The sequence below is a fragment of the Streptomyces violaceorubidus genome, from assembly GCF_000717995.1.
Classification (GTDB): domain Bacteria; phylum Actinomycetota; class Actinomycetes; order Streptomycetales; family Streptomycetaceae; genus Streptomyces; species Streptomyces violaceorubidus.
Window position 1 is genome coordinate 113,768 of record NZ_JODM01000010.1, and the last position, 108,457, is coordinate 222,224.

97 protein-coding genes, 1 tRNA gene and 2 pseudogenes (1 of these 100 only partly in view) are annotated in these 108,457 nt (G+C 72.6%); 63 read left to right on the forward strand and 37 right to left on the reverse strand.

All coding sequences use genetic code 11. From position 1 onward, the window contains the following. The 10 genes and pseudogenes from IE94_RS0115495 to IE94_RS35650 all read left to right on the forward strand — a co-directional run. Nucleotides 1–860, forward strand: the 3' portion of a protein-coding gene (locus IE94_RS0115495) for a sodium-translocating pyrophosphatase (RefSeq protein ID WP_030184006.1). It extends 1,546 nt beyond the left edge of the window; only the last 860 of its 2,406 coding nucleotides appear in the window; the start codon falls outside the window, past its left edge; it ends in the stop codon at nucleotides 858–860. Nucleotides 861–1,077: 217 nt separating this feature from the next. Further along, entirely contained in the window at nucleotides 1,078–1,668 is a 591-nt protein-coding gene (locus tag IE94_RS0115500; protein WP_030184007.1) for a hypothetical protein, read from the forward strand. Between the two features lie 62 nt (nucleotides 1,669–1,730). Beyond that, on the forward strand, nucleotides 1,731–3,248 hold the full coding sequence (locus tag IE94_RS0115505; RefSeq protein WP_030184008.1) for a DUF7059 domain-containing protein: 1,518 nt from the start codon (nucleotides 1,731–1,733) through the stop codon (nucleotides 3,246–3,248). A 255-nt stretch (nucleotides 3,249–3,503) separates the two neighbouring features. Then, nucleotides 3,504–3,701: a hypothetical protein gene (locus IE94_RS40375; protein ID WP_030184010.1), complete on the forward strand. Its 198-nt coding sequence runs from the start codon at nucleotides 3,504–3,506 to the stop codon at nucleotides 3,699–3,701. A 268-nt stretch (nucleotides 3,702–3,969) separates the two neighbouring features. Further along, nucleotides 3,970–6,867 carry a type I DNA topoisomerase gene (topA, locus tag IE94_RS0115515; protein WP_030184011.1) on the forward strand — a complete coding sequence of 966 codons (2,898 nt, stop codon included), beginning with the start codon at nucleotides 3,970–3,972 and terminating at the stop codon, nucleotides 6,865–6,867. A 155-nt stretch (nucleotides 6,868–7,022) separates the two neighbouring features. Continuing rightward, a complete protein-coding gene (gene tmk, locus IE94_RS0115520; protein ID WP_030184013.1) occupies nucleotides 7,023–10,292 on the forward strand; it encodes a dTMP kinase in 3,270 nt (1,089 codons plus the stop codon). A gap of 233 nt (nucleotides 10,293–10,525) precedes the next feature. Next, the gene (locus IE94_RS0115525) at nucleotides 10,526–11,731 is read left to right on the forward strand and encodes a DNA polymerase III subunit delta' (protein WP_030184016.1); all 1,206 of its coding nucleotides are present in this window, start codon (nucleotides 10,526–10,528) and stop codon (nucleotides 11,729–11,731) included. A gap of 116 nt (nucleotides 11,732–11,847) precedes the next feature. After that, the gene (locus IE94_RS0115530; RefSeq protein WP_030184017.1) at nucleotides 11,848–13,467 is read left to right on the forward strand and encodes an alpha/beta hydrolase; all 1,620 of its coding nucleotides are present in this window, start codon (nucleotides 11,848–11,850) and stop codon (nucleotides 13,465–13,467) included. Nucleotides 13,468–13,582: 115 nt separating this feature from the next. Then, nucleotides 13,583–13,659 (forward strand) — tRNA-Thr (locus tag IE94_RS0115535). 209 nt (nucleotides 13,660–13,868) lie between these two features. Then, nucleotides 13,869–14,635, forward strand: a pseudogene (locus IE94_RS35650) (transposase). Nucleotides 14,636–14,662: 27 nt separating this feature from the next. On the opposite strand, the gene IE94_RS35655 reads toward IE94_RS35650, so the two are convergent. After that, complete coding sequence (locus tag IE94_RS35655) at nucleotides 14,663–15,310, reverse strand: hypothetical protein (protein ID WP_030184020.1); 648 nt, start codon at nucleotides 15,308–15,310, stop codon at nucleotides 14,663–14,665. Between the two features lie 120 nt (nucleotides 15,311–15,430). On the opposite strand from IE94_RS35655, the gene IE94_RS0115550 reads away from it, so the two are divergent. Then, on the forward strand, nucleotides 15,431–16,354 hold the full coding sequence (locus IE94_RS0115550; protein WP_342450757.1) for a response regulator: 924 nt from the start codon (nucleotides 15,431–15,433) through the stop codon (nucleotides 16,352–16,354). Between the two features lie 80 nt (nucleotides 16,355–16,434). Here the strand turns inward: IE94_RS0115550 and IE94_RS0115555 are convergent, their stop codons facing one another. Both IE94_RS0115555 and IE94_RS0115560 read right to left on the reverse strand, forming a co-directional pair. Next, nucleotides 16,435–18,171, reverse strand: coding sequence for a bifunctional 3'-5' exonuclease/DNA polymerase (locus IE94_RS0115555; protein ID WP_030184026.1), 1,737 nt, complete (start codon nucleotides 18,169–18,171; stop codon nucleotides 16,435–16,437). A gap of 273 nt (nucleotides 18,172–18,444) precedes the next feature. After that, entirely contained in the window at nucleotides 18,445–19,221 is a 777-nt protein-coding gene (locus IE94_RS0115560) for a Clp protease N-terminal domain-containing protein (RefSeq protein WP_030184030.1), read from the reverse strand. Between the two features lie 144 nt (nucleotides 19,222–19,365). On the opposite strand from IE94_RS0115560, the gene IE94_RS0115565 reads away from it, so the two are divergent. After that, nucleotides 19,366–20,523, forward strand: a complete 1,158-nt coding sequence (locus IE94_RS0115565; RefSeq protein WP_030184032.1) for a DUF2786 domain-containing protein — start codon at nucleotides 19,366–19,368, stop codon at nucleotides 20,521–20,523. Nucleotides 20,524–20,592: 69 nt separating this feature from the next. Here the strand turns inward: IE94_RS0115565 and IE94_RS40380 are convergent, their stop codons facing one another. The 3 genes from IE94_RS40380 to rpmB form a co-directional block, all read right to left on the reverse strand. Continuing rightward, entirely contained in the window at nucleotides 20,593–21,120 is a 528-nt protein-coding gene (locus IE94_RS40380; RefSeq protein WP_030184035.1) for a hypothetical protein, read from the reverse strand. A 316-nt stretch (nucleotides 21,121–21,436) separates the two neighbouring features. After that, nucleotides 21,437–21,742 (reverse strand): 30S ribosomal protein S14, encoded by a 306-nt coding sequence (gene rpsN, locus IE94_RS0115575; RefSeq protein ID WP_030184037.1) that lies wholly within the window; start codon nucleotides 21,740–21,742, stop codon nucleotides 21,437–21,439. Next, nucleotides 21,742–21,978, reverse strand: a complete 237-nt coding sequence (gene rpmB, locus IE94_RS0115580) for a 50S ribosomal protein L28 (protein WP_030184039.1) — start codon at nucleotides 21,976–21,978, stop codon at nucleotides 21,742–21,744. Before rpmB ends, rpsN begins: the two co-directional genes overlap by 1 nt. Before the next feature lie 73 nt (nucleotides 21,979–22,051). Here rpmB and rpmG point away from each other — a divergent pair, with 73 nt between their 5' ends. The 5 genes from rpmG to IE94_RS0115605 all read left to right on the forward strand — a co-directional run bounded on the left by rpmG (nucleotide 22,052) and on the right by IE94_RS0115605 (nucleotide 24,464). Then, a complete protein-coding gene (rpmG, locus tag IE94_RS0115585; protein ID WP_003975405.1) occupies nucleotides 22,052–22,216 on the forward strand; it encodes a 50S ribosomal protein L33 in 165 nt (54 codons plus the stop codon). A gap of 6 nt (nucleotides 22,217–22,222) precedes the next feature. Further along, nucleotides 22,223–22,477 carry a type B 50S ribosomal protein L31 gene (locus IE94_RS0115590; RefSeq protein WP_030184041.1) on the forward strand — a complete coding sequence of 85 codons (255 nt, stop codon included), beginning with the start codon at nucleotides 22,223–22,225 and terminating at the stop codon, nucleotides 22,475–22,477. Then, the gene (locus IE94_RS0115595) at nucleotides 22,474–23,664 is read left to right on the forward strand and encodes a CobW family GTP-binding protein (RefSeq protein ID WP_030184043.1); all 1,191 of its coding nucleotides are present in this window, start codon (nucleotides 22,474–22,476) and stop codon (nucleotides 23,662–23,664) included. Before IE94_RS0115590 ends, IE94_RS0115595 begins: the two co-directional genes overlap by 4 nt. Nucleotides 23,665–23,668: 4 nt before the next feature. Further along, entirely contained in the window at nucleotides 23,669–23,908 is a 240-nt protein-coding gene (gene rpsR / locus IE94_RS0115600) for a 30S ribosomal protein S18 (protein WP_030184045.1), read from the forward strand. 337 nt (nucleotides 23,909–24,245) lie between these two features. Then, nucleotides 24,246–24,464 carry a DUF397 domain-containing protein gene (locus IE94_RS0115605; RefSeq protein WP_167308010.1) on the forward strand — a complete coding sequence of 73 codons (219 nt, stop codon included), beginning with the start codon at nucleotides 24,246–24,248 and terminating at the stop codon, nucleotides 24,462–24,464. A gap of 74 nt (nucleotides 24,465–24,538) precedes the next feature. Here IE94_RS0115605 and IE94_RS0115610 read toward each other — a convergent pair whose 3' ends face one another. Next, nucleotides 24,539–25,003: an ATP-binding protein gene (locus IE94_RS0115610; protein ID WP_030184050.1), complete on the reverse strand. Its 465-nt coding sequence runs from the start codon at nucleotides 25,001–25,003 to the stop codon at nucleotides 24,539–24,541. 378 nt (nucleotides 25,004–25,381) lie between these two features. On the opposite strand from IE94_RS0115610, the gene IE94_RS0115615 reads away from it, so the two are divergent. The 3 genes from IE94_RS0115615 (at nucleotide 25,382) to IE94_RS0115625 (ending at nucleotide 28,429) form a co-directional block, all read left to right on the forward strand. Continuing rightward, on the forward strand, nucleotides 25,382–26,206 hold the full coding sequence (locus IE94_RS0115615) for a helix-turn-helix domain-containing protein (RefSeq protein WP_051777527.1): 825 nt from the start codon (nucleotides 25,382–25,384) through the stop codon (nucleotides 26,204–26,206). A 75-nt stretch (nucleotides 26,207–26,281) separates the two neighbouring features. Continuing rightward, nucleotides 26,282–27,742, forward strand: a complete 1,461-nt coding sequence (locus tag IE94_RS0115620) for an aldehyde dehydrogenase family protein (protein ID WP_030184055.1) — start codon at nucleotides 26,282–26,284, stop codon at nucleotides 27,740–27,742. Between the two features lie 45 nt (nucleotides 27,743–27,787). Next, nucleotides 27,788–28,429 (forward strand): PadR family transcriptional regulator, encoded by a 642-nt coding sequence (locus tag IE94_RS0115625; RefSeq protein ID WP_030184058.1) that lies wholly within the window; start codon nucleotides 27,788–27,790, stop codon nucleotides 28,427–28,429. Between the two features lie 67 nt (nucleotides 28,430–28,496). On the opposite strand, the gene gad is transcribed toward IE94_RS0115625, so the two are convergent. Further along, nucleotides 28,497–29,957 carry a glutamate decarboxylase gene (gene gad / locus IE94_RS0115630; RefSeq protein WP_030184061.1) on the reverse strand — a complete coding sequence of 487 codons (1,461 nt, stop codon included), beginning with the start codon at nucleotides 29,955–29,957 and terminating at the stop codon, nucleotides 28,497–28,499. A gap of 122 nt (nucleotides 29,958–30,079) precedes the next feature. On the opposite strand from gad, the gene IE94_RS0115635 reads away from it, so the two are divergent. Beyond that, on the forward strand, nucleotides 30,080–30,841 hold the full coding sequence (locus IE94_RS0115635) for a MerR family transcriptional regulator (RefSeq protein ID WP_030184063.1): 762 nt from the start codon (nucleotides 30,080–30,082) through the stop codon (nucleotides 30,839–30,841). Between the two features lie 30 nt (nucleotides 30,842–30,871). Here the strand turns inward: IE94_RS0115635 and IE94_RS0115640 are convergent, their stop codons facing one another. Beyond that, the gene (locus IE94_RS0115640) at nucleotides 30,872–31,237 is read right to left on the reverse strand and encodes a YbjQ family protein (RefSeq protein WP_030184065.1); all 366 of its coding nucleotides are present in this window, start codon (nucleotides 31,235–31,237) and stop codon (nucleotides 30,872–30,874) included. A 134-nt stretch (nucleotides 31,238–31,371) separates the two neighbouring features. Here IE94_RS0115640 and IE94_RS0115645 point away from each other — a divergent pair, with 134 nt between their 5' ends. Beyond that, complete coding sequence (locus IE94_RS0115645; protein WP_030184068.1) at nucleotides 31,372–32,277, forward strand: DedA family protein; 906 nt, start codon at nucleotides 31,372–31,374, stop codon at nucleotides 32,275–32,277. A 56-nt stretch (nucleotides 32,278–32,333) separates the two neighbouring features. On the opposite strand, the gene IE94_RS0115650 is transcribed toward IE94_RS0115645, so the two are convergent. Both IE94_RS0115650 and IE94_RS0115655 read right to left on the reverse strand, forming a co-directional pair. Beyond that, nucleotides 32,334–34,037 carry a threonine/serine exporter family protein gene (locus IE94_RS0115650; RefSeq protein ID WP_030184070.1) on the reverse strand — a complete coding sequence of 568 codons (1,704 nt, stop codon included), beginning with the start codon at nucleotides 34,035–34,037 and terminating at the stop codon, nucleotides 32,334–32,336. 114 nt (nucleotides 34,038–34,151) lie between these two features. Then, complete coding sequence (locus IE94_RS0115655) at nucleotides 34,152–34,643, reverse strand: inorganic diphosphatase (RefSeq protein ID WP_007452023.1); 492 nt, start codon at nucleotides 34,641–34,643, stop codon at nucleotides 34,152–34,154. 79 nt (nucleotides 34,644–34,722) lie between these two features. Here IE94_RS0115655 and dacB point away from each other — a divergent pair, with 79 nt between their 5' ends. The 6 genes from dacB to folE all read left to right on the forward strand — a co-directional run bounded on the left by dacB (nucleotide 34,723) and on the right by folE (nucleotide 42,496). Further along, on the forward strand, nucleotides 34,723–36,318 hold the full coding sequence (dacB, locus tag IE94_RS0115660) for a D-alanyl-D-alanine carboxypeptidase/D-alanyl-D-alanine endopeptidase (RefSeq protein WP_030184073.1): 1,596 nt from the start codon (nucleotides 34,723–34,725) through the stop codon (nucleotides 36,316–36,318). A 190-nt stretch (nucleotides 36,319–36,508) separates the two neighbouring features. Beyond that, entirely contained in the window at nucleotides 36,509–37,636 is a 1,128-nt protein-coding gene (locus IE94_RS0115665) for a zinc-dependent metalloprotease (RefSeq protein WP_030184076.1), read from the forward strand. A gap of 191 nt (nucleotides 37,637–37,827) precedes the next feature. After that, nucleotides 37,828–38,886, forward strand: coding sequence for a tRNA lysidine(34) synthetase TilS (tilS, locus tag IE94_RS0115670; protein ID WP_030184079.1), 1,059 nt, complete (start codon nucleotides 37,828–37,830; stop codon nucleotides 38,884–38,886). Nucleotides 38,887–38,959: 73 nt separating this feature from the next. Next, nucleotides 38,960–39,520 carry a hypoxanthine phosphoribosyltransferase gene (gene hpt / locus IE94_RS0115675; RefSeq protein WP_007452004.1) on the forward strand — a complete coding sequence of 187 codons (561 nt, stop codon included), beginning with the start codon at nucleotides 38,960–38,962 and terminating at the stop codon, nucleotides 39,518–39,520. A 195-nt stretch (nucleotides 39,521–39,715) separates the two neighbouring features. After that, nucleotides 39,716–41,755 carry an ATP-dependent zinc metalloprotease FtsH gene (ftsH, locus tag IE94_RS0115680; protein ID WP_030184083.1) on the forward strand — a complete coding sequence of 680 codons (2,040 nt, stop codon included), beginning with the start codon at nucleotides 39,716–39,718 and terminating at the stop codon, nucleotides 41,753–41,755. 135 nt (nucleotides 41,756–41,890) lie between these two features. Beyond that, the gene (folE, locus tag IE94_RS0115685; protein WP_030184086.1) at nucleotides 41,891–42,496 is read left to right on the forward strand and encodes a GTP cyclohydrolase I FolE; all 606 of its coding nucleotides are present in this window, start codon (nucleotides 41,891–41,893) and stop codon (nucleotides 42,494–42,496) included. 136 nt (nucleotides 42,497–42,632) lie between these two features. Here folE and IE94_RS0115690 read toward each other — a convergent pair whose 3' ends face one another. The 6 genes from IE94_RS0115690 to IE94_RS0115715 all read right to left on the reverse strand — a co-directional run bounded on the left by IE94_RS0115690 (nucleotide 42,633) and on the right by IE94_RS0115715 (nucleotide 47,984). Further along, the gene (locus IE94_RS0115690; protein WP_030184088.1) at nucleotides 42,633–43,121 is read right to left on the reverse strand and encodes a DUF3180 domain-containing protein; all 489 of its coding nucleotides are present in this window, start codon (nucleotides 43,119–43,121) and stop codon (nucleotides 42,633–42,635) included. Between the two features lie 70 nt (nucleotides 43,122–43,191). Next, nucleotides 43,192–43,803, reverse strand: a complete 612-nt coding sequence (folK, locus tag IE94_RS0115695) for a 2-amino-4-hydroxy-6-hydroxymethyldihydropteridine diphosphokinase (protein ID WP_030184091.1) — start codon at nucleotides 43,801–43,803, stop codon at nucleotides 43,192–43,194. Then, nucleotides 43,800–44,159 (reverse strand): dihydroneopterin aldolase, encoded by a 360-nt coding sequence (gene folB, locus IE94_RS0115700; RefSeq protein ID WP_030184092.1) that lies wholly within the window; start codon nucleotides 44,157–44,159, stop codon nucleotides 43,800–43,802. The genes folK and folB overlap by 4 nt, the downstream gene beginning before the upstream one ends. A gap of 249 nt (nucleotides 44,160–44,408) precedes the next feature. After that, nucleotides 44,409–44,912 carry a nuclear transport factor 2 family protein gene (locus tag IE94_RS0115705; RefSeq protein WP_030184095.1) on the reverse strand — a complete coding sequence of 168 codons (504 nt, stop codon included), beginning with the start codon at nucleotides 44,910–44,912 and terminating at the stop codon, nucleotides 44,409–44,411. Further along, nucleotides 44,909–45,772 (reverse strand): dihydropteroate synthase, encoded by an 864-nt coding sequence (gene folP, locus IE94_RS0115710; RefSeq protein ID WP_030184098.1) that lies wholly within the window; start codon nucleotides 45,770–45,772, stop codon nucleotides 44,909–44,911. Before folP ends, IE94_RS0115705 begins: the two co-directional genes overlap by 4 nt. Before the next feature lie 406 nt (nucleotides 45,773–46,178). Continuing rightward, complete coding sequence (locus IE94_RS0115715) at nucleotides 46,179–47,984, reverse strand: phosphatidylglycerol lysyltransferase domain-containing protein (RefSeq protein ID WP_030184101.1); 1,806 nt, start codon at nucleotides 47,982–47,984, stop codon at nucleotides 46,179–46,181. Nucleotides 47,985–48,167: 183 nt separating this feature from the next. On the opposite strand from IE94_RS0115715, the gene IE94_RS0115720 reads away from it, so the two are divergent. Then, entirely contained in the window at nucleotides 48,168–49,301 is a 1,134-nt protein-coding gene (locus IE94_RS0115720) for an alpha/beta hydrolase (RefSeq protein WP_030184103.1), read from the forward strand. A 250-nt stretch (nucleotides 49,302–49,551) separates the two neighbouring features. Beyond that, nucleotides 49,552–50,694: a hypothetical protein gene (locus tag IE94_RS0115725; protein WP_030184111.1), complete on the forward strand. Its 1,143-nt coding sequence runs from the start codon at nucleotides 49,552–49,554 to the stop codon at nucleotides 50,692–50,694. A gap of 76 nt (nucleotides 50,695–50,770) precedes the next feature. On the opposite strand, the gene IE94_RS0115730 is transcribed toward IE94_RS0115725, so the two are convergent. Together IE94_RS0115730 and IE94_RS0115735 are read right to left on the reverse strand one after the other, a co-directional pair. Next, on the reverse strand, nucleotides 50,771–52,330 hold the full coding sequence (locus IE94_RS0115730; protein ID WP_425337968.1) for a PH domain-containing protein: 1,560 nt from the start codon (nucleotides 52,328–52,330) through the stop codon (nucleotides 50,771–50,773). Then, the gene (locus IE94_RS0115735) at nucleotides 52,327–52,893 is read right to left on the reverse strand and encodes a PH domain-containing protein (protein ID WP_037922720.1); all 567 of its coding nucleotides are present in this window, start codon (nucleotides 52,891–52,893) and stop codon (nucleotides 52,327–52,329) included. The genes IE94_RS0115730 and IE94_RS0115735 overlap by 4 nt, the downstream gene beginning before the upstream one ends. 31 nt (nucleotides 52,894–52,924) lie before the next feature. On the opposite strand from IE94_RS0115735, the gene IE94_RS0115740 reads away from it, so the two are divergent. Then, complete coding sequence (locus IE94_RS0115740) at nucleotides 52,925–54,076, forward strand: NADH-quinone oxidoreductase subunit D (RefSeq protein ID WP_030184116.1); 1,152 nt, start codon at nucleotides 52,925–52,927, stop codon at nucleotides 54,074–54,076. On the opposite strand, the gene IE94_RS0115745 is transcribed toward IE94_RS0115740, so the two are convergent. Next, a complete protein-coding gene (locus tag IE94_RS0115745; RefSeq protein WP_030184119.1) occupies nucleotides 54,041–55,129 on the reverse strand; it encodes an SAM-dependent methyltransferase in 1,089 nt (362 codons plus the stop codon). The genes IE94_RS0115740 and IE94_RS0115745 overlap by 36 nt on opposite strands. A 118-nt stretch (nucleotides 55,130–55,247) precedes the next feature. Between IE94_RS0115745 and IE94_RS0115750 the strand changes: the two genes are divergently transcribed. Together IE94_RS0115750 and IE94_RS0115755 are read left to right on the forward strand one after the other, a co-directional pair. Then, nucleotides 55,248–56,453, forward strand: coding sequence for a sensor histidine kinase (locus tag IE94_RS0115750; protein WP_030184121.1), 1,206 nt, complete (start codon nucleotides 55,248–55,250; stop codon nucleotides 56,451–56,453). Between the two features lie 53 nt (nucleotides 56,454–56,506). After that, complete coding sequence (locus IE94_RS0115755; RefSeq protein ID WP_030184122.1) at nucleotides 56,507–57,181, forward strand: response regulator transcription factor; 675 nt, start codon at nucleotides 56,507–56,509, stop codon at nucleotides 57,179–57,181. Between the two features lie 140 nt (nucleotides 57,182–57,321). Here the strand turns inward: IE94_RS0115755 and IE94_RS0115760 are convergent, their stop codons facing one another. After that, on the reverse strand, nucleotides 57,322–58,428 hold the full coding sequence (locus IE94_RS0115760) for a DUF5937 family protein (protein WP_030184127.1): 1,107 nt from the start codon (nucleotides 58,426–58,428) through the stop codon (nucleotides 57,322–57,324). 172 nt (nucleotides 58,429–58,600) lie between these two features. Here IE94_RS0115760 and IE94_RS40625 point away from each other — a divergent pair, with 172 nt between their 5' ends. Further along, nucleotides 58,601–58,816 (forward strand): hypothetical protein, encoded by a 216-nt coding sequence (locus IE94_RS40625; protein WP_030184129.1) that lies wholly within the window; start codon nucleotides 58,601–58,603, stop codon nucleotides 58,814–58,816. An 18-nt stretch (nucleotides 58,817–58,834) separates the two neighbouring features. Here the strand turns inward: IE94_RS40625 and IE94_RS0115770 are convergent, their stop codons facing one another. Further along, nucleotides 58,835–60,028, reverse strand: coding sequence for a threonine aldolase family protein (locus tag IE94_RS0115770; RefSeq protein WP_030184131.1), 1,194 nt, complete (start codon nucleotides 60,026–60,028; stop codon nucleotides 58,835–58,837). A gap of 199 nt (nucleotides 60,029–60,227) precedes the next feature. Here IE94_RS0115770 and IE94_RS0115775 point away from each other — a divergent pair, with 199 nt between their 5' ends. The 10 genes from IE94_RS0115775 (at nucleotide 60,228) to IE94_RS0115820 (ending at nucleotide 68,779) form a co-directional block, all read left to right on the forward strand. After that, nucleotides 60,228–61,337 carry a Rossmann-like and DUF2520 domain-containing protein gene (locus tag IE94_RS0115775; protein ID WP_030184133.1) on the forward strand — a complete coding sequence of 370 codons (1,110 nt, stop codon included), beginning with the start codon at nucleotides 60,228–60,230 and terminating at the stop codon, nucleotides 61,335–61,337. Further along, nucleotides 61,334–62,344, forward strand: coding sequence for a pantoate--beta-alanine ligase (gene panC / locus IE94_RS0115780; protein WP_030184135.1), 1,011 nt, complete (start codon nucleotides 61,334–61,336; stop codon nucleotides 62,342–62,344). Before IE94_RS0115775 ends, panC begins: the two co-directional genes overlap by 4 nt. Next, on the forward strand, nucleotides 62,341–64,062 hold the full coding sequence (locus IE94_RS0115785) for an L-aspartate oxidase (protein WP_030184138.1): 1,722 nt from the start codon (nucleotides 62,341–62,343) through the stop codon (nucleotides 64,060–64,062). The genes panC and IE94_RS0115785 overlap by 4 nt, the downstream gene beginning before the upstream one ends. 5 nt (nucleotides 64,063–64,067) lie before the next feature. Next, nucleotides 64,068–65,057 (forward strand): carboxylating nicotinate-nucleotide diphosphorylase, encoded by a 990-nt coding sequence (nadC, locus tag IE94_RS0115790; protein ID WP_030184142.1) that lies wholly within the window; start codon nucleotides 64,068–64,070, stop codon nucleotides 65,055–65,057. A gap of 5 nt (nucleotides 65,058–65,062) precedes the next feature. Further along, the gene (locus tag IE94_RS0115795; protein WP_030184149.1) at nucleotides 65,063–65,860 is read left to right on the forward strand and encodes a type III pantothenate kinase; all 798 of its coding nucleotides are present in this window, start codon (nucleotides 65,063–65,065) and stop codon (nucleotides 65,858–65,860) included. Between the two features lie 432 nt (nucleotides 65,861–66,292). After that, nucleotides 66,293–66,904, forward strand: coding sequence for a hypothetical protein (locus IE94_RS0115800; protein ID WP_030184150.1), 612 nt, complete (start codon nucleotides 66,293–66,295; stop codon nucleotides 66,902–66,904). Between the two features lie 23 nt (nucleotides 66,905–66,927). Beyond that, nucleotides 66,928–67,107, forward strand: a complete 180-nt coding sequence (locus tag IE94_RS0115805; protein WP_030184152.1) for a hypothetical protein — start codon at nucleotides 66,928–66,930, stop codon at nucleotides 67,105–67,107. A gap of 159 nt (nucleotides 67,108–67,266) precedes the next feature. Next, nucleotides 67,267–67,671, forward strand: a complete 405-nt coding sequence (locus IE94_RS0115810; protein ID WP_078606501.1) for a BlaI/MecI/CopY family transcriptional regulator — start codon at nucleotides 67,267–67,269, stop codon at nucleotides 67,669–67,671. A 9-nt stretch (nucleotides 67,672–67,680) separates the two neighbouring features. Beyond that, complete coding sequence (locus IE94_RS0115815; RefSeq protein ID WP_030184154.1) at nucleotides 67,681–68,190, forward strand: amino-acid N-acetyltransferase; 510 nt, start codon at nucleotides 67,681–67,683, stop codon at nucleotides 68,188–68,190. 253 nt (nucleotides 68,191–68,443) lie between these two features. Continuing rightward, the gene (locus IE94_RS0115820) at nucleotides 68,444–68,779 is read left to right on the forward strand and encodes a histone-like nucleoid-structuring protein Lsr2 (RefSeq protein WP_003975458.1); all 336 of its coding nucleotides are present in this window, start codon (nucleotides 68,444–68,446) and stop codon (nucleotides 68,777–68,779) included. Here the strand turns inward: IE94_RS0115820 and IE94_RS0115825 are convergent, their stop codons facing one another. After that, entirely contained in the window at nucleotides 68,780–69,652 is an 873-nt protein-coding gene (locus tag IE94_RS0115825; RefSeq protein WP_030184155.1) for an SCO3374 family protein, read from the reverse strand. Nucleotides 69,653–70,093: 441 nt separating this feature from the next. Here IE94_RS0115825 and IE94_RS0115830 point away from each other — a divergent pair, with 441 nt between their 5' ends. Further along, nucleotides 70,094–72,622 (forward strand): ATP-dependent Clp protease ATP-binding subunit, encoded by a 2,529-nt coding sequence (locus IE94_RS0115830; RefSeq protein ID WP_030184165.1) that lies wholly within the window; start codon nucleotides 70,094–70,096, stop codon nucleotides 72,620–72,622. A gap of 80 nt (nucleotides 72,623–72,702) precedes the next feature. Here IE94_RS0115830 and IE94_RS0115835 read toward each other — a convergent pair whose 3' ends face one another. Both IE94_RS0115835 and IE94_RS0115840 read right to left on the reverse strand, forming a co-directional pair. Next, nucleotides 72,703–75,648, reverse strand: a complete 2,946-nt coding sequence (locus IE94_RS0115835; protein ID WP_030184171.1) for an NACHT domain-containing protein — start codon at nucleotides 75,646–75,648, stop codon at nucleotides 72,703–72,705. Nucleotides 75,649–75,691: 43 nt separating this feature from the next. Beyond that, nucleotides 75,692–76,393 carry an HAD family acid phosphatase gene (locus IE94_RS0115840; protein ID WP_051777517.1) on the reverse strand — a complete coding sequence of 234 codons (702 nt, stop codon included), beginning with the start codon at nucleotides 76,391–76,393 and terminating at the stop codon, nucleotides 75,692–75,694. A 529-nt stretch (nucleotides 76,394–76,922) separates the two neighbouring features. Between IE94_RS0115840 and IE94_RS0115845 the strand changes: the two genes are divergently transcribed. Further along, on the forward strand, nucleotides 76,923–77,612 hold the full coding sequence (locus IE94_RS0115845) for a M23 family metallopeptidase (protein ID WP_030184178.1): 690 nt from the start codon (nucleotides 76,923–76,925) through the stop codon (nucleotides 77,610–77,612). A gap of 9 nt (nucleotides 77,613–77,621) precedes the next feature. Here IE94_RS0115845 and IE94_RS0115850 read toward each other — a convergent pair whose 3' ends face one another. Continuing rightward, on the reverse strand, nucleotides 77,622–78,221 hold the full coding sequence (locus tag IE94_RS0115850; protein WP_030184181.1) for a TetR/AcrR family transcriptional regulator: 600 nt from the start codon (nucleotides 78,219–78,221) through the stop codon (nucleotides 77,622–77,624). 146 nt (nucleotides 78,222–78,367) lie between these two features. Between IE94_RS0115850 and IE94_RS0115855 the strand changes: the two genes are divergently transcribed. Continuing rightward, entirely contained in the window at nucleotides 78,368–79,969 is a 1,602-nt protein-coding gene (locus IE94_RS0115855) for an MDR family MFS transporter (protein ID WP_030184184.1), read from the forward strand. 143 nt (nucleotides 79,970–80,112) lie between these two features. Here the strand turns inward: IE94_RS0115855 and IE94_RS38120 are convergent. After that, nucleotides 80,113–80,388 (reverse strand): annotated as a pseudogene (locus IE94_RS38120) (ATP-binding protein); the annotation flags it as partial. Between the two features lie 182 nt (nucleotides 80,389–80,570). On the opposite strand from IE94_RS38120, the gene IE94_RS0115860 reads away from it, so the two are divergent. From IE94_RS0115860 to IE94_RS0115870, 3 genes are read left to right on the forward strand one after another with little or no spacing between them, the layout of a single operon-like run. After that, nucleotides 80,571–81,407, forward strand: coding sequence for a helix-turn-helix domain-containing protein (locus IE94_RS0115860; RefSeq protein ID WP_030184186.1), 837 nt, complete (start codon nucleotides 80,571–80,573; stop codon nucleotides 81,405–81,407). Then, the gene (locus tag IE94_RS0115865; RefSeq protein WP_030184258.1) at nucleotides 81,376–81,645 is read left to right on the forward strand and encodes a DUF397 domain-containing protein; all 270 of its coding nucleotides are present in this window, start codon (nucleotides 81,376–81,378) and stop codon (nucleotides 81,643–81,645) included. The genes IE94_RS0115860 and IE94_RS0115865 overlap by 32 nt, the downstream gene beginning before the upstream one ends. Nucleotides 81,646–81,675: 30 nt before the next feature. Beyond that, the gene (locus IE94_RS0115870) at nucleotides 81,676–82,509 is read left to right on the forward strand and encodes an aminoglycoside phosphotransferase/kinase family protein (protein ID WP_030184194.1); all 834 of its coding nucleotides are present in this window, start codon (nucleotides 81,676–81,678) and stop codon (nucleotides 82,507–82,509) included. Nucleotides 82,510–82,542: 33 nt separating this feature from the next. Here the strand turns inward: IE94_RS0115870 and cseC are convergent, their stop codons facing one another. The 5 genes from cseC to IE94_RS0115895 form a co-directional block, all read right to left on the reverse strand. After that, nucleotides 82,543–84,057: a two-component system sensor histidine kinase CseC gene (gene cseC / locus IE94_RS0115875; RefSeq protein ID WP_030184195.1), complete on the reverse strand. Its 1,515-nt coding sequence runs from the start codon at nucleotides 84,055–84,057 to the stop codon at nucleotides 82,543–82,545. 16 nt (nucleotides 84,058–84,073) lie between these two features. Next, entirely contained in the window at nucleotides 84,074–84,778 is a 705-nt protein-coding gene (gene cseB, locus IE94_RS0115880; protein WP_030184198.1) for a two-component system response regulator CseB, read from the reverse strand. Between the two features lie 134 nt (nucleotides 84,779–84,912). Further along, complete coding sequence (locus IE94_RS0115885) at nucleotides 84,913–85,596, reverse strand: hypothetical protein (RefSeq protein ID WP_030184204.1); 684 nt, start codon at nucleotides 85,594–85,596, stop codon at nucleotides 84,913–84,915. Continuing rightward, on the reverse strand, nucleotides 85,584–86,117 hold the full coding sequence (locus tag IE94_RS0115890; protein WP_003975479.1) for a SigE family RNA polymerase sigma factor: 534 nt from the start codon (nucleotides 86,115–86,117) through the stop codon (nucleotides 85,584–85,586). The genes IE94_RS0115885 and IE94_RS0115890 overlap by 13 nt, the downstream gene beginning before the upstream one ends. 273 nt (nucleotides 86,118–86,390) lie before the next feature. Next, nucleotides 86,391–87,317: an HhH-GPD family protein gene (locus IE94_RS0115895; protein ID WP_030184207.1), complete on the reverse strand. Its 927-nt coding sequence runs from the start codon at nucleotides 87,315–87,317 to the stop codon at nucleotides 86,391–86,393. A gap of 153 nt (nucleotides 87,318–87,470) precedes the next feature. On the opposite strand from IE94_RS0115895, the gene IE94_RS40385 reads away from it, so the two are divergent. Then, nucleotides 87,471–88,334, forward strand: a complete 864-nt coding sequence (locus IE94_RS40385) for a hypothetical protein (protein ID WP_078606503.1) — start codon at nucleotides 87,471–87,473, stop codon at nucleotides 88,332–88,334. A 30-nt stretch (nucleotides 88,335–88,364) separates the two neighbouring features. Here IE94_RS40385 and disA read toward each other — a convergent pair whose 3' ends face one another. After that, complete coding sequence (gene disA, locus IE94_RS0115905; RefSeq protein ID WP_030184212.1) at nucleotides 88,365–89,489, reverse strand: DNA integrity scanning diadenylate cyclase DisA; 1,125 nt, start codon at nucleotides 89,487–89,489, stop codon at nucleotides 88,365–88,367. Nucleotides 89,490–89,570: 81 nt separating this feature from the next. Further along, nucleotides 89,571–90,980 carry a DNA repair protein RadA gene (gene radA, locus IE94_RS0115910; RefSeq protein WP_030184215.1) on the reverse strand — a complete coding sequence of 470 codons (1,410 nt, stop codon included), beginning with the start codon at nucleotides 90,978–90,980 and terminating at the stop codon, nucleotides 89,571–89,573. A 510-nt stretch (nucleotides 90,981–91,490) separates the two neighbouring features. Between radA and IE94_RS0115915 the strand changes: the two genes are divergently transcribed. Continuing rightward, nucleotides 91,491–93,242 (forward strand): BACON domain-containing protein, encoded by a 1,752-nt coding sequence (locus tag IE94_RS0115915; protein ID WP_030184217.1) that lies wholly within the window; start codon nucleotides 91,491–91,493, stop codon nucleotides 93,240–93,242. A gap of 52 nt (nucleotides 93,243–93,294) precedes the next feature. Here IE94_RS0115915 and IE94_RS0115920 read toward each other — a convergent pair whose 3' ends face one another. Beyond that, a complete protein-coding gene (locus IE94_RS0115920) occupies nucleotides 93,295–94,122 on the reverse strand; it encodes a DUF3109 family protein (RefSeq protein ID WP_030184219.1) in 828 nt (275 codons plus the stop codon). 71 nt (nucleotides 94,123–94,193) lie between these two features. Between IE94_RS0115920 and IE94_RS0115925 the strand changes: the two genes are divergently transcribed. From IE94_RS0115925 to ilvD, 4 genes are all read left to right on the forward strand, one after another. Then, nucleotides 94,194–95,126 carry a Ppx/GppA family phosphatase gene (locus IE94_RS0115925; RefSeq protein WP_030184221.1) on the forward strand — a complete coding sequence of 311 codons (933 nt, stop codon included), beginning with the start codon at nucleotides 94,194–94,196 and terminating at the stop codon, nucleotides 95,124–95,126. 214 nt (nucleotides 95,127–95,340) lie between these two features. Then, nucleotides 95,341–96,198, forward strand: a complete 858-nt coding sequence (locus IE94_RS0115930) for a sugar phosphate isomerase/epimerase family protein (RefSeq protein WP_030184223.1) — start codon at nucleotides 95,341–95,343, stop codon at nucleotides 96,196–96,198. Then, complete coding sequence (locus tag IE94_RS0115935; RefSeq protein WP_030184225.1) at nucleotides 96,195–96,809, forward strand: TetR/AcrR family transcriptional regulator; 615 nt, start codon at nucleotides 96,195–96,197, stop codon at nucleotides 96,807–96,809. Before IE94_RS0115930 ends, IE94_RS0115935 begins: the two co-directional genes overlap by 4 nt. Nucleotides 96,810–96,930: 121 nt before the next feature. Beyond that, nucleotides 96,931–98,784 (forward strand): dihydroxy-acid dehydratase, encoded by a 1,854-nt coding sequence (gene ilvD / locus IE94_RS0115940; RefSeq protein WP_030184228.1) that lies wholly within the window; start codon nucleotides 96,931–96,933, stop codon nucleotides 98,782–98,784. A 29-nt stretch (nucleotides 98,785–98,813) separates the two neighbouring features. Here the strand turns inward: ilvD and IE94_RS0115945 are convergent, their stop codons facing one another. Beyond that, the gene (locus tag IE94_RS0115945; protein ID WP_030184229.1) at nucleotides 98,814–101,003 is read right to left on the reverse strand and encodes an outer membrane protein assembly factor BamB family protein; all 2,190 of its coding nucleotides are present in this window, start codon (nucleotides 101,001–101,003) and stop codon (nucleotides 98,814–98,816) included. 183 nt (nucleotides 101,004–101,186) lie between these two features. On the opposite strand from IE94_RS0115945, the gene IE94_RS0115950 reads away from it, so the two are divergent. From IE94_RS0115950 to proC, 7 genes are all read left to right on the forward strand, one after another. Further along, nucleotides 101,187–101,513 carry an SH3 domain-containing protein gene (locus IE94_RS0115950; protein WP_030184232.1) on the forward strand — a complete coding sequence of 109 codons (327 nt, stop codon included), beginning with the start codon at nucleotides 101,187–101,189 and terminating at the stop codon, nucleotides 101,511–101,513. A gap of 166 nt (nucleotides 101,514–101,679) precedes the next feature. Beyond that, nucleotides 101,680–102,363, forward strand: coding sequence for a DUF4232 domain-containing protein (locus IE94_RS0115955; RefSeq protein WP_030184235.1), 684 nt, complete (start codon nucleotides 101,680–101,682; stop codon nucleotides 102,361–102,363). An 80-nt stretch (nucleotides 102,364–102,443) separates the two neighbouring features. Then, the gene (locus tag IE94_RS0115960; protein ID WP_051777519.1) at nucleotides 102,444–102,950 is read left to right on the forward strand and encodes a hypothetical protein; all 507 of its coding nucleotides are present in this window, start codon (nucleotides 102,444–102,446) and stop codon (nucleotides 102,948–102,950) included. Between the two features lie 437 nt (nucleotides 102,951–103,387). Next, on the forward strand, nucleotides 103,388–104,206 hold the full coding sequence (locus tag IE94_RS0115965) for a class I SAM-dependent methyltransferase (RefSeq protein WP_078606504.1): 819 nt from the start codon (nucleotides 103,388–103,390) through the stop codon (nucleotides 104,204–104,206). Between the two features lie 133 nt (nucleotides 104,207–104,339). Then, on the forward strand, nucleotides 104,340–105,158 hold the full coding sequence (locus tag IE94_RS0115970) for an ABC transporter ATP-binding protein (RefSeq protein WP_030184244.1): 819 nt from the start codon (nucleotides 104,340–104,342) through the stop codon (nucleotides 105,156–105,158). Beyond that, nucleotides 105,155–105,955, forward strand: coding sequence for an ABC transporter permease (locus IE94_RS0115975; RefSeq protein ID WP_030184246.1), 801 nt, complete (start codon nucleotides 105,155–105,157; stop codon nucleotides 105,953–105,955). The genes IE94_RS0115970 and IE94_RS0115975 overlap by 4 nt, the downstream gene beginning before the upstream one ends. 101 nt (nucleotides 105,956–106,056) lie before the next feature. Further along, a complete protein-coding gene (proC, locus tag IE94_RS0115980) occupies nucleotides 106,057–106,869 on the forward strand; it encodes a pyrroline-5-carboxylate reductase (protein WP_030184248.1) in 813 nt (270 codons plus the stop codon). 24 nt (nucleotides 106,870–106,893) lie between these two features. On the opposite strand, the gene trpS is transcribed toward proC, so the two are convergent. After that, nucleotides 106,894–107,904: a tryptophan--tRNA ligase gene (gene trpS / locus IE94_RS0115985; protein WP_030184251.1), complete on the reverse strand. Its 1,011-nt coding sequence runs from the start codon at nucleotides 107,902–107,904 to the stop codon at nucleotides 106,894–106,896. Nucleotides 107,905–108,457 lie beyond the last annotated feature (553 nt).

The following is a 108,457-nucleotide window of genomic DNA, read 5'->3' on the forward strand; positions in this document are numbered from 1 at the left end:
TCACCAAGGGCATCGCCATCGCCACCGCCGTCCTCGCGGCGGCGGCCCTGTTCGGCTCGTACCGCGACGCCATCACCACCGGCGCGGCGGACGTGGGCGAGAAACTCAGCGGCGAGGGCGCGCCGATGAACCTGATGATGGACATCTCGCAGCCCAACAACCTGGTCGGGCTCATCGCCGGAGCGGCGGTCGTCTTCCTCTTCTCCGGGTTGGCGATCAACGCGGTGTCGCGGTCGGCGGGCGCGGTGGTCTTCGAGGTGCGCCGGCAGTTCCGGGAACGGCCCGGGATCATGGACTACAGCGAGAAACCCGAGTACGGCAAGGTCGTCGACATCTGCACCAGGGACGCCCTGCGGGAACTCGCCACGCCCGGCCTGCTCGCCGTGATGGCGCCCATCTTCATCGGGTTCACCCTCGGCGTGGGCGCGCTCGGCGCGTTCCTGGCGGGCGCGATCGGCGCCGGCACGCTGATGGCGGTGTTCCTCGCCAACTCCGGCGGCTCCTGGGACAACGCCAAGAAACTCGTCGAGGACGGCCACCACGGCGGCAAGGGCAGCGAGGCCCACGCCGCCACGGTGATCGGCGACACGGTCGGCGACCCGTTCAAGGACACCGCGGGCCCGGCGATCAACCCGCTGCTGAAGGTCATGAACCTGGTCGCGCTGCTCATCGCCCCCGCGGTCATCAAGTTCTCGTACGGAGCCGACAAGAGCGTCGGGGTACGGGTGCTGATCGCCGTCGTCGCGTTCGTGGTCATCGCGGCGGCGGTCTACGTGTCCAAGCGGCGCGGGATCGCGATGGGTGAGGAGGACGACACCGACCAGAAGCCCAAGTCCGCGAACCCCGCGGTGGTTTCGTAGATCCGCCCCGGACCCCGCGGTACCGCCTCGCCCGAGGTGCGGCTCAAAGGACGGGCGGACGGCGCGCGTTGACGCGCCGTCCGCCCGTTCCGCGCGTGCGCGCGCCCGTCACCGTGAGCCTTCTCTCTCTTGGTGCAAATGGCTTCAATACGGTCTTAACGGATGTTCGTCCGGTCGATGTCCTCCATCCGGCGTGTATGTTCCGGGGCCGAGAGCCATGGAAGGGACCAATCCGGTGAACAAGAAGCTCGCGGCCGCACTGTCCGGCGGTGCGGTACTGGTACTGGCGCTGACGGGATGCAGCAGCAGCGACGACAACGAGAAGCTGGACTCCTGGGCCAAGGAGGTCTGCGAGGGCGTGCAGCCGCAGGCCAAGAAGATCGAGGCGGCCAACGCGGCGATTCAGAAGGAGACCTCGGACAACAGCACCCCCGCCGAGGTCCAGAAGACCGACGCCAAGGCGTTCCAGGACATGTCCGACGCCTACAAGGCGATGGGCGCCACCGTCCAGAAGGCCGGCCCCCCGGACGTCGACGACGGCGAGAAGAAGCAGAAGGACGCGGTCACCGAGCTGAACGGCCTCTCCTCGTCGTACGCCTCCCTGCGCAAGCAGGTGGAGGAGCTCGACACCAAGAACCAGGCCAACTTCGCCGACGGCCTCAAGGACATCGCCACCGAGCTGAACAAGCTCAGCAAGAGCGGCAGCAACGCGCTGAAGACCCTGGAGGAGGGCGACGTCGGCAAGGCGATGGCCAAGCAGTCCAGCTGCAAGTCGGCCTCGGTGACGCCGTCGGCCGCCGAGGGCTGACGGGGCCGGCGTCCCCACGAGGACGCGGGGCGGGGCGGTGACCGCCGGGCCACAATGGGGGTGTGAGTAACGCCAGCCTCTCCCCCCTGCCCTCCGCCGACCGCCCCGACGTCACCGCCCGGCTGCGGGACGCCCTGCTCGGGGCGTCCTTCACCGCCGACGGACTGCTGGAGCTGCTCGGCGCCCCCGCGTACGCGGCGCTGTCGCGCAGCGAGACCGTGCCCGCGCTCCGGGCGACCCGCGGCGACACGCCGCTGGAACTGCTCGTCCGGCTGTTCCTGCTCCAGCAACCCGTCCCCCGCGCGCGCGTGGCGGACGTCCTGCCCGTCGACGCCTGTCTGGAAAGCGGATGGCTCGACCGCGCGGGCGACGACGAGGTGGCGGCCACCGTGGACGTGCGGCCCTACGGCGGGTCCGACGGCGAGGACTGGTTCATCGTCTCCGACCTCGGCTGCGCGGTCGGCGGCGCCGGGGGCATCGGCCGACACGCCCGGGGCGTCGTCCTCGGCGTCGGCGGTGCCTCCACGACCCTGGCGGGCCTCACCGTCCGCACGCCCGTCTCCGCCGCCCTCGACCTCGGTACCGGCTCCGGCATCCAGGCCCTGCACGCCGCCGCGCACGCCACGCGCGTGACGGCCACCGACGTCAACCCGCGCGCGCTGCACATCACCGCGCTCACCCTCGCCCTGTCCGGAGCCCCGGCCGCCGACCTGCGCGAAGGCTCCCTCTACGCACCGGTCGCCGGCGACGAGACGTACGACCTCATCGTCTCCAACCCGCCGTTCGTGATCTCACCGGGTGCCCGACTCACCTACCGCGACGGCGGGATGAGCGGGGACGATCTGTGCCGCTCGCTCGTTCAGCAGACGGGGGAGCGCCTGAACGAGGGCGGGTTCGCGCACTTCCTCGCCAACTGGCAGCACGTGGAGGGGGAGGACTGGACAGACCGGCTGCGCTCCTGGGTGCCGCGCGGCTGCGACGCCTGGATCGTGCAGCGCGAGGTGCAGGACGTCACCCAGTACGCCGAGCTGTGGCTCAGGGACGCGGGCGACCACCGCGGCGACCCGGCCGACTACCAGGCGCGGTACGACGCGTGGCTGGACGAGTTCGAGGCCCGCAAGGTCAGGGCCGTCGGCTTCGGGTGGATCACGCTGCGCCGGACCGCGGCCGCCGAGCCCTCGCTCGTCGCCGAGGAATGGCCGCACCCGGTCGAGCAGCCGCTCGGCGAGACCGTGCGCGCCCACTTCGACCGCGTCGACTACCTGCGCTCCCACGACGACGCGGCCCTGCTGGAAGCCCACTTCACGCTGGCCGGAGAGGTCGTCCAGGAGCAGGTCGGGCTGCCCGGCGCCGAGGACCCGGAGCACGTCGTCCTGCGCCAGAACCGCGGCATGCGCCGGGCCACCCGCGTCGACACGGTCGGCGCCGGCTTCGCGGGGGTCTGCGACGGCACCATGAGCGCGGGCCGGATCCTGGACGCCATCGCCCAGCTGGTGGGCGAGGACCCGGTGGCCCTGCGCGACCGTACGCCCGCGCAGATCCGGCTGCTGGTGGAGCAGGGCTTCCTCGAACCGGCGTAGAAGGGGCGCGGACGCCGGGCGTGGGCGGGCGCATCCATGGCGCGGACGCCGGGCGTGGGTGCGCGCACCCATTTCTTTTTCCGCCGCCGCCCGTGCCGTCGCCCCGCCCCGTGCACGGGGAACCGGCCACGCCCGACGGCACCCGGCGGACCCGTCGGCTCCCCGTTCACCCGGGGTTCGCCTGCCCGCCGCCCGCGCGTGACAGCCTCCCGGAGGCTGAACACGCGCGGGCTGGAGAAAAGGGGCACAGGGACCATGGAGAGCGGGCCGGCGATCTTCGCGGGATTGGTGTTCGCCCTGTTCGGGGCCGGTCTGCTGGCATGGACCACGACGCGGGTGCGGCACGGCCGGCCCGTCGCGCACGGTGTGAGCCCCGTCGCATCGGCGACCGTCGCGAGCGTCGCCGCCGTGGTCGCGCTGGGCCTCGGCGTCTGGTGCCTGACCCAGGTGTGAGCGGCCGGTTCCGGACCCCGGCCGGGGCGCCGCCCGGGTAATCGGGGGATCGCGCTCCGGATACGTGCGTCGGGGCAGGTGGGCACTCCGGGCGGCAGGAACCGGGTTCGTCGGGTTACCGTTCGAGTGGCCGTTGCGGGCTTTTCCCGTTTGACACGGGGGCGGGAGGTACCGTCACACTCCGCAGCGTCACGATCGAAACACAGAACGACCCGACCCGGGACCACGCCCTGGGAAGGCCCAGCGTCGACCGGAGAGAAGAGCGAAGTTGTCCCCGACCAGCGAGACCGCGAAGGGCGGCCGACGACTCGTCATCGTCGAGTCGCCCGCCAAGGCGAAGACGATCAAGGGCTATCTCGGCCCTGGCTACGTCGTCGAGGCGAGCGTCGGGCACATTCGCGACCTTCCCAGCGGCGCGGCGGAGGTACCGGAGAAGTACACCGGTGAGGTCCGCCGCCTCGGTGTGGACGTCGAACACGACTTCCAGCCCATCTATGTGGTCAACGCCGACAAGAAGTCGCAGGTCAAGAAGCTCAAGGACCTGCTGAAGGACTCCGACGAACTCTTCCTCGCCACCGATGAGGACCGCGAGGGCGAGGCCATCGCCTGGCACCTGCAGGAAGTCCTCAAGCCGAAGATCCCGGTCAAGCGCATGGTGTTCCACGAGATCACCAAGGACGCGATCCGCGCCGCCGTCGCCAACCCGCGCGAGCTGAACCAGAAGCTGGTCGACGCCCAGGAGACCCGCCGCATCCTCGACCGCCTCTACGGCTACGAGGTCTCGCCGGTCCTGTGGAAGAAGGTCATGCCGCGTCTGTCGGCCGGCCGCGTCCAGTCCGTCGCCACCCGGCTCGTCGTCGAGCGGGAACGCGAGCGCATGGCGTTCCGCTCCGCCGAGTACTGGGACCTCACCGGCACCTTCGCGACCGGCCGCGCGGAATTCAAGGGGAGCGAAGCGACTTCGATTGAGGGTGGTGGTGGGCGACGGGAGGGCGCTTCCGACCCGTCGTCGCTGGTCGCCCGCCTCCAGACGGTCGACGGACGGCGTGTCGCGCAGGGCCGCGACTTCGACTCCCTGGGGCAGCTCAAGAGCGCGAACACCCTCCACCTCGACGAGGCGAACGCGCGCGCCCTCGCCGCCGCCCTGGAGAACACGCGCTTCGCCGTCCGCTCCGTCGAGTCCAAGCCGTACCGCCGCTCGCCCTACGCTCCGTTCCGTACGACGACGCTGCAGCAGGAGGCGAGCCGCAAGCTCGGTTTCGGCGCGAAGTCGACCATGCAGGTCGCCCAGAAGCTGTACGAGAACGGCTACATCACCTACATGCGTACGGACTCCACGACCCTGAGCGACACGGCGGTCTCCGCCGCCCGCGCCCAGGTGACGCAGCTGTACGGCGCCGACTACCTGCCGCCCCAGCCGCGCACGTACGCAGGCAAGGTCAAGAACGCGCAGGAGGCGCACGAGGCGATCCGCCCCTCCGGCGACCGCTTCCGCACGCCCGCCGAGACCGGGCTGACCGGCGACCAGTTCAAGCTGTACGAGCTGATCTGGAAGCGGACCGTCGCCTCCCAGATGAAGGACGCGACCGGAAACAGCGTCACGGTCAAGATCGGCGGCGCCGCCTCCGACGGCCGGGACGTCGAGTTCAGCGCCTCCGGCAAGACCATCACCTTCCACGGCTTCCTCAAGGCCTACGTCGAGGGCGCCGACGACCCGAACGCGGAGCTGGACGACCGCGAGCGCCGACTGCCGCAGGTCGCCGAGGGCGACGCGCTGACGGCCGAGGAGATCACGGTCGACGGCCACGCCACCAAGCCCCCGGCCCGCTACACCGAGGCGTCGCTGGTCAAGGAGCTGGAAGAGCGCGAGATCGGCCGCCCGTCGACGTACGCGTCGATCATCGGCACCATCCTGGACCGCGGCTACGTCTTCAAGAAGGGCACGGCACTCGTCCCGTCCTTCCTCTCCTTCGCCGTGGTCAACCTCCTGGAGAAGCACTTCGGGCGGCTCGTCGACTACGACTTCACCGCCAAGATGGAGGACGACCTCGACCGCATCGCCCGCGGCGAGGCCCAGTCGGTGCCGTGGCTGCGGCGCTTCTACTTCGGCGAGGGCGACGGCGTGACAGGCGGCGGCGCGGCCGACGCGGGCAACGGCGACGGGGACCACCTCGGCGGCCTCAAGGAACTGGTCACCGACCTCGGCGCGATCGACGCCCGTGAGGTGTCCTCCTTCCCCGTCGGCAACGACATCGTGCTGCGCGTCGGGCGCTACGGCCCCTACGTCGAGCGCGGCGAGAAGGACTCCGAGAACCACCAGCGCGCCGACGTCCCCGAGGACCTGGCGCCCGACGAGCTGTCCGTGGAGCTGGCCGAGGAACTGCTCGCCAAGCCGAGCGGCGACTTCGAGCTGGGCACCGACCCGGCGACCGGCCACGCCATCGTCGCCAAGGACGGCCGATACGGCCCGTACGTCACCGAGGTGCTCCCCGAGGGCACCCCGAAGACCGGCAAGAACGCCGTGAAGCCGCGCACCGCCTCGCTGTTCAAGTCGATGTCGCTGGACACGGTGACCCTCGACGACGCCCTGCGGCTCATGTCGCTGCCGCGGGTCGTCGGCGCCGACGCGGAGGGCGTGGAGATCACCGCGCAGAACGGCCGCTACGGCCCGTACCTGAAGAAGGGCACGGACTCGCGATCCCTCCAGACGGAGGAGCAGCTCTTCGAGATCACGCTGGAGGAGGCGCTGGCGATCTACGCCCAGCCCAAGCAGCGTGGCCGGGCCGCGGCCAAGCCACCGCTCAAGGAGCTGGGCACCGACCCGGTCAGCGAGAAGCCCGTCGTGGTCAAGGACGGCCGCTTCGGCCCGTACGTCACCGACGGCGAGACCAACGCGACGCTGCGTTCCGGCGACAGCGTCGAGGAGATCACGCCCGAGCGGGGCTACGAACTGCTGGCCGAGAAGCGCGCCAAGGGCCCCGCCAAGAAGACGGCGAAGAAGGCCGTGAAGAAGACGGCCGCCAAGAAGGCCCCGGCCAAGAAGGCGGCGGCGACCAAGAAGACGGCCGCCGCCAAGACCACGGCCGCCAAGAAGACCGCGGCCAAGAGCACGGCGAAGAAGACGGCGACCAAGAAGGCGACCGCGTCGAAGGCGTCGGAGGACTGAGCCCCGCTCAGAAAACCGCGAACCGCCGAGCGGCGCCCCTCCGCGCCGCGCCCGCCCTTCGCAAAACGAACGTCCCGGCATCATTTCGGTGTCGGGGCGTGCGTACGTTCGGCCGGGCACGCCGGACTGTCGGCGGCGACCGATAGGCTGAACGCATGACGCGAGCCGAGCAGCCAACGGCCCCTCACTCCGCCCCGGACGACGCCCTGGTCGCGGACTCCCGCGAGCGCGCCGTCCGCGCCCTGCTGCGCCGCCCGCAGCTGAGGCGCTTGTGGAGCGCACAGCTCGTGGGGGGTGTCGGCGACATTCTCGCCCTGCTGGTGCTGGTCCTCCTCGCCGTCCAGGCCGCGATCGGCGCGGGCTCGTTCGGCGGGGGCTACCGGGGCGTGGCGTTCGCAGTGGCGACCGTTTTCGGCGTCCGCATCCTGGCGACGCTGCTCTTCGGCGCCGTCCTGCTCGGGCCCCTGACCTCACTCACCTCGCAGGACGGTCCGCTCGACCGGCGCTGGACCATGGTCGGCGCCGACGGGCTGCGGACCGCCCTGCTGATCGTCGCGCCGCTGTGGATCGACTGGACGGCCGACGACGCGCTGGCCGTCCTCCTGGTGACCGTCTTCGTCACCGGCGTCGCCGAGCGCTTCTGGACGGTGTGCCGGGAGGGCGCGGCCCCGGCGCTGCTGCCCGCCCCGCCCCCCGAGGGCGCGACGGTACGCCCGCTGCCGGACCACATGGACGCGCTGCGCCGCCTGTCGCTGCGCACGAGTTTCGTGGCGATCCCGCTCGCGGCCACCGTGCTGGTCGTCGCGGGGCTCGTGAACAACCTGCTGGGCGCCGGCGTCGACTGGTTCGCCGAGCACCAGGCGGCGCTCGGCTCGTACGTGGCCGCCGGGCTGTTCGCCGCGTCCCTGTCCGTGGTGACCTTCCTGGAGCTGCCCGCGGTGCGCACCCCGCGCGCGCGGTCGCCGCTGGAGGGCCTGCGCCGTCCCAGGAGCGGCGGCGGCGTCGACAAGGGCCGCACCGGTGCGCTTCCGCTGCTGGTGTTCGCCTGCGCATCGGTCGCCGCGGTGGTGGCCGCCACGGTCGCCGTGGCGGTGCTGCACGCCAAGGACCTGGGCGGCGGCCCCGTGCTGTACGGGTTGGCGGTGGGCGCGCTGACCGGCGGCGTCGTCGTCGGCATCCGCACCGCCCCCGCCCTGCTGCCCTCCCTGTCCCGCCGGCGGCTGCTCGCCCTGGCCATCGCCTTCGCCGGCGTCGCCCTGCTGGCCGCCGGACTCGTCCCGGACGACACCACCGTGCTGCTGCTCCTCGTGCTGGCCGGGGTCGGCGCGGGTGTGGCCGCGAACACCGGGCACGCGCTGCTCGACCAGGAGACCGAGGACCACCGCCGGGCACGGACCACCGAGCACCTGCACGCGGTCGTCCGGGTCTGCGTGGCGCTGGGCGCGGTCGTCGGGCCCGTGCTGGCCGCGGCGATCGGACCGCACCGGCTGGAGAGCGGCAAGTTCGTCTTCGCCCACGGCGGCGCCGCCTTCGTCCTGATGCTGCTCGGCGCCCTGCTGCTGCCGCTGGCCGCCCTGGTGCTGGCCAAGGTCGACGACCGCTCCGGCGTGCCGCTGCGGCACGACCTGCGGGACGCGCTGCTCGGCGGCGACGACCCGGTGCCGACGCCCGCCGCGACCGGGTTCTTCATCGCCCTGGAGGGCGGCGACGGCGCGGGCAAGTCCACCCAGGCCGAGGCCCTCGCCGAGTGGATCCGCGGCAAGGGGCACGAGGTCGTGCTCACCCGCGAGCCCGGGGCGACCCCGGTCGGCAAGCGCCTGCGCTCCATCCTGCTGGACGTCTCCAGCGCCGGACTGTCCCACCGCGCGGAGGCGCTGCTGTACGCCGCCGACCGCGCGGAGCACGTCGACACCGTGGTCCGGCCCGCCCTGGAGCGCGGCGCCGTCGTCATCTCCGACCGCTACATCGACTCCTCGGTGGCCTACCAGGGCGCGGGCCGCGATCTGTCGCCGACCGAGATCGCCCGCATCAACCGCTGGGCGACCAACGGGCTCGTACCGCACCTGACCGTCCTGCTGGACGTGGCGCCGGAGGCCGCGCGCGAGCGGTTCACCGAGGCGCCGGACCGCCTCGAGTCGGAGCCCGCCGAGTTCCACGCGCGTGTGCGCTCCGGTTTCCTCACCCTGGCCGCCGCCGACCCGGGGCGCTACCTGGTCGTGGACGCCGGCCAGGAACCGGAGGCCGTCACCACCGTCGTACGCCACCGGCTCGACCAGGTGCTGCCGCTGTCCGAGGCCGAGATCAAGGCTCAGGAGGAGGCGCGTCGCAAGGCCGAGGAGGAGGCCCGCCGCAAGGCCGAGGAAGAGGCCGCCCGCAAGGCCGAGGAGGAGCGCCTGGAGCGCGAGCGCCTCGAGGAGGAGGCGCGGGTGCGTGCCGAGGAGGAGGAGCGCAAGCGGCGCGAGCTGGAGGAGGCGCAGCGGCGCGAGGCCGAGCGGCAGGCCGAGGAGGCCAGGCGGCGGGCGGAGGAAGCACGCCGCAAGGCCGAGGAGGAGCGGGCCCGGCTCCTCGCGGAGGAGAAGGCGCGCGCCGAGGAGGAGGCGCGGCTGCGGGCGGCGGAGGAGCGGCGCCGCAAGCAGGCCGAGGAGGAGGAGCGGCTGCGCGCGGAGGCCGAGGCGCGGCGTCTGGAGAAGCAGCGCAAGGCAGAGGAGGCCCTGCTGCGGGCCGAGGAGGCGCGCCGGGCGGCGGAGCAGGCGGCGGCCGTGGCCGCGGCCGGACCCAAGTCGGCGGCCCCCGCGGCGGCGGACGCGCCGCACCCGAAGCCGGCCGCCTCGACCCCCACCGACGCGGCGACGGTGCCGACCCCGATCGTGACCCCGACCAACGCCTCCGGCGGCCCGGTGGAGGACACGGCGATCCTGCGGCCGGTGCGGGACACGCCCGAGGACGGAGCCGAGGACGCACAGGGTGGCGGCCGGGCGTCCGGCGAGTCCGAGTCCGAGGTGACGGCCGAGCTGCCCAAGCCGCCGGTGCCCTCCGGCGCGGCGGACGAGACGGCGGTGCTTCCGGCGGTGGAGCCGCGGGACGCCGACGAGACGGCGGTCCTGCCGCCCGTGACGCCGCCGGGAGCGGCTGACGAGACGGCAGTCCTGCCGCCCGTACGCGGGGACGACCCCGCCGACCGGGTCCCGCCGGGCTACTTCCGGGAGGAGCGCCCGGCCGAGGACGCCCAGGACCGCACGCGTGAGCTGCCCCAGATCGATCCCGACCGGGAGCCGCCCCGCAGGCGCCGCTCCGACTGGGCCGAGGAGACCCCGCTGGACGACCTGCCGACACTGGCGGACGAGCTGCTGGGACCGCACGACGAGGGCGAGGACGGCCGCGACGAGGGCCGCGGTGGCCGGGGCAGGGGTCGGGGACGACGCTGACCGGTGGGACCGGTGGGACCGGTGGGACCGGTGGGACCGGTGGGACCGGTGGGACCGGTGGGACCGGTGGGGCCGATGGGGCCGCTGGGACCGCTGGGACAGTCCGTGCCCCGGCGGTCCCGCCGCGTTGTCAGTGCCGCCCCGCACAATGGGGGTGCGGCGCGGATCAGCGCGGCGCATCGGTGTGACGGCTGGGTGCGACGGCCCGGTGTGACGGAAGGACGGCGTGACCCATGACCGTGTGGGACGACCTCGTCGGGCAGGAGAAGGTGTGCGAGCCGCTCGCCGCCGCTGCCCGGGATGCCGACGCCTTCGTCACCGCCGCCGCGGCCGAGGGCCCGCTGCCGCAGACGACGAGCATGACGCACGCCTGGCTGTTCACGGGCCCGCCCGGCTCCGGTGTGGCCCAGACGGCCCGGGCGTTCGCCGCCGCGCTGCAGTGCGTGAGCCCCGACCGCGCCCTCGGCGGCGTCCCCGGCTGCGGCTTCTGCGACGGCTGCCACACGGCGCTGGTCGGTACCCACGCGGACGTCAGCACCGTGGTCGCCCTGGGTGCCGAGATCCGCGCCCAGGACATGCGGGACACCGTCCGCAAGTCCTTCACCTCCCCCGCGAACGGCCGCTGGCAGATCATCCTCGTCGAGGAGGCCGAGCGGCTGAACGAGAAGTCGGCCAACGCCGTCCTGAAGGCGGTGGAGGAACCGGCGCCGCGGACGGTCTGGCTGCTGTGCGCCCCCTCCGTCGAGGACGTCCTGCCCACGATCCGCTCCCGCTGCCGCCACCTGAACCTGCGCACGCCGTCGGTCGAGGCCGTCGCCGACATGCTCGTACGCCGCGAGGGCATCGAACCGGACGTCGCCGCCGCGGCGGCCCGCGCCACCCAGGGCCACATCGACCGTGCCCGCCGCCTGGCCACCGACAAGGCCGCCCGGGACCGCCGGGCCGCCGTACTGAAGCTGCCGCTGCGGGTCGAGGACGTCGGCGGCGCACTCAAGGCGGCCCAGGAGCTGGTCGACGCCGCCGCGGAGGACGCCAAGGAGCTCGCCGAGGAGATGGACGCCAAGGAGACCGAGGAACTGAAGGCGGCGCTGGGCGCGGCCCAGGGCGGCCGGCTCCCGCGCGGCACGGCCGGCGTGATCAAGGACCTGGAGGCCGACCAGAAACGCCGCAAGGCACGCACCCAGCGCAACAGCCTCGACCTCGCCCTGAGCGAGCTGACCGGCTTCTACCGCGACGTCCTGGCGCTCCAGCTCGGCTCCCGCGTGGCGATCGCCAACGCCGACGCGGAGGACGCCCTGGAGCGGCTCGCCCGCGGCAGCACGCCCGAGTCCACGCTGCGCCGCATCGAGGCGGTCGCCGCCTGCGGGGAGGCCCTCGACCGGAACGTGCCCCCGCTGCTGGCGGTGGAGGCGATGACGATGGCGCTCAGATCGGGCTGAGCGCGCGCCCCTCCCCAGGCCGTGCCGCGTGCCACGCCCGGTTGACGCCGTAACACGTACGGGCCACGTGAACCACGTACCGCGATGAGCTCGTCGCGGAGAGTTACGCTCGCTGAATGCACACAAGGCGCACTCACCGCAGGACCCGCACCGGCAGCACCCGTTTCCGAGCCGCGCTGCTCGCCGCCGCGCTGCTCGCCACCGCCTGCTCGGCCGGGGGCGCGTCGACGTCCGCCGGATCCCCCGCGGCACGGGCGGCGGGCTCGGCGCAGGCGGCGACGCCGACCCTGACCCCCCTGCCGAAGGCCGCGCCCGCCGAGCTGTCGCCGTACTACGAGCAGAAGCTCGGCTGGCGCGACTGCGGTGTCCCCGGCTTCCAGTGCGCCACCATGAAGGCCCCGCTCGACTACGCCAGTCCGGGCGAGGGCGACGTCCGGCTCGCGGTGGCCCGCAAGAAGGCCACGGGACCGGGCAAGCGGCTCGGCTCGCTGCTGGTCAACCCGGGCGGACCGGGCGGCTCGGCGATCGGCTACCTCCAGCAGTACGCGGGCATCGGCTACCCGGCGAAGGTCCGCGCCCAGTACGACATGGTGGCGGTCGACCCGCGGGGCGTGGCCCGCAGCGAGCCCGTCGAGTGCCTCGACGGCCGCGAGATGGACGCGTACACGCAGACCGACACCACCCCGGACGACGCGCGCGAGACGGACCAGTTGGTCGACGCCTACAAGGACTTCGCCGAGGGTTGCGGGGCCGATGCGCCCAAGCTCCTACGCCACGTCTCCACGATCGAGGCGGCGCGCGACATGGACGTGCTGCGCGCGGTGCTGGGCGACGAGAAGCTGACCTACGTCGGAGCGTCGTACGGCACGTTCCTGGGCGCGACCTATGCCGGCCTGTTCCCGGCCCGGGCGGGCCGCCTGGTCCTGGACGGCGCGATGGACCCCTCCCTGCCCGCGCGCCGCCTGAACCTGGAGCAGACGGAGGGCTTCGAGACGGCGTTCCAGTCCTTCGCCAAGGACTGCGTACGGCAGCCCGACTGCCCCCTCGGCGGCAAGGGCACCGCCCCCGACCAGGTCGGCAAGAACCTCAAGGCCTTCTTCGACGACCTGGACGCCAAGCCCCTCCCCGCCGGCGACGCCGACGGCCGCAAACTCACCGAGTCCCTCGCCACCACCGGCGTGATCGCGGCCATGTACGACGAGGGCGCCTGGCAGCAACTGCGCGAGTCCCTCACCTCGGCGATCAAGGAGAAGGACGGCGCCGGCCTGCTGATCCTGTCCGACAGCTACTACGAGCGCGAGGCCGACGGCGGCTACAGCAACCTGATGTTCGCCAACGCCGCCGTGAACTGCCTCGACCTCCCCGCCGCCTTCTCCTCCCCGGACGAGGTGCGCGAGGCCCTCCCCGAGTTCGAGAAGGCGTCCCCGGTCTTCGGTGAGGGCCTCGCCTGGGCGTCCCTGAACTGCGCGTACTGGCCCGTGAGGCCCACGGGGGAGCCGCACCGCATCGAGGCGGCCGGCGCCACCCCGATCGTCGTGGTCGGCACCACCCGCGACCCGGCCACCCCGTACCGCTGGGCCGAGGCCCTGTCCGACCAGCTCTCCTCCGGTCACCTCCTCACCTACGAGGGCGACGGCCACACCGCCTACGGCCGCGGCAGCGCCTGCATCGACTCGGCGATCAACACGTACCTGCTCCGCGGCACCGCCCCGGAGGACGGCAAGCGCTGCTCATAGCCCCCGTCCGCCCGCACCCCGCCCCGGAGCCCACGCCTCCGGGGCGGGTTCGGAGCACCCCGGGAAACTGTGTAGACTTACCGTCGTTGCTGATCGCACCATGGGTGCACGGCGCGCCGCCTTAGCTCAGATGGCCAGAGCAACGCACTCGTAATGCGTAGGTCTCGGGTTCGAATCCCGAAGGCGGCTCCAGTTTCGAGACCTGTAGGTCGGACATCCGGCCTGCGGGTCCTCTGCGTTTCCTCAACGCCGCTGCTCCTCCGTACCTCGCGCCTTGCCTCCGTGCTTTTCGGGCGGGCCGATCGGACCGGGAGTCTGGCCGGTCGGCAGGCGCGGGGGTGGGGTGGGGGCGCCTAAGGAGTGTCCCGTAACTACAGGGTCACGGGTGAGATGATCTTGATGTGGCTGGTGTGATCACGGCGTCAGAGCCGTCTTCGATACGTCCGTTCACCGGGCTGAGCCCGCGCTCCTTCGGCAAGTTGGTGACCGCGGTGCAGCGTGAGAGTTCAGCCGAACCACGGACCGGTCGTCCGTGGGGCCTGTCGCTTGAAGACCGTATTCTCCTGGTCGCGGCCTACTGGCGAACCAACTTGACCATGCGCCAACTGGCCCTGCTGTTCGGGGTTCGAAGTCGGCGGCCGACCGGATCATCGACCACATCGGCCCTCTGCTGGCCTTGCCGCCCCGACGCCGGTTCGCGAGGGGCACGGTGCTGATCGTGGACGGGACGTTGGTGCCCACCCGAGACCATGCGGTGGCCGAGCAGTCGAAGAACTACCGGTACTCCACCAATCACCAAGTCGTCATCGATGCCGACACCCGCCTGGTCGTTGTGGTCGGTCGGCCGCTGCCGGGCAACCGGAACGACTGCAAGGCGTGGGAGGAATCGGGGGCCAAGGCAGCGGTCGGCCGGACGACCGTGATAGCTGATGGCGGCTATCCAGGGGCCGGATTGATCAGGCCTCACCGCCGCACTCAGGGCGAGGAACTGCCCGGCTGGAAGCGGGAGCACAACCGCTCACACAAGCAGGTCCGTGCGCGAGTGGAGCACGTCTTTGCCCGGATGAAGACCTGGAAAATCCTCCGCGACTGCAGGCTCAAGGGCGACGGTGTCCACCACGCCGTGCGCGGCATCGCCCGGCTGCACAATCTCAACCTTGCTGGATAGGGCCATGGCCGAACTCAGGCAGGTCCCTCACCCGCGTCCGCCAGCGGGGTGCGGCGTATGCCGCGGCCACTGCGCGCCCACCTGTTCCACCACAGCGGCCCGGAACGCTTCCAAAAGGACGCACCCTGGATACGTCCCAAACGCTCCGTACTTCCAGCGGTAGTAGCACGACCAGTAGCTCACCACGCGCCGCTCCGTGCGGGCGAAGAAGGCCGGGTTCCGAGCGATGAACTCCCCGTAGAGGCGGCGCTGGGCCGAGGCTGGGATGGCGAGTCCTGGAAGACCCCGGCCGATCGCCTTGATGATCTCCAGCACGTATTCGCCGGCCAACTGCACCACGAATGGCACTACCCACGGCTCGCCCGACGCCACAATCTGCTCAAGGTGCCGCTGACGGACCTGGCCATCACTGTGCCGGGAGTACAGGCAGTGCAAAATTACCTGCTGAGTCCCGGCCAGGGGTGGCCGCTCCGAATCGGCGCTCGGCTCCTCGTTGTAGATGCGCGATGGGATGGCGACGGTCTCGCCCTGCACCTCGACCTCGAATGGCATCGTCGGTGCGAGCCTGGCCTCCGGCATGACCGCCAGGACGCTCTGCACGTCACCGGAAAGACGGGTCGGAAACGCTGCCTCCAGAGCATGGGCGACGTTCGACGGATCCCGAGGCAGCTGCACAGCAGGAGGATAGGCGCCGAACCGCTCGGTCTCGCAACCGCCCGCCTCAACGTTGCGGGACAGCCCTTAGCGTCGTTGCGAGTGGGCGGGGCGGAACGCCGCGCGGTGAGGAGGCGTGTGATGGGTCAGCGAGGGGCGACGGCAGACCTGGCCGGGGTCGGGGTGAGCACGGAGTTCGAGCCGGACGTCATGGAGGTGCTCGTCTCGACGGTGCGCCGTGCGGTGCGGAGCGCGGCGGTTCGCGTGGGGACGGACACCCTGCTCGGGGAGCTGGTGAGGGAGGACGCGCAGGCGGGCGCGGCGATCGCCCCGGGGATGCGCAGGTCCGGTGGGCTCAGTGGCTTCATCCAGGCCCGGGGCGGCCGGGGCTGGGTCAGCGAGGACGAGGCGCACGGCGGGCCGGGAGCGGAGGCCGACGAGGCCGAGGTCCACGCCGGAATCCGGCTCATCCTGGAGAACGCCGACGACATCGAGGTGGTCGCCGAGGCGGGCGACGGTCGGGAGGCCGCCGCGGCCTGTCGCGACCAGGACGTCGACGTCGCCCTGGTCGACGTCCAGATGCCGGTCCGGGACGGTATCGCCGCGGCCGAGGACATCTCCCGCCTCTCGCCCCGCACCTGCGTCGTGATGCTGACGGCCTTCGGGCAGCACGCGCACGTGACGCGGGCCCTGCTGGCCGGGGCGAGCGGCTTCCTCCTCAAGGACACCGGCCCCGCCGACCTGATCCGGGCCGTCCGGCTCGCCGCCAGGGGCGAGCCGGTGCTGGCCCCCCGGATCACCCGGCAACTGCTGGAGCGGCATGTGCGGTCCGGCCGGGACACCGAGGCCGCGCTGCGCCGCATCGACGAGCTGGCCCCGGCCGAACGCGACGTGCTGCGGCTGCTCGGCACCGGATTGTCCAACGAGGAGATCGCCGACCGGCTGTATCTGAGCGCCGGCACGGTCAAGGCGCACATCAGCCGCATCCTCACCCGCACCGGCTGCGCCAACCGCGTCCAGGCCGCCGTCCTCGCCCACGACGCCGGGCTCCTCGACGAGCGGTAGGACACGGCGCGTCCACCTGACGCCCGCTCACCTCGCGTCCCACCTGACGCCCGCTCACCTCCGGGCCCTCCGAATCCCGTTCACTTCGCGTCCGCGTAGCACTCCACCACCGCCGTCGTGAACGGGAACCGCACCGGCGTCGCCCCGAACGTCAGCCGTCCCGCCAGCTCCGCCGCGTCCCGGATCGCCGCGACGACGGTGTCGGCCTCCTCCTCGGGACAGTGCACGATCACCTCGTCGTGCTGGAAGAAGACCAGCTCGGCCGCCATGTCCGCGCAGGTTTGGCGCAGGGCGGCGAGCAGCAGCAGGGCCCAGTCGGCGGCGCTGCCCTGGACGACGAAGTTGCGGGCGAAGCGACCCCTCGCGCGGGCGTCGGAGGACGCGTAGCCCGGCACCCACTCCTGCGGACGCTCCCCGGAGCCGGAGACGTCGGAGGAATCGGTAGGACCGGAGGAACCGGAGCTGCCGGAAGGGTCGTCCTGCGGCAGGCCCGCTTCCTCCGTGCCGTCGGCCGCGCCGGCCGCGGGCGGGCAGGTGCGGCCCAGCCAGGTGCGCACGAGCCGTCCCTCCTCGCCCGCGCGGGCCGCGTCGTCGACGTATGCCACGGCCCTGGGGAAGCGGCGTCTGAGCGCGGCGAGGTTCTTCAGGCCGTCGCCGGAGGTCTGGCCGTAGACCGCGCCGAGCACCGCGAGCTTGGCCTGGGCGCGGTCGCCGGCGAAGGCGCGGTCGGAGACGGACTGGTAGAGGTCGCTCTCGCGGCCGGCCACCTCCATCAGACCGGGGTCGCGGGAGATCGCCGCCAGCACGCGCGGCTCCATCTGGTCGGCGTCGGCGACGACCAGCCGCCAGCCCGGGTCGGCGACGACGGCCCGCCGGATCACCTTGGGGATCTGGAGCCCGCCCCCGCCGTTGGTGACCCAGCGGCCGGTGACGGTGCCGCCGGCCAGGAACTCGGGGCGGAACCGCCCGTCGCGCACCCAGTCCTGGAGCCACGACCAGCCGTGGGCGACCCAGACGCGGTACAGCTTCTTGTACTCGATCAGCGGTTTCACCGCCGGGTGGTCCAGCGACTCCAGCTCCCAGCGGCGGGTGGAGCCGACCTTCACGCCCGCCTGTCGGAACGCCTTGACCACGTCCGCGGGCAGATCGGGCCGCACCCGGCGGCCGAACGCCGCCGACACCTCCTCCGCCAGCTCGGCCAGGCGGCGCGGTTCGCCCCCGCCCGCATACCGCTCGCCCAGCAGGTCGTGCAGGACCCGGCGGTGCACGTCGGCCCGCCAGGGCAGCCCCGCGCGGTTCATCTCGGCGGCCACCAGCATCCCCGCCGACTCGGCGGCCGTCAGCAGCCGCAGCCGGTCGGGGTGCGCCGAGCGGTCGTGACGGCGCTGCTGCTCGGCGTAGACGGCGAGCAGGTCGGACAGGGGGAGGCGGGCCGCCTCGGGTTCGAACAGCGGGGACTGCGCGCCCGGCTGGGCGGAGCGCTGCGGCGGGTCGGGTGGTACGGGGCCGCCGTGCAGCCGGGCCAGGGCGGCCGCGGCCGAGTGCGGCTCCCCGTACCGCCCCTCGTGACCGAGCAGGAGGGTCTCGGCGGCCTCCACGTCGTAGCACCGCTCCACCCGCACCCCCGCGGCGAGCAGGTGCGGCGCGATCTCGGCGGTGGACCGCCACACCCAGCGCGTGACGCCCGGCCTGGCCCGTACGGCCTCGGCGAGGTCGGGCTCCCGCCGCACCGGTCCGGCGGGCAGCCCGCCGGGGCCGAGGGCGGCGACCTCCACGCCACCGTCCTCGGCCACCGCGAGCGCCCACCTCTCGGCCATGTCGCGAGTGTCGCAGCCGGGTCTGACAACGTCCCCTTGCCGCCGCACTCGCGACGGCCGCCCGCGCCACGGCCCGCCCGCGCCACGGCCCGCCCGCGCCACGGCCCGCCCGCGCCACGGACACTCGCGACGGCCGGCCGCTCGCGACGACGACGGCCGGCCGCTCGCGACGACGACGGCCAGTCGCTCGCCACGGCGACGGCCAGTCGCTCGCCACGGCGACGGCCGGCCGCTCGCCACGACCATGGCCGGCCGCTTGCCACGGCGACGGCCTCAGTCCGCTTCGGACGCGGGTCCGGTCGTCCCCCCGGCCGCGTCGGTCTTCTCCTCCGTGATCTGGATGAACTGCGCCAGCGCGTCGACGACGTAGCCCTCGGCGGCCTCCTTGTCGAGGCCGAGCCCGCTGAGCACGCCCTCGCCGTGCTCGTGCTCCAGCAGGGCCAGCAGGATGTGCTCCGTGCCGATGTAGTTGTGACCCAGGCGCAGGGCCTCGCGGAAGGTGAGTTTGAGGACCTTCTTGGCCGCCGGGCCGTACGGCACCAGCTCCGGGACCTCCGCGGCGGCCGGCGGGAGTGCCGCGATCGCCGCCTCGCGGACCGCGTCCAGGGTTACGCCCTGGGCGGCGATCGCCTTGGCGGACAGGCTCTCGCGCTCGGTGATCAGGCCGAGGACGAGGTGTTCGGGCAGTCCCTCGGCGTTGCCGGCGGCCTTGGCCGCGTTGTGGGCGGCCATGACGGCGTTGCGCGCGCGGTTCGTGTAGCGGCTGAAGCCCTGGCTCGCGTCCAGGTCGGCCGACTCCTTGGGCACGAAGCGCTTCTGCGCCGCCTGCCGGGTGACGCCCATGCTCTTGCCGATGTCGGTCCAGGACGCGCCCGAACGCCGGGCCTGGTCCACGAAGTGGCCGATGAGGTGGTCGGCCACCTCTCCGAGGTGCTCGCCTGCGATGACGGCGTCCTGGAGCTGTTCCAGGGGCTCCGGGTGCACCTTCTTGATCGCGGTGATGAGCTCGTCGAGGCGTACGGATGACGTGATGCTCGGGTTCGTCGTCATGTGTCAACCGTAGGTTGCGCCCTCCCGGCTGTCAACCGATGGTTGACAGTCGGGGTCGGTAGTGGTCGGACGGGCTCCGCAGGATCCCCGTCGGCCCGACTCCGCGGAGTGGGACGGGCCCGGCGGTCGTGGCACCATCGCCGGGTGAGTACGCCCCGCACCGTCGACCGTGCCTTCGAGACCGCCCTGTACGACACCGCCGACGCCGCCCTCGACACCGCCGCCTCGCTGCTCGCGGCCGACCCGGCGGCGGACGCGGAACTGGCCCGGCGCGGCGAGGAGTTCGTGGCCACGGCCTGGCGGCGCGGCTGGCAGCCCGCCGACCTCGTACGGATCGTGCGACGCGACCTGGACGACGCGCACGTACGGCTGGTGGGCGCGCTGATCCGCGCCCAGGCGCCGCACGACCGTCCGCGCGGTCCCCGCTGGGCCGCGCAGCTCGACGACGTACCGGACGCGGACGACGTGGCGCCGCCGCCCCGCCCCGACCGCTTCTCGCACGCCACCGCCGTACTGGAGCTGTACCGCCTGCTGGTGCGGCTGCCCGGCCTGGAGCCGCTGGAGGCGGGGGAGGCGCCGCGTCGGGAGCGGGGGAACCGGCCGGAGGCCCGTGCCCTCGCCCGTATCCGCGCGCTGCTCGCCAAGGCGGAGGCGACCGGGTACCCGCAGGAGGCGGAGGCGCTGAGCGCGAAGGCGCAGGAACTGATGGCGCGGCACAGCGTGGACGAGGCGCTGCTGGCGGCGCACGCGCCCTCGCCCGACACCCCGGGCGCCTGCCGGATCGGGGTGGAGCCGCCCTACGAGCAGGCCAAGGCGGTGCTGCTGGACGCGGTGGCCGACGCCAACCACTGCCGGGCGGTGTGGAACGAGACCTTCGGCTTCTCCACCGTCGTCGGTTTCGAGGCCGACCTGGAGGTGGTGGAACTCCTCTACACCTCCCTGCTGGTGCAGGCGGAGGCCGCGATGACGAAGGCGGAGGCCGGACAGCGGTCCGGCGGGCGCAAGCGCACCAAGACCTTCCGGCAGTCGTTCCTCGCCGCCTACGCACACCGCGCGGGCACCAGGCTGCGGGCCGCGGCGGAGGCGGCCACGGGTGCGGCGGCGGACGAGGCGGCGGACGCGGACCTGCTGCCGGTACTCGCCTCCCGCGAGGTAGCGGTCACCGACCGCATGGAGCGCATGTTCCCGCAGACGACCACGACCCGTCTGCGCGGCGCCACGGACGCGGCCGGCTGGACGGAGGGCACCCGAGCGGCCGACGCGGCCCGGGTCGGCCGTCACCGGCCGCTGAAACGGGGCTGACCCGGAGACCAGCGCCGACCGTCCGGCCCCGACCGTCCGGCCCCCGCCTCCCTGCTCCCCGCTCCCGGCTCAGGAACCGATGCCGGTGGTCGGCAGGCCCGGCGGCAGGGAACCGCCCTCCGACCTGGTGTACGTCTCCTCGCCGAGGCCGCCCTCCCAGGCCACCGTGAGCGAGGTGGCGCCGACCGAGGTGACCTTGCCGGTCGCCCGGTCGTCGCTGCCGCCGGTGCCGCCGGTGCACTTGAGGCGGACCGTCCGGGTGCCGGAGGTGTCTTCGGCGGTACCGCTGCACACGGTCCCCCCGGTGGCGAACAGGGCGGCCTTGTCGCCGGTGACCATCAGGGCGACGGCCTGGCCGTCGTTGGTCGCCAGCCAACTGCCCTCCAGCTCGCCGGCGGCACCGGCGGACGGCGATCCGCCCGCGTCGCCGCCGGGGTCCGTGCTCGCGGACGCGCTGGGCGCCGCCGAGGACTTGTCGCCGCCGCCCGGGCCCCCGCCCGAACCGCCGCCCGAACCGCCGTCGGAGCCCCCGTCGTCGGTGCACGCGGTCAGGGCCAGTGCACCGGCCAGCCCGAGGCCGAGCAGCGCGGCCCGCACGGAGCGGCGCGCGCGAGGGCCCGGGACCCCACCGCGCGGGACCCCACCGCGCGGGACCCCACCGCGCGGGACCCCACCGCGCGGGCCGCCCTCACGCGGGCCGCCCTCACGCGGGACGCCCCCACGCGGGACGCCCCCACGCGGGACGGCGGCCGTACTCGCCGCCGTACCCGCCCCGTCCGCCATGCCTGCCGTACCCGCGGCCCGCGCTGCGCGCGCCGCGTTCTCCGTGCTCGCCCTGTTCTCCGCAGTCACCCACGTCACCGGAAGCTCCAAGCTGTAGCCGGACGGCCGATCGGCCCCGAACAGCCGCAAGCTACCAGGAGGACGTGCGCACCCCGGGAAGATGCCCGGCGTGCGCCTGCTCGCGCAGCTTCACCCGGGAGAGCCCGAAGGCCCGGAAGTATCCGCGCGGGCGCCCGTCGACCTGGTCGCGGTTGCGCACCCGGGTGGGACTCGCGTCGCGCGGCTGCCTGCGCAGTTCCCGCTGGGCCGCGAGCCGTTCGGCCTCCGTCGACGAGGGCCGGCGAAGGATCTCCTTCAGCTCGGCCCGCCGCGCGGCGTGGCGTGCGACGGTAGCCCGCCGCTGCTCGTTCTTCGCGATCTTGCTCTTCTTCGCCATCAGATCCTCACTCCCCGGGCACGGATGCGCGCCACGGCCGCCTCGACGCCGATCGAGTCGACCGTCCTGATCCCCTTCGTGCTCAGCCGCAGCCGCACGTGCCGGTTCTCGCTCGGCAACCAGTAGCGCCTGGTCTGGATGTTGGGGTCGAAGCGGCGCGAGGTGCGTCGGTGGGAGTGGGAGACGCGGTTGCCGAAACCGGGCCGGGCCCCGGTCAGCATGCAGTGGGCGGACACGGTGACGTACCTCTCCTCCGGGACCGGACGGACCCTAGGTGTTAATGGAATTCATTTTCAGTAAGATAGCAGCATGGCACGCAACGAACTCCGTCCGGTCATCAAGCTCCGGTCCACCGCCGGGACCGGCTACACCTACGTCACCCGCAAGAACCGCCGCAACGACCCGGACCGGCTGGTCCTGCGCAAGTACGACCCGGCGGCCGGCCGCCACGTCGACTTCCGAGAGGAGCGCTGAGCCGCCGTGCGCAAGGGAATCCACCCCGAGTACCGACCCGTCGTCTTCCGCGACCGGGCCGCGGACTACGCCTTCCTGACCCGCTCGACCATGACGAGCGAGCGCACCGTCGAGTGGGAGGACGGCCGCACCTACCCCGTCGTCGACGTCGAAATCTCCCACGTCAGCCACCCCTTCTACACCGGCACCGCCCGCGTCCTGGACACCGCCGGACGCGTGGAGCGCTTCGAGCGCCGGTACGGGAAGGGGGAGGGGGCATGAGCGGGCCGGGCCGCTTCCCCGAACCGCCGGTGGTGATCGTCGGCGGGCTGCACGCCGACGCGCGCGGGGCGGCCGTGGCCCGGCTGCTCGCGGACGTGCCCGGCAGCGTCGTCCTCCACCACGACCTGGCGACGGCCGCCGCGGGGACGGTCGTGCGGACGGTGCGGGACGCCACCGGCATCCTCGCCGCGGGCGAGGCGCCCCTGGTCAACGACTGCGCGTGCTGCGCGCTGCGCGAGGACCTCGTGCCCGAGCTGGTCCGGCTCGCCGAGGCCGGAGGCACCCCGCTGGCGGTCGTCGAGCTGTGGGACTCCGTCGAGCCCAAGGCGATGGCGGAGGTGGTGACGGCCGGCGGTTTCACCGTCGCCGGCGTGATCACTGCCGTCGACCCCGCCCTGGTGCTGCCCTACCTCGGCAACGGCGACGACCTTGCCGAGGGCGGCCTCGCCGCGGCGGCCACCGACCGGCGCACCGTCGCCGACACCTTCGCGCGGCAGCTGGAGTACGCCTCCGTCCTCGCCCTCGCCGAGTCCCTCCCCGGCTCGCCGGAGGCCGACGAGGAGGACCGCGAGCTGCTGGCCCAGCTGCACCCGACGGCCCGCCGGGTCCCGATCGGCCACGGGGACCCGGCGGGCGCGCCGTCCGCGGCCCCGGAGCTGGCGCGGGCCGCCCTCGCCGGGTTCGACGTGGAGGCCGCGGCGGCGGCCCAGCACCCGGCCTGCGCCCTGCTGCCCGCGGAGGCCGACGCGCACGGCGTCGCCACCCTGGTCTGGCACCGCCGCCGCCCCTTCCACCCGGAGCGGCTGTACGCGGCGCTGGAGGACCTGACCTGTGCCGCGGCCCGCAGCCGGGGGCGGTTCTGGCTCGCCGGGAAGGGCGACACACTGCTGCACTGGGACGCCGCGGGCGGTGCCCTGTGCGTGGAGAGCGCGGGACCCTGGCTCGCCTCGCTCCCCGACGCCGCCTGGGAACTGGTGCCGCCGGTGCGCCGCGCCGCCGCCGCGCTGGACTGGCACCCCGAGCACGGCGACCGCTGCCAGCACCTGGTCTTCACGTCCCCCGGCCTCGACCGCGACGGCCTGGAACGGCTGTTGGAGTCCTGCCTGCTGACCGACGCCGAGTACGCCGCGGGGCAGGCCGCCTGGGACCGGCTGCCGCTCGCCTTCGACCCGCTCCTGGAGGTCTGACCCCGTGCCCCGACCCCGCAAGGACGACCGCACGCCCGACCGGCGGCGCCCCAACCCGCTGGACCGGGCGGGGGTGACGTACGTCGACGGCAAGGACACCGAGCTGCTGCGCGCGTTCCTCTCCGACCGCGGCAGGATCCGCGGTCGCCGCGTCACCCGGGTGACGTCCCGGCAGCAGCGGCAGCCGGCCAGGGCGATCAGGAACGCACGCGAAATGGCGCTGCTGCCCTACGGCACGCGCTGACCCGTCCGCCGTATCTCTCGCACCGCCGACCACACCGGGGCCCGCTCCTCACGAGCGGGCCCCGGTGTGGTCGTATGTTGTTGCATATTCTTCGAATTCGGGGGCACATGGGGGAACGACTTCCCAAGCCCCGGCGTCGTAGAGGACAGGGCTCGGTAAAGCGGTCGTCAAAGCTGTAACCGCAGGAACACCGCGCGTGCACGTGCATTTGCTCATGCATCTGCACGTGAACGGGGTTATGATCCGGATCAGTTGACCACTGCATCAATGGCCACATCAGCCAGTGCACACCGGGGAGCGACCTGTGAACCACGACGTGTACGACGTGTACAACGGCATGGCCGCCACGCAGTTGCACGACGCGGCCTGGCAGAAGAGCCGGCGCAGCAACTCGCAGGGATCGTGCGTGGAGTTCGCGCGCCTGCCCGACGGCGCGGTGGCGGTGCGCAACTCCCGCTTCCCCGACGGTCCCGCGCTCGTCTACACGCGCGCCGAGATCGAGGCCATGCTGCTGGGTGTCAAGGACGGAGAGTTCGACCACCTGATCGCGAGCTGATCGCGAGCTGATCGCGAGCCGATGGCCGGCCGGTCGCGAGCCGATCCCGGCCGGACCGGCCCACCGGGTGCCGCCTAGAGGCGGAACAGCGCCCAGACCACCTTGCCGTTGAGCGTCCCGGCCAGCGGGTGCCAGCCCCAGCTGTCGCTGAAGGAGTCGACGAGGAACAGGCCCCGGCCGGACTCCGCCGAGAAGTCGTCGGTCTCGCGGGCCACCGGGCTCTCGTGGCTGGGATCGCGCACCGCGCACACCAGCCGCTCGGTCCAGCGCATCAGGTGCAGCCGCACGGGACCGAGTTGCTCGTCGTGGCGCGGGGTGTCGGCCGGCAGCGCGTGGCGCAGGGCGTTGGTGACGAGTTCCGAGACCACCAGGCAGACGTCGTCGAAGCGCTCGCCCGTGTCCCAGCCGTCGAGCGTCCTGCGGGTGAACCGCCGGGCCTCGCGGACCGCTTCGAAACGGGGCGGCAGGGCGCAGGAGGCGGCGTTGGACACGGCCGCGGGATCGAGTGGCGGAAGGCCCTGCCGTAACGGCTCGAGCATGGTCGATCCATTCGTCCCCATGCGAGGCACTCCCGGGAATTCGCGGTCGTAGCGATGCGGCGCGGTGGTGCGGGGACCATGGTTTCGGATGCGTACCTCAGATGCAAGGGCAGATGCACGTGCACGTGACCGAAATGGACCTGCCCGTACCGCTTGTTGGTTAATTTTTCCGTCATCTTCGCTTCCTCTTCACCCCTCCCCACGGCCGGTTCCGGCCTGCCGCGTGCGTGATCCTGCACGTTTCCTTTGGCTCGATTCCGTTTCCGTAACCGGACGAGTACTGCTCGAAGTGTTTTAGTGGCAGACTGCGGCCCCTGAAGACGGTTGGGGAGGCTGGCGAACGTGAGCGCGGGAGAGCCCGGATCGGTGGTGCGGCGCATGCTGCTCGGATCACAACTCAGGCGACTGCGTGAGACGCGGGGGATCACGCGCGAGGCCGCGGGCTACTCGATCCGCGCCTCCGAGTCGAAGATCAGCCGGATGGAGCTGGGCCGGGTGGGCTTCAAGACGAGGGACGTCGAGGACCTGCTCACGTTGTACGGCATCACGGACGAGCAGGAGCGCGCCTCCCTGCTCTCCCTCGCCAAGGAGGCCAACGTCGCGGGCTGGTGGCACAGTTACTCGGACGTGCTGCCCAGCTGGTTCCCCACCTACGTGGGTCTTGAGGGCGCCGCCTCGCTGATCCGGGCCTACGAGGTGCAGTTCGTGCACGGCCTGCTCCAGACCGAGGAGTACGCCCGCGCGGTCGTCCGGCGCGGCATGAAGGGCGCCGGAGAGGCGGACGTCGAACGGCGGGTGGCGCTGCGCCTGGAGCGGCAGAAGCACCTGGTCGCGGAGACCGCCCCCGAGTTCCACATCGTGCTCGACGAGGCCGCCCTGCGCCGCCCGTACGGCGACCGCGCGGTGATGCGCGGCCAGCTCCAGCACCTGATCGAGATCTCCGAACGCCCCAATGTGCGGCTTCAGGTCATGCCGTTCGGCTTCGGCGGGCACTCCGGCGAGAGTGGCGCGTTCACGCTCCTCAGCTTCCCCGAGTCCGACCTCTCGGACGTCGTCTACCTGGAGCAGCTCACCAGCGCGCTGTACCTGGACAAGCACGAGGACGTCACCCAGTACGAGAAGGCGCTGAAGGAACTCCAGCAGGACAGCCCGGGGCCGGACGAGAGCCGGGACCTTTTGCGGGGCCTCCTTCAACTCTCCTGAATCGTCGTTACGATGACGCCCAATCAGGCGGCTCGCGCGCGGCGGCTGCGGCAGTTGAGGGGATTGAGGGAACACATGTCGTCGTACTTCACCGACCTCGCCCAGCAGTACATCGACGGCGAGTGGCGTCCGGGCACCGGCTCCTGGGACATCATCGACTTCAACCCGTACGACAACGAGAAGCTCGCCTCGATCACGATAGCCACGGTCGACGAGGTCGACGCCGCCTACCGGGCCGCCGAGCGCGCGCAGAAGCAGTGGGCCGCGACGAACCCGTACGCGCGCCGCGCGGTGTTCGAGAAGGCGCTGCGCCTGGTGGAGGAGCGCGAGGCGGAGATCAGCGAGGCGATCGTCGCCGAGCTGGGCGGCACCCGCCTGAAGGCCGCCTTCGAGCTGCACCTCGCCAAGGAGTTCCTGCGCGAGGCGGTCCACCTGGCGCTGCGCCCCGAGGGCCGGATCATCCCCTCCCCGGTCGACGGCAAGGAAAACCGCGTCTACCGGGTGCCGGTCGGCGTCGTGGGCGTCATCAGCCCCTTCAACTTCCCCTTCCTGCTCTCCCTGAAGTCGGTCGCCCCGGCCCTCGCCCTGGGCAACGGCGTGGTCCTCAAGCCGCACCAGAACACACCGGTCGTCGGCGGCACCCTGGTCGCGAAGATCCTTCAGGACGCGGGACTGCCGGGCGGCCTGCTCAACGTCGTGGTCACCGACATAGCGGAGATCGGTGACGCCTTCCTGGAGCACCCGGTCCCGAAGGTCATCTCCTTCACCGGCTCCGACAAGGTCGGCCGCCACGTCGCCACGGTCTGCGCCTCGAACTTCAAGCGCTCGGTCCTGGAACTCGGCGGCAACAGCGCCCTGGTGGTGCTGGACGACGCCGACGTCGACTACGCGGTCGACGCCGCCGTCTTCAGCCGCTACGTCCACCAGGGCCAGGTCTGCATGGCCGCCAACCGCGTGCTGGTCGACCGCGAGGTGGCCGACGAGTTCACCGAGAAGTTCGTCGCCAAGGTGAGGACCCTCAAGGCCGGCGACCCCCGCGATCCTTCGACCGTCATCGGCCCCGTGATCAACTCCTCGCAGGCCGAGGCGATCACCGGCGTCGTCGAGCAGGCCCTCGCCGAGGGCGCCACCGCCCTGGTGCGCGGCCCGGTCACGGACAACCTGGTCGAGCCCTCGGTCCTGACCGGCCTGCCCGCCGACTCCGCGCTGCTCAGGCAGGAGGTCTTCGGCCCGGTCGTCTTCCTCGTCCCCTTCGACGGCGAGGAGGAGGCCGTACGCCTGGTCAACGACACGCCGTACGGGCTGAGCGGTGCCGTGCACACGGGAGACGTCGAGCGGGGCGTGGCGTTCGCCAAGCGGATCGACACCGGCATGTTCCACGTGAACGACGGGACCGTGCACGACGAGCCGATCGTGCCCTTCGGCGGCGAGAAGCACTCCGGCATCGGCCGTCTCAACGGCGACACCATGCTGGACGCCTTCACCACGCAGAAGTGGATCTCGGTGCAGCACGGGCGCAGCGGCTTCCCGTTCTGAGGGGCGCGGCGGGCGGAGCGGGCAGGCGGATCTAGTCTGGATCCCATGTCAGCGATCCGTCTCCTCGTGCTCGGCGCGGTCCGTCAGCACGGGCGGGCCCACGGCTACCAGGTGCGCAACGACCTGGAGTACTGGGGCGCGCACGAGTGGTCCAACGCCAAGCCCGGTTCGATCTACCACGCGCTGAAGCAGATGGCGAAACAGGGACTGCTCGTCGCGCACGAGATCGCGCCGTCCACGGTGGGCGGGCCGCCGCGCGTGGAGTACGAGATCACGGAGCAGGGCACCGAGGAGTACCTCACCCTGCTCCGCGCCTACCTCACCGCCTACGACCAGCGGCCGGACGTGCTCACCGCGGCGCTCGGCTTCATGGTCGACCTCCCGCGCGAGGAGGTCCTGGCGCTGCTGGAGGAGCGGGTGCGCAAGATCGGGGAGTGGCGCTCCGCCGTGACCGAGCACTACCTGCCCGCGAGGGGGCCCGGCCCGTACGGGCACATCGGCGAGATCATGAACTACTGGGTCCACTCGGCCGACTCGGGCGCCGAGTGGACCCGCGGCCTCGTCGAACGCGTGCGGGGCGGCGCGTACACCTTCGCCGGCGAGGGCGAACCGTTCGTCGGTGTGCTGGCCGACGGCGAGGAGAACCCCTTCGCCGAGGGACGGCCGCGCTTCGGGGACGCCGGCTGATCCTGGACCGGCACCCTCCTTCCCCGCCGCCCGGCCCGCCGCCGGGCGCCTGCCGCGCGGACGGGGGTCAGTGGTGGAACCCGGTCGCCGCCCCCTTGTCCCGGATCAGCGGGTGCGGCTGACGGCGCAGCTCCGGCAGCAGCCGCTCCAGGTCGGCCAGGAGCAGGTCCGCCATGTCGGCCGAGAAGCCGTTGCGGCACACGACCCGCAGGACCGACAGGTCCTCGCGGTGCGGCGGGAAGGTGTACGCCGGCACCAGCCAGCCGCCCTCCCGCAGCCGCCGGGACACGTCGAACACGTCGTACGCCGTCACGTCGTCGGCCGTGGTGAAGGCGAACACGGGCAGCTGGTCGCCGCGCGTCAGCAGCCGGAAGTCGCCCAGCGCCGCCACCCGCCCGGCGAGCGAGCCCGCGATGTCCCGCGCGGTCTGCTGCACCGCCCGGTAGCCCTCGCGGCCCAGCCGCAGGAACGTGTAGTACTGCGCGACCACCTGCGCGCCCGGCCGGGAGAAGTTCAGCGCGAAGGTCGGCATGTCGCCGCCCAGGTAGTTGACCCGGAACACCAGCTCCTCGGGAAGGGCCTCGGCGTCCCGCCACAGCGCCCAGCCGACCCCGGGGTAGACCAGCCCGTACTTGTGCCCCGAGGTGTTGATGGAGGCGACCCTCGGCAGCCGGAAGTCCCACACCAGGTCCTCGTCCAGGAACGGCGCGACCATGCCGCCGGACGCCCCGTCGACGTGCACCGGGATGTCGAGGCCGGTGCGCTCCTGGAGGGCGTCCAGGGCGGCGCACAGATCGGCGATCGGCTCGTAGGAACCGTCGAAGGTGGAGCCGAGGATGCCGACGACCCCGATGGTGTTCTCGTCGCACAGCTCGGCGGCGGCCTGCGGGTCCAGGTGGAAGCGGTCGCCCTCCATCGGCACCTGCCGGGCCTCCACCTCCCAGAAGTTGCAGAACTTGTCCCAGCAGACCTGCACGTTCACGCCCATCACGAGGTTGGGCCGCACGTCCTTCGCCGGGTACCGGTCGGCGTTGCTCCCCCAGTGCCTGGACGGCCTGGGGGGACCCCCAGCCCAGCGCCGCTTCAGCGCCATCCCGGCGAGCATGCACGCCTCGCTCGACCCGGTCGTCGAGCAGCCCACGGCCGCCTCCGGGTCGGGCGCGTGCCACAGGTCGGCGAGCATCGCCACGCAGCGCCGCTCCAGCTCGGCGGTGCGCGGGTACTCGTCCTTGTCGATCATGTTCTTGTCCCGGCACTCGCTCATCAGCACCCCGGCCTGCGGCTCCATCCAGGTGGTGACGAAGGTGGCCAGGTTCAACCGGGCGTTGCCGTCCAGCATCAGCTCGTCGTGGACCAGCCGGTACGCGGTCTCCGGCGGCAGCGGGGAGTGGGGCAGCCGGTGGGAGGGCGGGGCCTCGGTCATGCCGCCGAGCGGGTTCGCCACCGCGTGGAAGGGGTTCACGGAGAGCCGGCGCCGCTCCCGGTCGCCGTCGTGGGGCGGGTGGGGACGACCCTTGTGCAGTGCCATGCAACCGACGGTAGGCCGGGCCCCGGGACCTCGCACCCGGGGCCGTACCGGCTGGCGCGGGCGGCTTGCACCTCACGTCGCGTGAGGCGGCAGCGTGGAGGGCGTCAGAGAAAGGAGCGGAAGTGAGCTACTCCGTGGGACAGGTGGCCGGCTTCGCCAAAGTGACGGTGCGCACGCTGCACCACTACGACGACATCGGCCTGCTCGTACCGGGCGAGCGCAGCCACGCGGGCCACCGGCGCTACAGCGACGCCGACCTCGACCGGCTTCAGCAGATCCTGTTCTACCGGGAGCTGGGCTTCCCGCTCGACGAGGTCGCCGCCCTGCTCGACGACCCGGCCGCGGACCCGCGCGCGCACCTGCGCCGCCAGCACGAGCTGCTGACCGCCCGGATCGAGAAGCTGCGGAAGATGGCGGCGGCCGTGGAGCAGGCCATGGAGGCACGCAGCATGGGAATCAACCTCACGCCCGAGGAGAAGTTCGAGGTCTTCGGCGACTTCGACCCCGACCAGTACGAGGAGGAGGTCCGGGAGCGCTGGGGCGACACCGACGCCTACCGCCAGTCCAAGGAGAGGACCGCCTCGTACACCAAGGAGGACTGGCAGCGCCTCCAGGACGAGGCCGACGAGCTCACCCGGCGCTTCGTCGCCCTGATGGACGCGGGTGAGCCCGCCGAGTCCGAGGCGGCCATGGACGTCGCGGAGGACCACCGGCAGGGCATCGCCCGCAACCACTACGACTGCGGGTACGAGATGCACACCTGCCTGGGCGAGATGTACGTGTCGGACGAACGCTTCACGCGGAACATCGACGCCGCCAAGAAGGGCCTCGCCGCCTACATGCGCGACGCGATCCTCGCCAACGCCGTCCGGCACAGCTCCTGAGCGGTGGTGGCCCGGGACCCGCTCCGGGACTCACTCCCGGGCCACCACCACCGCCGTCCCGTACGCGCACACCTCGGTGCCCACGTCCGCCGCCTCCGTCACGTCGAAGCGGAAGGCCAGCACCGCGTTGGCCCCGCGCGCGCGTGCCTGCTCGACCAGCCGCTCCATCGCCTGGTTGCGGGTCTCGACCAGCGTCTTGGTCAGGCCGCGCAGCTCACCGCCGACCAGCGACTTCAGCCCGGCCCCGATCTGGCTCCCCAGGTGCCGGGAGCGCACGGTCAGCCCGAAGACCTCCCCGAGCACCTCCTGCACCCGGTGGCCCGGCAGATCGTTCGTCGTCACCACGAGCACGTCGGGCTGCGGGCCCTGGCCGCCGCCGTATTCTTCAATACCCATGGTTCTCAGGCTTCCCCGTGGAACGTCACAGCGCACCCCAAGAAGCCCCGTGGAACCTGGGACGCCGCGGCTGCGTTGTACGTTTGGGCAGCCAGGTCCAGCCCGCCTCCCCCAGCAGCAGGAGCCACAATCCCGTGACCACCCTTGCGCTCGGTCCCGAGTGGATCAGCCCGGACTACCTGATCGAGACGTTCAGTCTGCCCGGCATCCTGCTCATCGTCTTCGCCGAGTCAGGACTCTTCGCGTTCCTGCCCGGCGACTCGCTGCTGTTCACCGCGGGCCTGTTCGTCGCCCAGGGCGAGTTCATCAGCCAGCCGCTGTGGCTGGTGTGCGCCCTGATCGTGGCCGCCGCCGTCCTCGGTGACCAGGTCGGTTACATGATCGGCAAGTTCTTCGGGCCGAAGCTCTTCAGCCGCCCCAACTCCAAGCTCTTCAAACAGGAGAACCTGGAGAAGGCGCACGAGTTCACGGACAAGTACGGCCCCAAGGCGATCGTCCTGGCCCGCTTCGTGCCCATCGTGCGCACCTTCGCCCCCATCGTGGCGGGCGCCGGCCGCATGAAGTACCGCACCTTCCTCACGTACAACGTGATCGGCGGCGTGACCTGGGGCACCGGCGTCACCCTCGCGGGCTACTGGCTCGGCCAGATCGAGTTCATCCGGAGCAACGTCGAGGCCATCCTCGTCCTGATCGTGCTGGTCTCCGTGGTCCCGATCGCCATCGAGTACCTGCGCGAGCGCAAGAAGAAGCAGCGCGCCGCGGCGGCGGGCCCGACCCCCGCGGCGGCCCAGCAGCACCGGCCCCAGCCCCCGTACCCGGTCATGGACGACGCCACCACCCAGCTCCGCCGGGTGGACCCGTACGACCAGCCGCAGCAGCAGTACGACCAGGGCTACGGCACCCAGCCCCACGGCACCCAGCCCCACGGCACCCAGCAGCCCCCGCAGCAGCCGTACGCCCAGCAGTACCCGCAGGGCTACGGCCAGCAGCAGTACGGCGGCCGGCAGGACGGCCAGGACCCGTACCACCAGGGGTACTGAGACGCCGCAAGGGCCGCCGACGGACACCACCACCCGGAGTCCGTGGGCGGCCGGTGCTAGAACCCCCGCGTCCGCTTGGCCGCCCGGCGGCCCGCCGCACTCGCCGCGCCCGGCACCTTCAGGAACAGCCGCGAGATCTCCCCGCCCAGGTTCACCCCGATCGCGATGGCCATCGCCAGCGCCACCGCCTTGGACAGCGACAGCAGCCCCGCGTCGACCTCGCCCTGCGCGATCGCCAGCAGACCGAAGTACGTCGCCGAACCGGGCAGCAGCGGTCCGATCGCCGCGGTCGTGTACGGCAGCGCCGACGCGAACCGGTACCGGGACATCAGCTGCCCGAACAGGCCCACCAGACCCGCCGCGGCGGCCGTGGAGGCCACCGGTGAGATGTCGCCCGCGTAGTGCATGGCGCCGTACACGCACCAGGCGACGCCGCCGTTCAGGGTGACCGCCAGCACCGTGGACCGTTCCTGCTGGAGCAGGATCGCGAAGGCCAGCGACAGCAGCATCGCGGCGAAGATCTGCACGAACGGTTCGTCGCCCGTGCCCAGCGCCGCGTCCGGGTTGAGCTCGGCGCCCAGCTGGACGCCGAAGTACAGCACCACCAGCACCCCGGCGACGATGCTGACGAAGAAGTACATGACCTCCAGCAGACGCGCGGCCGCGGTGATGTAGAAGCCGGTCAGGCCGTCCTGCACGCCCGCGACCAGGGCCCGCCCCGGCAGCAGCGCGAACAGCCCACCGGTGATGACCGCGGAGGCCTTCACGTCGACGTGCGTCAGCGTCAGCGCGATGCCGATCGCGGCCGGTGGCATCGCGGCCACCGCGAACTGGTAGAACTCGGGCAGCCCGCGCCCCGCGCACAGCCACGCCAGCCGGTCGCCGAGCATCGCGCCGAACAGCGCCGCGAAGAAGACGATCACGTCACCGCCGACCAGCAGCGAGGCGCCGCCCGCCAGCAGACCGCTCGCCGTGGTCAGCACCCACGTCGGGTACGGGTGCCGGTTGCGGCGGATCTCCGCCAGGCGCCGGTAGGCCTCCTCCAGCGAGATGTGCGTCCCGGGGTCGCTGAGGTCGTCCACCAGATGGAAGACGGCCGCGAGCCGGGTGTAGTCGGTGCCCCGGCGGCGCACCGTGCGCGACGCCGTCACCGGGTCCTCGACCAGGGACGGCTGGTGGGAGATCGACAGCAGGGTGAAGGTGACGTTCGGCTCGCAGCGGTCCAGGCCGTAGGACCGGCAGACGGCGAACATGGCCGCCTCCACGTCCTCGGCGCCCTCGCCGCCCGCCAGCAGCAGCTCCCCGATACGCAGCGTCAGGTCGAGCACGCGCGGCACCGCGGGGCCGGTCTCGTCGTCGTGCTTCTGCGAGGGCTCGGGCGCGGGCCGCTCGGCCACCGGCATGCGCAGCATCGCGCGCATCCGGTCCTGCCAGGGCACGTCCGCCAGGTTCACCGCCGGGAAGCCGCCCGCCGGGGTGAAGGCGGCCGGTGACCACGCGCTGTGGGTGCTCGGCATGGCGAACGCCGAACCCTCGGCGTCGGCGGGCACGGCGGCCGGCGCCTCCAGGCCGTCGGGGAGCGCGAACTCCGAGGTCGTCTCGGACTCGGTGCCGGTGTGCCGGGGGACGGCGAGCCCCTGCGGGATCTCGAACTCGGACGTCGTCGACGACTCGCCGTCGATCGACGCCGCGACGCCGCTGGGCTGCCGGAAGGCACTGCGCGCCTCGTCCGACTGCGGCTTGGGGTCCTCCTCCGTCACCTGTGCAACGCTCCCTGGTACGAACTCACCCTCCTCATGACCTCAGTATGGCCACTCAAACGCGAACGGGCCGCACGCGTGTGCGTGCGGCCCGTTACGGGAGGGGATGCCTGATCAGTGGCCGCCCTGGTCCTTGAAGCGCTTGTACGACCGCTCGATCTCGGCCTCGGCGTCGGTGCGGCCCACCCAGTCGGCGCCCTCGACGGACTTGCCGGGCTCCAGGTCCTTGTAGACCTCGAAGAAGTGCTGGATCTCCAGGCGGTCGAACTCCGAGACGTGGTGGATGTCACGCAGGTGCTCCACCCGCGGGTCGGTCGACGGCACGCACAGCAGCTTGTCGTCGCCGCCGGCCTCGTCCGTCATCCGGAACATGCCGATCGCGCGGCAGCGGATGAGGCAGCCCGGGAAGGTCGGCTCGTCCAGGATGACCAGCGCGTCCAGCGGGTCGCCGTCCTCGCCGAGGGTGTTCTCGACGAAGCCGTAGTCGGTCGGGTAGGCGGTCGAGGTGAACAGGCGGCGGTCCAGGCGGATACGACCGGTCTCGTGGTCCACCTCGTACTTGTTCCGCGAACCCTTCGGGATCTCGATCGTGACGTCGAACTCCACCGGACGCTCCTCCATGATCAGCACATAGTTCTGGTGGTTAAGTGTCCCTCACGCATGTGTGTGATCGCGAAAGGGGCTGGTGACAGTGCCAGAGCTGAGACCTTGGCGGACCGCGGGACCGCACGTGGCGCGGGCCGCGCGGGCCGTTCGTCCCCGTCTGGCACGCTTCGCCCGGGCCGCCGAACCGCGGGTCGCACGGTTCGCACGGGCCACGGCACCACGGCTCGCCCGGATCACGAGGCCGAAGACCTGGCAGTACACCGCCGGTGCCGCCACCGCCGGGCTGGCACTGGCCGCCGGTGTGGTGACCGCCGCCGGCCCCTGGGACTCCACGGGTCAGCGTACGGCCGAGCGGGACCGGGCCGTCGCCCTGGAGCACACGGGTGGCACAGATCACGGCCGGGGCCCCGGGGGCTCGGGCGCGTCGTCCGGTTCGCCCCGTCCCGCGCCCAGCGCCGGGGCCGTACTGACCGGCCTCGGCGGCGCCGCAGCCCCCGGCGGCGTCAAGGCGGCACCCGGTGACCAGGCGGCCCTCGCGGGCCTCCTCGACCCCCTGCTGAAGGACGACCCCGCGCTCGGCGGGCACCGCGCGGCGGCCGTCGTCGACCTCACCACCGGCAAGCGCCTGTACGGCCACGGCGGCGAGGTCCCGCTCACCCCCGCCTCCACCACCAAGATCGCCACCGCCGTCGCCGCCCTCACCGCCCTCGGTCCCGACCACCGCCTCACCACCCGCACCGCCCTGGAGGCCGACACCGGCGAGGTCGTCCTGGTGGGCGGCGGCGACCCCACCCTCACCGCGCGCGCGGACCCCCGCGGCCTCGCCAGCCTGCGCACCCTCGCCGAGCAGACCGCCGCCGCCCTGAAGAAGCGGAACCTGCGCAGGGTGACCCTGTCCTACGACACGACGCTCTACGCCGGTACCGAGACCCACCCGATCGGGGTCAACGAGAACCTCGCCCGCGTCACCGCCCTGATGGCCGACGAGGGCCGCACCGACGACTCCACCGCCGGCCCCGCCCCGCGCGCGTCCGACCCGGCCGCCGAGGCCGCCCGCACCTTCGCCGGCCTCCTGAAGCGGCACGGCGTCACGGCGTCCGCCCCCGGCCCCTCCAAGGCCACGTCCCGCGCCGACACCCTCGCCACGGTCGCCTCGCCCCCGCTGTCGGACCTGGTCGAGCGGATGCTGACCAACAGCGACAACGACCTCGCCGAGGCCCTGGCCCGCCACACCGCCGTGGCGACCGGCAAGCGCGCCGACTTCCAGGGGGCGGGCGCCGCGGTCACCGCCCGCCTGAAGCAGTTGGGCCTACCGGTGCGCGGGGCGCGGTTCCACGACGGGAGCGGCCTGGACCGCACCGACCTGATCAGCGCCGACCTGCTGACCGGTCTGCTGGCCGAGGCGGCCGACCCGGCCCGCCCCCAGCTGCGCCCGGTGCTCACCGGCCTGCCCGTCGCCCACTTCACCGGCACGCTGGCCGGCCGTTACACGGAGGGAGCAGCGGGCCTCGTCCGCGCCAAGACCGGCACCCTCACGGGCGTGAACACCCTCGCCGGCACGGTGGCCACCCCCGACGGCCGCCTCCTGGCCTTCGCCTTCCTGGCCAACGACACGACGGACGCCTGGGCGGCCCAGTCGGCCCTGGACAGGGCAGCGACGACCCTGGCCTCCTGACCGCCGCGGGCAGTCGTTCCGCAGGGCGATGGGGGCACCCCCCATGCCTTTCGGGCAATGGGGGAGGGTGGGCACGGCACTGCAACGCCGGGTGCCTCGGCAACGGACCTCGGCCCTGCCGACCTCGTAGGCGTCCCCCCGGGCACCGCACAGCCTGCCCCCAGCGGCAGCGCTCCCGTACCGTTGACGCATGACGAGCATCGGCGCACATTCCGGCATGGTCGACTGGAACCTCGCGGTGGCGACCGCGACCCGGCTCGTACGGCCGGGCCCCGAGGTGAGCCGCGACGAGGCCAGGGCCGTCGTCGCCGAGCTCCGCCGCCATGCCAAGTCCTCGGAGGAGCACGTCCGCGGATTCACCCGGATGGGCACCGAGGAGACCCACGACACCCCCGTCCTGGTGGTCGACCGGCCCGGCTGGGTCCGGGCCAACGTCGCCGGGTTCCGGGAGCTCCTCAAACCCCTGCTGGAGAAGATGCAGGAGCGGCGTGGCGGCGGCGCGGGCAACGCGGTCCTCGGCGCCGTCGGCGGCAAGGTCACCGGCGTCGAGCTGGGCATGCTGCTGTCCTTCCTGTCCTCCCGCGTCCTCGGCCAGTACGAGACGTTCGCCCCCGCCACCCGCGAACTGCCGGCCGGGGCGAACGGCGGCGGGCGGCTGCTCCTGGTCGCGCCGAACATCGTGCACGTCGAGCGCGAACTCGACGTGGAGCCGCACGACTTCCGCCTGTGGGTGACCCTGCACGAGGAGACGCACCGCACCCAGTTCACCGCCGTGCCCTGGCTGCGCGACCACCTCGAGGGCGAAATCCAGTCGTTCCTGGCCGAGACCGACGTCGACCCCATGACCGTGCTCGAACGCATCCGCGAGGCCGCCCAGTCCCTCGCCGGTGGCCGCCCCGACGCGGAGGAGGACGACGGCGGCCGGTCACTCGTCGAGCTGGTGCAGACCCCGGCCCAGCGGGAGGTCCTGGGCCGCCTCACCGCCGTGATGTCCCTCCTGGAGGGGCACGCCGACTTCGTGATGGACGGCGTCGGACCGGCGGTCGTGCCGAGCGTCGGCGAGATCCGGGAGAAGTTCCAGCAGCGCCGCGCCAGGGGCGCCTCCCGCCTCGACATGGCGCTGCGCAAGCTGCTCGGCCTGGACGCCAAACTCCGCCAGTACCGGGACGGCGAACGGTTCGTACGGGCCGTCGTCGAGGAGTGCGGCATGGACGGCTTCAACCGCGTCTGGACCTCGCCCAACACCCTCCCCACCAAGTCGGAGATCGCCAAACCGGCGGACTGGATCGCGCGGGTGCACCGCAAGCCGGAGGCGTGAGCCGCGCCGGAGGGGCGTGAACGATTCCGGCCGACGGCAGGCGAACGACCCACCAATCACCCGTCCGAGGGACCGTGAGCCTCCGGCAGGCGTGCGATGCTCAGGGAACGGCCCGTTTCTGTCACCATCTACACACTCTGCGTGACCGAACCTCGGGCTCACTCCCGACAACTTCATGAAGGGCACCGGACATGGGTCCCCATCCTGCGGTCGCGGCGATACGCCTGGCGGTCCGCCGCGTCCTCCACGACATCCTCACCGAACTGAACACTCCGGCCGGCGTCCCCGCCGCGACGGCCGCCCCGCGCACGCCCGAGCGCGCATCCGGGCTCCCCACGGCACCGCTCGTGCTCGTGGCCTGCTCCGGCGGCGCCGACTCCATGGCGCTCGCCTCCGCCCTCGCCTTCGAGGCCCCCCGGCTCGGCGTCCGCGCCGGTGGCGTCACCGTCGACCACGGCCTGCAGAGCGGCTCCGACCTGCGCGCCGAAGAGGTCGTCCTGCGCCTGCGCGAGCTGGGCCTCGACCCCGTGGAGGCCACCGCCGTGACCGTCGGCCGCGCGGGCGGCCCGGAAGCCGCCGCCCGCGACGCCCGCTACGCCGCGCTGGACGCCGCCGCCGCCCGCCACGGCGCCGCCGCCGTCCTGCTCGGCCACACCCGCGACGACCAGGCCGAGACCGTCCTGCTGGGCCTCGCCCGCGGTTCCGGCATCCGCTCCCTGTCGGGCATGGCCGCGGTCTCGGGGGCCGGCGGCCGTTACCGGCGCCCCTTCCTCCAGGTCGACCGCCAGACCGCCCGCAAGGCCTGCATGGTCCAGTCCCTCCCCGTCTGGGACGACCCCCACAACACCGACCCCGCCTACACCCGCTCCCGGCTGCGCCACGAGGGCCTGCCCGCCCTGGAGAAGGCCCTGGGCAAAGGCGTCGTCGAGGCCCTCGCCCGTACGGCCCAACTCTCCCGGGACGACGCCGACGCCCTCGACACCTGGGCCCGCCAGGCCGAGGCCGGCGTCCGCGACGCCACCGGCGGACTGGAGTGCGCCAAGCTCTACGCCCTGCCGCCCGCGGTGCGCCGCCGGATCCTGCGCCGTGCCGCCCTGGAGGCCGGTGCCCCGGGCGGCGCCCTGTTCGCCCGCCACATCGAGGAAGTCGACCGGCTGATCACCGGCTGGCGCGGTCAGGGGGCCATCAACCTCCCCGGCAAAGTCGTCGCCCGGCGGCAGGGTGGCAGACTGGTCATTCGGCAAGGCTGAATCCGGACCCTCCCGCCGATCCGCGCACGGATCGACGGGTGCTCCGGAGTGGCCGGTGGGACGACCGAAAGTGATGCGGGTGGACGCGAACGACATGGGTGCCGACCTCGAGAAGGTGCTCATCACCAAGGAAGAGATCGACGCGAAGCTGGCCGAGCTGGCCGCGAAGATCGACGCGGAATACGCGGGCAAGGACCTGCTCATCGTCGGCGTGCTCAAGGGCGCCGTGATGGTCATGGCCGACCTGGCGCGCACGCTGTCCACCCCCGTCACGATGGACTGGATGGCGGTGTCCTCGTACGGCGCGGGCACCCAGTCCTCCGGTGTGGTGCGGATCCTCAAGGACCTCGACACCGACATCAAGGGCCGCCACGTCCTGATCGTCGAGGACATCATCGACTCCGGTCTGACCCTGTCCTGGCTGATCTCCAACCTCGGCTCGCGCGAGCCCGCCTCCCTCAAGGTGTGCACGCTGCTGCGCAAGCCCGACGCCGCGAAGGTCGCCATCGACGTGGAGTGGGTCGGCTTCGACATCCCCAACGAGTTCGTCGTCGGCTACGGCCTCGACTACGCCGAGAAGTACCGGAACCTCCCGTTCGTCGGTACGCTCGCGCCTCACGTGTACGGCGGCTGACGCGGCGATGTAACCGACTTCACGGCGTTTCGGCGGGTCACCGGGAACCCTTGGGGCCCTCGCGCCGTTGGAGCATGCAGACGGGACGTCGGCCCGCCCGTGCGGCTGAGGGCCGCCACGCTGGGGTACCGTCAGAAGAACTGTCTTATCAAACTCACTATGGCAGGAGGGACGGGGCGGCACCGCTCCGTGTGGATGGACGTGAAGCGATACTTCCGTGGGCCGGTCATGTGGATCGTGCTGGCCGTCCTTGCCGTGGTCGTGTTGATGCAGGTCGTCGGCTCGTCCGGCGGCTACAAGACGGTGGACACTGGCCAGGTCGTCCAGGCGATCAACGACAACAGGGTCGAGTCGGCCAAGCTGACCACCGGTGACGAGCAGACCATCAAGGTCCAGCTCAAGGACGGCCAGAAGGTCGAGGGCAGCTCGAAGATCCAGGCGAGCTACATCGGCGACCAGGGCGTGACCCTCGCCAGCACCCTTCAGAACAAGTACCAGGACAAGCAGATCCCCGACGGATACACCGTGTCGCCGTCGAAGCAGAACCCGTTCGTCGGGATTCTGCTCTCCCTGCTCCCGTTCGTCCTCATCGTGGTCGTCTTCCTGTTCCTGATGAATCAGATGCAGGGCGGCGGCTCCCGGGTCATGAACTTCGGCAAGTCGAAGGCCAAGCTCATCACCAAGGACACCCCCAAGACGACGTTCTCCGACGTCGCCGGCAGCGATGAGGCCGTCGAGGAGCTCCACGAGATCAAGGAGTTCCTTCAGGAGCCGGCCAAGTTCCAGGCCGTCGGCGCCAAGATCCCCAAGGGCGTGCTGCTGTACGGCCCGCCCGGCACCGGCAAGACCCTGCTCGCGCGCGCCGTCGCGGGCGAGGCGGGCGTGCCGTTCTACTCGATCTCCGGTTCCGACTTCGTCGAGATGTTCGTCGGTGTCGGTGCCTCCCGAGTGCGCGACCTGTTCGAGCAGGCCAAGGCGAACGCCCCGGCCATCGTCTTCGTCGACGAGATCGACGCGGTCGGCCGCCACCGCGGCGCCGGCCTCGGCGGCGGTCACGACGAGCGCGAGCAGACCCTGAACCAGCTGCTCGTCGAGATGGACGGCTTCGACGTCAAGGGCGGCGTGATCCTCATCGCCGCGACGAACCGGCCCGACATCCTCGACCCGGCGCTGCTGCGCCCCGGCCGTTTCGACCGGCAGATCGCCGTCGACCGCCCGGACATGCAGGGCCGTCTGGAGATCCTCAAGGTCCACCAGAAGGGCAAGCCGGTCGCCCCGGACGTCGACCTGTCGGCCGTCGCCCGCCGCACCCCCGGTATGACCGGTGCCGATCTGGCCAACGTGCTGAACGAGGCCGCCCTGCTGACGGCCCGCAGCGACCAGAAGCTGATCGACAACCACATGCTGGACGAGGCGATCGACCGCGTGGTCGCGGGCCCGCAGAAGCGGACGCGGATCATGTCGGACAAGGAGAAGAAGATCACCGCGTACCACGAGGGCGGACACGCCCTGGTCGCGGCGGCCTCACCGAACTCCGACCCGGTCCACAAGATCACGATCCTGTCCAGAGGCCGGGCCCTCGGCTACACGATGGTGCTCCCGGACGAGGACAAGTACTCGACCACGCGCAACGAGATGCTCGACCAGCTCGCCTACATGCTGGGCGGCCGTGCGGCCGAGGAGCTCGTCTTCCACGACCCGACGACGGGCGCGGCCAACGACATCGAGAAGGCCACAGGCCTGGCTCGGGCGATGGTCACGCAGTACGGCATGACCGAGCGTCTCGGAGCCATCAAGTTCGGCGGCGACAACAGCGAGCCGTTCCTCGGGCGTGAGATGGCCCACCAGCGCGACTACTCGGAAGAGGTCGCCGCGCTGGTCGACGAGGAGGTCAAGAAGCTCATCGAGACGGCGCACAACGAGGCCTGGGAGATCCTGGTCGAGAACCGCGACGTCCTCGACAACCTCGTCCTCGCGCTGCTGGAGAAGGAGACGCTGGGCAAGGAGGAGATCGCCGAGGTCTTCTCCCAGATCGTCAAGCGTCCGGCCCGCCCCGCGTGGACCGGGTCCTCCCGCCGCACGCCCTCGACGCGTCCGCCGGTGCTCTCCCCGAAGGAGCTCGCACTGACGAACGGGGCGAACGGCGCGACGGCGGCGATCTCCACCGCCAAGAGCACCACGGTGGAGCCCGCTCCGGCACCGGAGCGAGCACCGGAGGACCGCCCGGAGAGCTGACCCGGCCCCGCCCCGGTTCGCCCTCGCGGGCGGCCCGTGCGGCCCGGAATGTATGCCGCGCCCCCCAGGTTCTAGCCTTGGGGGGTGCGGCATTTTCGTGTGCCGTCGCAGGACGGATCAGGAACGAGGCATCAGATGACCGACCCCGTGACGTTGGACGGCGAGGGCGAGATCGGCGAGTTCGACGAGAAGCGGGCCGAGAACGCCGTACGCGAACTGCTGATCGCGGTCGGCGAGGACCCGGACCGCGAGGGCCTCAGGGAGACTCCGGCGCGTGTGGCGCGGGCGTACAAGGAGATATTCGCCGGCCTGTGGCAGGAGCCGCAGGACGTGCTGACGACGACGTTCGACCTCGGGCACGACGAGATGGTCCTGGTGAAGGACATCGAGGTGTTCTCGACCTGCGAGCATCATCTGGTGCCGTTCCGCGGGGTGGCGCACGTCGGCTACATCCCGTCCACCAGCGGGAAGATCACCGGCCTGTCCAAGCTCGCCCGGCTCGTCGACGTCTACGCGCGCCGTCCGCAGGTGCAGGAACGTCTCACCACGCAGATCGCCGACTCGCTGATGGAGATTCTGGAGCCGCGCGGGGTGATCGTCGTGGTCGAGTGCGAGCACATGTGCATGTCCATGCGGGGCATTCGCAAGCCCGGGGCGAAGACCCTCACCTCGGCGGTGCGGGGGCAGCTGCGGGATGTGGCTACGCGTAACGAGGCGATGAGTCTGATCATGGCTCGGTGAGGGCGTGGGCGTGAGGGCACGCCGGGTGCGTTGAGGGGCGTGAGGGCCCGCCGGGTGCGTTGGGGTGGTGGGTGCGTTGAGGGCTTGGGTGCGTTGGGGTGGTGGGTGCGTTGAGGTGTGGGTGTGCTGAGGGCGGTTATGCCGCTGATGCCGCGCCCGGGTGGTCGTCGTCCTCGTCCTCCGGGAGTCTGCAGACCCGTTCCATGAAGAGGGCGGCCGCTATCACGGCGATGCCCGCCGCGACCGAGGCGCCCGCGTAGATGGCCTGGTCGCGGCGTGCGGGGATGTCGAGGTACTCCAGCAGGAAGACGCCCGTGCCGCCGTACAGGCCGGCGACGAGGGCGGCCACCAGGGCGCTGGCCTGGCCGAAGACCACGGCGCGGGCCGCCATCATGGGATCGACGCCCTTGGCGCCGGGGACGCGCTCCCGCTGGGCCTTGAGGCGGGCGCGGATCGAGAGCGCCGTGGCCAGCAGGATCACCGCGATCAGGGCGAGGACGACGGGGGCGGCGAGGGGGACGCTCGGGAGGGTCCCCACCGAGTTCCACAGGCGGGCGACGGCCCAGGACAGCACCCCGGCGACGACGAACACGCCGGCCAGCACCCTGATGCGCAGCTCTTTCACGGTGTTCCGGTGTCCCTTCGCTCCCCGGCGCGGGTCGTCCTGACCTCGTCGTCCTCGTCGACCTTAACGACTACTCGGGCAGCCGGAGTTCCAGGTCGGCGCGGGGCGCGATGCCCTCGCGGGTGACGGCCGCCAGGAGGTCGGCGACCCTGCCCTGCCCGGGCAGCGCGGCCTCGGGGTCCACGTCCAGCCAGGGGGCCAGCACGAAGGCGCGCTCGTGGGCGCGAGGGTGGGGGAGGGTGAGCCGCGGGTCGTCGGAGACGACCTCGGCGTAGGCGACGATGTCGACGTCCAGGGTGCGTGGGCCCCATTGCTCGTCGCGGACCCGGTGGAAGGCCTCCTCCACCGCGTGTGCCCGCTCCAGGAGCGAGGACGGGGGCAGCGTCGTCTTCACGATCACGACCGCGTTGAAGTAGGAAGGCTGGCTGTCGGGCGCGACGCCCCACGGCTCGGTCTCGTAGACCGGCGAGACCCCTTTGACGCGTACGCCCGGAGTGTCCTCCAGGGCGTCGATCGCGCCCTGGAGGGTTTCCAGGCGGTTGCCCAGGTTGGCGCCGAGGGCGATCACCGCGCGCTTGGGGTTGGACAGGGTGGTGTCCGCGGCGTCGACCTGCTCGATGACGGAGGCGGGCACGGGCTGTACGGTCGGGTCGCTCGGACCCTGGGCGAAGGGGGCGCTCATACACGGCTCCGGATGATGGTGACGGTCACGTCGTCGAACGGGACGGTGATCGGCGCGTCCGGCTTGTGGACGCAGACCTCGACCTCCTGGACCCCTTCGTGCTTCAGACAGACCTGGGCGATGCGTTCGGCGAGGGTCTCCACGAGGTTGACCGGCTCGCCCTCGACCACGGCCACGACTTCCTCGGCCACGATGCCGTAGTGCACGGTCTTCGCCAGGTCGTCGTCGGCCGCGGCCGGGCGGGTGTCCAGGCCAAGGACGATGTCCACGAGGAAGGTCTGGCCCTCCTCGCGCTCCTTGGGGAACACACCGTGGTGCCCACGGGCCTTCAGGCCGCGCAGCGCGACACGATCCACGCGAATCACTCCTGCAGTCGTCGGTCTCGGCCGGTCGCACCACGTGCGGGTGGTACGGCGGCCCCAGTCGAATCTACCCGCGTGCACCGACAGCGCCGGGTCGCGGGGTGGGGGCGGGGTGGGGGCGGGGTGGGGTGCCGGCTCGTTTTCACCGGGCGTTTTCCCCGGCGGCCCCGGGGGATCACGGGTTGGTAGCCGCCCCTACCCGCCGGGCCGTGATTCCAACCACTTCTCGGTTCGGCGGCCGGGTCAGGGGGGTGTGTCCTCGCCGTCCTCGTCCTCGGATTCCGCGAGGACCGGGGAGGCGTGGTGCGACCAGAGTTTCCAGCCGGCGGGGGTGCGCCGGAACGTGTTGGTGGCGACCACGAGCTGGCCGACGAGCGGGCCGAGCTCCTCGTCGCCGTCGGGGGCGGGGCCGCCGCTGAGGATGTTCTCGGTGCAGGTGACCAGGGCGGTGTCGCCGGTGACGGAGACGTGCACGTCGGTGAGGAAGAACTGGATGTAGTCCGTGTTCGCCATGATCAGGGCGTAGGAGCGCAGGACCTCGCCGCGGCCGGTGAGCACCGGCCAGCCGGGGTGCACGCAGGAGACCACGCCGGCGTCGGCCGGGTCGTGGTACGACTCGTCGATGCCCAGGTCGGAGGGGGTGAGCCAGAACTCGGAGACCTTCTCGAAGTCGCCTTCCTCCAGTGCCTCGTAGAAGGCGGTGTTCGCGGCCTCGACCTGTTCGACGTCGAGGTGCGGGGCGTTCACCGGGCTCCTTCGACGGCGCGGGCGACGCGTACGGCGTCGGCGGTGGCGCGGACCTCGTGGACGCGTACCGCCCACGCGCCGGCGTGCGCGGCGAGTGCGGAGACCGCGGCGGTGGCGGCGTCGCGCTCGCGCGCGGGGGGTGGGATGGCCTCGGGGCCGGCGAGGACGCGGCCGAGGAAGCGTTTGCGGGAGGCGGCGACGAGGAGGGGGTGGCCGAGGGCGAGGAGGCGGTCCAGGTGGGCGAGGAGGACGAGGTCGTGCTCGGCGTCCTTGGAGAAGCCCAGGCCGGGGTCGACGACGATGCGGTCGGGGGCGATGCCGCCGTCGAGGACGGCCTCCACGCGTGCGTGCAGTTCGTCCACGACCTCGGTGACGACGTCGGCGTAGGTGCCCCTGACGTTGCCGCCCTCCAGGAGGCCGCGCCAGTGCATGACGACGAAGGGGGCGCCCGCGTCGGCGACGACCGGGATCATCCGGGGGTCGGCCAGGCCGCCGCTGACGTCGTTGACCAGGGCGGCGCCGGCGGCGAGGGCCTGCTCGGCGACGGAGGCGCGCATGGTGTCGACGGAGACCGTGACACCCTCGGAGGCGAGGCCGCGTACGACCGGGACCACGCGCCGGAGCTCCTCGTCCTCGTCGACTCGGGTCGCGCCGGGACGGGTGGACTCGCCGCCGACGTCCACCAGGTCGGCGCCCTCGGCGACCAGGTCGAGGCCGTGTTTGATGGCGGCGGTGGTGTCGAAGAAGCGGCCGCCGTCGGAGAAGGAGTCGGGGGTCACGTTGACGACTCCCATGACCGCGCAGCGGTCCCATGCGGTCAGTCCCGCGAGATGGCGTCGGCGGCCGGTCTGCTTGCTCATGTGTTCAGCGTAGGTGGTGGGCTGCGGTGGGTGCCTGCGGTGCCTGCGGTGCCTGTGCGGCTCCGGTGGGCCTTGGGTTCGGGGGGTGGGGTGCGGGTGCCTGCGGCGCCTGTGCGGCTCCGGTGGGGGTGCGGGTGGCGCGGTGGGTTCGGTGGGGGGTCGGGGCCGCGCCGGGGGGTGTCCCCCGCTCGCCGTACGCGGCTCTCCCACCGTCCCGCCCCCAGCTGCGGGCAGTCGTGCCTCCCCCAGTGCCTGAACGGCCTGGGAGGTACCGCCAGGCGGCACTGGTGGGCGCAGCGGCACCCCGGCAGCGCCGGGCTGCGTCCCCACCCCGCGCCCACACCCGCGCCGGGTGCCCAGGGAACGGCGGGCCGTGATCCGCCCCGGCGGAACGGGGGTACAGGCGTCACGCTGTCTGGGTCTCGCGTTCCGGGGGGCGGTGGGGGCAGGGGCGGCGTGACGGGGTCCGGCGTTGGAGGAAGCGTGGCAGCGACAGCGTGACGAAGCCCTCCGCCTGCATCGCGGCGAAGCCGATGCGGGGGAGGTCGGCGGAGCGGCGGTAGACGACGAAACGTGGCTCCCACCGGGGCCGGAACTTCGCGTTGAACTTGTACAGGGACTCGATCTGGAACCAGCGGGAGAGGAAGACCAGCAGGCCGCGCCAGGCCCGGAGGACCGGGCCCGCGCCGATCTTCTCGCCGCGCGCCAGTGCCGCGCGGAACATGGCGAAGTTCAGCGACACCCGCGCGATGCCCAGCTTCGGGGCGGCCTGGAGCGCGGCCACGATCAGGAGTTCGTTCATGCCGGGGTCGGCCGCGCGGTCGCGGCGCATGAGGTCGAGGGATGCCCCGTCCGTGCCCCACGGCACGAAGTGCAGGACCGCCTTGAGGTCGCCGTACTCGCCGGGCTCGGGATCCTGCTTGTGGGCCGTCGCTATCAGGCAGTCGCCGTCGGACGGGTCGCCGACGCGGCCCAGGGCCATGGAGAAGCCGCGCTCGGTGTCCGTGCCGCGCCACGCGTCGGCGGCGCGGCGCACGCGGTCCAGTTCGGCGTCGGACAGGTCAGCCACGCGCCGTACCCGGGTCTCGTAACCGGCGCGCTCGATGCGCTTGACCATCTGGCGCACGTTGCGCATCGCGCGGCCGGCGAGGGAGAAATCCGCTACGTCCACCACCGCCTCGTCGCCCAGTTCGAGGGCGTCGAGGCCCGTCTCGCGGGTCCAGACCTCGCCGCCGGTCTCCGAGCAGCCCATGACGGCCGGGGTCCAGGAGTGGGCGCGGGCCTCGTCCATGAAGCGTTCGATGGCGCCCGGCCACGCCTCCACGTCGCCGATCGGATCGCCGCTGGCCAGCATCACGCCGGAGACGACGCGGTAGGTGACGGCGGCCTTGCCGCTGGGGGAGAAGACGACGGCCTTGTCGCGGCGCAGCGCGAAGTGGCCGAGGGAGTCGCGGCCGCCGTGCCGGGCGAGGAGGGCGCGCAGCCGGGTCTCGTCGTCCTCGGTCAGGCGGGCCGCGGGGTGTTCGGGGCGGAAGGCCAGATAGATGGTGGTGATGGCGGTCAGGAGGCCGAGGGCGCCGAGAGAGAAGGCCACCGTCCAGGAGGTGTTGCCCCGGTAGTCGACCGGGCCCTCGACGCCGAACAGGCCGTACAGGACGTGGGTGAGGCGGTCCGCCAGGCTGGGGTCGCCCAGCATGCGGTGCGGGTGGGCGTTGACGACGAGCAGGCCGAGGAGGACGGAACCGGCGCTCATGAGAACGAAGTTGGCCAGTGCCCGCCAGCGGCTGCGTGGGTCGGGGAGGGCGGCGAACTCGTCGCGGTGGCGCAGGAGGAGGGTCAGCAGGGCCAGGGAGATCAGTACGCCGAGGAGGGAGTGGCGGTACGTGAACTGGGCGACGGCGCCGAGCGGGAGCAGGGCCACGGCCGCCCGCCAGGCCCGGCGCTTGCGGCGCTTGAGGCCGTGGGCGAGCAGGAGGAGCAGGACGCCGGCGCTGAGGGAGAGGGCCGCGGCGAAGGGGCCGAAGGAGCCGGGGAGGACTTCGGTGAGGGCGTGCATCCGGCTGTGCCGGAAGCGGGGGAAGGAGCCGGCCGCGATGTCCAGCAGGCCGACGAGCACGCAGGCGCGGCCGACGACGAGGGGGACGCTCTCCGGGCGGGGGCCGCGCAGTGCGCGGCGTACGCGGGTGGGCCTCGTCGGAACCACGCCCGACATTTCCTCATCTGTCCTGACAGACATCGCACCTGTTTGTTCTGCGAGAGACCGTGGATCCGGGCCCGTTTCGGGCATCCGGCGACATTGCGCCCTCTAGGACGGTGTCTCGGAGGGAGAGGTTCACTCTCCTGATCACAAAGCCCGGAGGACGGGCGTACGGAAGCGGCGGGCAGGTAGCAAGGCATGGGTCTCACGAGCGACAAGGTGCTGGCACTGGCGGTGGTGGCCGGTGTGCTGCTGTTCGCCGGGACGGTGTGGCTGTGGCCACGGCTGGCCGGGCGGAGCGTGCGGGCCGTTCTGGGCAGGGTCGGTGTGCTGCTCGCCACCCAGGTGGCGGTCTTCGCGGCGGTGGGTCTGGTCGCCAATCAGTCCTTCGGGTTCTACGGCAGTTGGGCCGATCTGTTCGGGCGTGAGGGCGGCCAGGGTGTGGTCGTGGACCACTCCGCCGATGCCGGCGACGGGCCGTTGCGGGTCGTCGGTGAGCGACGGGCGGCGCCGACGGGCGGGGCGCGGCCGGAGGTCTCGGGGCGGGTCGAGGAAATACGGGTCGTCGGGCGTACGTCGCGGATCGCGTCACCCGCGTTCGTCTATCTGCCGCCGGAGTACTTCCAGGCGCGGCACCGGGGCCGTACGTTTCCCGTGGCCGTCGTGCTGACCGGATATCCGGGTACCGCCGAGGCGTTGGTGGACAAACTCCATTACCCGCGCACCGCACTGGAGTTGGCGAAGGCCGGTCGGATGCGGCCGATGATCCTGGTGATGCTGCGGCCCACGGTGGCGCCGCCGCGCGACACGGAGTGCGTGGACGTACCGGGCGGACCGCAGACGGAGACGTTCTTCGCGAAGGACCTTCCCGAGGCGGTGGGCGCCCACTACCGGGTGGACAAGGGGCCGCGGAGCTGGGGCGTCGTCGGCAACTCGACCGGTGGGTACTGCGCCCTGAAACTCGCCGCGCACCATCCGGACGTGTACGCCGCCGGGGCCGGGCTGTCCGCGTACTACGACGCGCCGAACGACCCCACCACGGGCGACCTCTTCCAGGGCGACGAGGGGCGTCGGAAGGGGGCCGACCTGTGGTGGTACCTCAAGCACAAGCCGGCTCCCGACACTTCACTGCTCGTCACCAGCAGCAGGACCGGCGAGACGAACTACAAGGACACGCTGAAGTTCATCGAACTGGTGAAGGGCAAGAGGCCGACGCGGATCTCGTCGATCATCCTGGAAAACGGCGGGCACAACTTCAATACCTGGCGGCGGGAGATTCCCGCGACGCTGCGGTGGCTGGATGCCCGGCTGGACGGCGGACGGAAGGCATGAATGATCTTGGAATCCCGGAGTAATTCGTCCGTCCTCGGGGATGTGGATTGCCGGTTCCCTGTGAACACGTCGGAGACGGCCGTGTTTTTACGGGGCGGGGCGCCAAGATTCGCCTACGCGCGGTAAGTTTCTGGCCATGCCACGTGGACGTCACCGCCATTCCCCGCCTCTGCACAGGCTGCTTCCTCCATCGGCGATCGCAGGTGTTTCGGTCGCCTGCGCCCTCGGGCCCTGGTTGTTCAGCGAGACCATGATCCTTCGCGTGCTGGCCGCGTCCGCCGCGGTGACGGCCGTGGTCGGCGCGGTCGTCATGCGGCACTGGGACGCACAGGCGGGCCGCCAGGTCGCCGACCTCACGCGCGCGCGGGCGAGCGACGAGTGGCGCTTCGAGGAACGGGTCGCCGAACTGGAGTCCGACCTGGAGGAGTCGCGCGAGCTGCGACAGAAGCTGGAGCACCGGCTGCGGGCCAAGCGCACCGAGCTGGCGGGGCTGCGCAACGAGCACGCCTCCCTGCTGCGGCGCTACGCCACGGCGGAGACCGAGCGCGCGAGTGCGCTGGAGGGCCGCCGGCTGCTGGAGATAGAGGCCGTGCCGCAGGCACCCGCGCTGCCGGCGGCCCGGCCCGTCCCGGTGCAGGAGACGCCGGTGCAGGAGACGCCGGTGCAGGAGACGCCGGTGCAGGAAGTGCCCGAGCGGGAAGTGGCGGCCGAGGAGAGCGAGGGGGGCGAAGAGGTCTCCGCCCCCGCGGTCTTCTCGCCCGAGGGGTCCCGGCTGTTCCTGCGCGCGAACGCGGCACTGGCCCGCTTCGGCGGTGACGCGTCCGCCGGTCCGGACGGTGGCGACCGGGCCGCAGCATCCGACGGCTCCGACGGGGACGGCGGCGGTGGCGGCGGTGGCCGGGGCGCGGCGGCCGAGGCGGGGGAGGAGGACGAGGCGCAGGGGCAGTCCGAGGCGGCCGACGGCCACGAGCGCACCGCCGCCGCCTCCCTGACGACGTCCTCCGACGAGCGGCCCGCGCAGCCCACCCGGCCCACGCAGCCCACCGGGCGGACCGACGGGCACTTCACGGTGCCGACCGCGGTGGCCGTCGTACCGCCGGCTCCGGCGCGGCGTCCGGTGGTCGAGGGCGGCTTCGACTTCTTCGGCACCAAGGTCCCCGAGGGCGCGTCGGGGGCGGCGGCCGCGTCCGACGCCGCTCTGGAGACCGTCCAGAACGAGGACCTCGCCGACGTGGTCGGCCAGGAGGCGCTCGCCCTGCACAAGGCCGAGGCCGAGGTCGCCTTCAAGCAGGCCGGTGAGGAGTCCCGGGGCGTGGGCCAGGTGATCGACCTGACGGCCCACGACGAGACCGAGCAGATCGACGTACAGGGACTGCGCAGCGCGGTTTCCTGACCCCGGTCCCCGGTCCCCGGTCCCCGGACGCCGGGCGACCGGGTCCGGGTCCGGTTCGGTTCGGTTCGGTTCGGTCTCAGGTCATCCAGCGGTCCGGCGGGGCGTCCCGGCGGCCGGTCCGGGACCGTTCCGCCTGGCTCCGCAGCAGCTCCGCGGCCTCCTCGGCGTCGCGCAGGCGGGCCGTCACGGTCTTGTTCGCGCCCGTGTCCACATGGACGTCGGCCAGCCGCAGGGCGCGCCGCCAGGGCCCCTGCGTCAGGCGGACGCTCTGGACCTTGGCGTGCGGGACCAGCGCCAGGCTGCGGCGCAGCAGGCCGTACCGGGCGGCGAAGACCGCGTCGGTGACGGCGAGCCCGTGGCCGCGCCACCACAGCGGTCTGCACCGCGCCGCCCGCCGCGGCGGGCGCGACAGCTCAGGTCCCGTCGGCACGACGACCCCGGGCAGCACCCGCGCGACGACCGCCTCGGCGACATCGCGCGGGGCGACAGGCAGCAGCACCGAGTTCGACGACCCGGCCACGTCCAGCTCCACCCGCACCCAGCGGCGCCGCCGCCACAGCAGCGGCTCCACGAGGCGCACGGTCTGGACCCGGCCCGGCGGCACCGTCTCGTGGGCGCGGTCCAGCAGGCCGTGGTCGATGCGGAGGCCGTCCGGGGACTCGGCCACCGTCCAGTCGTACTCCCCGACGAACCGGCCCGCGCTGCGCGCACCCGCGGCGCCCACCAGCGGCAGGGCGGTCGCCAGCACTGTCCACAGGTTGTGGGTGGCCAGCCACAGCAGTGTCGGTACGACGGCGGCGGCGAGCAGCGTGCCCCAGGTCGCGCCGGTCAGCAGGAGGGAGACGGCGAGGACGCCGGGCGGCACCCGCAGCAGCTGCCGCGCGGGGGCCTCGCCGACCTCGTGCGCGGTCTCGGGCGCGAAGCCCGCCGCACGCGCGAGCAGCTCGGCCCGCAGCGCACTCGCCTCGTCGGCGCCCAGGAAGGCCAGTTCGTCCTTCTTGCCGGTGCCTATGACGTCGAGCTTGAGCTTGGCGACCCCCGCGACCCGGGCGAGCAGGGGCTGGGTGACGTCGATCGCCTGGATGCGTTCGAGGCGGATGTGCGCGGTGCGCCGGAACAGCAGGCCGGTGCGGATCCGCAGCTCGGTGTCGGTCACCGCGTAGTGGGTGAACCACCAGGTGAGGAAGCCGTACAGGGCGGCGGCCGGGATCAGGACGGCGAGGCCGATCATCAGGTGGGTCGTGGTCAGCCGGGTGAGCTGGCGCTGTGCCTGGTCCGGATCGTGGACGGCCCATCCGACGATCACGGCCACCGGCGCCCAGGCCCGCCGCAGGGGCGTGACGGGGTGCAGGCGCCGCTCCACGAGGTCGTCGACGGGTGGGGAGGCGTCGGTGCCAGTGCCGGTCCCGGTGCCGGTGCGGGGCCAGGTGCCGGTCCCGGTGGTAGTGGTGTCGTCGGGCTCGGGGGATTCGACCGTGCGTGCGGTGGGCCCTGGCGTGCGGTTCGGGGGCTCGGCCGGGTGGGGGTTCGGCATGTGCAGGGGGGCGTCGTCGATCGCGCCGGGGGACGGCGGGCCGGACGTCCTCGTGCCGTCCGCCCGTCCCGTCGTGTCCTCTCCCGCCCCGGGCCCGGTCACAGTCCCGCCGATCGGGCCTCGCCCAGCTCGGTGAGGCGGTCGCGCAGGCGTTCCGCCTCGGCCGGGTCGAGGCCGGGGATGGTGGCGTCGGTCGCGGCGGCGGCCGTGTGCAGCTGGACGCTGGCCAGGCCGAAGTGCCGCTCGACCGGTCCGGAGGTCACCTCGACCAACTGCATGCGGCCGTACGGGACGACGGTCTCCTCCCGCCACAGCACACCCCGGCTGATCAGCAGGTCGTCGGCGCGCTCGGCGTACCGCCAGGAGCGCCAGTTGCGCCCCAGCATCACCCAGCCCCAGGCCATCAGGGCCAGCGGCAGGAGTGCGAGGGCGGCCCAGGCCGGGTCGAGGAACAGCGCGGGCAGCACCCCCGCGGCGAGCGTCAGCAGGCCGAGCCAGACCACCAGCAGCAGTCGCCGCATGTGCAGCAGGCCCGGCGGCAGGCCCGTCCACACCGGCTCGTCCCGCACCGGAACCGCCGGCTCCGCCCGATCCGCCGCACCCGCCGCCCGCGTCGCACGTGCCGCTCCCGCCGTGCCCGTGTCGTCCGGGCTGCCCGTCTCCATGGGGCCAGCGTACGTAGGGGAGACTGTGTCCATGACTCCTACGACGGAGACCACGGTCGGAATCGGCGGTGCCGCGGAGAGCACCGACATGGTGCTCAACATCGGGCCCCAGCACCCGTCCACCCACGGCGTGCTGCGGCTCAAGCTGGTTCTGGACGGCGAGCGCATCACGAGCGCGGAACCGGTGATCGGCTACATGCACCGCGGCGCGGAGAAGCTGTTCGAGGCCCGTGACTACCGTCAGATCATCATGCTCGCCAACCGCCACGACTGGCTGTCGGCCTTCTCCAACGAGCTGGGCGTCGTCCTCGCCGTCGAGCGGATGCTCGGCATGGAGGTCCCCCCGCGCGCGGTGTGGACGCGGACGCTGCTCGCCGAGCTGAACCGGGTGCTCAACCACCTGATGTTCCTCGGGTCGTACCCGCTGGAGCTGGGCGGCATCACCCCGGTCTTCTACGCCTTCCGGGAGCGGGAGGTCCTCCAGAACGTGATGGAGGAGGTCTCCGGCGGGCGCATGCACTACATGTTCAACCGCGTCGGCGGTCTCAAGGAGGACCTCCCCGCGGGCTGGACCACGCGCGCGCGTGCCGCCGTCGCCGCCGTGCGCTCGCGCATGGACGTCTTCGACGACCTCGTGCTCGGCAACGAGATCTTCCGGGGGCGTACGCGGGGCGTGGGCGCCCTGTCGGCGCAGGCCGTGCACGCCTACGGCGTCAGCGGACCCATCGCCCGCGCCTCCGGCGTCGACTTCGACCTGCGCCGCGACGAGCCCTACCTCGCCTACGCCGAACTCCAGGACACCCTCAAGGTCGTCACCCGCACCGAGGGCGACTGCCTGGCCCGCTTCGAGTGCCTGCTGGAGCAGACGCACAACGCCCTCGACCTCGCCGACGCCTGCCTGGACCGCCTCGCCGAGCTGGCGCCGGGGCCGGTCAACCAGCGGCTCCCGAAGGTTCTGAAGGCGCCCGAGGGCCACACCTACGCCTGGACCGAGAACCCGCTCGGCATCAACGGCTACTACCTGGTCAGCAAGGGCGACAAGACCCCGTACCGGCTGAAGCTGCGCTCGGCGTCGTACAACAACATCCAGGCGCTGGCGGACCTGCTGCCGGGGACGCTGGTCGCGGACATGGTGGCGATCCTGGGGTCACTGTTCTTCGTGGTCGGCGACATCGACAAGTAGCGCGGCGGCGTCGAGGTCCCCCACCGGCTGGAGCAGCCACCAGAAGTCGCCCAGGCCGCTCGGCGCGGTCAGTTCGGCGGCCTGGGAGGCGCTCGCGAGGGCGCGCACGTACGCCGCCGGGTCGGTGGAGGCCAGCGCGAGCGGGGGGCGTGCGCCGGTGATGCCCAGGGCGTGGAGGGCCTCGCGCTGGGAGCGCATGAGCGCATCCGGGGGCGCGTGCTCCGGAGTGCACCTCGCGGTGTGGGCGGCCGCGCACGCGTCCAGTGCCACGTGCGCGGTGATGTCGCACGAGCCGTCGGGCACCGGCTGCGTCTCCCGGCCCTCCCGGAAGCCCGTGAGCGTCCCGAATGCCGGGCGGCCCGCCGCGGTGTGCGCGTAGTCGGCGGCCACCGCGAGCCCGGCGTCCAGGGTCGCCACGGCCGACGCCCAGGCCTCGTCGCGGGGCAGCCCGATCTCCGCCCGCAGTCCCTCCTCGCCGGGCAGCGGCCACCACCGGGCCAGCCACTCGGCCTCCGCCCCGGCCACCGGCTCCCCGAGCCGCTCGGCCCCGTCGCCCCGCACGAGCACCCGCCGCGCCACGCCCGCGGCGTCCACCTGCGCCACCTCCACCGGTACGTTGTCGAGCCACTCGTTGGCGAACAGCAGCCCGGTGACGCCCTCCGGAGGCCGAGCGAGCCACCGGACCCGACGGTCGAGCTCCCCCGGGCGGGCGGCGACCTCGACGGCGTACGCGCGCGTGCGGGCGGCCACCTCGGTGGGCAGGGTCGCCAGCACCCCGGCGACCAGCTCGCCCCGTCCGGCCGCCATGTCCACGAAGTCCAGCACCGCGGGCCGGCCCAGCGCCTCGTCGACCCGGCACAGCAGCCGCGCCACGGCCCCCGCGAACAGCGGCGACGCGTGCACCGACGTCCGGAAGTGCCCGGCCGGGCCCGCGGGCCCCCGGCGGTAGAAGCCCTCCGGTCCGTAGAGGGCCTCGCGCGTGGCCTCCCGCCAGCCCTGCCATGCCCCGGGCGTCTCCGGAGACCCTCTGAGCCCTGCCGTCCCTGGTGTCACGGACACAGGCTAGGGGCACAGAAGAGCGGAGCCTCCACCTTGCGGAGTACGCGCGGACGACGGGGATCGGCCCTCCGGTTGACCCCTGCACCTATTCGGCTTCCCTACGCTGGGTTACGTGCAGCGCCTCTACGACTTCCTCCGCAGACACCCGACCGGTGTCGACTGCTTCTGGGCCCTCGTCGTGCTCGGAATCTCCCTGGTCTCCTCGACGAATCCGGGGACGCGGGCGGACGGGACGGACAACCTGGCGCTGATCATCCCCTTCGTGGTGCTGCTCGGCGTCGTGATCGCGCTGCGCCAGTGGGCGCCGGAGAGGATGCTGCTGCTCGCTGTCGCGCTGGGCGTGGGACAACTCGTGTGCGACGTCTCGACGATGCCCGCCGACTTCGCCTTCCTGGTGATCATCTACACGGTGGCCGCGACCGGCACCCGCTGGGCCTCCCGGACCGCGCTGGCCACCGGCCTGTGCGCGGCGCCCCTGGCCCAGCTGCGCTGGACCGACAGCGAGCTGGGCATGGGCACGACCATCGCGGTGACGGTCTTCCAGGCGGTCCCCTTCGCCCTCGCCTGGGTGCTCGGCGACTCCATCCGCACCCGGCGCGCCTACTTCGCGCAGCTGGAGGAGCGCGCGACCCGGCTGGAGAAGGAGCGCGAGGCGCAGGCCAAGGTCGCGGTCGCCGCCGAGCGCGCCCGGATCGCACGCGAGCTGCACGACGTCGTCGCGCACAACGTCTCCGTCATGGTGGTGCAGGCCGACGGCGCCGCCTACGTCCTGGACGCCGCGCCCGACCAGGCGAAGAAGGCCCTGGAGACCATCTCCTCCACCGGCCGGCAGGCGCTCGCGGAGATGCGCCGCCTGCTCGGCGTGCTGCGCACCGGCGAGCACAAGGAGGCCGGGGAGTACGTCCCGCAGCCCGACGTCGAGCAGATCGAGGACCTCGTCGAGCAGTGCCGCACCTCGGGGCTGCCGGTCGACTTCAAGGTCGAGGGCACCCCCCGGCAGCTGCCCAGCGGCGTGGAGCTGACCGCGTACCGCATCGTGCAGGAGGCGCTGACCAACACGCGCAAGCACGGCGGCGAGAACGCGGGCGCGAGCGTGCGCCTGGTCTACTTCGACGACGGGCTCGGGCTGCTCGTCGAGGACGACGGCAAGGGCGCCCCGCACGAGCTGTACGAGGAGGGCGGCTTCGACGGTCAGGGCCACGGGCTGATCGGCATGCGCGAGCGGATCGGCATGGTCGGCGGAACCCTGGACGCGGGCCCGCGCCCGGGCGGAGGATTCCGCGTCAGTGCGCTGCTCCCGCTGAAACCCGCGCCCTGACCACCGCGCCCCCACGCACGTACCGCACTGACACCTGTAAGGAAGAGGCCCCGATGGCGATCCGCGTGATGCTCGTCGACGACCAGGTGCTGCTGCGCACCGGGTTCCGGATGGTGCTGGCGGCCCAGCCGGACATGGAGGTCGTCGCGGAGGCGGGCGACGGCGTCGAGGCGCTCCAGGTGCTGCGCTCGACCGCCGTGGACGTCGTCCTGATGGACGTCCGCATGCCCAAGCTCGACGGCGTGGAGGCCACCAGCCGGATCTGCGGGGACCCCGACGCGCCGAAGGTGCTGATCCTGACCACCTTCGACCTCGACGAGTACGCGTTCTCGGCGCTCAAGGCGGGCGCCTCCGGCTTCATGCTCAAGGACGTGCCGCCCGGCGAACTGCTCGCCGCGATCCGCTCCGTGCACAGCGGCGACGCGGTCGTCGCGCCCTCCACCACCCGGCGGCTGCTGGACCGGTTCGCGCCGATGCTGCCGGCCACCGGGCAGGAGCCCCGGCAGAAGGAGCTCCAGCGGCTCACCGAGCGGGAGCGCGAGGTGATGGTGCTGGTCGCGCAGGGCATGTCCAACGGCGAGATCGCGGCGCGCCTCGTGCTGTCGGAGGCGACCGTCAAGACGCACGTGGGCCGCATCCTGACCAAGCTGGGCCTGCGCGACCGCGTGCAGGTGGTGGTCCTCGCCTACGAGACCGGGCTGGTGCGGGCCGGCGGCGGACACGGCTGACCGGCCCGCACCGACCGCGCGCGCACGGCGTCACGGACGTGCGGTACGTGCCGGACCACGAGGGCGCGCCGCGCACCCGGATCAGGCAGGCGGGGCCGGCATCCGGCACCTCCGGGTCGGCCGACCGGCAGGCGCCCCGGCTAGCGCAGGATCCCCTCCAGGAAGTCGCTGCCCAGCCGGGCCACGACCGTGACGTCCAGCTGGTGCAGGACGTACCGGCCGCGGCGCCGGGTGGTGACCAGCTGGGCCTTCTTGAGCACGCTCAGGTGCCGGGATATCTCGGGCGCCGTCATGCCGTGCACCTGGGCCAGCTCGCCCGTGGTGTACGCGCTGCGGGCGAGGTACCGGCAGATCCGCATCCGGACCGGGTGGGACAGCGCCGTCATCCGCATCGTGAGCTGCTCGACCGAGGGCGGGGAGGCCAGTTCGGGGGAGCCGACCGGGTAGTGCAGCACCGGCTGCCAGCCGTACCGGTGCAGGACCATCAGGTGCGGCCAGCCCAGACTGGTCGGGACCAGCAGCAGGCCGCCGTCCGCCGTCGCGGAACGGCCGTCGCCCAGCTTGTCGACGGTGATCCGCGCGGCGCCCTCGTCCAGCGTCACCGCCGGGGACACGGCGGCCAGCGCCTCCGCGAGGCCCTTGTGGCGCAGCAGGTCCGTCTTGTGCCGGGCGTCCGCCGCGAGCTGGTGGCGCAGCCGGGACCAGGCCTCCGCGAAGAAGGCCTCGTCGCAGTCCCGCGCGAACTGCCGCAGCCAGTCCCGGATCCGTGGCGGATCGGCCAGCAGCCGCTCGCTGAACCGCAGCTGCTGCGGTCCCCGCGCGGCGGCCAGGTCCAGCGCCCGCCGGCGCACCTCGGCGTCGTCCAGCGCCGAGACGCCACCGGTGCTGTACGGCAGCGCGCAGGTGAACTCCAGGGCCGCGTCGACGAACTGCTCGTCGGACAGCCTGTCCAGCAGGTCCAGGTCGTCGGCGAGGGTGGCGCCGGGCAGGGTGCTGCGCCCCAGCACCCCGGCGAACGGCATGAACAGGTCCGAGAAGGTCGTCCGCCACAGGAAGTCGGCCTCGCACATCCGGTCGGCCAGATGCGAGTCGAGCCGGGCGGTCACGCCGGTCGCCCAGCCCTGCAGTCCCGGGTGGTGCCCCGGCTCGGACAGCGCGTGCAGCGCCATGCCCAGCTCGGCCAGCGGGGAGGGCACGACGGTGATCCTCTCCGGCCGCAGCCCCGTGATGTCGATGCGCACGCTCATGCCCCCATGGTGCACGCCGCCACCGACAACGCGGCCGCCGATTGACCGCCGCAGTCAATCGACGCGACCGCGGCACGCCGACCGGAGCAGCCTGGGTCCATCGGTCCAGCCGCGGCGCCCGTACCGACCCCCACCTCCCCCCTCTCCACCACCCTTGAGAAGGCGGTCCGCCATGAGCATCACGCAGCAGTACCTCCTCGACACCTACCGTGCCCGGCAGCTCGGAGAGCCCGCGCCGCCCGCGCCCGGCACGCACGACCGGCGGGTCGTACGCGAGTGGCAGGACCGCCGTCGGTTCCGGGCGGTGCTCGCCGGCCGCCCGGCGCACGGCCGGGTACGGCGGGCGCTGCGCCGGTGGCGGTCGCTGTGGCCGCGCGCCCTGGGCTGACCGGCCGGGCGCCCGGCGTCAGGCCGTCAGCCGGGCGGCGAAGTCGGCGACCGCGGCCCGCACGTCGTCGACCGTCCACTCCAGGCCCGACTCGCCCACGGAGACCTCGGTGAGCGCGATCCCGGGCCCGCCCGCGTCCCAGGGCCGGGAGAACAGCATCGTCCCGGTCTCCTCGGCCTGCCGCAGCGCGGCCTCACCCGCGACCTCGGGGTCGCACGGCAGCCAGACCTGGAACTCGTGCGTGTGCGGCACCTCCGGATGCACCCGCGCCCACGGCAGCCCGGCCGCCGCGAGTCCCTCGAGCAGCGCGGCGGCCACCACGCGCGCGTGGGTCACGTACGCGGGCAGCCTCGGCAGCTCGCGCTCCAGGCCGGCCAGGGCGGACAGCACCGTGGGGAACTGCTGGAACACCTGGCCGCCGTACCGGTGCCGCCAGGCCTTCGCCTCCTCGACCAGCGTCCGCGGACCGGCCAGCGCGGCGCCGCCGTAGCCCTTGAGGGACTTGTAGAACGACACGTACACGCTGTCCGCCAGGCCCGCGATCTCGGCCAGGGGGCGGCCGAAGTGGACGGTGCACTCCCACAGGCGGGCCCCGTCGAAGTGGACCACCGCGTCGCGCTCCCGGGCGGCCTCCACGACCTCGGTGAGCTCCTCCCAGGTGGGCAGCAGGTATCCGGCCTCCCTGAGCGGCAGTTCCAGCATCAGCGCCCCGAACGGCTCCTCGAATCCGCGCACCTCGTCGGCGGTCGGCTGCCGCGCCGCGTCGGTCAGCCGTACGGGACGCAGTCCGCCGACCCGGCTGAAGGCGTCGCGCTCGTGCACCTCGGGATGGCCGAGTCCGTGCAGCGCGACGACCGGGTTGCCGGTGCGGCCCGCCCAGCAGCGCAGGGCCACCTGCTGGGCCATGGTCCCGGTCGGGAAGAAGGCGGCGTCCTCGGTGCCGAGCAGGGCGGCGGTCCTGTCCTCCAGGGCCGCCACGACGCCGTGGCCGTACATGTCGGACGGCTCGTCGAGGTCGTACAGCTCGTCGGCCCCGTCCAGCAGGGCCAGGCGCTCCCGCAGGGTGGTGACGAAACCCGGGCGGGCGAGGGCGCGCCGCGCACCGCGGAGGGCGGCCACGCGCCGCTCCCGCAGCCGCTCGTGACGCCGCTCCTGCGGTTCCTCCGGTTCCGTCGGTTCAGCCTGGTCGTGTCGCTCTGCCGTGTCGCTCATGCCGGGATCATGTCGCGCGGACCGCCCGCCGGGCACCCGGTTTCCCACAGGTTCCGACACGCGCCCCGGGTGTGTGGCCCGGTGCCGCACGGAAACCCACAGCCTGTGGACAACCGGACGTCGCCCGGACGGATCGCGTTAACATGACGAGAAATCGTCCGGTACCCCGAGCGGACTGGAACGGGAAGGCCGTCGCCGCGTGAACACAACCCCACAGCCAGACCCCAAGGACCGCCCCGCGCGGCTCACCGTAGGCGTCGTCGGCGCCGGACGGGTGGGCCCCGCGCTGGCCGCGTCCCTCCAGCTCGCCGGGCACCGCCCGGTGGCCGTCTCCGGGGTCTCCGACGCCTCCAGGAAGCGTGCCGCCGCCCTCCTCCCCGACGTGCCGCTCATGACGCCCGCGGAAGTCCTCCAGCGCGCCGAGCTGGTCCTGCTGACCGTCCCCGACGACGCACTGCCCGGCCTGGTGACCGGCCTCGCCGAGACCGGGGCGGTGCGCCCGGGCCAGCTGCTGGTGCACACCTCCGGGCGGTACGGCGCGAGGGTCCTGGACCCCGCGCTGCGGGCCGGCGCCCTGCCGCTGGCCCTGCACCCGGCGATGACCTTCACCGGCACCCCGGTGGACGTCCAGCGCCTGGCCGGCTGCTCCTTCGGCGTCACCGCGCCCGAGGAACTGCGCCTGGCCGCCGAGGCCCTGGTCATCGAGATGGGCGGTGAGCCGGAGTGGATCGCCGAGGACATGCGCCCGCTGTACCACGCGGCGCTGGCCCTCGGCTCCAACCACCTGATCACCCTGGTGGCCCAGTCGATGGAACTGCTGCGCACGGCCGGCGTGACGGCCCCCGACCGGATGCTGGGCCCGCTGCTCGGCGCCTCCCTCGACAACGCGCTGCGCTCCGGCGACGCGGCCCTCACCGGCCCCGTCGCGCGCGGGGACGCGGGCACGGTCGCCGCGCACATCGTGGAGCTGCGCGAACACGCCCCCCAGGCCGTCGCCGGCTACCTGGCGATGGCCCGCGCGACCGCCGACCGCGCGCTCGACCACGGCCTGCTGAAGCCCGAACTCGCCGAGGACCTGCTCGGCGTGCTCGCCGACGGAGCCACACCGACCACTGACGGCACCGGATCCACCGGATCCGCCGGATCCACCGGCGGCACCGGAGCCACCGGCAGCCCGGCCCCGGACGGAAAGCCCGGCACCGAACGCCCCGGCGAGACCCCTGGCCGCGAAGGCACGGAAGGCACGGAAGGCACGGAAGGAACCGACGGAACCGACGGAACCGACGGCACCGATGGAGGCGCCCGATGACCACCACCCCGCCCGTCCTGCTCCGCACCGCCGACGAACTGCACGCGCGCGTACGGCACGGCCGCCGGGCCGTCGTGATGACCATGGGCGCCCTGCACGAGGGCCACGCCACCCTGATCCGCACGGCGCGCGACCTCGCGGGCCCCGGCGGCGAGGTCGTCGTCACGGTCTTCGTGAACCCCCTCCAGTTCGGCGCCGGCGAGGACCTCGACCGCTACCCGCGCACCCTGGAGGCCGACCTGGAGATCGCCGGGCGGGCGGGCGCCGACGCCGTCTTCGCCCCCGCCGTCGAGGAGGTCTACCCGGGCGGTGAACCCCAGGTGCGGATCACCGCCGGCCCCATGGGAGAGCGCCTGGAGGGCGCCTCCCGCCCCGGCCACTTCGACGGCATGCTCACCGTCGTCGCCAAGCTGCTCCACCTCACCCGCCCCGACCTCGCCCTCTACGGCCAGAAGGACTCCCAGCAGCTCGCGCTGATCCGCCGCATGGTCCGCGACCTGAACTTCGGCGTGGAGATCGTCGGCGTCCCCACCGTGCGCGAGGAGGACGGCCTGGCCCTGTCCAGCCGCAACCGCTACCTCTCCACCTCGGAACGCCGCACCGCCCTCGCGCTCTCGCAGGCGCTCTTCGCCGGCCAGGACCGGCACGCGGCCCAGGAGGCGCTGCGCGCGCGAGCCCGCGAAGTGCCCGCCACCCGGGCGCGCGCCGAGGCGCTGAACGCCCTGGGCGAGTCCCGCGCGGCGGCCGACGCGCACGCCGTCGCCACGTCAGCGCCCGGCAGCGCCACGGCCGTCCGGGACGCCGCCCGCCTGGTGCTGGACGACGCCGCCCGCGCCACCCCGCCCCTGGAGCTGGACTACCTCGCGCTGGTCGACCCGTCCGACTTCACCGAGATCGGTGACGACCACACCGGCGAGGCCGTCCTCGCCGTCGCGGCCCGGGTCGGCGCGACCCGCCTGATCGACAACGTCCACCTCACCTTCGGACCCCTCGGAGCCGCCTCGTGACCAGCACAGGCATACGACTGCACGCCCCCGCGCCCGGCTGGGCCATCGCCGCGGACGTGGTGGTCGTCGGCTCCGGCGTCGCCGGCCTCACCGCGGCCCTGCGCTGCGAGGCCGCCGGTCTGAGGACCGTCGTCGTCACCAAGGCCCGCCTGGACGACGGCTCCACCCGCTGGGCCCAGGGCGGCGTCGCCGCGGCCCTCGGCGAGGGCGACACCCCCCAGCAGCACCTGGACGACACCCTGGTCGCCGGCGTCGGCCTGTGCGACGCGGAAGCGGTCCGCATCCTGGTCACCGAGGGCCCCGACGCCGTACGCCGGCTCATCGCGACCGGTGCGCACTTCGACGAGTCCACCGAGGGCGGCCTGGCGCTCACCCGGGAGGGCGGCCACCACCGCCGCCGCATCGCCCACGCGGGCGGCGACGCGACCGGCGCCGAGATCTCCCGCGCCCTGGTGGAGGCGGTCCGCGCGCGCGGGCTGCGCACCATCGAGAACGCCCTGGTCCTCGACCTCCTCACAGACGCCGACGGCCGCACCGCCGGTGTCACCCTGCACGTCATGGGCGAGGGCCAGCACGACGGCGTCGGTGCGGTCCACGCCCCCGCGGTGGTCCTCGCCACCGGCGGCATGGGCCAGGTCTTCTCGGCGACGACGAACCCCTCCGTCTCCACGGGCGACGGCGTGGCCCTCGCCCTGCGCGCGGGAGCCGAGGTCAGCGACCTCGAGTTCGTCCAGTTCCACCCCACCGTCCTGTTCCTGGGCCCGGACGCCGAGGGCCAGCAGCCCCTGGTCTCCGAGGCGGTGCGCGGCGAGGGCGCCCACCTGGTGGACGCGGACGGCGTGCGCTTCATGCTGGGACAGCACGAACTCGCCGAACTCGCCCCGCGCGACATCGTCGCCAAGGCCATCACGCGCCGCATGCAGGAGCGGGGCGCCGACCACATGTACCTGGACGCCCGCCACTTCGGCGCCGACATGTGGGAGCACCGCTTCCCCACGATCCTCGCCGCCTGCCGCGCCCACGGCATCGACCCGGTCACCGAGCCGGTCCCCGTGGCCCCGGCCGCCCACTACGCCTCGGGCGGCGTGCGCACCGACGCCCACGGCCGTACGACGGTCCCCGGCCTGTACGCGTGCGGCGAGGTCGCCTGCACCGGCGTGCACGGCGCCAACCGCCTCGCGTCCAACTCCCTCCTGGAGGGCCTGGTCTACGCCGAGCGCATCGCGGCCGACATCGCGGCGGGGACGGTCGACGCGCGCGTACCGGCCCCCCTCGCGCACCCGGAGCACCCGGAGCACCCCCTCCTGCCGCCCGAGGCCCGCCTCACGATCCAGCGGATCATGACGGAGGGCGCCGGGGTCCTGCGCTCGGCGGACTCCCTCACGCGCGCGGCCGACCGGCTGCACGGCCTCCACGCCGAGGCCCGCGAGGCCCTGCACGAGCACGGCAAGACGTCCGAGCCGGGCGTCGACACCTGGGAGGCCACCAACCTCCTGTGCGTGGCCCGGGTCCTGGTGGCCGCGGCGGCACGGCGCGAGGAGACCCGCGGCTGCCACTGGCGCGAGGACCACGCGGAGCGCGACGACACGACGTGGCGCCGCCACATCGTCGTACGGCTGAACCCGGACCGAACCCTCGCCGTGCACCCCACGGACACGCCAGAATTCCCCCCGACCGTCCACGGCGCCCAGCCGACGCACCGTCCCCAGGAGCAGTGACAGCAGTGAACCCCTCCGACCCCTCCGAACTCCCCCTCGTCTCCGGCGGAGGCTGCGGCGACGGCTGCGCCTGCGGCGCGGACACCGAGGAAGACGCCTACATGGAGTGCGGCCTCGACCCCGCGCTCGCGGCGCTCCTGCTGGACTCCGGACTCGACCCGGTCGAGGTCGAGGACATCGCGAACGTCGCCATCCAGGAGGACCTGGCGGGCGGCGTGGACGTGACGACCGTCGCGACCATCCCCGAGGACGCCGTGGCGACCGCCGACTTCACCGCGCGCGAGGCGGGCGTCGTGGCGGGTCTCAGGGTCGCCGAGGCGGTGCTGTCGATCGTCTGCACGGACGAGTTCGAGGTGGAGCGCCACGTCGACGACGGCGACCGCGTGGCGGAGGGCCAGAAGCTCCTCTCCGTCACCACCCGCACCCGCGACATCCTGACCGCCGAACGCAGCGCGCTGAACCTCCTGTGCCGCATGTCGGGCATCGCGTCGGCCACGCGCGCGTGGGCGGACGCCCTGGAGGGCACGAAGGCCAAGGTCCGCGACACCCGCAAGACCACCCCCGGGCTGCGCAGCCTGGAGAAGTTCGCGGTCCGCTGCGGCGGCGGCGTCAACCACCGCATGTCCCTCTCGGACGCGGCCCTCGTCAAGGACAACCACGTGGTCGCCGCGGGCGGCGTCGCCGAGGCCTTCAACGCGGTGCGCGAGAGCTTCCCCGAGCTGCCCATCGAGGTCGAGGTCGACACCCTGCACCAGCTCCGCGAGGTCGTGGACGCGGGCGCCGACCTGATCCTCCTGGACAACTTCACCCCGGACGAGTGCGAGGAGGCGGTCGCCCTGGTCGCCGGCCGCGCCGCGCTGGAGGCATCGGGCCGACTGACCCTGGCCAACGCCAAGGCGTACGCGGACACGGGCGTCGACTACCTGGCCGTGGGCGCCCTCACCCACAGCTCCCCGATCCTGGACATCGGCCTGGACCTGCGAGCGGCGGAGTAGACCCCATGCTGCTGACGATCGACGTAGGCAACACGCACACCGTCCTCGGGCTCTTCGACGGCGAGGACATCGTCGAGCACTGGCGCATCTCCACGGACTCGCGCCGCACGGCCGACGAGCTCGCGGTCCTCCTCCAGGGCCTGATGGGCATGCACCCGCTGCTCGGCGACGAACTGGGCGACGGCATCGACGGCATCGCCATCTGCGCGACGGTCCCCTCGGTCCTGCACGAACTGCGCGAGGTCACCCGCCGCTACTACGGCGACGTCCCCGCGGTCCTGGTCGAACCGGGCGTCAAGACCGGCGTCCCGATCCTCACCGACCACCCCAAGGAGGTCGGCGCCGACCGCATCATCAACGCGGTCGCGGCCGTGGAGCTCTACGGCGGCCCGGCGATCGTCGTGGACTTCGGCACGGCGACGACGTTCGACGCGGTCAGCGCGCGCGGGGAGTACGTCGGCGGCGTCATCGCCCCCGGCATCGAGATCTCGGTCGAGGCACTCGGCGTCAAGGGCGCCCAGCTCCGCAAGATCGAGGTGGCCCGTCCCCGCAGCGTGATCGGCAAGAACACGGTCGAGGCGATGCAGTCCGGGATCGTGTACGGCTTCGCCGGCCAGGTCGACGGCGTCGTCAACCGCATGGCGCGGGAGCTGGCCGACGACCCGGACGACGTGACGGTCATCGCGACGGGCGGACTGGCACCGATGGTGCTGGGCGAGTCCTCGGTCATCGACGAGCACGAGCCGTGGCTGACACTGATGGGATTGCGACTGGTGTACGAACGGAACGTGTCGCGCATGTAGGCGCGCGGGGGTGGGGACGCAGCCCGGCGGAGCGGCGGGAGAGCCGCGTACGGCGAGTGGGGGACGCGGAGCGTGGGCGGCAGCAGCCGCGTACGGCGGCGGGGGGCGCGGGGCGTGGGCGGCAGCAGCCGCGTACGGCGAGAAGGGGACGTGTCGGGGGGGTGTCCGCCCGCAGCGGTTGGCGCGTCAACGGAGCCCACTTCTCTGCCCCACCGATTCCGCGCCGTTCCGAGGACGGACACCCCCCGGCGCGGCCCCGACCCACCCACCGAACCCAAGGCGCTACCCGCACCCCCACCCACCCCGCACAGGCCGCCGCAGGCACCCGCATCCGAGTGGGTGTGCACGCCACACCCATGCCCCCTATGCGGGGTTTGTCTGATTAGCGCGTATCGTCGCCGCATGCCCACGCCCTACGGACCCCGCGGCGGCATGGCGTTCGGTGCTCAGGAGCTGCGCGTGCTCCGGCGAGCCCTCGCCCTCGCCCTGAACCCCAGCCCGGTCTCGGCCCAGGAGGCCCAGGACTGCCTCCACCTCGCGGAAGCGCTCGACGAGGCGATGCGAGAGGGGGCCAGGCTGCGCGCCTTCCTGGTGGCCGACCTCGCCCGGTACCGCGCCGCCCTCCCCGGCACCGCCACCGGCTACCTCACGCTCCTGGACGAGGCGCTGGGCGCCGGCCACCGCCCCGGCGCGGACGACCTCGCCGCCCTGGGTGCCCTGCGCGGCAACCCCGCGGCAGCCGCCCTGCTGGCCCGCTGCCGCCCCGGCCCGCCTACAACGGCCACGCCGGGCACGGCCACGACGGGCCCAGCCGCGGTGATCCTCCCCGCCGCGCGCACCCGCCTCCACGCCCTCCCCGGCGGCCGGCAGCCGGACAAGGACCCCGCGCAGAAGCCCGCCCCGAAACCGGCCTCCCCCCGGCCCCCCGCCCCGGCCACCCCCAAGCGCCCCGTCCCCACCCCCGGCGAGGTCTTCCCCCGCCGCAAGCCCACCCCGCCGGCACCCCCCGCCCCGGACACCCGGCACCACCTCGCGGCCGGCTGACGGCGCCTGGCTACCCTGGTCCCATGGACTACGTCTCCGCGCTCCTGCCCCCGGCCGTGATGGCCGTCTTCTTCATCGGCCTGATCCGGGTGATCGTGAAGACCCAGGGCGGCGCCAACAAGGCCAAGGAGGACGCGGTCGTCGACGCCGCCCTCGCGCGGGCGGAGAGCACCAGGCAGGCGTCCCCGCACCCCGAGGTCTGACCCGCAAGCACCGCACCGACGGCCCACCCCACGCCCCACCCCCCGTACGGCTCCTCCCGGGAGCCGTACGCCCCTTTTGTGCCCGTTTTCCAGCGAAGGCGCACGTCCGGCACGCGATCGCCCCGATCTCCCACTATCGTTCGAAGCGTGCCTCGCCCATTGGGAGAACTCGAAGACGCGGTCATGACGAGGGTGTGGAAGTGGAACCGCCCCGTGACCGTTCGAGAAGTCCTGGAAGACCTGCAACAGGAACGGTCCATCGCGTACACCACCGTGATGACCGTTTTGGACAATCTCCATCAGAAGGGCTGGGTGCGCCGCGAGTCCGAAGGCCGGGCCTATCGATATGAGGCGGTCTCCACTCGCGCCGCCTACGCCGCCGCCCTCATGAACGACGCCTGGTCCCAGAGCGACAACCCCGCCGCGGCCCTCGTCGCCTTCTTCGGCATGATGAGCGAGGAACAGCGCCAAGCGCTCGCAGACGCCATCCGCATCGTGCAGGGACCGGAAACCCCAGCCCCCGCGCGGGGACCCGGCGCGGTACCGGGCGGCGGCGAGCGATAGCGTCCCCACATGCCAAATGCCATCACCGTCCGGCGGGCCCGCACCGGCGATGTCCCGGACGTACGCCGGCTCCTCGACGCGTACGTCCGTGACCGTATCCTGCTCGACAAAGCGATGGTGACGCTTTACGAGAGCATCCAGGAGTTCTGGGTGGCGGAACGCGACGACAACGCCGAGGTGGTCGGCTGCGGCGCGCTGCACGTGATGTGGGAAGACCTCGCGGAAGTGCGGACTCTCGCGGTGAAGCCCGGTCTGAAGGGCGCGGGCGTCGGCCACAAGCTGCTGGAGAAGTTGCTGGACACGGCACGCTGGCTCGGTGTTCGCCGTGTTTTCTGCCTGACCTTCGAAGTGGACTTCTTCGCCAAGCACGGCTTCGTGGAGATCGGGGAGACGCCGGTCGACACCGATGTGTACGCGGAGCTGCTGCGTTCCTATGACGAGGGTGTTGCGGAGTTCCTGGGGCTCGAACGAGTGAAACCGAACACCTTGGGCAACAGCCGGATGCTTCTGCATCTGTGATCGCCGGGCAGCGCCGGGCGTCCACGTCCTTCGAGGATTATTCCACCGACCCACCCTTCACGGGTTCCCTATGTCCGAAACGCGCATGTTTCCGGCCCGGAGTCAGGCTACCGGTCTCCGTCGAGGGTTTGTGTTTTTCCGGCAAAAGCGGTTTGCTTTCCGGCGTACTGCAGTACTGCATATAACAAGGGACGGCGATACGGCGGACGCCGACGGACCTCCGGCCCTCAAGTTATCGATGAAAGGAAATCCGGTGGCACAGAAGGTTCAGGTCCTTCTTGTCGACGACCTCGACGGCGGCGAGGCAGACGAGACCGTGACGTTCGCACTGGACGGCAAGACCTACGAGATCGATCTCACCACCGCCAACGCGGACAAGCTCCGCGGTCTTCTCGATCCGTACCTGAAGGGTGGCCGTCGCACCGGGGGCCGTGCCTCGGGCGGTCGCGGCAAGGCGCGCGCCGCTTCCGGCGGCAGCCAGGACACCGCTGCGATCCGCGCCTGGGCGAAGGAGAACGGCTGGGACGTCAACGACCGCGGTCGTGTCCCCGCGAAGGTCCGCGAGGCGTACGAGCAGGCCAACGGCTGATCACCGCACCCGCGCCACGGCCCGCACCCGCGCCACGGCCCGCGCCCGCGGCGGGTCGCTCGCGGTGAGTCGGACGCGGTGGCACTGCGTGGCCAGCGTGTGGACCAGCCGGGCGAGATCGAGTGCGGTCCCGGTACGCCCGGGGACCGACAGTGCCGGCAGCGAGGCCCCCACCTCGCACCCCGGCTCCGGGGGTCGCAGCCAGACGGCGGCCCCTCGCAGGCCGTCGCGCTCCGGGGGACGCGGCGGCAGCCCGGCCGGGCCGGGCTCGGGGACCAGGGGCGCGTCCACGAGGCCGCCCTTCCCGACCGCCGTCAGGTCGAGCGCCAGCGAGCCCCACTCCAGCCACTCCAGCAGCCCCGGCAGCTCCTCCGCGGCGCCCGGCGCCACGAGCAGGAGCATCCGCGAGCCCTGGACCGCCACCGGAAACCCCGGCACGGGAAGATCCGGCACCGGAAACCCCGGCGCGGGAAGCCCCGGCACAGGAAGCCCCGGCATCGGCGAACCCGCCCCGGCCTGCCCGGCACGCCCCACCCTCTCCAGCCGTTCGGGGCCCTCCAGCCGCTCCAGGCCCTCCCGCCGCTCTCGCCTCTCCACCCTCTCCACCCTCTCCAGCCGCTCCAGCGTCGCGTACCCCGCGTCGGCCGGCACGTCGAGGACATCGAAACGCACGCCCGTGCGCAGTCGCAGCGGCTCCCCGGGCGCCGTCGGCCACCCGAGCGCGCTCTCGTACCACCCCCGCGCCCGCTCCCACCCCGAGTCTCCGTCCCCGAGGGGCCGCCGGGGTGACGGCACGACGGGGGTCGCGGGAGCAACGGGGGCCGGGTGCGGGATCGGGTGGGGGAACGGCATCGGATGCGAGGCGCCGACCATGCCAAGTGCAACCGTCCGAAGAGCCCCCGGGTTACGCTGGGTGGCGGTGTAAACGCGCAGAGTGCTGGACTGAGGCGGCAAGAGGGGGCGTGCGGGGGTGCGGGGAGGCGCAAGGTTGTTCGCCCGTAGCGGAGGGAACCGGTGCGCGCGGCATGGAGTGTCCGTCCCGGCGGGTAAGACATCCCTAGTGGGAGGGGGCGACTTGCAGATCCGGCCGTCTCGCGTTCGCCATCGGCGTACTGGCGAGTGGGGTAAGTGCCTGGCCTGCGGGAACATCGTCTCGCACCATCGGGTTGTGGCAGATGTCGGCGTCAGGGGTCAGGAGGCCATCGACGGTGTCGGCAGTTGGAATGAGCGGTCCCCGCTTGCGGGACTAAGCTGCGGAAGGACAGGGAGGGGAAGTTCCCCCCACTGCCTGACCGCTCTGAGGAGCGATTAACGATGTTCGAGAGGTTCACCGACCGCGCGCGGCGGGTTGTCGTCCTGGCTCAGGAAGAAGCCCGGATGCTCAACCACAACTACATCGGCACCGAGCACATCCTCCTGGGCCTGATCCACGAGGGTGAGGGTGTCGCCGCCAAGGCCCTTGAGAGCCTCGGGATTTCGCTCGAGGCGGTCCGCCAGCAGGTGGAGGAGATCATCGGCCAGGGCCAGCAGGCCCCGTCCGGCCACATCCCCTTCACCCCCCGTGCCAAGAAGGTTCTGGAGCTGTCGCTCCGCGAGGCCCTCCAGCTGGGCCACAACTACATCGGCACGGAGCACATCCTGCTCGGCCTGATCCGTGAGGGCGAGGGCGTCGCCGCCCAGGTCCTGGTCAAGCTGGGCGCAGATCTGAACCGGGTGCGGCAGCAGGTCATCCAGCTGCTCTCCGGCTACCAGGGCAAGGAGACCGCCACCGCCGGCGGTCCTGCGGAGGGCACGCCCTCCACGTCCCTGGTCCTCGACCAGTTCGGCCGGAATCTGACCCAGGCCGCTCGTGAGTCCAAGCTCGACCCGGTCATCGGGCGCGAGAAGGAGATCGAGCGGGTCATGCAGGTGCTGTCCCGCCGTACCAAGAACAACCCGGTGCTGATCGGTGAGCCCGGCGTCGGCAAGACCGCCGTCGTCGAGGGCCTCGCGCAGGCCATCGTCAAGGGCGAGGTGCCCGAGACCCTCAAGGACAAGCACCTCTATACCCTGGACCTCGGCGCCCTGGTCGCCGGCTCCCGCTACCGCGGTGACTTCGAGGAGCGCCTGAAGAAGGTGCTCAAGGAGATCCGCACCCGCGGCGACATCATCCTGTTCATCGACGAGCTGCACACGCTGGTCGGTGCGGGTGCCGCCGAGGGCGCCATCGACGCCGCGAGCATCCTCAAGCCGATGCTGGCCCGCGGTGAGCTGCAGACCATCGGTGCGACCACGCTGGACGAGTACCGCAAGCACCTGGAGAAGGACGCGGCCCTGGAGCGCCGCTTCCAGCCGATCCAGGTCGCGGAGCCGTCGCTGCCGCACACGATCGAGATCCTCAAGGGCCTGCGCGACCGCTACGAGGCCCACCACCGCGTCTCCATCACCGACGAGGCCCTGGTCCAGGCGGCGACGCTCGCCGACCGCTACATCTCGGACCGCTTCCTGCCGGACAAGGCGATCGACCTGATCGACGAGGCCGGTTCCCGGATGCGCATCCGTCGGATGACCGCGCCGCCGGACCTACGCGAGTTCGACGAGAAGATCGCCGGTGTCCGCCGCGACAAGGAGTCCGCGATCGACTCGCAGGACTTCGAGAAGGCCGCCTCCCTGCGCGACAAGGAGAAGCAGCTCCTGGCCGCCAAGGCCAAGCGGGAGAAGGAGTGGAAGGCCGGCGACATGGACGTCGTCGCCGAGGTCGACGGCGAGCTGATCGCCGAGGTCCTCGCCACGGCGACGGGCATCCCGGTCTTCAAGCTCACGGAGGAGGAGTCGTCCCGCCTGCTGCGCATGGAGGACGAGCTCCACAAGCGGGTCATCGGCCAGGTCGACGCCGTCAAGGCGCTGTCCAAGGCGATCCGCCGTACCCGTGCCGGTCTGAAGGACCCGAAGCGTCCCGGTGGCTCGTTCATCTTCGCCGGTCCGTCCGGTGTCGGTAAGACGGAGCTGTCCAAGGCGCTCGCCGAGTTCCTCTTCGGTGACGAGGACGCGCTGATCTCCCTCGACATGTCGGAGTTCAGCGAGAAGCACACGGTCTCGCGTCTCTTCGGTTCGCCCCCCGGTTACGTGGGCTACGAGGAGGGCGGCCAGCTGACGGAGAAGGTCCGCCGCAAGCCGTTCTCGGTCGTCCTCTTCGACGAGGTCGAGAAGGCCCACCCGGACATCTTCAACTCGCTGCTGCAGATCCTGGAGGACGGTCGCCTGACCGACTCCCAGGGCCGGGTCGTGGACTTCAAGAACACGGTCATCATCATGACGACCAACCTCGGCACCCGGGACATCTCCAAGGGCTTCAACCTCGGCTTCGCCGCCGCGGGCGACACGAAGTCCAACTACGAGCGCATGAAGAACAAGGTCCAGGACGAGCTCAAGCAGCACTTCCGGCCCGAGTTCCTCAACCGTGTCGACGACGTGGTCGTCTTCCCGCAGCTCAGCCAGGAAGACATCCTGCGGATTGTCGACCTGATGATCCAGAAGGTGGACGAGCGCCTCAAGGACCGGGACATGGGCATCGAGCTCTCCCAGTCCGCCAAGGAGCTGCTGTCCAAGAAGGGTTACGACCCGGTGCTGGGCGCGCGTCCGCTGCGCCGCACGATCCAGCGCGAGGTCGAGGACACGCTGTCGGAGAAGATCCTCTTCGGCGAGCTGCGTCCCGGTCACATCGTGGTCGTGGACACCGAGGGCGAGGGCGACACCAAGACCTTCACCTTCCGGGGTGAGGAGAAGTCGGCCCTCCCCGACGTCCCGCCGATCGAGCAGGCGGCCGGTGGCGGCGCGGGTCCGAACCTGAGCAAGGAGGCGTAGCCCTCCGGGGGTGAGCCTGGAAAGGGGCTGCCCGGGACTTCGGTCCCGGGCGGCCCCTTTGCCTTTCGCTCCCTTTCACCTCAGATCCGGAGGATCCTGGCGCGGGGCAGGCGAGTGGTGATCCAAGCGATGTCCTGCGTACGGGCACGGCGCAGGATGACGGTGCGTACGCCGGGAAGCTCCGGCGCGTCCGGGCCGATGTCGATGACCGACGCGTCCAGGATCAGCTGCTCCAGCCGTGGCAGCCGGGACAGCTCGGTCCAGTCGGCCGTGCCGACGGGGCAGGACAGGGTGACTTCGTACAGCGTGGACCAGTGGGACAGGCCCCGAAGGCCGGTGTCCCGGGTCGTGTCCCGACCGAGGTGGAGCTGCCGCAGGCGGGCTGCCACCGGGAGGGAGTCGGTCAGGCGGTTGCCCGGGAGTCGTTGTCCCAAGGACAGTTCCCGCAGCGACGTCAGCTCGTCCAGGCCGGTGAGATCGGCGCTTTGGACGCTGAGGCTCTCCAGGGGCAGTGCGGACAGCCGGTCCAGGCCCCGCGTGGTTCCGCAGTCGAGCAGTGACAGGCTCCGCAGACGGCCGAGGGCCGCCAGTGGCTCCATGTCGGTCGCTTCCGGGTTCGCGACCAGGAGCAGTTTCTCGACCGCGCCCGGGTCGGGCACACAGGCGAGGATCTCGTCCCAGCTGTGCGCGCCGCGGAACTCGAGCCTGCCCCACGGCCGCATGTCCGCGTGAGCCCCGCGCTGCGCCGCCGTCGTCAAGGTCAGGAACAGCTCCGTCGGGTCCAGGTGATCCAGAATCTCCCTCGCGTACCCCCGCGCGTCGAACCGGTCCCACGTTCCCACCAGTTGCCGCCGCACGCCGAGAGCCGCGTGTCCCCGGAACCGGCGCAGCACCGCGAGTGCCCCACCCGGTTCCCGCTCCGCCAGCAGCGACGCCGTCACCGTCACGCCGTGCGCCTGCCGCTCCGTCAGTCCCTCCGGACCCGGCAGCAGCTCCAGCACCAGTGGCCCGGCCTCCGCCAGGGCCTTCGCGTCCGCCAACGACCCCGGCGGGATCAGCGTCCCCGCCCGTGCCTCCACCTCCGCCCGCACCGCCGGGTCCAGGGCGGTCGCGTGCTCCAGGCAGGCCAGGGCGAGAAGGGTCAGCCGAGGGGTGTCCTCCGCCAGCAGGCGCCGCAGCAGCACCGCCCGCTCGCCGGGACGGGCGTGGGCCACCGCCATGCGGACGACGTCCTCCCACTGGGTGTCGCCCGCGCGCCCCGCGAGGACGTCGAGATGGCCCTCCTCGACCGCGTACCGCGCGCCCAGGTAGTCCTGGAAGGTGCGGTGGACGAAGTCCAGGGTGCCCTCGCCGGGCCGCCGGAGCAGCCCGCTGCGCAGGACCAGCGCCCGCAGGACCGTCGCCGCGTCGCCCTGCCCCGCCGCCGAGGCCACCGACGGCAGCGCGCGCTCCACGATGCCCTCGGCGGTCTCCACCGCCATCTCCGTGCGCCCGCTCAGCACCAGCGCGTACGCCAGCCGCTGGAGCAGCTCCAGTTGCGCCTCCTCGCTCAGCTCCACCGCCTCCATGCCGCGCTCCCGGTCCCGGCGGGCCAGCAGCATCGTGAGGGCGGCGTCGTACAACTCCGCGCGGCCGGTGGGGAGGTAGCCGCGGCGGTCCCGGTGCAGGGCGCAGATCAGGCCGCACATCAGTGGGTTGGTGGCGAGGCGGGCCAGGTCGCGCTTGGTGCGCAGGGAGTCCAGCAGCCGCGTGACGAACTCGGGCGCCTCGGCGGCCCGGTGCCAGCGCCGTACGAAGGTCGCGACCTCGGGCTCCCGCATCGGGGTGAGGGACAGCTCCCGGAAGCCCTCGGTGGTCAGCCAGTCGGCGCGTACGGCGGTGGGCCGGGAGGTGAGCAGCCAGCGGTTGCCGGGGAAGGCGCGGACGAGGGCGAGGAGCCAGTCGCGGGTGCGGTGCCGTTCCGCGGCGGGGATCTCGTCCAGGCCGTCGACGAGGACCAGGCCCCGGCCGGCGCCCAGCACCCGTTCCGCCCAGCCCTCCGGCGGGGTGAGGGGGCAGCCCACGGCGGTGAGGAAGGCCGCGGGGGAGGGCAGCGCGCCGGCCCGGATCAGGGTGCGCAGGGGCAGCACGTACGGGATCCGGTCCCCGTCCCGTGCCGCGGTCACCGCGAGCCACTGCACCAGGGTCGTCTTGCCGGAGCCCGCGTCGCCGCGCAGGAGTACCCGGTCGCGGGTGCGCAGGGCGTCCTCGGCGGCGAGGCGGACGGTGTGCTCGGGGTCGGCGTACTCACCCGGGAGTGCCCTGGTCCGTTCCTCCTCCGCGGTCGCCTCCAGGCTCAGGTACGCGACCTCCAGCGGCCACCGGTCGGGCGATTCGCGCAGGTCGATGCCGTAGATGGTGATGCGGTTGTGCTGTTCGGCGACGTACGGCAGGTAGCGGCGTTCGAACGCCGTGTCGCGGGCGTCCGGCCGGGGAACGCGGGCGATCAGCTCGTCGACCTTCGCGATCAGCTCGGCCTGGCCGCGGGTCTGGGCCACCAGCGTCCGCGCCACGAAGGTGGAGCGGCGGGTGAAGAACTCCAGGACGTGCAGGCAGGCCCACTCGGTCGCCGAGTCGAGGAAGTAGCGGGCGTCGGTGCAGAGCCCGTCCTCGGAACCGGCCGTCCGCCGACGCAGCCGGGCGGCCAGCTCGGCGTGTCCGAGCCGCACCGCCTGCACGTCGTCCATGTCCAGGTCGCCCAGGGCGAGGAGCCGCGCCGCCAGGGCGTCGGCGACGGCGTCGGCCTCCTCGGGCGGGAAGGGCGGCTCGCCGGGGGAGTCCAGGGCGCCCGCCACCAGTTTCCCGGCAAGCCCGCGCACCTCCTCCTCGCCCAGCGAGCGCCGCTCGCCGCGGAAGGACACCAGGCGGTCCAGCCGAACCGGCCGGTCGACCAGTCCGGCACCGGGGCCGCCCGTCACGAACAGCTTCTTCACCAGCGGGGCGACCAGGCTGGACGCCAACTTCCCGCCGAGTACCGCCGGTTCCATGCGCCACCCCCGTGGTCGGTCGACGAGGGGAGCCTAACGGGCGTCAGGACAGCTGACCGTCGTAGTCCGGGAGCTTGAACGTCTTCTCGGCGTGGCCGCCCGGCAGGTCGGTGGCGCTGTTGCCGATGTTCGCGACGATCGTGTAGCCGTTCGACTCGATCTCGGCGCGCTGTTCGGTCTTGTACTGGGCGACGTCCTTGAACAGGTCGAGGAAGCCGCGGACGTACAGCCCGGAGGACTCGTAGCCGGCGTGGGCGAGGTTCCACTCGGTGGGCGCCTCGACGATGCCGGGGCGGGCGGTCACGAAGAACAGGGCGACGCCGTGCTCCTGCGCGTACTCGGCGACCTCCAGGACCGGCCGGTTGGCGGGCTGCGGGTAGCTGAAGCCGAAGTCGGTCTCCAGGGAGGTGTTGTCGATGTCGAGGACGATCGCCTGCTTCTCGCCGGGCGCCCGGTCGGCGATCCGCTCCTTCAGGTACGGCAGGGCCCCGTCCATCACGGCCCGGCAGTCGCGCTGCCAGGTGTCGTAGTCGACGTCGGCCGCGGCGGCGGCCGTCACCGCCGTGCGGGGCGCGTCGGCCGGGGCGGCGACGGCGACGGACGGCGTGACCGTGGCGGTGAGCGCCGCCACGGTGACGGCGGACGCCGCGGCGACACGCGTCCACGTACGGCGCGCGGCCCCTCTGGCCCGGCCGCTCTGTGCGGCCTGTTCGGCCTGTTCGGTCGGTTCGGTGTGGTCGGTCATGGGGGGTGGGGTCCTCTCCTGCCTGCGCGGATGCCTGACGGGCAAAGTTGTCGCGTGCATGCTTGCCCCGGCAAGTGGCCGTACGGCAACGATTGGGTTACTGAGCAGTAGTCGGCTGTGACGCCGACCACGCTCCGAGCCCGGGTGAACCCCCTTGGGCGGAGGGCGGGTTAGCCGGGACGGGAGTAGCCCCGGTCACATTCACCGGCCCTTCGGCCGCGGTCCCCGGTGATGTGCCGCACAGGCCGATCGGGGTGTACTACGGGGAATAGTGGTCGCCACAAGAACTACGAAAACGGACATACCGGAGCGGGTGGCAGGGGGGTTTGCAGGGCTCTGAGCTGCTTTTGTCCAAAATGGCAGCTCTGGCGTGGGTCATGAAGTTTCACACTGAAGTACTAAATAGGGTCGTAGGTCACACCTTTGTGCGGTTCGGGGTCGGCGGGTTACCAAGGTTGAGCCCGCCCGGTGAGCGCCTGGTGCGTCCCGCCGGTGGGCATTCCTCTGCACCCGTCCCCATGAGGTTCGAATGTTCCCGCGTGTCACGTCCCGTTCTTCCCGTACGACCATCCGCACCCGCGCCGCGGTGATGGCCGCCGGCCTCGGAGCCTCGGTCGCACTGGGAGCCGGGGTCGCGGCCGCCACCGGCACCACGGCGGCCTCGAACACCTCCTCCTCCGTCGCGAGCGCCGTAGAGGCCCAGGCCGTGGCGCAGGCCAAGGCGGCGAAGGCCGAGAAGGCCGCCGCGAGCGCCAAGCAGACCACCACCGCCAAGAAGACGGCCACCAAGAAGAAGGCCGCCTCCTGGGTCGACCCGGTCAAGAAGTACGAGCTGAGCGCCAGCTTCGCCCAGAACGGCGGCATGTGGGCGCACAAGCACAGCGGCCAGGACTTCGCCGTGCCGATCGGCACCAACGTCGTCGCCGCCCATGGCGGCACGGTCGTCAAGGCCGGCGGCAACGGCGCCGGTGACGGTCCCGCCTACGGCAACGCGATCGTCATCAAGCACGGCAACGGCACGTACTCCCAGTACGCGCACCTGTCCAAGATCAACGTGAAGATCGGCCAGATCGTGAAGACCGGCCAGTCGATCGCCAAGTCCGGCAACACCGGCAACTCCAGCGGTCCGCACCTGCACTTCGAGATCCGGACCACCCCGAACTACGGCTCGGCCGTGGACCCCGTCGCCTTCCTGCGCGCCAAGGGCGTGACCGTCTGACGGGCGGGGCTACGCGCCCGCGGCTCCCCGGTGGGCCTGGGTGATCAGATCGGTGGCGACCTCGAGAACGGCAGCACGCTGTTCCTCGGGGTCGCCTTCGAGGTCCCGGAGCACGAACATCCCGGCGTGCAGCGTGAACAGCGCCGTGATGCAGCGGACCTGGTCGACCATGTCCGCCTCGGGGTCCATGAGGATGTCGCGCAGGCCGAACATCCGGTTCTTGAACAGCTCGCCGATGCGCAGGTCCCGCACCGTGGCCTGGTTCTCCTGCATGAAGCGGAACAGCGGCGCCGCGCCGGCCAGCGCCTCGCTGTAGCGGCGGATGATCTCCTGCTTCGTCTCCAGGCTGTGCGGCTGCTCCCGCCCCCAGTCGATCAGGTCCTCCAGCGGCCGCGAGAGGTCCTCGAAGATGCTGACGAGGATCTCTTCCTTGGTCTTGAAGTGGTAGTAGAGCGCGGCCTTGGTCACGTCCAGACGCTCGGCGATCTCGCGCAGGGAGGTCTTCTCGTACCCCTGCTCCGCGAAGAGTTCGAGCGCCACGTCCTGGATGCGCTGGCGGGTGTCCCCGCGGCGTCGCTGCTGCTTGGTGCCGTTCATGGTGCCGCCCATCCTCCTACGCACCTCCTGCCCCGCGCACTTTCCGAAAAACTTACTTGACGCCCGGCTAGTTACGCTCCTACCTTCCCAGTGTAGACAACTTGCCGGTCGGCAAGTAAGTGGCAGGTGGCACAGCGCTAGCTGGGGGAGTAGGAGAGATGGCCGAGAAGACGGAGGCGGCGACCGGCGAAGCCGGCGTCGGCAAGCAGCCGAGGAGCGTGCGGGTCGTCCTGCTCGCCCTCATGATCGCGATGATGCTCGCGATGCTCGACAACATGATCATCGGCACCGCGATGCCGACGATCGTGGGCGAGCTGGGCGGCCTGGAGCACCTCTCCTGGGTCGTCACCGCCTACACCCTGGCCACCGCGGCCTCCACCCCGCTGTGGGGCAAGCTCGGCGACATGTACGGGCGCAAGGGCTCGTTCATGACGTCGATCGTGATCTTCCTGGTCGGCTCGGCGCTCAGCGGCATGGCCCAGGACATGGGCCAGCTCATCGGCTTCCGCGCCGTCCAGGGCCTGGGCGCCGGCGGTCTGATGGTCGGCGTCATGGCGATCATCGGCGACCTGATACCCCCCAGGGAGCGCGGCAAGTACCAGGGCATGATGGCCGGCGTCATGGCGCTGGCGATGATCGGCGGACCGCTGATCGGCGGCACCATCACCGACCACTGGGGCTGGCGCTGGTCCTTCTACATCAACCTGCCGCTCGGCGCGGTCGCCCTGGTCGCCATCAGCGCCGTGCTGCACCTGCCGAAGAAGCGCAGCAAGGCCCGGATCGACTACCTGGGCGCCGCGCTGCTGACCATCGGCATCACCGCCATCGTGCTCGTCACCACCTGGGGCGGCACCGAGTACGCCTGGACCTCCGCGCGGATCATGGAGCTGATCGGCATCGGCGTCGCCGCGCTGGTCGGGTTCGTGTTCTGGCAGACCAAGGCCGCGGAGCCGGTCGTGCCGCTGCACATCTTCCGCAGCCGCAACTTCACGCTGATGTCGCTCATCGGCTTCATCACCGGCTTCGTGATGTTCGGCGCCACCCTCTTCCTGCCGCTGTACCAGCAGGCGGTGCAGGGTGCGTCCGCCACCAACTCCGGACTGCTGCTCCTGCCCATGCTGGGCGCGATGCTCGTCACGTCGATGGTCGCCGGGCGGGTCACCACCAGCACCGGCCGCTACAAGATCTTCCCGGTGGTGGGCGGCGTACTGATGACGGCCGGCCTGTTCCTGCTGTCGACCATGGACACCGACACCACCCGCTTCACCTCCGGCCTGTACATGGCCGTCGTGGGTCTCGGCATGGGCTGCCTGATGCAGATCACCATGCTGGTGGCGCAGAACAGCGTGGAGATGAGGGACATGGGCGTCGCGTCCTCCTCCACCACCCTCTTCCGCACCCTCGGCTCCTCCTTCGGCGTCGCGATCATGGGCGCGCTGTTCAACAACCGCGTCCAGGACACGATGGCCGAGCGGGCCGCGGGGTCGGGTGCCAAGGTGACGGAGCAGTCGGCGACGCTGACCGCGGACGCGCTGAACGCGCTGCCCGCGGCGGTCCGCGACGCCTACCAGCACGCGGTGTCCTCCGGCACCCACGGCGCGTTCCTCCTCGGCTCCGTGGTGGCCGTCCTCGCACTGGTCGCGGCGGTCTTCGTGAAGGAGGTCCCCCTCAAGGGCGCGGGCCCGAAGGCGGCCGACGCCCCAGCCGACGGCGACGACGGCACGGCCCCGGCGAAGGCACCGGTGGCCGAGACCGTCTGACCTCGCGGCGGCACGCCGCCCATCCCCTCACCGGACCCCCGGGTGGCCACGGCCGCCCGGGGGTCTTCGGCGTCGCCACACTCGAACCACACCGTCTTGCCGCGTCCGTCCGGGGTCGGCGTGACGCCCCACCGGTCGGTCACCGCCGCGACGATCACCAGCCCTCGCCCGCCCTCGCCCAGCGCCTCGGCGGCCCCGGGAACCGGCAGTACCGGGCAGTCGTCGGCGACCTCCACCCGCACCGCGCCGGGCCGCAGCAGGAAGCACACGCGACCACGCCGTCCGGGCACATGCCGTACGACGTTGGCGACCAGCTCCGTGAGCGCCAGCTCGGCGGCGTCGGACACCTCGGCCAGACCGGAGCGCACGAGGTACAGCCGCAGGACGCGGCGCAGATGGCGGGCCGAGTGCGCGCCCATGGCGAACTCGGCGTGGTACTGGCTCTCAACGTCCGCCGCCCGCGGACCGGTTACGTGGTTCACGCCACAACTCTGCGACGCACTGCTTACGCTCGACTACGCACAGGAACGAACGCCGCGAGGTGTTGCCGCCCGTCCGCAGTCCCCCGCAGTTCCCCGCAGTCCCGGAGTGAGGTGCCGCAGTGGCCAACATCCAGTCCCTCGACCCGACCGCGTCCCCGCTCGACTACTACGGCTGGGAGCTGCGCCGCCAGCGCGAGGCCCACGGCCTCAAGCAGGGCCAGCTCGGCGACATCATCTTCTGCACCGGGTCACTGGTCGGCCAGATCGAGACCACGAAGAAGGTCCCGACGCGGGACTTCTCCGAACGGGTGGACGCCGCGCTGGGCACGGACGGCCTGTTCTCCCGCCTGATCGGACTCGTCCTGCGCAGCCAACTCCCCACGTGGTTCCAGCCGTACGCGGAGATGGAGGCGAAGGCGGCGTACATCTCGACGTACCAGGCGCAGTTGGTCTACGGGCTGTTGCAGACGGAGGAGTACGCGCGGGCGGTGCTCGGTGTCGAGGGCGGCAACGTGAACGAGATGGTCGCCGCCCGGCTGGAACGCCAGCGCATTCTCCAGCGCGACCAGCCTCCCGCGCTGTGGGTCGTCCTGGACGAGGCGGCCCTGCTGCGGGAGATCGGCGGGCCGGACGTCATGCGCGGCCAACTCGCCCACTTGTTGGGCTTCGCGACCGCTCCCTGGGTCCAGATCCAGATCCTGCCGCTTGCGGCGGGCCAACACGCGGGCATGATGGGTACGTTCACGCTTCTCCGGTTCGACGCCGATCCCGATCTTTTCTACAAGGACGGCTACGACTGCGGGCACATGACCGCCAGTCCGGACGTGATCAAGGAACGTTCATTCGGCTACGCTCGACTGCAAGCCTCAGCCCTCTCCCCCGAGGACTCGGCGAGACTGATCACCCGCGTGATGGAGGAACGCTATGCGGTCCCGCACAGCACTGAGCAATGTTGAGTGGCGCAAGTCCAGTTACAGCGGGAGCAATGGCGGCGAATGCGTGGAGTGCGCCGTCACCGACGGTGCCTCCTGGCGCGCCGCCTCGTACAGCGGGCCCAACGGCGGCGACTGCCTCGAAGTAGCCGACGGCTGCCCCACCGGCGTCGTCCCCGTGCGGGACAGCAAGAACCCGGACGGTCCGGTCGTCACCGTGGGTGCCGGTGCCTGGCAGGCCTTCGTCGACGCCCTGCGGTAGCCGTATCGCCGCCGGCGGAAAGGGGACGGCGTGGAGCCGACGGAACTGCGCCGGGCGGTCGAGGCCGCCCGGGCGACGGCTTCGGCGCTGGGTCTCAAGGTCGACGACGTGAGCGTCGTGCACGACTCGGACCGCGTCGCCCTGCGCCTGCTCCCGTGCGACGTCCTGGCCCGGGTCGCGCCGTCCCGGCACCTGGCCGATGCCGCGTTCGAAGTGGAGGTCGCCCACCGGCTCACCGAGGTCGACGCTCCGGTCGCCGAGCTGGACCCGCGGGTCGCCCCCCGGGTCCAGGTGCGGGACGGCTTCGCGCTCTCGCTGTGGACCTACTACGAACCGGTGGGACCGGAGATCGCGCCGGCCGACTACGCGGACGTGCTGGCGCGCCACCACGCCGCCCTGCGCCGGATCGACGTGGACGCACCGCACGTCACCGATCGGGTGGCCGTGGCGCTGGACGGTGTGGACGACCCGGAGCGGTCCCCCGAACTGTCCGCCGCCGACCGGCGATTCCTCCACGACACCCTGGGTGGTCTGAGCGCCGGGATCAGCGCCGACCGGGCACGCGACCAACTGCTGCACGGCGAGCCGCACCCCGGAAACCTCCTCGGCACGCGCAGGGGCCCGCTCTTCGTCGACCTGGCCACGTGCTGCCGCGGCCCGGTCGAGTTCGACCTCGCCCACGGCCCCGAAGAAGCGGCGGCGCACTACGCGGGTGCCGATCCCGCGCTGGTCCACCGGTGCCGCGCGTTGAACTGGGCGCTGTTCTCCGCCTGGCGCTGGCGCCGGGACGACCAGATGCCGGACCGGGACCACTGGAGGGCGGAGGGACTCGACCGGGTCCGTGCCGCACTCGACCGGAGGTGACCGCCGAGCGGGGCGTCACCGCCGAGCCGGGGGTCACAGCCTCCGGGACGCCCCCGGGGACACCTCCCCGGACGGCGAGGGCGACGAGGAGCCGCCGCCCGACCGCTCCGGCAGCATCGGATGGCTCCCCGTGTTGGTCGGGGCGTGCTCCGGCAGCCACAGGACGGCGACCGCACCCTCGGCCGGTATGTGCGCGGGGGCGCCGGCCGGGCGCACGTTGCGGAAGGTGAGCCGGGCGCCCAGAACCCGGGCCTGGCCCGCCGCGATGGTCAGCCCGAGCCCGTGCCCCCGGCCGGCCCGGTCCGTGCTGCCGGTGCGGAACCGGCTCGGTCCCTCGGCCAGCAGGTCCTCGGGGAAACCCGGCCCGTGGTCGCGGACCCGGATCACCCGGCCCTCGACGCTGACCTCGACGGGCGAGCGGCCGTGCCGGGCGGCGTTGGCGAGCAGGTTGAACAGCACGCGCTCCAGGCGGCGCGGGTCGGTGGTGACCTCGGACTCGTGGATCACCCGCACCTGCACCGCCGGGTCCTTGGCCGCCACCCGCCGGGTCACGAAGTCGCCCAGCATGATGTCCTGCAACTCGGCCCGCTCCGAGGCCCCGTCGAGCCGCGCCACCTCCAGGACGTCCTCGACGAGCGTGCGCATCGCCTTCGCCCGGTCGAGGACCAGCTCGGTCGGCCGGCCCGGCGGCAGCAGCTCGGCGGCCGTGAGCAGGCCGGTCACCGGGGTGCGCAGCTCGTGCGCGATGTCCGCCGTGACCCGGCGCTCGGCCTCGATGCGCTGCTGCAAGGCGTCGGCCATCGCGTCCACGGCGCGCGCGACGTCGTCCGTCTCGTCCCGCACGACGCCCCCGATGGCCTCCCGCACCCGGACGTCGGCCTCGCCGTTGGCCACCTGGTTCGCGGCGGCGGCGGCCTTGCGCAGCCGGCGCGACAGCTGGCCGCCGATGAGCACGCCCAGCGCGCTGCCGCCGAGGACGACCGCGATGGAACCGATGACCAGCGCCTGGTCCAGGTCGCTGAGGATGTCCGCGCTGCGGTCGGTGAAACCGGAGCGCAGCGACATCACGTGCCCGTCCTTGAGCGGCACGGCCGCCCAGATGTCCGGCACGCCGTTCGACCGCTCGGAGACGTAGGTGGCCCGCCGTCCCGCCTCGACCTTGCGGCGCAGCTCCGGCGGCAGCTCGGGGTCGTCGATCCGGGCGTTGGGGAAGTTCTGCCGCCCGGACAGCTCGTAGTTGCGCTGGGCGATCAGGACCCGGTCGTCGGCGAGGTCACGGGCGTTGTCGAGCATCGAGACGCGGGCGGCGTTGTGCACGACCAGGCTCAGCGCGACCGCCACCAGCGCGCCGACCAGCGCGATGGCCGCGCTCAGCTTCCAGCGCAGCCCGGTGCGCATGCCGCGGGCACGCAGCCCGCGCGCCCCGGCAGGGCGCGTACGCCCGTCCGGCTCCGCATGCTCGCCCGCTCCCGCCTGCTCGCCCGCTCCCGTGTGGTCGTACGGGCGCCCCGGAGGTGAGGCGGTCCGGCGTCGGAAGAACCCCCGCATATCCCTGTATCCCCGCTCAGGCCTTCAACTTGTAGCCGAAGCCACGGACCGTCTCGATCCGGTCCTGGCCGATCTTGGTCCGCAGCCGCTGCACATGCACGTCGACGACCCGGGTGTCCCCGCCCCAGCCGTAGTCCCACACCCGCTCCAGCAGCTTGTCGCGCGAGAGCACGGTGCCCGGCGCGGAGGAGAACTCCAGCAGCAGCCGCATCTCGGTCGGAGTGAGCCCGACGGGCCGCCCGGCCCGGCGCACCTCCATGCCGTCCGTGTCCACCTCCAGGTCGCCGAAGGTGAGCACGCCCCCGGTGCCCGCGGCACCGCCCGCCTCCGCCCGGTCGCCGCCCCCGGCGTGCCCGAAGCGCCGCAGCACCGCCCGGATCCGGGCGACCAGCACGGCCCCGTCGAAGGGCTTGGTCACGTAGTCGTCGGCGCCGGCCTCCAGGCCGAGCACCACGTCGATGGAGTCCGCCCGCGCCGACAGCATGATCACCGGCACCGTGGACTCGTCCCGGATCCGCCGGCACAGGCTGACGCCGTCGAGGCCGGGGAGCATGACGTCTAGGAGGGCGATGTCGGGGCGGTCGGCCCGGAAGGACTCCAGGCCCGAGAGCCCGTCGGGCATCGCGGTCACCGCGAAGCCGTCCCGCTCCAGGGCGAGCTGGGTGGCCTCGCGGATGACGTCGTCGTCCTCGACGAACAGGACGTGGGTCTGGTCTGCCATCCCGGTGCTCTCAGTCCTCATCAGGGGGTGTGGTCGGTCGGACGGGCCGGTCGCCGGATCGCCTACGGCGCCTTCACCCGGTCATCGGTACGAGCGGCCCGATCGGTTCACGTCGGCCGGTGCGACGCAGCGGTTCAGCTGTCCGGCTCCGGAGCCGGGGTGGGCGCGTTCCCCGCGGCCTTGCTGTACTCGTTGTGGGTGCGGTACTCCTCGGCGAACCGGCCCGACGCCCAGCGGTAGGTGATCACGTTCTCGCTGGACGGACTCGACACCGGGTCGCCCTTGTCGTACACCTGCTTGGTCACCACCAGGTCGCCGCGGTCGATCTCCGCGTACACCGGAGGCTCCTCGGCCTTGAACACATTCTGGTACGCGCCGTCCTCCTCGCGATACACGTAACTGCCCACCCCCACCGCGTCACCGCAGGTCAGCACGTTGACGACGACGTCGTCCGCCGAGCCGTCCGTCAGCTTCCCGTACGTCACGTCGACGGGGTACTCGTCGGCGACGCACGGCTTCAGCTCGCGCTTGACCTCCGGGGACACCTGGGGGTCGGCCTTGACGAGCCGCACCGCGTCCACGCGGTCGGGGACCTTCGAGGGGGAGGGCGACGCCTTCGCCGCGGGCGCGGGGGACGACGAGGCCGCGCCGCCCACCGTGTCCGCGTGGGCCGGCCCCTCGTCCCGGGCGCCGGTGCCGCCGGTCCCGCAGCCCGACAGGGAAACGCCGAGGGCGACGAACACGGCCACCGCCGTACTCGCCGCCTGCGTGGTTCTCCCGGTCCCCCCGGGTGTCCGACCGTCGGTCAGGCCGCGCAACGCTCCCGCTCCTCACGCTCCAGCGCCCGTGCGTCCAGATCGCGGGCGACCAGCTCCTCGCGGAGCCGGGCGAGCGCCCGGTGCAGCGTGCTCTTGACCGTTCCCGCCGACATGCCGAGGGCGGCGGCGGTCTCCTCCGTCGACATCTGCTCCCAGTGTCGCAGCACCACGACGCTGCGCTGCTTCGGGGCGAGCACCTTCAGGACGTCCATCAGCAGGGCGCGGTCCGCGTGCTGCTCGGTGGCGTCGTCCATGGGGGACTCGGGGAGCTGCTCGGTCGGCACCTCCTCCAGCTTCCGCGCCCGCCACCACTCGGTCCGGGTGTTGATCATCACCCGGCGCAGGTAGGCGTCCGCCAGCCGCTTGTCCTCGATGGTCTCCCAGCGCCCGTACGTCCGCGCCAGCGCGGTCTGCAGCAGGTCCTGGGCATCGACGGGGTCGGGGACCAGGCGCCTGGCGCTGCGCAGCAGCGCGTCCTGCCGGGTACGGACGTACTCCTCGAACTCGAGCACCTCGCCCATGTCAACCGCCTTCCGATCCCCGTAACTCCGACGGTGGTCACCGCCGGCCCACTGCCTGTGGTCCGTTGTCGCCATGCCCTTTGGGCACGCAAACGAAGGTAGGGAAGCGTTGTCACGGCGCTGTGCGAAGCAGCCTGCGGCAAACCCTCGGCTGTCCGTCGGTTGTGTAACGGAAGGAGGAACCGGGCAAATCAATGCACCACTTGATGGTGACATCAGGTGATTCGCCTGATATCCGGGCCGTCACGGAGATGACACGGGAGCTGCCGCGCGTCAGCTCATCGGCAGCCGGTACAACCCGTCCGCCAACGGCTCCACCAGCCCGTCGGCCACCAGGCCGTCCAGGGCGCGGGCCCGCTGGAGCGGTTCCTGCCACACCTGGTCGAGGGCCGCCTGCGACACCGGCCCGGCCGCGTCCCGCAGCACCGCGAGCAGTCGCCCGCGCACCTGCCGGTCGGTGCCCGCGTACGTCTGGCCGCGCCGCGGCGGCCCGTCGTGGGCGGGCTTGCCGGCCAGCCGCCAGGCGCACTGGGCGGCGATCGGGCAGCGGTGGCACGACTCGTTCTTCGCCGTGCAGACCAGCGCGCCCAGCTCCATCGAGGCGGCGGCCCAGCGGGCGGCGCTCGCCTCCTCGGCGGGCAGCAGCGCCCGGGCCAGCCTCCGCTCGGCGGCGGTGGTGGCGTTCGGCGGGTACTGCACGCCGGTGACCGCGCGCGCGAAGACTCGGCGGACGTTGGTGTCCAGGACGGCGTGCCGCTGTCCGTAGGCGAAGGAGGCGACCGCCGCGGCCGTGTACTCGCCGATGCCGGGCAGCGCCAGCAGCTGGGCGTGGTCGGAGGGTACGTCGCCGCCGTGCCGTTCCGTTATGGCCGCGGCGGCACCGTGCAGACGCAGGGCGCGGCGCGGGTAGCCGAGCCGGCCCCAGGCGCGCACGGCCTCACCGGGCGCCTCGGCGGCCAGGTCGGCGGGACGCGGCCAGCGGGCCAGCCACTGCTCGTAGACGGGCAGGACGCGGCTGACCGGAGTCTGCTGGAGCATGAACTCACTGACCATCACGCCCCAGGCGCCCGCCTCGGGACGCCGCCAGGGCAGATCGCGGGCGTGCTCGTCGAACCAGTCGATGACGGGGGCGTGCAGCGGCACACCGGACGCGGCGGGGTCGGAGGGTCCGCCTGGCGAGGGCTTCGTGGGCGCAGTCATGACCCTCCGATCCTGCCACGGGAGGACCTCCGCACGGGAACACCGCCACCGGGTGGGTTCCGGACGGTCTCCGGAATGATGATCCGTAAAAGTTGAGAGCCGGAACGGCGGGTGGGACGGGGGAACGCGCCGATCTCTCGTACAGTTTGCGCCGTGGGATCTCTGCGCAATCCGGTCGGGCCGCTTCCCTCCTCCATCTACTGGCGACGGAGGGCCGTACTGCTGTCTCTTTTCGCCCTGTTGGTGCTGTTGGTCACGTGGATCGTGGTCTCCGGCGGCGGGGGCGGCGGCAAGGGCCGGGACGACGGGGCCAACGGCAAGAACCCGGCACCGTCGATCACCCCGGGCCCCTCGGGTTCCGGCCCGGCGATCAGCCAGGCCCCGGGCGGGCGCGACGAGTCGGGGGACTCCAACGGCTCCGGTTCCGGGGCGGGTTCCGGCAACGACGGTTCCGGTTCCGGTTCCGGCGGCGGCGATTCGGGCGGTGACGGCGGCGAGTCGGGTGGTGACGGCGGCGAGTCGGGTGGTGACGGCGACGGGTCGGGCAGTGCCGGAGGCGGCGGCGCGGTCACCGGCGTCGGCGCGGGTGACGCCCTGCCGGCCGGGTCGGCCCTGCCCAACTGCACGCCGGGTGCCGTGAAGTTGAGCCTGCGCAGCGTCCGCAACAGCTACTCGCCCGGACAGACCCCCGCGTTCGAACTGACCGCGCGGAACACCTCGGGCAGCGACTGCAAGGTCGATCTCGGCCCGAAGCACGCGGTGTTCACGATCACCCCGGCCAGCGGCGACGACGCCTACTGGGCCTCCGACGACTGCGTCGAGGGCGCGGGCAGCCTGCGCTACCGGGTGGCCGCCGGCAGCGGCATCACCTACACCGTGAAGTGGGACCGCAGGCCGAGCGCCCCCGAGTGCGGTACGCCCCCGGCGGGATCGGCCAAGGCGGGCACCTACCTGGTGGAGGCCAAGGCGCCCGGCTTCGAGAAGGTGCAGACGTCCTTCGTCCTGAAGAACGACTGACGGGAGCCGCGTCCGCGGCCCCGCTCAGCGTCAGACGTAACGCTCCAGGATCGACGACTCCGCCAGCCGCGACAGCCCCTCCCGCACGCTGCGCGCCCGCGCCTCGCCGACACCGTCCACCGTCTGGAGGTCGTCCACACTCGCCGCGAGCAGCTTCTGCAGGCCGCCGAAGTGCTCCACCAGCCGGTCGATGATCGCGCCCGGCAGCCGCGGCACCTTGGCCAGCAGCCGGAATCCGCGCGGCGACACCGCGGAGTCCAGCGTCTCGGGCGACCCGGTGTACCCCAGGGCCCGCGCCACCGTGGACAGTTCCAACAGCTCGGCATGGCTGAGCTTGTCCAGCTCGGCGAGCGCCTCGTCGACCGTACGGGACCGCTTGGCGGTCGGCTCGGGCACGTAGTCCCGCACGACCAGCTCGCGCTCCGGCTCCACACCGGCGATCAACTCGTCCAGCTGCAGCGCCAGCAGCCGCCCGTCCGTCCCCAGCTCCACCACGTACTCGGCGATCTCGGTGGCGATCCGGCGCACCATCTCGAGCCGCTGCGCGACCGCCGAGACGTCCCGCACCGTCACCAGGTCCTCGATCTCCAACGCCGACAGCGTGCCCGCTACCTCGTCGAGGCGCAGCTTGTACCGCTCCAGGGTCGCCAGCGCCTGATTGGCCCGCGACAGGATCGCGGCCGAATCCTCCAGCACCCTGCGCTGCCCGTCCACGTACAACGCGATCAGCCGCATGGACTGCGAGACCGACACGACGGGGAACCCGACCTGCTTGCTGACCCGGTCCGCCGTACGGTGCCGCGTACCGGTCTCCTCCGTGGGAATGGTCGGATCCGGAAGGAGCTGCACCCCCGCCCGCAGGATCTTCGACAGGTCCGACGACAGCACGATGCCGCCGTCGAGCTTGCACAGCTCCCGCAGCCGGGTCGCGGTGAACTCGACGTCCAGCACGAAACCGCCCGTGCACATCTGCTCGACGGTCTTGTCGGAACCCAGCACGATCAGGCCGCCGGTGTTGCCGCGCAGGACCCGCTCCAGGCCGTCGCGCAGGGGCGTGCCGGGCGCCACGGCGCTCAGTGAGGCGCGCATCAGGCCATCGGCACCGGCACTCCCACCGGACTTTCCGGGAGCTGCTGCCCGGTCGTTGGCTGCCACTGCACTCCTCCGGTCGCAGGTTCTTCTGGCGCTCCCGTGTCGCACACTCGGTCGTACGGACGGGCGAGACCAGGGCAAAGTCTACCGGCGGTCCTCCTGCTCCCGTGGGGCCTCTCGCCGACGCGAGCGCGGAAGCACCCGCAGGGCGTCCCCCATGTCCGCGACTTCCAGGACCTTCATGCCGTCAGGGACCCTGCCCGGATCGGCCGGTACCAGGGCGTGCGTGAAGCCCAGCCGATGCGCTTCGGAGAGCCTCCGCTGCACCCCCGTGACCCGTCTCACCTCTCCGGCGAGGCCGACTTCGCCGATCGCGACGAGGTTCTTGGGCAGCGGGGTGTCACTGGCCGCACTCGCCAACGCCAGCGCGACGGCGAGGTCGGCGGCCGGCTCGGAGAGCTTCACCCCGCCCACCGTCGCACTGTAAATATCCCTTTTGCCCAGCGCGCTGATGCGCCCGCGCTGCTCCAGCACGGCCAGCATCATGGACACCCGCGAGGTCTCGAGCCCCGAGGTCGTACGCCGCGGCGACGGAATCTGCGAGTCCACGGTCAGTGCCTGCACCTCGGCGACCAGCGGCCGGCGCCCCTCCAGGGTGACGGTCAGACACGTGCCGGGCACCGGCTCGGCCCGCCGGGTGAGGAACAGCCCGCTGGGATCGGCGAGCCCCGTGATCCCCTCGTCGTGCAACTCGAAGCAGCCGACCTCATCCGTCGTCCCGTACCGGTTCTTGACCCCCCGCACGAGCCTCAGCCGCGCATGCCGGTCGCCCTCGAAATGCAGCACGACGTCCACGAGGTGCTCCAGCAGCCGCGGCCCCGCGATGGCCCCGTCCTTGGTGACGTGGCCCACCAGCAGCGTGGACATGCCGCGTTCCTTGGAGGCCCGGATCAGTGCCCCCGCCACCTCCCGCACCTGTGCCATGCCGCCCGGGGCACCGTCGATCTCGGGCGAGGCCACCGTCTGCACGGAGTCCAGGATCAGCAGCGACGGCTTGACGGCATCGAGGTGCCCGAGCACCGCCGCGAGGTCCGTCTCCGCGGCCAGGTACAGATGATCGTCGATGGCGTGGATCCGGTCGGCCCGCAGCCGCACCTGGCTGGCCGACTCCTCACCGGTGACGTAGAGCGTCCGGTGCTCGTCGCTCGCCGACTTGGCCGCCACGTCCAGCAGCAGCGTGGACTTGCCCACCCCGGGCTCCCCGGCGACCAGCACCACGGCCCCCGGCACCAGCCCGCCCCCGAGCACCCGGTCCAGCTCGGGCACACCGGTGGAACGGGCGGTCGCCTGCCGACCGTCGACCTGCCCGATCGGCACGGCGGACGTGGTCACGCGCCCCGGACTGGTCGTACGCACGGCGGGCGCGCCGTACTCCTCGACCGTGCCCCATGCCTGGCATTCGGGGCAGCGGCCGAGCCACTTGGCCGTCTGCCAGCCGCACTCGGTGCAGCGGTAGGACGGCCGTTCCTTGGCGGACTTCGTACGGGCAGCCATGCACGAACCGTAACCGCCCCCACTGACAGCGTGCCCCGGGCAGTCCGCTCCGAGGTCACCCGGGGGTGGGCGCGGGTTGGCCGCACGGCGGCGTCGCCCGCGCGGGTGTGGGCGCGGGGGTGGGGACGCAGCCCGGCGGAGCGGGGTGCCGCTGCGCCCACCCGTGCCGCCTGGGGGTACCTCCCAGGCCGTTCAGGCACTGGGGGAGGCAACGACTGCCCGCAGCTGGGGCGGGACGGCGGGAGAGCCGCGTACGGCGAGCGGGGGACGCGGGGCGTGGGCGGCAGCAGCCGCGTACGGCGGGACGAGGCACCGGAGGGACGGCGGGAGAGCCGCGTACGGCGAGCGGGGGACGCGGAGCGTGGGCGGCAGCAGCCGCGTACGGCGGGACGAGGCACCGGAGGGACGGCGGGAGAGTGTCCCCTTATGAGGGATCGTTTCACCCGTACGGATTAAAAGTGCCCAACGCGCCAGTTCGCGCCACCCATAGCCCCCTACGGTCGCCGAGTGATGAGGAGCAGTCCGGAAACCACGACCCGCACGACCGGCGCACACCGGGCGCACCGGGAAGCGCGTGACCGCACCGCGGCGAGGGCGGTGACGCAGCGCCCGCCCGCCGCGCAGCGCCCGTCCACGCGGTACGCGGCGTACGACGCGTATCTGGACGGCCTGTTCACGTACTGCCTGTCCGTGCTCTGCGACCACGACGCCGCGACCGCAGCCCTGGGCGACGTCCTCGCGCTCGCCGAGCGCCGCGGCCACCGCGCCCCCGCATCCGCGGCCGACCACAGGGCCTGGCTCTACGCCCTGGCCCGCTGGTCCTGCCTGCGCAAGCTGGCCGAGGCCAAGCAGAAACGTCCGAGCAGCCACGCGGCCGGCCGCCCCGCCCCCACCCACGACGAGGCCCACCAGCGACAGCGGCAGCGACACCGCAGCGAACTCGCCCTCCTCGCCTGGCCGGAGGCCGCCGGCACCACCCCCGAGCAGCGCGAGGCCCTCGAACTCGCGGTACGCCACCACCTGGCCCCGCACGAGGTCGCAGCCGTCCTCGGCACCGACCTCGCCGCCACCGGAGAACTGCTCGCCTCGGCCGCCTGCGAGGTGGAACGCACCCGCGCCGCCCTGGCCGTCGTGGAGACCGGCACCTGCGCCGGCGTCGCCCGCCTCACCGGGGACAACCGCTACGTCCTGAGCAGCGCCCTGCGCCGCGAGCTGGTCCGGCACGTCGACGACTGCCCGCGCTGCCGCCGGACCGCCGAGCGCGCGGTCCCCGGCCGCTGGCCCGGCACCAGCGTCACCCCCGCCGAGCTCCCCGTCCTGGAGGCCCCCCGCAGCGCCCTGCACGGCACCCCGGCCCACATCCCCCGCGCGCGCGGCAGCGCCCCCCGCTTCGACCGGCGCGGCTTCCCGATGGACCCCAAGGACCGCGCGGCCCGGCGGGACCGCCTGCGCGCCCGCGCCGTCACGACCACCGTCGTCGCCACCGTCGTGGCGGCCCCCGTGCTCGCCCTGTGGGCGGCCTACCGCGGGACCCCCGTCGTCGAGGGCGAGGAAGGCCGCCCGGCCAGCGCCAGCGAGGCGCAGGACCCGGACGGCCTGGGGGGCGAGTCGGCGGGCGGCGGCTACGGGTACGAGAACGCCGGCAACGCGAGCACCACCCCGGGCACCGGCTTCGGCAAGAACGGCGAGGCCGACGTCTCCGTGGAGGTCGTCGGCGTCTCCGGCGCCGGTAAGGGCGCCGGCCGCCTCGGGGTGACGGCCGACCACGACGGCGACATCACGCTGGTCACCCTGACCGCGACCGGCGACGCCCCGGTGCGCTGGTCCGTGTCCGTCGGCGCCTCCTGGCTGTACCTGAGCCGGTCCGCGGGCACCTTGCGCCCCGGCGAGGCCGTGACGGTCCGGGTGTACGTCGACCACCTGCGCGAGCCGTCCGGCCACTGGAGCGCTCGGGTCGCCGTATCGCCCGCCGGGGCCGTCGTGGCGATCACGGGGTACGGCCCCGCGCCCGCCCCGTCCCGTCCGGACCCGCGCCCCGGCACGCCCGGCGGCACCACGTCCCCGTCCCACCCGGGCCAGGACCCGGACCCGTCCCCCTCGCAGCCCGCCGATCCGGACCCGACGCCCACCGACGACCCGTCGCCGACGTCGCCCGACCCGGACCCGACGGCCACGGAGCCGTCCCCGACCGGTGCCCCGGACGGCTCGTCACCCCCGCCGGGCGACGGTGACAGCGGCACCCCGAGCCCGACCGGCTCGTAGGACCGGCGCGGGGCCCGGGGCGGCACCGGGCCGAGGGCAGCGGGGCCTGGCCTCAGCGAGCCGGATCCGCCGGATGCGGTGCCAGCAACGGCAGCTGCGAGGCCAGCCGCTCCTCGCACAGCTCGACCAGCCGGTCGTACCCCGCCTTGCCCATCAGCTCGATCAGCTCCGGCCGGTAGGACACGTACACCGGGTCCCCAGCGCCGTGCGCCGACGTGGCCGAGGTGCACCACCAGTGCAGGTCGTGCCCGCCCGGACCCCACCCGCGCCGGTCGTACTCACCGATCGACACCTGCAGCACGCGCGTGTCGTCGGGCCGGTCGATCCACTCGTAGGTCCGCCGGACCGGCAGCTGCCAGCACACGTCCGGCTTCGTCTCCAGCGGCTCCCGACCCTCTTTCAGCGCCAGGATGTGCAGCGAGCAGCCCGCGCCGCCGGAGAAGCCCGGCCGGTTCTGGAAGATGCACGAGCCCTGGAAGGGCCGGGTCTGCCGCGACCCCTCGTCGTCCTCGGAGGTCCAGCCGTTCCGCGTGCCCTCGGCGTGGTGCTGCCAGATGTCCGGCGTGAGCCTCGCCACGTGCCCGGCGACCCGCTTCTCGTCGTCCTCGTCGGAGAAGTGCGCGCCCAGGGTGCAGCACCCGTCGTCCGCGCGGCCCGCCTCGATGCCCTGGCAGCCGCTGCCGAAGATGCAGTTCCAGCGGGAGGTCAGCCAGGTCAGATCGCAGCGGAAGACCTGCTCGTCGTCCGCCGGGTCCGGAAACTCCACCCACGCGCGCGCGAAGTCGAGCCCCTTCTCGTCGCCGCCCGCCCCTGCGCCCAGTGCGCGCTTTTTGTCCTTCTTGGCCGACTTTTCGTCCTTCGCCTTTTTCGTCTTTGGCACGGCTCCAGGGTAAGTCGCCCGAGCGCGGGGAGGGGACCACCGCGAGCGCCGCCGGCAGTAGCGTTCCGTACATGAGACTCGGTGTCCTCGACGTGGGTTCGAACACGGTGCATCTGCTGGTGGTGGACGCGCACCCCGGCGCCCGCCCGCTGCCCGCCCACTCGCACAAGGTGGAACTGCGCCTCGCCCAGCTCCTCGACGAGGACGGGGCGATCGGCCCCGAGGGCGTCGACCGGCTGGCCGCGGTGGTCCGGGAGGCGCTCCAGGCCGCCGAGGACAAGGGCGTCGAGGAGATCCTGCCGTTCGCCACCTCGGCCGTGCGCGAGGCGAGCAACGCCGACGACGTCCTCGCGCGCGTACGCACCGAGACCGGCGTCGAGCTGACGGTCCTCACCGGCGCCGAGGAGGCCCGGCTCACCTTCCTCGCCGCCCGTCGCTGGTTCGGCTGGTCCGCGGGCAGGCTGCTGGTCCTGGACATCGGCGGCGGCTCCCTGGAGATCGCCTACGGCATCGACGAGGAGCCGGACGCCGCCGTGTCGCTGCCGCTCGGCGCGGGCCGGCTCACCGCGGCCCGACTGCCCGACGATCCGCCCCACCCGGACGACGTCAGGGCGCTGCGCCGCCACGTGCGTACGGAGATCGCCCGCACCGTCGGCGAGTTCAGCCGCCTGGGCGCTCCCGACCACGTGGTCGCCACCTCGAAGACCTTCCGGCAGCTGGCCCGCATCGCCGGCGCCGCCCGCTCCGCCGAGGGCCTCTACGTCCAGTGCGAGCTGAAGCGCGCCTCGCTGGAGGCCTGGGTGTCCCGCCTGGCCGCCATGACCAGCACCGAGCGCGCCGAACTCCCCGGCGTCTCCGAGGGCAGGGCGCACCAGCTCCTGGCCGGTGCCCTGGTGGCCGAGGCCGCGATGGACCTCTTCCGCGTGGAGAACCTGGAGATCTGCCCCTGGGCCCTCAGGGAGGGCGTGATCCTGCGGCGCCTGGATCACATGGGCCAGGGATGACGCGCCCCAAGGGGACGCGGGGCCGTATCGACGTGCGGCCCGCCGCGTGGGAGGGGTGTGCGCCCCCGCGGCGTGCGATGGATGTGCGCCCCCGCCGCGTGGCCCCGAGCCATCACCAACCGCCCCGCCCGTCCCGCAGCCGCCCTATGGCGATGACCACAACGGCGATCGGGCACCCCGCGGCTCCCGGCGGGCACCCCGTACCCTGACCCCCGTGGCAAAACCAAGGGACGACGTCCGCTTCCCGGACACGAAGGTCGCCCTGTCGACGGCTTCCGTCTACCCGGAGTCGACGGCGACGGCCTTCGAGATCGCCGCACGCCTCGGCTACGACGGCGTGGAGGTGATGGTCTGGACGGACCCGGTCAGCCAGGACATCGACGCGCTGCGCAGACTCAGCGACTACCACCGCGTGCCGATACTCGCCGTGCACGCGCCCTGCCTGCTCATCACCCAGCGCGTCTGGTCCACCGACCCCTGGGTCAAGCTCCAGCGCGCCCGCGCCGCCGCCGAGAAGCTCGGCGCGTCCACCGTGGTGGTCCACCCCCCGTTCCGCTGGCAGCGCCAGTACGCGCGGGACTTCGTCGACGGCATCTGGCGGATGGCCGACGAGACGGACGTCCGCTTCGCCGTGGAGAACATGTACCCCTGGCGCTACCGCGACCGCGAGATGCAGGCGTACGCCCCCGACTGGGACGTGACGAAGGACGACTACCGGCACTTCACGATCGACCTCAGCCACGCCGCCACCTCCCGCACCGACGCCCTCGGCATGATTGACCGCATGAGCGACCGCCTCGGCCACGTCCACCTGGCCGACGGCAGGGGCTCCGCCAAGGACGAGCACCTCGTCCCGGGCCGCGGCAACCAGCCCTGCGCCGAAGTGCTGGAGCGCCTCGCGCACACCGGCTTCGACGGCCACGTCGTCATCGAGGTCAACACCAGGCGCGCGATGTCCAGCGCCGAACGTGAGGCCGATCTCGCCGAGGCGCTGGCCTTCACCCGCACGCACCTGGCGCCATCGGCGTCCCCCGTGCCCGGGGGCCCGTCGGCGAGGACGGACCGCCGGTGAGCGGCGAGGCCGGCGGCACCACCCGGCGCCGCGGCCGCCCGCCCCGCACGGAGTCCGGGGACACCCGCGACCGCATCCTCGTCACCGCCCGCGAGGAGTTCTCCGAGCGCGGCTACGAGAAGACCTCCGTGCGGGGCATCGCCAAGGCCGCGGGCGTGGACCCCGCGCTGGTCCACCACTACTTCGGCACCAAGGAGCAGGTCTTCGAGGCGGCCATCGAGGTCGCCTTCGCACCGGCCCTGCGGGCACCCGACGCGATCGGCGACGGTCCCCTCGACGAGGTCGGCGAGCGCCTCACCCGCTTCATCCTGGGCCTCTGGGAGAACCCGGCCAGCCGGACGCCCCTGCTGGCCATCGTCCGCTCCGCCGTGAACAACGAGACCGCCGCCGCCGTCTTCCGCAGGCTCATCGCCGCCCAGGTGCTGAGCCGGGTCGCCGCCCAGGTGGGTCTGCCGGACGCGGAGCTGCGCGTCGACCTGGCCGCGGCACAGCTGGTGGGCTGTGCGATGCTCCGCTACGTGATCAAGGTGGAGCCGCTGGCCTCCGCGGACCCGGAGCAGATCGTCGCCCGTCTGGCACCGGTCGTCCAGGGCCACCTCACCGGCCCCTGACGGCACCCGCCCACCCCGTGCGGCGAGACGGGCGTCCCGCATTCCGGACACCCCGTCCCGCCCCCTGGATGACCGGCGTACGCTCGACGGCAGTCATACCCCTCCGAAGGAGCGAGCGACGATGCCCGAACTGAGGTCCCGCACAGTCACCCACGGCCGCAACATGGCGGGCGCCCGCGCCCTTATGCGTGCCTCCGGTGTACCCGGCGCGGACATCGGGCGGAAGCCGATCATCGCCGTCGCCAACAGCTTCACGGAGTTCGTGCCGGGCCACACGCACCTGGCGCCGGTCGGCCGGATCGTCAGCGAGGCGGTCGTCGCGGCCGGCGGCATCCCGCGCGAGTTCAACACCATCGCCGTGGACGACGGCATCGCCATGGGCCACGGCGGCATGCTCTACAGCCTCCCCTCCCGCGACCTGATCGCGGACAGCGTGGAGTACATGGTCGAGGCCCACTGCGCCGACGCCCTGATCTGCATCTCCAACTGCGACAAGATCACCCCGGGCATGCTCAACGCGGCGCTGCGCCTGAACATCCCGACCGTCTTCGTCTCCGGCGGCCCGATGGAGTCCGGCCGCGCCACCCTGGTCGACGGCACGGTGCGCACCCTCGACCTCGTCGACGCGATGTCGGAGGCGGTCAACGAGAAGATCTCCGACGCGGACATCCTCCGCATCGAGGAGAACGCCTGCCCCACCTGCGGCTCCTGTTCCGGCATGTTCACCGCCAACTCGATGAACTGCCTCACCGAGGCCATCGGCCTCTCCCTGCCCGGCAACGGCTCGGTCCTGGCCACCCACACCGCCCGCAAGGCGCTCTACGAGGACGCCGCGCGCACGGTCCTGGACCTGACCCGCCGCTACTACGAGCAGGACGACGACTCGGTCTTGCCGCGCAACATCGCCACCCCGGCGGCCTTCGAGAACGCCATGGCGCTCGACATCGCGATGGGCGGCTCCACCAACACGATCCTGCACCTGCTGGCCGCCGCCCAGGAGGCCGAGGTCCCCTACGGCCTGGCCGAGATGGACGCCCTCTCGCGCCGCGTCCCGTGCCTCGCCAAGGTCGCGCCGAACGTCGCCAAGGACCGCACGTACTACATGGAGGACGTGCACCGCGCGGGCGGCATCCCGGCCCTCCTCGGCGAACTGCACCGCGGCGGCCTGCTCAACGAGGACGTGCACTCCGTCCACAGCCCGTCCCTGGCCGACTGGCTGAAGACCTGGGACGTGCGCGGCGGCTCCCCCTCGAAGGAGGCCGTCGAGCTGTGGCACGCGGCCCCCGGCTGCGTCCGCTCCGCCGAGGCCTTCTCCCAGTCCGAGCGCTGGGACACCCTGGACGAGGACGCCGAGGGCGGCTGCATCCGCTCCGTCGAGCACGCCTACTCCAAGGACGGCGGCCTCGCGGTCCTGCGCGGCAACCTCGCCGTGGACGGCTGCGTCGTCAAGACGGCCGGCGTCGACGAGTCCATCTGGACCTTCGAGGGCCCGGCGGTCGTCTGCGAGTCGCAGGAGGAGGCCGTCCAGAAGATCCTCACCCAGCAGGTCAAGGAGGGCGACGTCGTCGTCATCCGCTACGAGGGCCCCAAGGGCGGCCCGGGCATGCAGGAGATGCTCTACCCGACCTCGTACCTGAAGGGCCGCGGCCTCGGCAAGGCGTGCGCCCTGGTCACCGACGGCCGCTTCTCCGGCGGCACCTCGGGCCTGTCCATCGGCCACGCCTCCCCGGAGGCGGCGGCGGGCGGCACCATCGCCCTGGTCGAGGACGGCGACCGCATCCGCATCGACATCCCGAACCGCTCCATCGAGCTGCTCGTGGACGACGCCGAGCTGACCCGCCGCGAGCAGGCCCTGGACGGCGTGTACGCCCCGAAGAACCGCGACCGCAAGGTCTCCGCGGCCCTGAAGGCGTACGCCGCGATGGCCACCAGCGCGGACAAGGGCGCGGTCCGCGACGTCAGCAAGCTGGGCTGAGGCCCACCGGGGGGACCCGGGACGGCGGCCTACCAGGCCCCCGGGTCCCGCCCCGATACGCCGAACACCGTCCCGTCCGGCGCCCCGGCGTACACGTACCCGCCCGCGAGCAGCGGCGCCGGCAGCGACGCGGGCACCTTGTCGGAGTCGGCGCCGAGCCGCGGCCGGGTCTGCCCGAGGAGCCTGCCCCGGCGCGCGTCGACGCCGAGGAGCCGCCCGTCGGGCGCGGTGACGTACACGTGCCGCCCGTCGGAGACCGGCGCCGAGCCCCGGCTCACGCCCGTCTCCAGCCGCCACGCCTGCTTCCCCGCCGCCATGTCGGCGGCGACCAGCGAGCCGCCCGCGCCCATGAGGTACACGGTGTCCCCGCGCACGCCCGCCGACGCCGACGCCTGCTCGACCGGGATCGGCAGCGTCACCCGGCGGGTCGCCCCGGTGGCGGGCGTGTAGCGGACCACGGCCTTGACGTCGCCGTACGTCGCCCCCTCGGCGACGAGGTACACCGAGCCGTCCGCCGCCCCCACCGGCGTCAGTGCCCCGGCCAGGTCGGCGTCCCAGCGCACCTCGCCGCTCGCCGGGTCCACCGCGGTGACCCGGGTCCGCCTCCCGTCCGCGCTCGGACTCGTCGCGAACGCCGCCGGCTGCCGCTCCCCGGCGAACGACACGAAGTACGGCACCGACTGCCCGGGGATCCGGTGCGCCCACTTCGCCCGCCCCGAGGCGCTGTCCACGCCGGTGACCATCCCGTCGGCGCGGGTCAGCAGCAGCATGTCGCCGACGGTGCGCAGTCCGTCGTACGCGGGCATCTCCTCCTGCCACTCCGGCTCACCCGTGGCGGGGTCCAGTGCCTCCAGCGGGCCCAGCAGGCCGACCTCGGGCTGTACGAGCCCGCCCGACACGACCGGCGGTTCGCTGCGCACGGTCTCCTCGACGGGGTGCCGCCACAGCGTGCTCCCGTCGGCCGGATCGATCGCGAAGACCATCCCGGGCCGCGCGCACAGCAGCCGCCGGGCCGCGTAGGAGCACTGCGGCATCCCGCCGCCGTTCGCCGCGGGCACCGCCTCCCACGCCCCGAACGCGCCCGGCGCACTCTGCGCCGCGGGCGTGCGCGCGGGCTCGGCACCGCCGAACGACCGCACCGCCACGAGGGTCCCGGTCACGGCGAGCGCCAACGCCCCCGCGACGAGCGCCGACCGCTTCCCCAGCCGCCGTACGACCCGCCCGGACCCTTGGGACCGCACGGACGACTCGGCGGCGGCCGACGGGATCGCGACCTGCGGGGCGGGTGCCTGCGGGACGGCGGCCTGCGGGGCGGGTTCCGCCCCGGCCCGCGCCGGGGGCCCGGTCCGTTCCGCCCGCGGTGCCGGTATGAACACCTGGGTGTCGTAGGCCGCCGCGACCGACCGCAGTTCCCGCATCAACTCGTCCGGCGTCGGCCGGTCCTCGGGCTCCTTGGCCAGACACCGCAGCACCAGCGGCGCGAGCGAGTCCGGCACGTCCGTCAGGTCGGGCTCGTCGTGCACGACCTGGTAGGCGACGACGTAAGGGCTGTCGGAGTCGAACGGCCCCCGCCCGGTGGCCGCGTGCACCATCAGCGAGCCGAGGGTGAAGACGTCGGCCGCGGGCCCCACCTCCCGGGGCCGCCGGAACTGCTCGGGCGCCATGTACGGCGGCGTACCGATCAGCTTCCCGGTCTCGGTGCGCAGTTCGCTGTCCTTCGGCCGGGAGATGCCGAAGTCGATGACCTTCGGCCCGTCCTCGGCGAGCAGGACGTTGCTCGGTTTCAGGTCCCGGTGCACGACGCCGACCCGGTGGATGTCGCGCAGCGCCTCGGCGAGTCCGGCCATCAGCCGGCGCAGTTGGGGCTCGTCCATCGGCCCGTTCCGCTTCACCTGCTCCGAGAGGGTCGGACCGGGGATGAACAGCGTGGCCATCCAGGGCCGCCCGGCCTCCGGGTCGGCGTCCACGACCGGCGCCGTGAAGGCCCCGCTCACCCGCCGGGCCGCGGCCACCTCCTGCCGGAAACGCCCCCTGAACTCGGGGTCCCTGGCATAGGTCGCGTGTACGACCTTGACCGCTACGCGCATCCCGGAGGTACTGCGGGCCAGGTGCACCACGCCCATGCCGCCCGAGCCGAGACGGGACTCCAGCCGGTAGTGGCCGGCGTACTCCGGAAGTTCCGCTTCCGCGTCCGCTCCGGCATCCCGCTGCGGCGCCATGGAACCACCCCCGTGCTGTTCGTTCGCGCGCGCGATGCTCGGAGCCTAGTCGATGGGGCGCACGGGGCAGAGGCGGCCTGCCGACCTCCGTGTGCGAGAGGCGAACTGGTGTTTCATGGCTTGTTGCCGGGGTATCAACGGTGCCCCGCGAAAGTCGCGGGGTCCAACGGGGGGAGTTCGTCCATGTCTGTCGACCAGGTCCAGAACATCGGCGGCGAAGAGGGAGAAGCGGTCCGGTCCGAGGGAGTCGTCGCGACGGCGGCCCTGCGCTCCTTCCCGGTCGCGCCGGGCTACCGCCTGAACGTCCGCAGCGGCCCGGGCACCGACTACCCGGTGGTGCGGGTCCTGGCCGAGGGCGCCAGGGTCACGATCAACTGCCAGCGCGCGGGGGAGCGGGTCTCCGGCCCCTACGGCACCTCGAACATCTGGGACAACATCGGCAGCGGCCAGTACGTCTCCGACACGTACGTCCGTACCGGCAGCGACGGCTACGTGGCCCCTCGCTGCTGAGCGGCCGCCGCTGATGACTGTGTAACAGCGCTGTCCCAGCGATGTACTGGGAAGTCGCCGAGGGGAACGGGGTGCCGGGCCGAGCGGCTCTTGGTGGTCGCAAGCGCCGCTCGCACCGATGGGTACGGGCGGCCCGGCACGCCAACCGACTCTGAGGTAGACAACGATGCGCGTTCGCAAGCTGACCCTCGCCGCCATGGCCCTGGCCGCCGGTCTCTCGCTCACGGCCTGCCAGAACGACGACGGCACCGACCAGAGCGCCGCCCCGCCCGCCGCTTCCACCGCGTCCTCCTCGAACGGAGGCTCCGCATCGGCCGGCTCGGACCAGGAGGGCGGGACGGACTCCGCGGACAAGACCCCCGACGGAGCCGGGGGTTCGGGTGGCACCGGCGGGACCGGTGGGGCGGGCGGCACCGAGAAGGACGGCAAGGCCGCCAAGTGCCGCACCGACGAGCTGGAGTTCACGGCGATGGACGCCACCATCGACGGCGACACCGAGGGCACCGTCGCGGTCGACCTGAAGAACGGCGGCGGCCGGGAGTGCACGCTCACGGGCTACGCGGGCGTCGACCTGAAGACCAACGCGGGCACCCTGTCCGCGCGGCGCACGGGCGAGCAGGCCACGCCGGTGGTCCTCAAGGACGGCGAGAACGTGACCTTCGGCATCACCTACCCGATCAACGACACGGGCGGCTCCGGCGTCCGCGTCACGGGGCTGGTGGTGACCCCGCCGAACGAGACCAAGTCGGTCACCCTCGACTGGCCCGGCGGTGCCTCGCTGCCCGTCTCCGACAGCGCGGGCTCCCCGGTGAAGGTCGGCCCGATGGGCAGCGCCGGCCAGGGCGGCTGACCGCACCGCGCGCCCCGCCCCCGCGTCCGGTGTGCCGGGCCCGCCCGGGGCCCGCGCCGCCCCGGCGCCATAATCGACCCGTGAGCAGCGCAGAGAACGGCAAGAACGGCATCCCGGACACCCCGGCGGGCCCCCGCCCGGAACCCCTCCGGTTCTACGGCACGACCTGGGTGGACCACGACCACGGCTACGCCGCCCGCCGGGTGGGCCTCGCCGTGGGTTCGCTCGCCGTGGCCGCCGCCGCCTGCTTCGTGCTCCGGGTCGCCTACGAGGGCCTCCAGATCGCCGACATCGGCAGCTTCGTCTCGCTGCTGGTGATCGTGATGTTCGCGATCTGCAGCGCCCTGGCCTTCCGCCACACCTGGTCCGGCTTCATCAGCCGCCCCGAGCCCGACCGCCAGGCCTCGATGCGCGGCCTGCTCGCCATCGGCTTCGTCGGCTCCCTCCTCGCCTACTTCTTCCGCACCTTCACCGAGGCGCCGGGCGAGAAGCTGCACCGCGAGGAGTACGACAAGGCCCGCGAGGAGTACGAGAAGCGCACCACCCGCCGCTCGGGCAACCCGTCGAGAAAGCGCCGCCGGAAGTAACCCGGCGGCGATGCCGACCGGCTGCCGTTGCCGGAGCGGGGCCTGTCGGGGGAGGCGGTCGCGATCACCGCGTTCGGGCATCCCGTCGAGGAAGCGCCGCCGGAAGCAACCCGGCGGAGGAGACCGACCGGTCGCCCGCGCCGAAGCAGAGCCTGCCCGCGCAGGCGGTCGCGACCACTCCGCGTCACGAGCAGCCGGCGGGCCGCACCGCGCAGGCGGTCGCGACCACCTCCGCGTCACGAGCAGCCGGCGGGCCGCACCGCCGGTGAACCCGCCCCGCGGCCGCCCAGAGATCGGCAGAGGCAGGGCGCGAGCCGCACCGCCGGTGAACCCACCCCGCGGCCGCCCGGAGATCAGCAGCGGCAGGGCGCCCTCCCGCCCACGGCGCTCCCCAGAACTCCCCTCCCCGTCCGAGCCCGCGCGGCCACCATGGCCGTATGACGACACCGCTGACCCCGGACGAACCGACCCCTGCGACCGCCCCCGCGCAGGCCGACCACAGCGCCCGCGCCCGTTCCTTCAACGCCGCCGCCGCCCAGTACGCCGCCCACCGCCCCTCCTACCCGCCCGCGCTCTTCGACGCGCTGGAGGAACTGACCGGCCGCCCCCTCAAGGGCGCCCGCGTCGTGGACGTCGGCGCCGGTACCGGCCTCGCCACCGCCCGCCTGCACGAACGCGGCGCCGAGGTCGTCGCCGTGGAACCCGGCGCCGGCATGGCCGCCCAGTTCCGCCGCGCCCTCCCCGGCGTGCCCGTGGTCCGCGGCAGCGGCAACGCCCTGCCCCTCGCCGACCACAGCGCCGACCTCCTCACCTACGCCCAGGCCTGGCACTGGACCGACCCCGCCCTCGCGGTCCCGGAGGCGCTGCGCGTACTGCGTCCGGGCGGCGCGCTGGCGCTGTGGTGGAACACCGACGCCCACGACGTGCCGTGGATCGCGGAGTCGGCGCGGCGCGTCGACCGGCACTTCGCGGGCCTGAACCTCTCCGCCGAGAAACGCCACCTTGACGCCCGCTTCGCCGACCCCACCGGCCACTTCGACTTCGCCCACCGCGAGATCCGCTGGAGCCGTCGCGTCCCCCTCGACACCCATCTGGCCAACCTCGGCAGCCACTCGGTCTTCCTGACCGACACCGAGGAACGCGCCGCGGCCTTCTTCGCCGAGGAACGCCGCCACCTGCTGGCCGCCTTCCCGGCCGGACTCGTCGAGGAGACCTACGACGTCCACCTCCTCCTCGGGGCGACCCCTACGGCTTGAGACCCGTGAGGCCTCTGAGGCGTCTGAGGCTGCTGATGAGGCCTCTGACAACCCTGACGGCGTTCCACGGCGCGCCGCAGGACGCTTGACGCCGCGGCTGCCCGGGAGGACTATTCAGCACACGATGAATTACATGCCGGAACACTCCTCCCGATCACCCGAAGGCCACGGCCACGACCCCGCCCGACCCGCCGTGCGGGCCGAAGACCTCACCGTCGTCCGGGGTACCCGCACCGTCCTGCGGGGCCTCGGCTTCACCGTCCCGCGCGGCCGCATCACCGGCCTCCTCGGCCCCTCCGGCTGCGGCAAGTCGACCCTGATGCGGTCGATCGTCGGCACCCAGTCCAAGGTGACCGGCACCCTGGACGTGCTCGGCCGCCCGGCCGGCCACCCGGCCCTGCGCACCCGCGTCGGCTACGTCACCCAGGCCCCGTCCGTCTACGACGACCTGACCGTCCGCCAGAACCTGGACTACTTCGCCGGGATCCTCGACCCCGGACGCGCGGCCGCCGACCGACGCCGGGCGGACGTCACCCGGGTCGTCGCCGACGTCGACCTCACCACCCACGCCGACGCCCTGGCCGGCAACCTCTCCGGCGGCCAGCGCAGCCGCGTCTCCCTCGCCGTGGCCCTCCTGGGCGCCCCCGAGCTCCTGGTCCTCGACGAACCCACGGTCGGCCTCGACCCCGTACTCCGCCGGGACCTGTGGGCCCTCTTCCACTCCATCGCCGCCGACCGCGGTGCCACGATCCTCGTCTCCTCCCACGTCATGGACGAGGCCGAGCGCTGCCACCGGCTGCTCCTGATGCGCGAGGGCGAGGTCCTCGCCGACGACACCCCCGACGCCCTGCGCACCCGTACCGGCTCCGAGACGGTCGAGGAGGCCTTCCTCCACCTGGTCGACGAGGCGAAGACGGATGCGGCCGCCCGCACGAAGGAGACGACCCGATGACCACGCCCCCGTCACCACCGACCACCGCCCCCGCCCTCCCCCCGACCCCCACCCGCCCCCTGAGCCTCTCCCGCACCACAGCCACCGCCACCCGGGTCCTGCGCCAGCTGAGCCACGACCCCCGCACCATCGCGCTCCTGATGCTGATCCCCTGCGTGATGCTCTTCCTGCTGCGCTACGTCTTCGACGGCAGCCCGCGCACCTTCGACAACATCGGCGCCTCGCTCCTCGGCGTCTTCCCGCTGATCACGATGTTCCTGGTCACGTCCATCGCGACCCTGCGCGAGCGCACCTCCGGCACCCTCGAACGCCTCCTCGCCATGCCGCTCGGCAAGGGCGACCTCATCGCCGGCTACGCCCTGGCCTTCGGTGCCCTGGCCATCGTCCAGTCGGCCCTGGCCACCGCTCTGGCGGTCTGGTTCCTGGGCCTGGACGTGACGGGCAGCCCCTGGCTCCTCCTCCTGGTCGCCCTGCTCGACGCCCTCCTGGGCACCGCGCTCGGCCTCTTCGTCTCGGCCTTCGCGGCCTCGGAGTTCCAGGCGGTCCAGTTCATGCCGGCGGTGATCTTCCCCCAGCTCCTCCTCTGCGGCCTCTTCACCCCGCGCGACAACATGCACCCGGCCCTGGAGGCCGTCTCCGACGTCCTGCCCATGTCCTACGCCGTCGACGGCATGAACGAGGTCCTGCGCCACACCGACATGACCGCCACCTTCGTGCGCGACGCCCTGATCGTCGCCGGATGCGCCCTCCTGGTCCTGGCCCTGGGAGCGGCGACCCTGAAACGCCGAACGGCATGAACAGCCGGCCCGTCCCGCGGAGTGGACGCGCCACCCCCGCCCGCACCCTCGGTGCGAGGATGACCCCGGACGACGCGCACACCCCGGAGGGCACCGAACCCATGACCCAGAAAGTCGCAGTCCTCGGCACCGGCAAGATCGGCGAAGCCCTGCTCAGTGGAATGATCGGCGCCGGCTGGGCACCCGCCGACCTCCTGGTCACCGCCCGCCGCCGCGAGCGGGCCGACGAACTCCGCGCCCGGCACGGAGTCACCCCGGTCACCAACGCCGAGGCGGCCAAGAACGCCGACACCCTCATCCTCACGGTCAAGCCGCAGGACATGGGCACCCTCCTCGACGAACTCGCCCCGCACGTCCCGGCCGACCGCCTGGTCATCAGCGGCGCGGCGGGCATCCCGACCTCGTTCTTCGAGGAGCGCCTCGCCCCCGGCACCCCGGTCGTCCGCGTCATGACGAACACCCCGGCCCTCGTCGACGAGGCCATGTCCGTGATCTCGGCCGGCACCCACGCGACCGCCGCCCACCTCACCCACACCGAGGAGATCTTCGGCGCCGTCGGCAAGTCCCTCCGCGTCCCCGAGTCCCAGCAGGACGCCTGCACCGCCCTCTCCGGCTCCGGCCCGGCGTACTTCTTCTACCTGGTCGAGGCCATGACCGACGCCGGCATCCTGCTCGGCCTGCCCCGCGACAAGGCCCACGACCTGATCGTCCAGTCCGCGATCGGCGCCGCGAAGATGCTCCGCGACAGCGGCGAACACCCGGTCAGGCTCCGCGAGAACGTCACGTCCCCCGCCGGCACCACCATCAACGCCATCCGCGAACTGGAGAACCACGGCGTCCGCGCCGCCCTCATCGCCGCCCTGGAGGCCGCCCGCGACCGCAGCCGCGAACTGGCCTCCGGCACCAAGGACTGAGCACCTCCCCGACGGGCCCCGGGCCTACCGGACCGCGTTCACCGGGGGCAGCAGCCCGATCGCCCGGTAGGCGGCGTCCACCGTCGGCCGTGCCACCGCCCGGGCCTTCTCGGCGCCCTTCCGGAGCACTCCCTCGACGTACCCGGGATCGGCGCACAGCTCCTTGTGCCGCTCCTGCACCGGCCGCAGCACCTCGACGACCGCCTCCGCGGTGTCCTTCTTCAGCGCGCCGTACGAGTCGTACCCGGCCGCCAGCTCCGCGGGATCCCCGCCCGTACAGGCGGCGAGGATCTCCAGCAGGTTCGCGAGCCCCGGCCGCTCCTCCCGGTCGTGGACGACGTCACGCCCGCTGTCGGTCACGGTCCGCATGACCTTCTTCCGCACCACGTCCGGCTCGTCCAGCAGATAGACGACCCCCGGCCCCACGTCGTCGCTCTTGCCCATCTTCGACGCGGGATCCTGCAGATTCATGACCCGGGCCGCCACCCCCGGACTGGTCGCCCGCGGCACCACGAACGTGTGCCCGTACCGCTGGTTGAACCGCACCGCGACATCCCGCGCCAGCTCCACATGCTGGGTCTGGTCGTCCCCGACCGGCACCTCGTCCGTCCCGTACGCCAGGATGTCGGCCGCCATCAGCACGGGGTACGTCAGCAGCGACAGCCGCACACTCCCACCCCGCTCCCTCTCCCGCGAGGCCTTCTCCTTGTACTGGATCATCCGCCGCATCTCCCCGTCGGTCGCCACGCACTCCAGTACGTACGACAGCCGGGTGTGCTCGTCCACGTGGCTCTGCACGAACACGGTGCACAGCTCCGGATCGAGCCCCGCCGCCAGCAACAGCGACGCCACCTGCCGGCTGAGTCTGCGCACCCGCGCCGGATCGTGGTCCACGGTCAGCGCGTGCAGGTCGACGACGCAGAACAGCGCGTCCGACCGATGCTGGTCCACCGCGACCCACCGCCGCATGGCGCCCAGATAGTTCCCCAGCGTCAGGTGCCCGGTCGGCTTGACCCCACTGAAGACCCTCGTCATCTCTCCACCTCCTGGTCAGGGCCGCCGCCACCCGCGGGCCGCCCCTCCTGGAGGAGATACGAGAACGGCCGCCGAAGCGGCGGCCGTCGATTCCGTACGTGTATGCGGCCGCCGTCAGGCGGCCCACCAGAGCTGGGTACACGTACGCGTCATCACGAGCCCACCGTACGCCTGCCCGGCCCGCCCCGCCCGGGATTTGACACGACCGTCCCGCACTCCTAGTGTTCTCCGAGTTGTCCGACGTGAGCGCCGACTCCGGTCGGTCCCCGGACAGCGATTCCGCAAGTAACCACCACTTTTCGACGAACAGTCGCGTTGTCGGCGTCGTCGTCCTGTCGGTGCGCGTATTAACGGAATGAGGAATCCACGTTCGAAAGAACGCGGCCCCCGATTAGCTCGGGAGCCGGGAATCCGCTAGAGTCTCACCTCGTTGAAACGGCTCAAGGGCTGCGGAGACAACCCCTTCTGACGGGGAATCAGGGCCGAAAGGATCTGATAGAGTCGGAACCGCCGGAAAGGGAAACGCGGAAGCGGGAACCTGGAAAGCACCGAG

Bases quoted from the DNA above. Each gene is read 5' to 3' on its own strand.
- IE94_RS0115965 (WP_078606504.1), top strand. From the start codon at position 103,388: ATGACGACACCGCTGACCCCGGACGAACCGACCCCTGCGACCGCCCCC.
- folK (WP_030184091.1), bottom strand. From the start codon at position 43,803: ATGAGCGCCCCCTTCGCCCAGGGTCCGAGCGACCCGACCGTACAGCCC.
- folP (WP_030184098.1), bottom strand. From the start codon at position 45,772: ATGAGCAAGCAGACCGGCCGCCGACGCCATCTCGCGGGACTGACCGCA.
- IE94_RS0115950 (WP_030184232.1), top strand. From the start codon at position 101,187: ATGTCTGTCGACCAGGTCCAGAACATCGGCGGCGAAGAGGGAGAAGCG.
- trpS (WP_030184251.1), bottom strand. From the start codon at position 107,904: ATGACGAGGGTCTTCAGTGGGGTCAAGCCGACCGGGCACCTGACGCTG.
- IE94_RS0115955 (WP_030184235.1), top strand. From the start codon at position 101,680: ATGCGCGTTCGCAAGCTGACCCTCGCCGCCATGGCCCTGGCCGCCGGT.
- folE (WP_030184086.1), top strand. From the start codon at position 41,891: ATGACCGACCCCGTGACGTTGGACGGCGAGGGCGAGATCGGCGAGTTC.
- hpt (WP_007452004.1), top strand. From the start codon at position 38,960: ATGCGGGTGGACGCGAACGACATGGGTGCCGACCTCGAGAAGGTGCTC.
- IE94_RS0115735 (WP_037922720.1), bottom strand. From the start codon at position 52,893: ATGGAGACGGGCAGCCCGGACGACACGGGCACGGCGGGAGCGGCACGT.
- IE94_RS0115760 (WP_030184127.1), bottom strand. From the start codon at position 58,428: ATGAGCGTGCGCATCGACATCACGGGGCTGCGGCCGGAGAGGATCACC.
- IE94_RS0115560 (WP_030184030.1), bottom strand. From the start codon at position 19,221: ATGACGACGAACCCGAGCATCACGTCATCCGTACGCCTCGACGAGCTC.
- cseB (WP_030184198.1), bottom strand. From the start codon at position 84,778: ATGGCAGACCAGACCCACGTCCTGTTCGTCGAGGACGACGACGTCATC.
- IE94_RS0115770 (WP_030184131.1), bottom strand. From the start codon at position 60,028: ATGAGCGACACGGCAGAGCGACACGACCAGGCTGAACCGACGGAACCG.
- IE94_RS0115550 (WP_342450757.1), top strand. From the start codon at position 15,431: ATGGGTCAGCGAGGGGCGACGGCAGACCTGGCCGGGGTCGGGGTGAGC.
- IE94_RS40375 (WP_030184010.1), top strand. From the start codon at position 3,504: ATGGAGAGCGGGCCGGCGATCTTCGCGGGATTGGTGTTCGCCCTGTTC.
- rpmG (WP_003975405.1), top strand. From the start codon at position 22,052: ATGGCACGCAACGAACTCCGTCCGGTCATCAAGCTCCGGTCCACCGCC.
- IE94_RS0115665 (WP_030184076.1), top strand. From the start codon at position 36,509: ATGACGAGCATCGGCGCACATTCCGGCATGGTCGACTGGAACCTCGCG.
- IE94_RS0115800 (WP_030184150.1), top strand. From the start codon at position 66,293: ATGGCGTTCGGTGCTCAGGAGCTGCGCGTGCTCCGGCGAGCCCTCGCC.
- IE94_RS0115525 (WP_030184016.1), top strand. From the start codon at position 10,526: ATGACCGTGTGGGACGACCTCGTCGGGCAGGAGAAGGTGTGCGAGCCG.
- IE94_RS0115620 (WP_030184055.1), top strand. From the start codon at position 26,282: ATGTCGTCGTACTTCACCGACCTCGCCCAGCAGTACATCGACGGCGAG.
- rpsN (WP_030184037.1), bottom strand. From the start codon at position 21,742: ATGGCGAAGAAGAGCAAGATCGCGAAGAACGAGCAGCGGCGGGCTACC.
- IE94_RS0115855 (WP_030184184.1), top strand. From the start codon at position 78,368: ATGGCCGAGAAGACGGAGGCGGCGACCGGCGAAGCCGGCGTCGGCAAG.
- IE94_RS0115970 (WP_030184244.1), top strand. From the start codon at position 104,340: ATGCCGGAACACTCCTCCCGATCACCCGAAGGCCACGGCCACGACCCC.
- IE94_RS0115715 (WP_030184101.1), bottom strand. From the start codon at position 47,984: ATGTCGGGCGTGGTTCCGACGAGGCCCACCCGCGTACGCCGCGCACTG.
- IE94_RS0115945 (WP_030184229.1), bottom strand. From the start codon at position 101,003: ATGGCGCCGCAGCGGGATGCCGGAGCGGACGCGGAAGCGGAACTTCCG.
- IE94_RS0115605 (WP_167308010.1), top strand. From the start codon at position 24,246: ATGGCCGCCACGCAGTTGCACGACGCGGCCTGGCAGAAGAGCCGGCGC.
- tilS (WP_030184079.1), top strand. From the start codon at position 37,828: ATGGGTCCCCATCCTGCGGTCGCGGCGATACGCCTGGCGGTCCGCCGC.
- IE94_RS0115805 (WP_030184152.1), top strand. From the start codon at position 66,928: ATGGACTACGTCTCCGCGCTCCTGCCCCCGGCCGTGATGGCCGTCTTC.
- cseC (WP_030184195.1), bottom strand. From the start codon at position 84,057: ATGCGGGGGTTCTTCCGACGCCGGACCGCCTCACCTCCGGGGCGCCCG.
- IE94_RS0115555 (WP_030184026.1), bottom strand. From the start codon at position 18,171: ATGGCCGAGAGGTGGGCGCTCGCGGTGGCCGAGGACGGTGGCGTGGAG.
- IE94_RS0115850 (WP_030184181.1), bottom strand. From the start codon at position 78,221: ATGGGCGGCACCATGAACGGCACCAAGCAGCAGCGACGCCGCGGGGAC.
- IE94_RS0115500 (WP_030184007.1), top strand. From the start codon at position 1,078: ATGGAAGGGACCAATCCGGTGAACAAGAAGCTCGCGGCCGCACTGTCC.
- IE94_RS0115610 (WP_030184050.1), bottom strand. From the start codon at position 25,003: ATGCTCGAGCCGTTACGGCAGGGCCTTCCGCCACTCGATCCCGCGGCC.
- ilvD (WP_030184228.1), top strand. From the start codon at position 96,931: ATGCCCGAACTGAGGTCCCGCACAGTCACCCACGGCCGCAACATGGCG.
- IE94_RS0115825 (WP_030184155.1), bottom strand. From the start codon at position 69,652: ATGGTCGGCGCCTCGCATCCGATGCCGTTCCCCCACCCGATCCCGCAC.
- IE94_RS0115845 (WP_030184178.1), top strand. From the start codon at position 76,923: ATGTTCCCGCGTGTCACGTCCCGTTCTTCCCGTACGACCATCCGCACC.
- IE94_RS0115835 (WP_030184171.1), bottom strand. From the start codon at position 75,648: ATGGAACCGGCGGTACTCGGCGGGAAGTTGGCGTCCAGCCTGGTCGCC.
- IE94_RS0115625 (WP_030184058.1), top strand. From the start codon at position 27,788: ATGTCAGCGATCCGTCTCCTCGTGCTCGGCGCGGTCCGTCAGCACGGG.
- IE94_RS0115755 (WP_030184122.1), top strand. From the start codon at position 56,507: ATGGCGATCCGCGTGATGCTCGTCGACGACCAGGTGCTGCTGCGCACC.
- IE94_RS0115830 (WP_030184165.1), top strand. From the start codon at position 70,094: ATGTTCGAGAGGTTCACCGACCGCGCGCGGCGGGTTGTCGTCCTGGCT.
- IE94_RS0115740 (WP_030184116.1), top strand. From the start codon at position 52,925: ATGACTCCTACGACGGAGACCACGGTCGGAATCGGCGGTGCCGCGGAG.
- IE94_RS40625 (WP_030184129.1), top strand. From the start codon at position 58,601: ATGAGCATCACGCAGCAGTACCTCCTCGACACCTACCGTGCCCGGCAG.
- IE94_RS0115720 (WP_030184103.1), top strand. From the start codon at position 48,168: ATGGGTCTCACGAGCGACAAGGTGCTGGCACTGGCGGTGGTGGCCGGT.
- ftsH (WP_030184083.1), top strand. From the start codon at position 39,716: ATGGACGTGAAGCGATACTTCCGTGGGCCGGTCATGTGGATCGTGCTG.
- IE94_RS0115890 (WP_003975479.1), bottom strand. From the start codon at position 86,117: ATGGGCGAGGTGCTCGAGTTCGAGGAGTACGTCCGTACCCGGCAGGAC.
- IE94_RS0115975 (WP_030184246.1), top strand. From the start codon at position 105,155: ATGACCACGCCCCCGTCACCACCGACCACCGCCCCCGCCCTCCCCCCG.
- radA (WP_030184215.1), bottom strand. From the start codon at position 90,980: ATGGCTGCCCGTACGAAGTCCGCCAAGGAACGGCCGTCCTACCGCTGC.
- IE94_RS0115725 (WP_030184111.1), top strand. From the start codon at position 49,552: ATGATCCTTCGCGTGCTGGCCGCGTCCGCCGCGGTGACGGCCGTGGTC.
- panC (WP_030184135.1), top strand. From the start codon at position 61,334: ATGACCACCACCCCGCCCGTCCTGCTCCGCACCGCCGACGAACTGCAC.
- IE94_RS0115840 (WP_051777517.1), bottom strand. From the start codon at position 76,393: ATGACCGACCACACCGAACCGACCGAACAGGCCGAACAGGCCGCACAG.
- IE94_RS0115640 (WP_030184065.1), bottom strand. From the start codon at position 31,237: ATGGGTATTGAAGAATACGGCGGCGGCCAGGGCCCGCAGCCCGACGTG.
- IE94_RS0115595 (WP_030184043.1), top strand. From the start codon at position 22,474: ATGAGCGGGCCGGGCCGCTTCCCCGAACCGCCGGTGGTGATCGTCGGC.
- tmk (WP_030184013.1), top strand. From the start codon at position 7,023: ATGACGCGAGCCGAGCAGCCAACGGCCCCTCACTCCGCCCCGGACGAC.
- IE94_RS0115895 (WP_030184207.1), bottom strand. From the start codon at position 87,317: ATGACTGCGCCCACGAAGCCCTCGCCAGGCGGACCCTCCGACCCCGCC.
- IE94_RS0115615 (WP_051777527.1), top strand. From the start codon at position 25,382: ATGCTGCTCGGATCACAACTCAGGCGACTGCGTGAGACGCGGGGGATC.
- IE94_RS0115530 (WP_030184017.1), top strand. From the start codon at position 11,848: ATGCACACAAGGCGCACTCACCGCAGGACCCGCACCGGCAGCACCCGT.
- IE94_RS0115865 (WP_030184258.1), top strand. From the start codon at position 81,376: ATGCGGTCCCGCACAGCACTGAGCAATGTTGAGTGGCGCAAGTCCAGT.
- IE94_RS0115795 (WP_030184149.1), top strand. From the start codon at position 65,063: ATGCTGCTGACGATCGACGTAGGCAACACGCACACCGTCCTCGGGCTC.
- IE94_RS0115915 (WP_030184217.1), top strand. From the start codon at position 91,491: ATGAGGAGCAGTCCGGAAACCACGACCCGCACGACCGGCGCACACCGG.
- IE94_RS0115815 (WP_030184154.1), top strand. From the start codon at position 67,681: ATGCCAAATGCCATCACCGTCCGGCGGGCCCGCACCGGCGATGTCCCG.
- IE94_RS0115925 (WP_030184221.1), top strand. From the start codon at position 94,194: ATGAGACTCGGTGTCCTCGACGTGGGTTCGAACACGGTGCATCTGCTG.
- proC (WP_030184248.1), top strand. From the start codon at position 106,057: ATGACCCAGAAAGTCGCAGTCCTCGGCACCGGCAAGATCGGCGAAGCC.
- gad (WP_030184061.1), bottom strand. From the start codon at position 29,957: ATGGCACTGCACAAGGGTCGTCCCCACCCGCCCCACGACGGCGACCGG.